Below are 115,343 nucleotides of genomic sequence, written 5' to 3'. Positions count from 1 at the left end.
CGTCTGCCGGCAGGTGGCCATACGGTCCAGGAGGTCCCTGGTCAGTTGTTCGCGCCCGAAGAAGAAGCGGGCGTCGTCGGCGGTGAACGGTTCGAGGCCGCGGTAGGGGCAGGGCCCCTCGGCCGGCGGTTCCCGGGTGTCCGCGGGGTCGATGGCCGGCGGTCCGACGCTCGCGGGGTTCGGGGCGAGGACGAGGTCGCCGGCCTGTCCGCTGAGGTACCGGACCGGCGCCGGTATACCGCGCGGTGGCAGCTCGCGCCGGAGGTGGCGGAAGGCGGCCTCCACGGTGAGTTCGGGCGGCCCGGCGGGGTCGCCCTCGCGCAGCAGGGTGATGAGCGCCCCGCTGAAGCTGGTGTGCCGCTCTCCTGGCAGGGCCAGGGCGAGTTCGTCGGCGGACGCGGAGGACAGGACGTAGGCGCCGGCGAGCGGGGCGAGTTCGAAGGCGTTGGTGGCGGCGGTCCCGAGGGAGCCCCTGGCCCGCCCGGAGTAGCAGCAGTCGAGCACCACGATGATGGTGCGCGCCCGGCAGGCCGACAGCGCGTCGGCGATCACCGTGTACGGCAGGGCTTTGAAGCCCAGTCCCTCGCTGAGGTGGTCGGTTTCGCGGGTGGCCAGATGCAGCTTGTTGCCGGGGCTGACCAGCCCGTGGCCGACGTAGTGGAAGAGCAGGACGTCGTCGGCTTGCTTCGCCGCCTCGATCAGGGCGTTGCCCAGCTCGATCGGGCTGGGATCGATCACGGGTGGCAGCAGGTTCTCCGGGCGCAGGCCGCAGCGGCCGATCAGGACGTGGCCCAGGTCTTTCACGGTCCCGGCGACCGCGGGGACGTCCGGAAGGCGGGAGCCGGCGACATGCGTGCCGGTGCCGGCCAGCAGGACCCGGGTGCCGGCCGAGCGCAGGTTCATCCGGCGGTGTCCTCCTCGCCGGTCCGGGCGGGTCCGGCGGCGGTGGCCGGCGCGGCGGGCGACACGGTGGGCGGCGCAGTGGCCGGCGCGGCGGCCGCACGCGCGGACAACTGTGCGGCGAGGTCGGCGACCGCGGTGGCGCCGAAGTCCGGCACGTCAGTGACGCTCAGCTCGTACGACGTGCCGTCCGGCCGGGTCACTTTCAGCGTGACATCGCTGGTGCGGTGCCGGATCCAGGCGATCAGGACGCTCGCCACGGCCGTCGCGACGCCGCCGGGCGCGAGGATGACCGCCAGCGCCTCGACCCCCGAGCCGAGCGTGCCGGGTACGACGGTCCCCGCCACCAGTCGGACGTGCCCGCGTAACGCGTCCTCGTCGAGCAACCACGCGCGCAGGGAGCGCAGTTCATCCGCCGCGCGGTCCCCCTCGACCTCCAGCGTCACTTCCACGGACCATCCCTCAGCTCTTGCCGACACGCCGACACGGACCGCAGCGACACAAGGTCAACCTGCCGCACCTCGCCCGCCCGGGCATTGACCACCCGCGCACACCTGTTGATCCCCAGCACAACCGGACCCAAACGGCTTCGCGTCTTCCCGCCCGGCGAATAGTCCCCGCGGGCCGCGCCCGGGATGGGACAATGCCCCCGGGCCGAACAGGGCCGGGGGCGACCGTGATCGGGGCCGCGTCGGCACCCGCGCCGCGCGGACCCGGCAACCGGCGACCGGCAACCGGCACCCCGGCAGGGCACACGGTACGAACGGGAGGACGGCGTTGACCGACCAGGGATTCTCCGTCGAGGACATCGACACCAGCAGGCCCCATCCGGCCCGCATGTACAACTACTACCTCGGCGGCAAGGACAACTACGAGGTCGACCGAAAAGCCGCGCAGCGCGTGATCGACCTGTTTCCGGACATCGTGCCCATGGCCCGGGGCAATCTGAAGTTCCTGCACCGGGCGGTGCGGTACATGGTGGGCCACGGTATCCGGCAGATCATCGACATCGGCACCGGCATTCCCACCGCGGCCAACACCCACCAGGTGGCGCACGAGACGTCGCCCGAGGTCCGGGTCGCGTACGTGGACAACGACCCGATCGTGGCGACGTACGCGGGGGCACACCTGCTGGCCGCGGGGAACACCGGCTTTCTCCTCGGTGATCTGCGGGACCCGGAGAGCATCCTGAGGCATCCGACCGTCAGCAAGCTGATCGACTTCGGCCAGCCGGTCGGGTTGATGCTGGTGGCGGTCCTGCACTTCATCCGGGACGACGAGGACCCCGCGGGGCTGGTCGCCGCCTACCGGGACGCGCTGCCGGCCGGCAGCCACCTGGTCCTCAGCCACACGACCGGCGACTTCCACCGGCTGGACGGCGACGCGGGGGAAGCCCGGGACGTCTACCGGGACAAGGGCGCCACCGCCACCCTCACCCTGCGTTCGCACCACGAGGTGTCGGGCTTCTTCGACGGCTTCGAGCTGGTCGAGCCCGGACTGGTCCAACCGCCGCTCTGGCGTCCTGACGGCCCGGTACCGACGGAGCGGGAACTGGCGCGTGTCGGCTTCTACGGGGGCGTCGGCATCAAACCCTGACGCCCCGGCAGGAGAGGCGGTGTCCGCCGGCGCCCACCGGGTCCACCGCGGGCTCGCCGGCCGCCTACCACCAGATTGCGCTCACTTTGTACATAAGGCTACGGGCAGGGACGCCATCTTTACCCCAAAGGATCTTTCACAGGTCCGTCGCCACCGGACCAGCGTCTTGACTTACGCCTAGAGCCAGCCGAATATGTGTGCTGCGCCACAGGGGACGCCACCGTTTGCCGCGGCCTTGAGCCCAGACGGGCGATCTCTGACCGCGCCCGACGATGAGCGCGGCCGCGATCCTGCTCAACGGTACGGGCGGAAGGGCACCATCACATTTCCGGAGGCATTTGTGCTGGTCATACCCACACTCCGACGCCGGACGCGGCTCTTGCTCGCGTTCCTGCTCGCGGTGGCGATCGCGGTGCCGGTCTTCGGCACGGCGGCGACGCGCGCCGCGGCGGCGACATCGGGCCCCTGCGACATCTACGCGTCCGGTGGCACGCCGTGTGAGGCGGCGTACAGCACCACGCGGGCGATGTTCTCCTCGTACAACGGGCCGCTCTACCAGATCCAGCGCGCCTCGGACAGCGGCGTCCTGAATATCGGGCTCGCGTCGGCCGGCGGCGTGGTCAACTCGGCTCCGCAGGTCTCCTTCTGCTCCGGCACGACCTGCACCCTCGTCCAGCTCTACGACCAGAGCCCCAACGCCAACAACCTGCCCATCTCGCCCGGCAGTTCATGCTCCGGCTGCTCGGGCAGCCTGTCCGGCCCGGGCCCGAACGGCTCGGACATCGGCGCGAACGCGATGGCGCTGCCGATCACCATCGGCGGCCACTCCGCCTTCGGCGTGCTGGTCAACAACATCGGCACCGGATACCGCAACAACGCCGCCAGGAACGTACCCACCGGCTCGCAGCCCGAGGGCATATACATGCTCACATCGTCCAAACTCACCAGCGGAAGCTGCTGCTTCGACTTCGGCTCGGCCGAGACCGACGACTCGGACGACGGCAACGCCACCATGAACGCCATCTATTACGGCTCCGCCTGCTGGACCGGCGGCTGCACCGGCTCCGGTCCCTGGGTCGGCGGCGACCTCGAGAACGGCATGTACTTCAGCGCGGCCGGCCCCAACCCGTCGAACATCCCCAGCGAGACCGGTACGTTCCTGACCGCCTGGGAGAAGAACAACGGCACGACCAACTTCACGCTGAAATACGGCAACGGGCAATCCGGCGGGCTGACCCAGGCGTACTCAGGCGCCTTGCCCAACGGCTACAACCCGATGAAGGTGCAGCCCTCCATCGAGTTGGGCACCGGCGGCGACAACAGTCCCATGGGCACCGGCGAGTTCTTCGAGGGCGCCGTCACCAAGGGGTTCCCGACCGACGCGACCGAGAACTCCGTGCAGGCCAATGTCACCGCGGCCGGGTACGCGAACAACAACACCTCGTTCCCGGCGCCCAGCCAGTCCGTGATCAGCCTCAAGTCGCACGCCAACGGCAGGTACGTCGACGCGCCGAACAGCAGCACCTCGCTCATCGCCGACGCCACCTCGGTCGGCACGAACGAGACCTTCACGCTGACCGCGAACAACAACAACACCGTGAACCTGAAGGCGCGTTCCGACGACCAGTGGGTCACCGCCGAGAGCAGCGGCAACTCGCCGCTGATCGCGAACCGCGGTGGGGCCGGTCCATGGGAGACGTTCTACCTCATCCACAACCCCGACGGCAGCGTCAGCTTCCGCGCCTACAACAACCAGCACATCGTCACGGCCGAGAACGCGGGCGCGTCGGCCCTGATCGCCAACCGCACGGCGATCGGCCCCTGGGAGGAGTTCGACATCGCCTCCGTATCGTGAGGGCCGGCTTCACACCGCGATGAACACGGTGCCTGTCCCCGCCCCGCATACGACGCGTCCGGTGCAGCGCGCCGGAACGCGACCCCGTTCCCCGTCCGGCGCGAAGTGGGCCGGGGAACGGGGTCGACCGGAGAGCCGTGCCCCGGCGAGCCCGCCGGAGGGGCAGAATTGACGTCATGTCCTCACGCTGGTTGACCGGTCCGCGCAACTCGCTGCTGTCCATCGCCTCAACGGAGTCGGTGCTGTCCATCGGTTCGGCAGGCTCGGTCCTGTCCATCGGATCAGTGGCGTCCTTCGGCTCCTTCGGTTCCTTCGGGTCGGCCATGTCCGCCCTCTCGGTCGGTTCGTTCCAGTCGTTCGGCTCATGGCTTTCAGGCCAGTCGAACGGCTCCGCGCTGAGCTGGCAGTCCAACAGCGCCGTGCTCGGCTACCGCACGAACGCCGGGTCCGGAAGCCTGCTCCCGCGAGCCGCGATCGCGATGACGGTCACCGCCGCGGCGGGAGCGGCCTGGTGGGGCATCCGCCGCGCCCATCACCAGTAGTCCCGTCCTCGGCGATGACGCCGTTCGGTTGTCGCCACACGGCCGTCGCGGAGCCCCGAAGGGGCCGATCCGGATCAAGGCTGTCAGGGGATCGGCGGGGAAGCGGAGGCGTGGCGATTGCTATGCGAGGTCGCGGCCGGCGGTCGGTGCCGGTTTTGTGCCGAGGATCTCGCGAGCCTGTTCCGCGGCACGTGCCAGGCTCTCCGCGACGAAGCCGAGGAAACGGGCCACGTTTTCCAGCCGGACGGCGGCCGGGGTGCCGGGGCCGAGGACGGTGACGCCCTGTCGGGCGATCTCGACCTCCTGGGTGAGGGCCCGGACGCTGGCGGCCATCGACTGGTACCAGAGGTCTTCGTCGATGACGTACCGCTCGCGGCGGCGCTCGTCGCGTTCCCGGCGGACGAGGGCCTGGCTCTCCAGGAAGGCGATCGATTTGGAGACGGTCGCCGGACTCACCTGAAGCCGCTGGACGAGTTCGGACGCCGTCAGACTGCCGGCGTCGCTGGTGAGCAGGCACACCATCACCCGCGCCGTCATCCTGGGCAGGCCCGACTGGATCATGACGGTGGTGAACTGCTCCTCGTACGCGCGGACGGCCTCGGCGTCGCGCCCGTACGGCAGGGGGGCCGGCTCCGACGACCCCCGGGGCGAGGCGGCTCCGCGCCGCTGGGCGCGCCGTTCCGTGGCGCGGTGGGCCAGGTCGGCGCGGTACGCGGTCGGGCCGCCGTTGCGTGTCACCTCGCGCGTGATCGTCGAGGTCGGACGATCGAGACCCCTGGCGATCTCCGCGTACGCGAGGCCGTCGGCCAGGCCCCGCGCGATCTGCTGCCGGTCCCGCTGGGTGAGCCTGCCTCCCGACATCACTACCTCCTCCGCTGTCCCCAAGGCCGTCAGCATAGCCTTCACCCTCAACTCAACGCAACGATCACGGCCCACGCTGTTGCATTACCCTCAGATCCACCGCAACGATTCCTGCGTATCTAGCTGGGCAAATGCCAGATAGCCGCGCCAATGAGGTTGCCTCAACAATGAACGCAACGTAGCGTTTCCTGTGTTGGAAACGACGAACCGCGGGGCACCAGCGCCGATCGCCGCCCCCGGCTTCCGACACGCCTCCCGGAGGAGCACCCCACCCATGACAGACCTGGCCATCGCGGCGTACGGGCTGCGCAAGTCCTACGACGACAGGCCCGTACTCGACGGCATCGACCTCACCGTGCCGACCGGAACCGTCTTCTCCCTGCTCGGCCCGAACGGCGCCGGCAAGACCACCGCCGTCAAGATCCTCTCCACCCTCATCGGCGCCGACGCCGGCGATCTGCGGGTCGGCGGACACGACCTCGCCACCGACCCGCGGGCCGTACGGGCCACGATCGGCGTCACCGGGCAGTTCTCGGCCGTCGACGGGCTGATCACCGGCGAGGAGAACATGCTCCTGATGGCGGACCTGCACCACCTGCCCAAGCGCGAGGGCCGGCGCGTCGCCGCCGAACTGCTGGCGCGCTTCGACCTGTCGGAGGCCGCGAAGAAGCCGGCCGCCGGCTACTCCGGTGGCATGAAGCGCCGGCTCGACCTCGCCATGACGCTGGTCGGCAGCCCGCGGATCATCTTCCTCGACGAGCCGACCACCGGCCTCGACCCCCGCTCCCGCCACACCATGTGGGGCATCATCAGAGAACTCGTCACCGGCGGCGTCACCGTCTTCCTCACCACGCAGTATCTGGCGGAGGCCGACGAACTGGCGGACCGTGTCGCGGTGTTGGACAACGGCAGGATCGCCGCCGAGGGCAGCCCCGACGAGCTGAAACGGCTCGTCCCGGGCGGGCACGTACGGCTGCGCTTCACCGACCCCGCCGTCTACCGGTCGGCCGCCGCCGCCCTGTCCGCCGCCGACCGCGACAACGACGCGCTGTCCCTGCGGGTCCCCGGTGACGGAAGTCAGCGGGCGCTGCGCACCCTTCTCGACCAGCTCGACACGGCCGGCATCGAGGCGGATGAGCTGACCGTGCACACCCCCGACCTCGACGACGTGTTCATGGCCCTGACCGGCGGCCACGTACCCGCTCCCCACCAGCGCCAGGAGGCGGTCCGATGAGCACCCTCCCCCTCGCCGTCCGCGACTCGGCCACGATGCTGCGCCGCAACCTCCTGCACGCCCGCCGCTACCCTTCCATGACGCTGAACCTGCTGCTCACCCCGGTCATGCTGCTCCTGCTCTTCGTCTACATCTTCGGCGACGTGATGAGCACCGGCATCGCCGGCCGCGGCGCCGGCCGCGGCGACTACATCGCCTACATCGTGCCCGGCATCCTGATGTTGACCATCGGCAGCACCGTCATCGGGGCCGCGGTGTCCGTCGCCACTGACATGTCCGAGGGCATCATCGCCCGCTTCCGCGTCATGGCCGTCCACCGCGGGTCCGTACACATCGGGCATGTCGTCGGCGGCGTGCTGAAATCGGTCGCCAGCGTGGTCCTGGTCGGCGTCGTCGCGGTGGCGATCGGTTTCCGCGCCACGGACGCCTCGCCGCTGGAGTGGCTGGCGGCGTTCGGTCTGCTGGCGCTCTTCTCCCTCGCGCTCACCTGGATCGCGGTCGGGATGGGCATGGCGAGCCCCAACGCCGAGGCGGCCAGCAATACCGCGATGCCGCTGATCCTGCTGCCGCTGATCTCCAGCGCGTTCACCCCGATCCACGCGATGCCGGGCTGGTTCCAGCCCATCGCCGAGTACCAGCCGTTCACGCCCGCCATCGAGACCCTCCGGGGCCTGCTGCTCGGCTCACCGATCGGCCACAACGGCTGGCTCGCGGTCGCGTGGTGCCTGGTCCTCACGGTCCTCGGCCACCGCTGGTCGACCAGCTCCTTCAAGCGCGACCCGAAGTGAGCCCCACGGACGAGGCGAGCGTCAGGCGGTCGCGCCGGAGGGGCCTCGGGCGGCGGCGGATCAGGAGGCGGTCAGCCGGGTGCGCCAGCAGTGGCAGACCATGGGCATCATGACCAGGCCGTCCCGTATCTCCGCCGTCTCGCGGACCTTCGCCTCGATGCCGTCCGCGAGTTCACGCTTACGACTCTCCGGCAGCGCGATGAAGCCGCTGTAGGTGGCGAACATGGCGACGGCCTCCTCGACGGTCAGCGGGGCCGTCCAGGTGACGGCGTGCACGTCCGGCCGGGTGAACGGCACGCCGGCCGGCAGCCACGGCCGGTCGTACATCCGCCGGATCAGGTGCCCGATCCTGTCGTCGCTCCCCATCTCCTCGTGGACGTACGCGTCCAGGCGGTCCAGCCAGGCCACCCGCCGGTCCCGGCGGGTGTAGAGGATGCCGAGCGTCCCGCCCGGTGTGAGCACCCGGGCGATCTCCGGGAGCGCCGCGGCCGGGTCCATCCAGTGCCACGCCGCGGACACCGTGACCGCGGCGACCCGCGCGTCCGGCAGCGGGATGCGCTCGGCGGTCCCGTCGAGCACCGCCGCCCGCGGACAGGCGCCGGTCAGCACCTGCCGCATCCGGGGGTCGGGTTCGACCGCCAGCAGGTCCCCGACCCGTTCGGCGAGCAGTCGGGTCAGCAGACCGGTGCCGGCGCCCAGGTCCAGCACGGAGGGGCAGTCCGCGGGCAGCAGCCAGTCGAGCACCCGCTCCGGCGGACCCATCCGGTAGCGGTCGTAGTCCTGCGCGGCGGCCCCGAAGGAAACGGCGGGGCTGGGCAGTTCGGGCATGGCACTCCGTAGGTCGGCGGGCGGGCGGGCCGTCGGGCGGCCGGAAACAGGGCAGGGGGAGAGCCGGCCGGGCGCGGGGTTCAGAGGCCGCGCAGCCCGGTGAGCACCCGCTCCAGCAGCGTGACGTCCGGCCGGCCCCCGGCGTGCGACGGCTGCTGGACGCTGACGAACCCGCTCTCGGCCAGGTCGCTGACCAGAACGCGGGTGACGCCGAGCGGGATGTTCAGCAGCGCGGAGATCTCGGCCACCGAGGTGAGGTTCGTGCACAGCCGGCAGATCGCCTGCTGCTCCGGGAAGAACCGCGCGCCGCTCTCCCAGGCCAGCGCGGTGGTGCCGACCAGGGCCTCGAGCGCGAAATCGGTCCGCGCGGTCGTGCGGCCGCGGGTGACGGCGTACGGACGGACGAACGGCGAGTCGCGCCTGCGGTCTGCACTCACGAACGCCCATCCTTCCGGGTGTGCCGCGGACGGCCGATCGCGCCGGGTCTCAGTCGGCCAGCGCGTGCTGAAGTTCCCTGCGCACCGCGGGCGTGAGCACGTCGCCCGTCCGCTCGACGAGCAGGGTCATCTCGTAACCGACGACCTTCATGTCGCAGGTGGGCGCGGCCAGCGCCACCAGGACGGAGCCGTCGCTGATCGACATCAGGAAGAGGAACCCGTTCTGCATGTCGACGACGGTCTGGTTGACCACGCCGGCCTCGAACAGCGTGGCCGCGCCCTGCGTCAGGCTCGCCAGACCCGAGGCCATCGCGGCGAGCTGCTCGCCCCGGTCCCTGGGCAGGGACGCCGAGGCCAGGAGCTGGACGCCGTCGGAGGAGATGACCACCGCGTGTGCCACTCCCGGCACCTGCTTCACGAAGTTGGCGATGAGCCAGTTCAGATTTTGCGCTTCGTTGCTCAGATCGCTCATGACGGTGGCTGCTTCCTGTGCTGCCGAGGACGTCGTCCGACGGCGCTGCGGACCGGGGAAACGAGGGGGGCGAGGGAGCCGGCAGCCCGCTCATAGCGGGCCCGATCCGCCGGGCGACCGGCCACGGCCATCACGGTCGGTGCCGTCTTTGCCCTGCCGGACGCCCTGATGGAAGTTCGACAGCCGATCCCGCATCAGGTTCGCCGGGCGCGGGCCGGCCGGCGCCGCGTTCGGCTGCGGCGCCGCGCCGTGCGGCCTCGCCTCGGCCGAGAGGTTGTGCAGCGGCACCCGCCGGGGCAGTCCCCGCGCGGTCGTGCCGTCGGCCGCCGGGCCGCCGGCGTCCTCGGGCCCGGGCCGGGCCCACGACGGCGACGGCTGACCGGCGCCCCTCGGCGACGGGCCGGGGGTACGGAACTGGGGCTGCGGCTGCGGCTGCGGCTGCTGACGTTGGGGCTGCGGCCGTCCCTGGACCTGCTGCCGGGGCGGGACTTGGGGCTGGGCGCGCGGCCCGGTCTGCCCCTGGGGATGAGGGTGGGCCTGCGGCTGAGGCCGCTGCTGTTCCTGGCCGCTGGGCCAACCCGAACTCATCGAGTCGAAGATCGGTAACCGGTCGGTCCCGTGCCCGTCCGGGTCCGCGATCGGCCCGGCCTCCTCCGCTTCCTCCTCCGGGGTGAACCACGAGAAGTCGTGACCGGACCCGCTGCCGTCCGCTTCCTGGTCTTCCTGGTCGTGGAACCACGGGAAACCGCCGTCCGGCCGGCCGGAATGGCGCCCGGTCGGCACTTCGTCGTACGGCCGGCCCGGCGCGGGCCCGCCCGCGGCGCCGTACACACCGTCGAACCGCGGATCGCCGGACTGCCCCGCCGGGACCCCGCCGCCCGGCTGCCCGGTGATCTGGGCGGTGTCGTACGGACCGGGCCGCAGCGCCGACTGGTCGAACACCGCCGCCGCGTCCACCGCCAGCTCGCTGGTGGGCACCAGCAAAGTCAGCGGGATCCGGATGAGCGCGTTGAGGCCGGTCCGGCTCGTGCTCGTCAGCCGTACCAGGATGCCGTACTTGGCCGCCAGCCGGCCGACGACGAACAGCCCCATACGGCGGGAGGTCGCGACGTCGAGCAGCGGCGGCTCGGCGAGCCGCCGGTTGATCCGGTCCAGCTCCTCGGGGCGGATGCCGATCCCCGCGTCCGCGATGTCCAGGACCACCTCGCCCGAGGCGAGCATGTTGGCGCCCACCAGCACCTTCGTCTCGGGACCCGAGTAGGTGGTGGCGTTCTCGACGAGCTCTGCCACCAGGTGCACGACGTCGGTCGCGGCATGGCCGGCCACCGCCACGTCGGGCAGCTCGTAGAGCACCACCCGCTCGTACTGCTCGACCTCGGCGGTCGCGGCGCGGACCAGATCGAGCAGGGACACCGGCTGGTTCCAGCGGCGGCTCTGCTCCTCGCCGGCCAGCACCAGCAGATTCTCGTTGTTGCGGCGCATCCGGGTGGCGAGGTGGTCGAGCTGGAACAGGCTGGCCAACTGGGTGGGGTCCTGCTCGCTGTTCTCCAGGTCGTCGATGAGCTGGAGCTGCCGCAGCACCAGACTCTCACTGCGCCGCGACAGGTTGGTGAAGATCGCGTTGACGTTGCTGCGCATCCTCGCCTGCTCGGTGGCGAGCCGGACCGCCTCGAAGTGCACCCGGTCGAAGGCGCGCGCCACCTGGCCGACCTCGTCCCGCGACTGCAGCTCGATCGGCGCGACCCGCACCGGCTGGTCCGTCCCGGCGGCGTCCACGTCGCGCAGCCGGCGGACCGCGTCAGGCAGCCGGTTGTCCGCGACGTCCAGCGCGGACACGCGCAGTTGGCGCAGCGGACGCACCACGGACCTGGCCAGGACCAGTGCGCCGAGGAAGGACAGCGCGACCACGGCGACGATGATGGCGATGTTCTCGTAGAGCTGGGTCCGCACGGCCGACAGCAGGTGGGTGGCGCGGTCGTTCAGGTCCGCCGCCGCCTGCCGCTCGACGACGCGCACGGCGGCGAGCTTGTCGGTGAGCTGGCTGAACGCGGTGGCCTTGCCGATCCCGAGGCTGCCGAGCGGGATGTCCTCCTGCGCGGCGGTGGCGACCACCTGGACCGTGCCGTCGGCCGCGCCGACTTTGTCACCGCTGACCTTCGACTGGTAGAGGTTGAGGAGCGAGGTCGGCGCGTTGTTGGCGAGTGCGTCGTTGGCCGTCTCGAACTGCGCCTGCTCGATGTTCTCCTTCAGCTCCAGCGTGAAGTCCCCGCGGTCCAGCACGTCGACGATGAAGCCACGTTCGCTCGACGTCTGCTGCTCGATCTGCTCGATCGAGGCGAGCGTGGCGACCAGGCTGCCGAGCGTGTGGTCGGAGCTGACCACGGCGAGCTGGTCGCTGAAGTCCAGCAGGTCGCCGATGATCGTGCTGTACGCGCCGAAGGTGGGGGTGCCGGCGCCGGGGGCCAGACCTCGGGCCGAGTCGCGCAGCGGGCCCAGGTCGCCGAGCCGGGCCTCGGCGCGTGCGCCGAGCTGGCGCACCGCCGCGGGCAGCGCGTCGACGCTGCTCCGGTGCCGGGCCAGGTTCTCGTTGAACGCCGCCACCTGCGCGTCGGTGGCCTGTTGCGCCGCCGCCAGTTGCCTGTCCTTGGCGGTGCCCGACTCGGTGAGGGCCACCTCGGTGCGGTCGCGTTCGTCGTCGAGCGCGCTGACCAGCGTGGATATCTGTTCGGCGAGGCGTGCCTGCCCCTGGATGCCGGCCGCGGTGCGCAGACTGCCGACCGCGGAGACCACGCGCACGCCGACCAGCGGGATGATCGCGATCAGCGGGACCAGGACCAGGAGCAGCATCCGGTTGCGCAGCCTCCAGTCACCGAGACGGCGTTTGGTCCACAGCCGGGACGCGAGCCCGACGAGCCGGGCGGTCCGCTTCGGTGCCGGAGCAGGACCGCGCCTTCGCCCCCTCGTCACGCTGTCGCCGCATCGTGACGCCTCAAGCGGTCCCCGCATGTCAACGGATTGCCGGCTCCGCGAGACCGCTGCTCTTCCATTCACTAACCCTTAACCCTCATAACGCCGCCGCATGGCGCGGCGGCGATTGATCGTCCGGTTCACCGCGATAAGCATTCGAGGCCGGCCGCATACCGCTGCACACCAGGTCACAGGCGCTTTGTATCAGCTCGCTTCGACGCCCTCGGCGCGGGACTTTATTGCAGCACACGCGAGGCCGCCGGAGCAAAGGGTTCCCCTGCTGACTTAACGCGGCCGCACCGCCGTCCACTCGATCCACCTGGCGGCCGGATCGGCCGGACCGGCCGGACCGGCCGGACCGGCCGGACCGGCCGAAATGCGCCCCAGCGGAGGCGGCGGGGATACCAGGTACCCGACGGCGTGATAGGCGCAGATCAGCGCATAGATTTCCTGCTGGACGAGTTCAGGGCTTTTCGACCGTAATAATGCCCGTGGCCCCGTGATCTGCCCGGTGAAGTGGGCGACGCCGTCGCCGCTCCGCGCGGCCGCCCGCTCGTAGCGGGCCCTGATCTCCTCGGCCGGCACCGCGCTGTCGAGGACCGAGGTGACCAGCAGCGCGGTGCGCGGCTCCGGTCCTCCCGGGGTGGGCGGGCCGCCGTACGGCACCACCCGGACCGCGGCCTCGGGACCGTGGTGGCCGCCGCCGGACCGGGTGCCCGGCGCCAGCTCCGACAGGTACGAGCCGTCGGGCAGTGCGCGCCGCACGGGCAGCGGGTACGGGACCGGGCCGGGCCCGCCGACCCGCCAGATCTGGTCGGCGCCCGCCTCGGCCAGCGCCGTCCACAGCGCGGCGGGGATCGGCTCCTGGTCGCCGACCACCAGCGTCCGCCCGTCGAGCAGGTCGTGCGGCCACTCGGCGAGGAGGCGCTCGGCGCCCTCCTCCCGGCGGGGCGTGATGGCCGAGACCGCCGAGACACGCTGCCGGCAGTCAGTGAGTGAGGACAGCCACACGTCGAGCGAGTGATGCTTCTCGTGCTGCTGTCGCGGCGGGGGCGGGTCGTCGTTGTCGCGGGGGGCGCCGTAGCCGGCCCGGTTCGCCGGTGTGCCCGGCACTTCCATCGCGACGCTCTCGTAGACGAAGACCCGCTCGCCGTCCGGCTGGGTTCCGTGGCCCGCGGCGTCGGCGACATGGCCGCAGAGCGCCTTGAGGGGTTCGACGCCGAGCCGCACCCGGGCGCGGGCGATGGCGGCCGCGCTGGCCACGTCGCCGACCCCGCCGATGCCGTGGAACATCTCGGGCAGACCGCCGGTGAGCTTGGCGAGCACCTCCTCGTAGGAGGAGGCGCCGAAGAGCCACATCGCGAGCACGAAATACATCATGAGCTGCGCGGGCAGCAGCCGCCGACGGCGCTCCCGGCGCTCGGCTTTGTCCACGAGCTGGTCTATGAGGTCCGGTCGGAAAGTCTCCACGAGTATGCGCAGGGCGAGCCGGTCGGAAAGATGCGTTTCAAGCGGTATGCCGGGATAGCGAAACGTCATTTGCCAGAAGCTACCCCCGGAGAACCCCCCGCGTCTAACCTCACGATCAGTCGGGAGAAAGCTGCACTAGGCAGAATTTCTCCGGACAACGTATGTCGGCGAATGAGCAGGAGCCGGCGGCCCTCGCCGGGCTTAAGTCAATGCGCCCTTCGCCGAGGAGGTTGGTGTCTCACGGCCGGTTCTGGCAGCCTCACTCGCGTGGCAAGCAAATCCGAGCACGGACACAGCAATGGGCACGGCAATGGGCCGGTACCATCGCCGCAACCGACGACACCGCCTATCACGATGAACGGCGTGTGCAAGTCCTTCAGTACCCCGCACGGCGGAAATCACGATGTCCTGAGCGACATCGATTTCTCCGTCCGGGCCGGGGAGTTCACCGCGGTGGTGGGCCCCACCGGCTGCGGGAAATCGACCACGCTGTCGCTGATCGCCGGCACGGACCGGCCGGACAGCGGCGAGGTGCGGATCGGCGGGCGGCCGGTGGACGGCATCGGGAAGGACGTCGGGTTCGTCTTCCAGCGGGACGCGGTGTTCCCGTGGAAGACCGTCATCGCCAACGTGGCGGCCGGCCCGCGCTTCCGGGGCGCGTCCCGCGGGCAGGCGCACGCCGCCGCCGCCGAGTGGATCCGCCGGGTGGGCCTGGCCGGGTTCGAGCGCTACCACCCGCACCAGCTCTCCGGCGGGATGCGCAAGCGGGTGGCGCTGGCCCAGACGATGATCACCGAGCCACGGGTGCTGCTGATGGACGAGCCCTTCTCCGGGCTTGACGTGCAGACCCGCCGGATCATGTCCGACGAGCTGCTCTCGCTGTGGGATCTGACCCGGCCCTCGGTCGTGTTCGTCACCCACGACCTGGAGGAGGCGATCTCGCTCGCGGACAAGGTCGTGGTGCTGACGGCCGGACCTGCCACCGTGAAGGAGGAGTTCCAGATCGATCTCCCCCGGCCGCGCGATCCGCGCGAGATCCGGCACACTCCCGCATTCGTCAAACTCCACGAGCGGATCTGGCAGGCCCTGCGCGACGAGGTCGAGGTCGCCTACTCCCGCGGTGCGGGCGCGCGGCCCGAGCCCGTGACAGCCGGGACCCTGGCGCCCGAATCCGTGGTCTGACCCGCCCGTACGGAAGAGGCATGAGCCCATGAAGACCGAAACCGCACCCGGGTTGGCGACCGACGGGACCCTCCCGCGCGGCGCGTCCGCCACGAGCGACGCCGGCACGACCCGGGCCGAGCGGGCCCGGCGGCAGGGGGCCCGGCGCCGGGTGTGGGTCAACGTCGTCCGGGTCGCCGTCCTCGCCACGTTCATCGGCCTGTGGCAGTTGTCCGCCTCGACGGGGGTCATCGACCCGTTCTACTCCGGCAAACCGTCGGGCGTCTGCTCGAAGCTGTGGGACTGGGTGCGCCACGGCACGTCGCAGGGACCGCTGTGGGACCAGGTGTGGGTGACGCTCCAGGAGACGCTGCTGGGCTTCGGCATCGGAGTCGTTCTGGGTGTCGTGCTGGGCATCGTGCTGGGCCGACTGCGCTTCCTCGCCGATGTCTTCGCCCCCTACATCAAGACGCTGAACTCGATCCCGCGGATCCTGCTCGGCTCGGTGTTCGCGATCTGGTTCGGCCTCGGCATCGGCTCCAAGGTCACGCTGGCCGCCGTCCTGGTCTTCTTCGGCGTGTTCTTCAACGCGTTCCAGGGCGCCCGCGAGGTGGACCGCGACCTCCTCGCCAACGCCCGCATCCTCGGCGCGGGCAACACCCGGGTGACCCTGCACGTGGTCGTCCCGTCCGCGCTGAGCTGGATCACCACCAGCCTGCACGTGGCCTTCGGCTTCGCCATCACCGGCGCGATCGTGGGCGAACTGCTCGGGGCGCAGCAGGGCCTCGGGCTGCTCATCTTCCAGGCACAGGCCAACTTCGATCCCAACGGGGTCTTCGCGGGCCTGGTCATCACCGCCGCGTTCGCGCTGGCGGCCGAGGGGCTGATCTCGCTGCTGGAGCGGCGCCTGCTGCGCTGGCAGCCGCGCCCGCGGCGGTCCGGGGCGGAGGCGTGACCGCGTGACCGGCGCGGTGTCCGCCGATAGCACCGTGATCCGCGCGACCGGTGCGGCCGGCGCCGTGCCCGGTCCGGCCCCCGCGATCTCCGGCATACCGCCATCAAAGCCATTCCGGCCATTCCCGATGTCCCCGCCATCCCCCCGACGGTCACCCGCCCCGCAGTCACACGCGGCCCGCGGCCCGGCCTGAGACGGCGCGCGACCCACCCCGCTCCCGAGGAGAAGACAACGCACATGTGGCAGAAGAAGATCGTTCTCGCGGCCGCGACCGCCGTCCTTGCGGCGGGCCTGACGGCCTGCTCGGACGACAGTTCCGGCAAAAGCACCGATGTGGCGAGCGCGGGGGCGCTGACGCCGGTGACGATCGCCCTGTCGAACCAGGCGAACCAGAGCTACCTCCCGCTGATCCTGGCCCAACGGCTGGGCTTCTTCACGAAGCAGGGCCTGAACGTCAAGATCGCCAACCTCCAGGGCAGCCCGCAGGTCTCCGCGGCCCTGCTCAAGGGCGACGCCCAGGGCATGGTCGGGTTCTACGACCACAACCTCGATCTACAGGCCAAGGGCAAGGACACCGAGGCGGTCGTCCAGCTTTTGCAGGCGCCCGGCATGGTCGAGATGACGCGGACGAGCGAGCCGTCGCTCAAGTCGCCCGCTGACCTGCGCGGCAAGTCCGTCGGTGTCACCTCCCTCGGCTCCGCCAGTGCCACCATCGGCTCGTACCTGGCGGTCCACAGCAACATCCCGATAGCCGAGACCCACCTGGTGGCGGTGGCCGCCGGCGCCACCTTCGTGGCGGCCTTCCAGCACAACCGGGTCGACGCCGGTGTCACCACGGAGCCGACGATCTCGACGCTGCTCAAGAAGCACCTGGGGACGATCGTCGCGGACATGCGCACGGCGGCCGGCACCAAGGCCGCGCTCGGCGGCCCGTACCCGGGCACCGCCCTGACCGTCCGGACGTCGTGGGCGCAGAGCCACCAGGACACCACGCAGAAGATGGTCAACGCGATGTACCAGACGCTGCAGTGGATGGAGTCGCACTCGGCCGCGGAGATCACCGAGCACGTACCGGCCGACTTCTACTCCGGCAGCGGCAAGGCCCAGTACATCCAGGCGCTGGCCAACGAGACCGGCATGTACAACCCGACCGGCCAGATGCCGGCCGACGCCCCGCAGACCGTGCTGCGGGTGCTGACCGCGGTCGATCCGGCCATCAAGGGCCACTCGATCGACCTGGCCAAGACCTACACCGACGCGTACGTCCAGAAGGCGGCCCAGGAGACCTCCGCCTCCTGACCTGATCCGACCTGGCCTGACCTGCCCCCTACCCCCTGCGCCCGAAGGGCCCCCGGCCGGCGATCCCGCCGCCCGGGGGCCCTTCGCCGTTCGGCCGACCGCCGCCCCGCTCCGGTCGGAGCGGGACGGGGCGACGCGGGTCTGGGCGGACCTTTGACGTCGACGTACGTGTTACTTGGTGAAACCGATGTTCTCGTAGCGCAGGTCCTGGAAGCCGGCGGCTCCGATGTTGACCAGATTGCTCTTGACCGCGTAGATGTCGGGGCGCTGGTAGAGGGTCAGTACGTTGGCCTCCTGCCAGATCAGCACGTCGGCGGCGTTGGCGTCGGCGATGGCCTGGGCCGGGTCGGTGTCGGCCGCGGCCTTGTTCATGGCCGTGTCGAGCTCGGCGCTGCCCACACCCGTGTAGTTCTGCTGGATGTTGTCGCCCACCGGCTTGGCGTAGATCGACTTGGTCGAGGACACCGGGAAGGCGGTGCCGAGCCAGGAGAACGCCGTCAGGTCGAAGTTGCCGGTGTTGACGTACTTGTCGAAGAACTCCTGCAGCGGCACCGACTTGATGTTCAGCTTGATGCCGACCGCCTTGAGCATGGGCTGCATCAGCTTGCCCTCGTTGGCGGAGGTGCTGACGTTCGCCGGGATGACGAAGTTCAGCTCCAGGGTCTTGCCGGCCTTGGTACGGAATGCGCCGCTCTGCTTCCAGCCCGCCGCGTCCAGCAGGCTCTTGGCCTTGGCCTGGTCGAAGGTGCCGACGCCGGCGGAGTTGTCCTTGTAACCCTTCTGGTTGGTCACGAAGAAGTGGTTGTTCAGGGGCGTCGGGTCCCAGTCAAGACCTTGCAGGTCGGACTCGGCGATGGCCTGCCGGTTCAGAGCGGACATGATGGCCTGCCGGACCTTCACGTCCTGGAGGGCGCCGTGCGTGCCATTGAAGGTGATGTGGCGGTAGTTGGGGCCGGCCGCCTTGCGGATGTCCGCGCCCTTGACCTCCTTGGCCTGCTTGTACGCGGCCGAGTCGGGGCCGACGTTGAAGAAGTCGACCTCACCGTTGGCGAAGGCGCCGGCCGTGGCGTCGGAGTCGAGTGCCCGGTAGATGATCTTGTCCAGGACGGCCTTGCTGCCCCACCAGTCCGCGTTGCGGACGACGGTGATGGTCTTGGCGGTCTTGTCGATGCCCTGGAAGGTGAAGGGGCCCGCGGTGACCGGGATCTTGCCCAGGTAACCGGAGTTGAAGCCGTCGGGGGTACCGATGACGGAGGCCGGGTAGAGCGGGCTGAACAGGCTCTTCCAGTCACCGAACGGGCTGGAGAAGGTGACCACGGCCTCCTGGTCGGTCTTGCCCTTCGCGACGCTCGCGATCAGTTCGTAGCCGGTGCTGGAGGAGATCTTGTACTTCTTGTCCTTGCCGTTCATCGCCTTCCAGCTCGCCTCGAAGTCCTTCCAGGACATCGGGGTGCCGTCGGACCACTTGGCCTTGGGGTTGATCTCGTAGGTGACGACCTGCTTGCCGGAGCTGTCGTCGGCCGTCGCCGAGGTCAGGTAGTCCGGGTTGGGGCTCACCGTGCCCGCCGCGTCCGACAGCATCGTGATCGGCATCAGCGCGCGCTCGACGTCCAGGCCGTCGGCGAGCGTGCCGTCGATCTCGTTGTAGTTGAAGTTCTCGGCGATCTCGCCGAGCGGCCAGTTCAGGGTGCCGCCCTGCTTGAGCTGGCCACGGTCGGTGGCGCTGATGTCGTTCACGCTCGACTTGGGCACCGAGTTCTTCTTCGGCCCGGCGTCGCTCTTCCCGTCCCCGCCGCCGCACGCGGTCAGGGCCAGCGTGCCGGCCGTGGCCAGCGCCACCACCGCGACGGACATACGTGTTCTCTTCACGGGCTTGTCTCCTCTTTCTGGTAGGACAACGAGGGGTCAGTGGTCCGGTCGCCCGACGGCGTCGCCACGAGATCTTGCGGATGGATGGCGACGGAGCCTTGTTGACCTGTGGGCCGGCTACCGACGCATCAGCGGGTCAGTGGCGGCGGGGTAGTGGCAGGCCGCGCTGTGGTCTCCCCCCAGGGCGAGGGACGAAGGGTCCTCGTCGCGGCACCGGTCGCGCTGGGGCTCGTCGATCGCGGCGAACTTCGGGCACCTGTTGCGGAAGCGGCAGCCGGTGGGCACGTCGGTGGGACTGGGCAGGTCGCCGGTGAGCAGCACCCGGCCACGCCCGCGCTCCTTGCGGGGGTCGGGCAGCGGCACCGCCGACAACAGGGCCTGGGTGTACGGGTGCGAGGGAGCGCCGAAGACGGCCTCGGCGGTGCCGATCTCGACGATCCGGCCCAGGTACATCACGGCGATCCGGTCGGCGATGTGCCGTACGACGGACAGGTCGTGGGCCACGAAGAGGTAGCTGAGCCCCATCTGGGACTTGAGCCCGTCCAGCAGGTTGAGCACACCGGCCTGGATCGAGACGTCCAGCGCGGAGACCGGCTCGTCCAGGACGATCAGCTTGGGTTCGAGGGCCAGCGCCCGGGCGATGCTGATGCGCTGTCGCTGGCCGCCGGAGAACTCGGCGGGATAGCGGTCCGCGTGGTCGGGGTCGAGGCCGACCTGGGAGAGCAGCTCCGGCACGCGGGCGGCGACGCGGTCACGGGACCAGCCGTGGGTGGTCAGCGGCTCGGCGAGGATGTCGCCGACCGGCATGCGCGGGTCGAGGGCCGCCATCGGGTCCTGGAAGACGACCTGGAGGTCACGGCGCAGGGCCTTGCGGTCGGCGCCCTTCAGGCCCTGGACGTCTTTGCCGAAGATCGTGACCGTGCCGGGCCGGCCGGCGGACAGGTCGAGGATCTCCAGCAGGGTGGTGGTCTTGCCACAGCCGGACTCGCCGACCAGACCGAGGGTCTCACCCTCCCGGATGTCGAAGGTGATGCCGTCGACAGCCCGCACGTCGCCGACCCGGCGCTTGATGATGGCGCCGTGCGTCAGCGGGAAGTGCTTGACCAGATCGCGCACCTCCAGCACGGGCTTGCGCAGGTCGCGGGGCACGTCCGCGGCGGGGGCCGGGGGCAGCTCGGGTACGGGATAGACGGTGGCCGGATCGAGGGGGCCGCCGTCCTCCAGTTCGTGGCCGCGGTGGCAGGCGGTGGGGTGGGTGCCGCCCTCCCGTACCGTCAGCTCCGGCTCGACGCGCAGGCACAGGTCGATCGCCACCGGGCAGCGCGCGGCGAACGGACAGCCGGGCGGCAGGTCGACCAGCGAGGGCGGGTTGCCGTCGATCGGGGTGAGGGCGTGCCGCCGGCCGTCGTCCAGCCGCGGGATCGAGGCGAGCAGACCGATGGTGTACGGCATGCGGGGCGCGTAGTAGACGTCGTCCACCGGGCCGACCTCCACCGGGCGGCCCGCGTACATCACCTGGACCCGGTCGGCGAAGCCGGCCACCACGCCCAGGTCGTGGGTGATCATCACAATCGCGGCGCCGGTGACCTCCTGGGCCTTCTTCAGCACGTCCAGGATCTGCGCCTGGATGGTGACGTCCAGGGCGGTGGTCGGCTCGTCGGCGATGATCACCTCGGGGTCGTTGGCTATCGCCATCGCGATCATCGCCCGCTGGCGCATGCCGCCGGAGAACTCGTGCGGAAAGGCGTCGGCGCGGCGGTTCGGGTCGGGGATGCCGACCAGGTCGAGCAGTTCGACCGCGCGGGTGCGGGCGGCGGCCTTGTCCAGGTCCTGGTGGATGCGCAGGGCCTCGATGATCTGGTCGCCGACGGAGTAGACCGGGGTCAGCGCGGACAGCGGGTCCTGGAAGACCATCGCGATGTCCTTGCCGCGGATCTTCGTCATCTCCCGGTCGTGCAGCCCGAGCAGCTCGCGGCCGTGCAGCTTCACCGAGCCCTTGACCGCCGCGGTCTCCGGCAGCAGCCCGAGGACCGCGAGCGAGGAGACGGACTTGCCGGAGCCCGACTCGCCGACGATGCCGAGCACTTCGCCCCGCCGCACCGAGAAGGAGACGCCGCGCACGGCTCCGACCGGCCCGGCCTCGCTCGGGAAGGAGACATGGAGGTCGGTGACCTCCAAGGCGGGGATGTCGGTCACGACGTGCGTCCTTCCTGGGACGGGTTCTTGGACTTGCGCGGGGCACGGGCCTTGGCGCGGCTCGAGGTGGGGTCGAGGGCGTCGCGCAGACCGTCGCCGATGAAGGCGATGGACAGGCAGACCAGCACCAGGCAGCCGGCCGGGAAGTAGAACAGCCAGGGGAAGGAGGGCGCCGCGGGAGTGCCGGTGGCGATCACCGTGCCGAGGGAGACGTCGGGTGGCTGCACACCGAAACCGAAGTAGGACAGGCTGGTCTCGCCGATGATCGCCGCACCGACCTGGATCGTCCCGTCGATGATCAGCATCGAGGCCATCGACGGCAGGATGTGCCGGAAGATGATGACCGGCGCCGGGACGCCCATGTACTTGGCGGCCTTGACGAACTCCCGGTCCTTCAAGGTGAGCGTCATGCTGCGCACCACCCGGCCGGTGATCATCCAGCTGAAGGCCGCCAGCAGAACCACGAAGACCAGCCAGGTGGTGCCCTGGAACAGGGGCGAGAGCACGGCGATGATCAGGAAGCTGGGCATGACGAGCAGCAGGTCGACCACCCACATAAGGGAGCGGTCGGTCCAGCCGCCGAAGTAGCCGGCGCTGGCCCCGATCGCGGCGGCGACGACCGTGCAGATGAGGCCGGTCAGGATGCCGATGACCAGTGACTTCTGCATCCCGCGCATGGTCAGCGCGAACAGGTCGGAGCCGGTCTGGTCGGTGCCGAACCAGTGGCTCGCCGAGGGCGGCTTCTGGAACGCGGTGAAGTCGAGTTCGGTGTAGCCCCACTTGTAGAACAGCGGGGAGCCGTAGGCCAGGACGAAGAGCAGGACGATCACGCAGAGCCCGAACAGCGCCAGGCGGTTGCGGGCGAAGCGGACGGCGGTGAGCCGGGCGCGGCCGCCTCGCCGGCGCCGGGCCGGCGGTGCGGTGAGCGTGGCGGGCTCGATCAGGGGGGGCTGGACAGCCATGGGTGGGGGCTCCTGGAGACGCGGGGTCGGGGCTGCGGCTGGGTGCGCTGATGGTCAGCGCACCCGTACGCGGGGATCGAGCGCCGCGTAGAGCAGATCGGAGAGGAGACCCGCGACCAGGACCACCACCGCGGTGAACATGCCGACGGCGGCGACCGAGTTGACGTCGTTGGTGCTGATCGAGTCGACCAGCCACTCGCCCATGCCGTGCCAGCCGAAGATCTTCTCGGTGAAGGTGGCGCCGGTGAAGAGCAGGACGACGTTGTAGACCAGCAGCGGGACCACCGGCAGGACGGCGGTGCGCAGCCCGTGCTTCATCAGTGCCGCCCGCCGGGACAGGCCCTTGGCCCGGGCGGTGCGCAGGAAGTCGCTGCCCAGCACGTCAAGCATGGTGCTGCGCTGATAGCGGCTGTAGAGCGCGATCTGGATGACGATCAGGGTCAGGCTCGGCAGCAGCAGGTGCTGGAGTCGGCTGAGCAGGATGTCCCCGGTCCCCGACACCCCCGGGTCGTACTCGCCGGTGTACTCGATGACCTTGTGTCCCACCGCGCTGTTGATGCGGATCGCCCAGAGCTTGAAGGTCACGGCGATCACGAAGACCGGCATGGCCAGTACGAAGAACGAGCCCAGGGTGGCGATCCGGTCCGAGGCCCGGTACTGCCTGATGGCCCCCCAGGCACCGACCAGCACGCCGCCGATGGAGCCCAGGATCGTGGCGATCAGCAGCAGCCGGGTACTCACTCCCACCCGCCGGGCGAACTCGTCGTTGACCCGGGCGCCGGTGACGGTCCGTCCGAGGTCGCCGTGGGCCACTCCGTCGGCCCAGTGCCCGAAACGCACCACGAGCGGGGTGTCGGGGTTCAGGTTGTACTCGTCGAGGGTACGTGTCACCGAGGCCGCGGCCACCGGGGGGTTACGACCGGCGAAGTTGGCCCTCGGGTCGAGGCTGACCGCCGCGAGAGCGTAGGTGAGGGAGGCTGCTATGAGGGCCAGCACCAGATAGTTGACCATTCGGCGCAGCAGATATTGGCCCACAGACCACACGCTCTCTCTCGGTTCAAGGCATAGAAGAAAATTCTGTGTTACGTGTCGACCGGCTGGGCATCGTTGTCGGATGGCCGAAACGCTTCGGGGCATACCTGTCACCGCGGCCTTGGGCGGGCGAGGTTCGTACCCCTTGCACGGTGAGTGGGATCTTCGCAACCGAATTAAGGAGCGTCAATAAACGGCGGCTCGTCGTAATCGATCCTTTATCTTCCGGGTCGAAAACCGGCCAACCAATAGGCGGAGTTGGCTATTTCACGATGAAGATCCGCTTGGCGCGGTTGGCGACGGATGTCGCATAATGCGCCGTCAGGCGCGGGCTCGTGCAGCTCGCCGGATCGGCAAGGACCTGGAGGTCCGGGGCCATGGGCGGGACAACGCGCGGTCGCCCGCCGTCGTGGTCCGGGGACGGCGGCGTTCCGGGGCGCAGGGCTCGGGGTCCGGTATGCGCAGGCCGCCAAAAAGTGAAGCGTGGCGCTCGATCTCTTTACGGTATTGATCCTTCTTGACACACGGATTCACCGCTCGGCTGCCGCGCGGGACCGCGCTTCGACGCCATCCACCCCGGGATCAACGAGCGAGGAATGCCGCCACGCCGAACGGTGGGTGACAGCGAACGGCGGCGGCCGCACACCCCAGGCCGAGTTCCGCCTTCCGCTCGGCGGTGGCGGCGCGGGAGACTTGGCGCTTCCGCGCACCGAACTCTCCTGGAGGCCCTGTGATCCCCCGCATTCCCCGGCGCGCCCTGGCCGTCACGGTGACGGCTGCGGCCTTCTGCACCGCCCTGGTCGCCGGTGTTCCCGACGCGCAGGCGAGCACGACCGCCTCGTGCGCCGAGGGCTACACCACCAGCCCGGTCAGGGGCGCGCTCAGCGGCGACTTCTCCGCCGAGCTGACCGGCTGCGCCTTCACGGACAGCGGCGCCCCCTACGTCATCACCGTGGCCAAGTTGAACGTCACGGCGCTGTTCGTCAGACCGCCGCTGCACTACTACTTCGTCAACGCCGTGGCCACCTGCCCCACGGTCACGGTGGACAAGGGCTGGCTGGTCGGGAAGGGGTGCAGCTACGCCACCTGACCGAACGGTTGACGTGGCCGGCGACGCCGCCGGCCCCTACCGCCGGGCCAACTCCCGCCACCGGTAAGCCTGGCCGGCCGAGTTCGACCTGATGGCCCGCCTCGCCGGCCTCACCCTGGACCGCCGCCTCGCCGACTGGGCGCGGTTGCGATAGGTCGTCCGCCTGCCGGGCGGCGCGCCCGAGGAGCGGGAGCCGCGGCGGAACCGAGCGCGTTGTCCGGGCTTTGTTTGTGTGGCCGCGGGCGTCCGACGCCGAACAACGCCGACGGGTTAGACAACTCCTCAGGAGCTTCGACAGCGAGGCGGATCCAGAGGAGGACGGCCCATGGGGCGGACGGTCTGCGGTGGAGTGCGGGCAGTCGCGGCGGCGCTCGGTGCCGCCGCGGGCGCGGCGCTGCTCTCCGGGTGTGCGGGACCCGCCGGCGGTCCCACCGCGCCGCCGCACCAGCCGCTGGACACCCGGTCCCTGACCCGGACGCGGACCCTCGATCTGGCCGAACGGCTGCTGGAACGCGACTGCATGCAAGGGCGCGGCTTCCGGTTCTGGGTGGTGCCGCCCGCACCGGACTCGGCGCACCGCGAGTTCCCGTACGCCGTCGACGACATCGCCTGGGCGACGGCTCACGGCTATGGCAGCGATCTGCTGGCCCGGGCCCGGCGCGACGCCGCCGCCGATCCGAACCAGCGCTATCTGCTCTCCTTGCCCCCGGACCGCAGGACCGTCCTGATCGCGGCGCTGAACGGCCCCCGTCCCACCGGGCTCACCGCCGACCTGCCGGGCGGCGTGCGCGTCAGCCACAGTGACGAGGGCTGCACGGCCGAGGCCGAGCGGAAGCTCTACGGGGACCTGCCGGCGTGGTTCCGGGCCACCCGCGTCACCGCCGAACTCACCGGTGAGCGGGTGGCGATGGTCCAGCGGGACCCGCGCTTCCTCAGCGCGCGGGCCCGCTGGGCGGGCTGTATGAAGGCCGCCGGTCTGCCCTATGCCGACCCCCAGCAGAGCCGGGCCGCCGCCACCGAGCCCGAGCGGAGGCCCGGAACCGGCGCCACCGAGCCCGAGCGGAGCCCGGGAACCGCCACCGGCCCGGGTCCGGCCGCGAGCCGCGCGCGGGAGATCCGCGTCGCGGTGGCCGAGGCGACCTGCGCGCGGTCCACCGGCCTGTCCGCGGTCTCCGCGTCCCTCGACCGCTCCTACGGCGCCCGGCTGCGCCGCCGCTACCCGCGGACGTACTCCGACGTCGCCCGGCTGAGCGAGGCCGCCCTGCCCCGGGCCCGGGCGCTGATCGCCCGCGGCTGACCGCCGGGCCGCTCACAGACTTCCGTGGCGATCCCCGCCACGGGACGGCCGACACGGCCGCAGCACCACGGACGGCGCCAGCCGTCGGACAGGGAGAATCCCATGACGCTCAAGCACTTCCTCACCACCGCCGCCGCCACGGCGAGCCTCGCGCTGGTGATGCTGCCGACGACCGCCTCGGCACAGTCGACGGCGGCCGGCTCCGGGCGGGCCGCCCCGCGCTCGGCGCAGGCCGCCGACGGGCTGCTGCACGCCTGGACGCTGCCCGGCGGCGGCGGAACGCCCTGCTTCTGGGGCGGCAACTCCGACAACTGGGGACCGTGCCGCAACGCCGCCTCGGACATCTGGAACAACGGCTACGCGGTGACCCTCGACGCCGTCGACCTGTACTGGGGGCTCAACGCCACCGGCGCGCACGCGTGCATCAGCCGGGGCGACTCCTGGAACAACCTCCCCTCGGGCCAGTGGAAGTTCACCTACGGCGCGGGGCTCGGCGGCTTCGGCCAGTCGATCGACAACAACATCTCCTCACACCGCTGGGTCGACTACTGCAGCCAGGGCTGACAACCCCTCACCACGTCAGCCGCGCGGCGGCAGGCGCCGCCGGCCGGCCGGCACGGGGCGGGCGGCCGAGCGGATGACAGGGGGCGGGCCCCGCCGGGACGCATCACACCGGCGGGGCCCGCCCACCTCAACGACCCGCCGGGCACGGTCGCGGATAGCGCAGGCCGGTCAGATAGCGCTGCCGGTCCGCCGCGGACAGCCCCGCCGAGCCGGCCGTGCGGCAGATGCGTTCCGCCACCCGGCGCGGGTCGGTCTCCCACAGCAGCGCGGTCCAGTCCTCGCTGCCGCTGGCCAGGAAGTGGCCGTCCGGGGCGAAGCCGAGCGCGTCGACCGGCTTGCCGTGCCCGGTGAGCACCGCGCTCAGCGCCGGGCGCCGGGGGTCCGCGACGTCCCACAGCCGGATGCCGCGGTCGGCGCCGCCCGAGGCGAGGGTCCGGCCGTCGCGGCTGAAGGCGAGCGCCTTCACCGCGTCGGTGTGCCCCTCCAGCACGGCCACCGATCGGGCGACGGCGCCGCGCCGGTCCGGGCGGATCTCCCACAACCGCACGGTGCGGTCGTCCGAGGCCGTCGCCAGCACCCGGCCGTCCGGGGCGAACGCCACGGCCTTCACCGCGTCCTGATGTCCCGTCAGTACGGCCAGCGGGTCGAGCCTGCCGCGGGAGGTGTCCCACAGCCGCACCGTACGGTCCCGGCTCGCGCTCGCCAGGACGCGCCCGTCCGGGCTGAAGGCGACCGAGCCGACCTGGTCGCCGTGCGCGCGCCGTGTCGCGAGCGGGCGCAGCCGGTTGCCGGACACCGCCCACAGCCGCACCGTCCGGTCGGCCCCGCCGCTGGCGAGGACGCGGCCGCCGGGCGCGAAGGCCAGCGCGTTGACCGCGTCCGTCCCGCCGGTGGTCCGGCTCAGCGGGTGCGGACGGCCGGGGTCCGCCACGTCCCAGATCCGGATGGTGTGGTCGAGCGCGGCGCTGACGAGCGTACGGCCGCCGGGCGCGAAGACGACGGCGTTGACGGCCGCGGTGTGGCCGGTGAGGACCGGACCCGGTACGGGGCGCAGGGGGTCGGCGACGGTCCACAGCCGGATGGTCGCGTCGTAACTGCCGGTGGCCAGGGTGCGCCCGTCGGGCGAGAAGCCGACGGCGTAGAGCGAACTTGAGTGGCCGGCGAGCGCCGGGACGGGCAGGTCCCACAGCCGCACCGTGCGGTCGCTGCTGGCGGAGGCCAGGGCACGCCCGTCCGGGGCGAAGGCGAGTGCGGAGACGTAGCCGGTGTGGCCGGCCAGGACGGTGAGGGCGCGGCCGTGGCGCGGGTCGGCGACATCCCACAGCCGGACCGTCGCGTCGACCCCGCCGCTGGCCAGGGTGCGGCCGTCGGCGCTGTAGGCCAGGGCGTTCACGGTGTCGGTGTGGCCGGTGAGGACGGTCGGCGGACGCGGCCGTCCGTCGGCGGCCAGGCTCCACAGCCGCACAACGTGATCGTCACCGGCCGTGGCGAAGCCGGCCCCGCCGGGCGCGTAGGCCACCGCGTCGGCGCCCGGCAGCCGGGCCGTGCGCCGCCCGGTCCGCACCTGCCACAGCGCGGTGCCGCCCGGCCCCGCCGCCGCCAGGGTGCGGCCGTCTGGTGCGTACGCCACGGACCGCAGCTCCCCCGGCCCGGCGAACAGCGAGGCCAGCGGCGTGAGGCGCCCACCCGCCGTGCTCCACCGCCGGACGGTGCCGTCCGCGGCGGCCGCGGCGAGTGTCCCGCCGTCCGGACTGTAGGCGAGCGCCAGCAGGGCGGGAGGTGACGCCGGCGCGGACCCGGATCCGCCCGCTGTCGCGAGGGCGCGCGCGGCGGGGCGCGAGGTGCCGGACGGCCTCCACAGGTACAGCGCGCCGTCCGCGCCGCCGGAGGCGAGGAGCCGTCCGTCGGGGCTGAAGGCGAGCGCCCGTACCGGCGCGGTGTGCCCGGTGAGGATCGCGGTCCGGCGGGGGCGGTGCGGGTCCGCGGCGTCGATCAGGTGGACGGCGCGGTCGTCGCCCGCCGCGGCCGTGAGCCGTCCGTCGGGGCTGTAGGCGACGGCCTCGACCGTTTCCGTGCCCGTCACCTGCGTCGCGTAGGCGGTGGCGAAGGAGCTGAGGACGGCGCCGCGATCCTCGGTGGTGGGTCGCAGCCGGTAGGCGGCCAGGGCCAGTTGGACCGAGCGGGCCGGATCGGTCTGCCGGAGCGCCGCCGAGTCCTGCGCGGCGCGCTGGGAGACGGCGATGTCCCGCTGACGGGTGGCCTGCCGCTGCGCGTGCACGGCGACCCCGGTGGCCGCCGCGGTGCCTGCCAGCAGGGCCGCGAGCAGCAGGGCGAGTCTCCGCAGCCGCCGGGCGCCGCGGGCCGCCGCGGCCAGTTCGGCGTCCCGGGTCGCGCGGCTGGCGCCGAGGAAGTCCCGCTCCGGGGCGGTCAGCGAGCCGGCGCCGGTCCGCGCTTCCCACTCGACGGCCTGGTCCAGCCGTACCCCCCGGTAGAGGGCGCCGGGGTCCCGCTGGACGGCCTCCCAGGCGGCGGTGGCCTCGGTGAGGCGGCGGTGCACCCGCATCGCGTCGCGGTCCTCGGTGAGCCAGCCGCGCAGCCGGGGCCAGCAGCGGATCAGCGCCTCGTGGGTGATTTCCAGGGTGTCCCGGTCCAGGGTGAGCAGCCGGGCGCGGGCGAAGCGCTCCAGGACGACGGTGACGGCTGTCGCCCGGTTCTCGGGGCGGCCGGTGCCCGGCGACTGTTCGGAGCCCGCCCGGCACTCAGGTCCTGGCGGACCGGCCGGGCCCGACCGGCCGCCCGCGCCGCCCGCGCCGGCCGCGACGTCCGCGCCAGCCACGCCGGCCGCGCCACCCGCGTCCCGCGGACACAGCTCCTCCCGCCGGATCCGCCGCTTGGTGTCCTCGGTCCCCTCGCCGAGGGCGGTCAGCCGGAGCATCACCTGGCGGGCCGTGGACCGCTGGTCGGCGTCCAACGTGTCGTACACCGCCTCGGCGGTCCGGGTGAGGCCGCCGTCCAGGCCGCCCACCGCCTGGAAACCGGACAGCGTCAGGGTGTTGCCGCGTCTGCGCCGCCAGGTCTCCAGCAAGGCGTGCGACACCAGCGGCAGTATCGCCACCTGCCCGCCCGCCTGGGTCATCAGGTCGGCCAGCAGCGCGCCCTCGACGGCGCAGCCGGCCCGTATCGCGGGGAGGGTCACCGCGCGCCGGAGTTCCTCGGTGGTCATCGGTCCGACCACCATCTGGGCGTCCGCCAGGACGGCGGCGAGGCCGGGGTGGGCCGCGCAGTGCGCGTAGAAGTCCGCGCGCACGCCCACCACGACGCGGCAGCGGCTGCCCGCCGCCTGGGCCGCGCCGAGCAGGGCGTCGATGAACCGCGTGCGGTCCGCTTCCGGCCGGCACAGCGTGAAGACCTCTTCGAACTGGTCCACGACCAGGAGGAGTTCCGCGGCTTCGGGGGCGGTGGCGAGCAGCCGCCGCACGGCGAGGTCGAGGCTTCGGCGGTCGGCCCACCGGTCGTGGACCGGGCGGCGGGAGGCATCGGCCGGCGGGTCGAGCCCCTCCTCGGGCAACGCCCCGGGCGGCGCCAGTTGGGCCAGGCAGCTCTCCAGCGGATGCGGGCCCGGGGTGACCATGACCACTCGGTCCCCGGGGCGCTCGGTCCGCCAAAGGGGCACCAGCCCCGCGTGCAGCAGCGAGGACTTCCCGGCGCCCGACGCCCCGACCACCGTCACCAGCCGAGCCTGCGCCAGCCGCCGGGCCAGCGCCGCGACCAGCCGTTCCCGGCCGAAGAACCGCTCGGCGTCGTCGGCGCCGAAGGCGGCCAGCCCGGCGTAGGGGGCGATCTCCTGGCGCTCGCCGGCCGTTCGTTCCGCGGCTGCCGCCTCCTCTTCGGCCAGTTCGGCCGCGACGGCCCGCCAGCGGTTCTCCCAGTAGCCCGCGTCGCCCTGGCAGCCACGCACGTACGCCAGGGTCACGGTCAGCGTCGGCAGCACCCGGCCTCCCGCGGCCGACGACAGCGTCGCCGCCGCGTAGTGCGTACGCCTGGCCAGTTCCCGGTACGTCGGGCTGCCCGCCTCGCGGCGCAACCGCCGAAGGTCCGCCGCCAGCTTCAGCAGCCCGCTGTCCCCCGCGTCGAGCGGCCGTTCCTTCCTCGGCACCGCACGCCTCCCGCCTGTCGCGCTTTGCCCCGTTCCCTCCCTCCTTACCCTGGTGTGCGCGCTCTTACGTGCCTGCCTGCCTCAACCCACCCGTCGCGATGGGGAGGAGGACCGGTCGCACCCGGGTGGTGGGTGCGGTGGTGCCGGTGCGGGTCCCCTTGAAGCCGAAGCCGGTGGTGCCGCCGGATGGGATGGTCGCGTTGCAGCCGAGGTCGGTGGCGGTCACGGTCGGCGTACGTAGTCCCCCGCACCGGACCCGTTTCCACGCATCGCGGCCGGGACCGGGAGGCTGCTCGGCGCAACGCCGACAGGATGGCGTCCGCAGCCTGCCGGGAGCCAACCGGCGCACCCGCGGCGCGATGGGTGGGACCGACGTGTCGGACACGACGACGTGCGGGGCGTGCCGCCGATGCGGTGGGACGGCCTGCCCGGATCAGGCGGAGTTCACGGAAATGGCCGGCGCGCACCCCATTGACGCTCCACGGTCCTGGAATCGGCCGTGCGGCGCGCGGTCGTTGGAAGCCGCCGGGCTGTTCGGTATTTTCCCGCGCGCCGGTCGCCTCCGGAATTCGAGGCTACGATTGGAGCCGAGCCCGCGCCGAGCCCGCGCCGGGGTGGAGGGGCCAAGGGGCTGGGGCCGGCTCATCACCCGGCGTGGCGATGTTTGCGCGGCGATGTCTGTTGGGGGCGGCGGATGGAGCGATCAGAGGAAGTCCAGCCATCGGGTCTTCCCAATCTGGCCGAATTGCGACTGTCGCAGATTGACGACCTGCCATCGGCCGGACTGCGCGCATCCGTGCGTCTGCTGCTGCGCAGACTCGAAGACGAACAGGAGCCGCTCTACTCGTTCAACTCCAACATCTGAGGCGCATGAAGATCGCCATGCACGGACTGTCCGGGGCGGACCTGCTCAGGCTCGCCGGGGGCACCAACACTTCCGCCACCGTCCGCCGCCTGTGCGACGCGGAACGCAGCAAGCACATCCTGCTGCTCCACACGGTGATCGCCGAAGCGGCTCTGCGGTTTCCCGAGGCCTGCGCCGCGGTGGAGTTGGCCGATTCGTGGAAGCTGCTGACCCGCGTGCAACGGCACGCCCCGCACGTCGCGGCCGATGTGCTCCAGATGCCCCAGCTCGGATCCTGGGCCACCGACTGTCTGCTGCGGATGGGGCGTACCGACTCCGACAGCGCGGAACTGAGGGCCGATCTGGCGCAGGCCGGTGGTTTCGCCGCGGTGGCCGGTCTGCGGGCCGGGCTGGAATTCGACGTGCCGATCGCCTCGCCGGCCGGCCGGCCGGCCCTTCCGGGTCTGGGCCCGCTGTCCGCCCGCGCACCAGGGATCGTCCGGCTGGTGCGTTCGGGCGGACGGCTGGAATTGGTCACCGCTGACGGGGTGGTCCCGCTTCACGAACCGCGTCCGCTCGTGGTGGCCGTCGATCACGCCGGATTGTCGCTCGACGTCGTTATCGACTGCACCACGCCCTCCTTGGACCGCTACCGGCACCGCCGTCTGGCGGCCGTCGGCCCTTCGGATCTTCGGCGGTGGTCGGAAAGGATGGCCGGCGCCTGGCGCATTCTGGCCGTTCACCACCGTGCCGAAGCGGAGGGGATTTCCCTTTCCTTACGCAGCGTTGTGCCGCTGAGAACCGACCGGGCCGGATCGACCGTCGCCGCCACCTCCCCCTCGGCATTCGGTGCGATAGCCACATCATTGCCGTCCGACGACCTGGTCCTCGCCGAGACATTGGTCCACGAATTCCAGCACATGAAACTGTGCTCGGTTCTCGATCTTCTCCCGCTCATCGATTCCGTACCGGGCCCTTTGGGCTACGCCCCCTGGCGTGACGACCCGCGTCCGCTGAAAGCCCTGCTGCACGGCGCGTACGCCTACCTGGGCGTCACCCGCTTCTGGCGCACCCAGCGCCGGCACCTGCCGGCCGAGCAGGCGTTGCGGGGCCATGCGGAGTTCGCCCGCCGCCGCGGCGAGACCCTGCTCGCCGTCGAGAGCCTGGTCGCCTCGGGGCGGCTGACCGCCGAGGGCGGCCGCTTCGTCGGCGAGGCCCGCCGCCAACTGCGCGCGTGGCAGCACGATCCGGTGCCCGAGGAGGCGCTCCGGCTGGGCCTGAGTGCCTCGTTCGAGCACCGGACGACCTGGGAGGCGCGCCACGTCGTGGTGGATCCGGAGGCCGTGCGCGGACTCGTGGCGCACTGGACCGCCCGCGGTCCGGCGCCCGTCGACGACCGGACCGAGCCGCCGTACCAGGTCCGATCGGGCGCGCGGCGCGGTCCGCACCCCCGCGAGACGCTGCTGACCCTGCGGTACGCCGAGCCGCGGCGCTTCCGGGCGCTGCTGGACGCCGAAGGGCCGGGCCGCGAGGGGGCGTTGGGGCTCAGCGGCGCGGACACGGCGCTGCTGCGCGGTGACCTGTCCACCGCGGAGGCGGGTTACCGCGACGAGATAGGAAGGCGCCCCGCCGCGCCCGAGGCGTGGTCCGGTCTGGCCCTGGCCGTCCGGGGTCGGTCGGACCCGGCGGCTTCACTGCTGCGCCGACGTGTGCCGCTCGTCGCGGCGCTGCACGCCGCCATCCGGGCGACGGGTGAATGCGCGGATCCGCTGGAACTGGCCGGCTGGCTCGCCCGCGGCGCGACCGACAGGAGGGGTCCATGACCGGCGTACCGTTCCGGCAGTTCGTCCTGAAGGTGCACAGCCGGTGCAATCTGGCGTGCGACTACTGCTATGTCTACGAGATGGCCGACCAGTCGTGGCGCGACCAGCCGCTCCGGATGAGCCAGGCGACGGTGAACCGGACGGCCGAGCGGATCGCCGAGCATGTGCGGACCCACCGGCTTCCGTCGGTCGCGGTGGTCCTGCACGGCGGCGAACCCCTGCTGGCCGGCGCCGGGTTCCTCACCGACCTCGTGCTCCGGATGCGCGACACCGTCCCGGCGCGCGTGGACGTGAGCATGCAGACCAATGGACTTCTTCTCACCGAGCGGCGGCTGGCGGCCCTGGCCGCGTCAGGGGTGCGGATCGGTGTCAGCCTCGACGGGGACGCCCGGTCCACCGACCGCCACCGCCGTTTCGCCGACGGACGCGGCAGCCACCAGCACGTCGATCGCGCGCTGCGGCTGCTCGGCCGGGAGGAGTTCAAGGAGTCCTTCGGCGGCATCCTCTGCACGGTCGACCTCGAACACGACCCGCTCACCGGCTACGAGGCGCTGCTGGCCTACGCGCCCCCGGCGATCGACTTCCTGCTCCCGCACGGCACCTGGTCCAACCCACCGCCGGCCCGTGGCGCGGGTTCGCGCGGCACCCCTTACGCCGACTGGCTGCTGGCCGTCTTCGACCGGTGGTACGAACGGCAGGAGACCTGGGTCCGGATGTTCGGGGAGATCGTCCAGTCCGTGCTGGGCGGGACCCCGGCGGTCGAGGGCCTCGGCCTGCGGCCCTCGACCGTCGCCGTGGTGGACACCGACGGGGCGATCAAACAGCTCGACACCCTTGCCGCGGCCCATCCCGGAGCGGCCGATCTCGGCCTGAACGTCGTGGACGCCGCCTTCGACGACGCGCTGTCGCATCCCCTCACCAGGCTTCGCCAGGGCGGCATCGAGTCCCTGGCGGCGACCTGCCGGAGGTGCGCGGTGGTGCGAACCTGTGGCGGCGGGCTGTTCACCCATCGCTACCACCCCGCGACCGGCTTCGCGAACCCGTCCGTCTACTGCCCCGACCTGCTGCGGCTGGTCACGGTGATCCGGGACCGGGTGGCGGCGGACATGGCCCCGGCCGCTCGGCGGGGCTTCAACCAACAGGGCTTCGATCAGCGGGGCTCGATTCAGTAGGGCTCGATGTCCACGTTCACGCGGCCGCGCTGCTCGGCGATCCGCACGACGGGGTGCTTCGAGGTCAGCACCTGCTCGTAGCGACTCATGATGTCGGTCCTGAGTTCGTCCGCCTGCGCCGGGTCGAGCGTGGCCCGGCGGTCGAGACTGAGATTGGCGCCGATGGCAAGGGTGTCGGGGTGGTTCTCGCCGAGGGAGATCCGGCTCGCCTCGTACAGGTCCTCTCCCAGTTCCCGTGCCTTCGCCGTGTCCCCCACCAGGGCGAGGTCGCTGACGAGGTTGGCGGTGGCCTGGAGGGTGAGCGGGTGCTTGGCGCCGAAGAGGTCTGTCATTCCGCGGAGCGCGGCCTCGTCCAGCGCGCGCGCCTCCTCGGGACGGTTGAGGCCGCGCAGGACCAGCGCGAGGTTGACGGTGGCCGCCCAGGTGATGTCCCCCTTGGGGATGTCGACCTCGGCGCAGAGTCGCAGCGCCCAGCGGCCCAGCGCCTCGGCCTCGCGCAGCCGGTCGGTGACCCTGAGGTCGTTGATCCGGTTGATCGACGCCCGCAGGGTGTAGCGGTGCTCGGCGCCGAGGAACGCGGCGTACCGCCGGAGCACCTGCTCGCTCTCCGCCAGCGCTTCGTCGTAGCGGCCCACCTTGCGCAGCGCGACGGCGTAGCTCTTGTGCGCGTTGAGCGAGTCGAGGCTCTCGCCCCCCTTGCGCTCCTTGAGGACCGCTATGACGTCCTGGGCCGCTTCGAGAGACCGGTGGTATTCGCCGCACCCCCGCAGGTCCACCGAGATGGAGTCCTTCGACCGTATGGTGCGCAGGTCGGTGGGACCGAGGGCCCGCGCCCGCATCTCGTAGGTGAGCTGGTCCTGCTCCCACGCCTCGTGGAAGCGGCCCAGGCGCCGGTAGTCGGCGCCGAGGTTGTTGCGTACGTTGAGCGTGCGCGGATGGTCCGGCCGGAAGACGCGCTCGAACTGCGGAAGTATCGTGAGGTCGAGCTCGAGCGCCTCGGTGAATCTGCCGAGCGAACGAAGATCCCCGCCGTAGCTGTTGGCGCACATGAGGGTCGTCTGGTGCTCGGCGCCCAGTGTCCTGGTCAGCCTTTCGAGGGTTTCCGCGTTCAACGCCTGCATTTCGGTGTAACGCCCCGCCACCCGAAGCGCGTTGCCCACTTCGACCGAGAGCTGCAGTACCTTCTCGTCGTCGTGCCCCCACTTCGCGCGCCAGGCCTGCCGTGCCTCCTGGCCCAGGCGCAGCGCTTCCTCGTGGCCGCCCCTGAGGTGCAGACGGCGGACCTGGTCGATGACAAGCTGCCGCAGATCCGGGTTCTCGGTGTCCAGCGCGCCGGCCGGCCAGAGGTGCGGCCGAGACAGGTCGTACCGGGCGTCGTTGCTCTCCAGGTCGGGGTTGCGGGGATTCGTCGCCGCCAGCAGCGTGTGGGCCGCCGCGGTGTAGTCCGCGCAGTCCTGCGGCCGTTCGATCCTGGCCTGCCCCAGGGTGACGGCCTGTACCACCCGGTGGACCTCCACCACCCCGCGATGGCCGTCGCTCTTGGCCAGCGAGTAACTGTGCAACTGCCTGACGGCCTCGCGGAAGCGGTCGGCGTCGCCGAGCACCTCGGCCAGCGCGGCCGGCGCGCGCACCCGTCCACCGCCGGTCAGGAAGAGCTCCTCCGCCATCGGCTCCGGCGAGAAGAACGCGAACAGATTGAACAACTCGACCGCGTCCTCGCCGAGTTGCCCGCTGGATATGGTCCAGGTGGCCGCCACCGCGTACGGGTAGTCCATGTCGACCTGCTTGCTGAGCAGGGTGTGGGCGTTCTCCTCGAACATCCGCAGGTAACTGCCCACCGGGGCGCCGGTCTCGGCCAGGTAGGCGGCCGCGTGCTCGGCCGCGATCGGCAGGTTGCCCAGCGCCCGGGCCAGGCTTGAGGCGTCCGCGTGGCGGGCGCGGTCCGCCTCCGGGTCAAGCGGTTCGCCCAGCTCCGTGCGCGGCGCCAGGTGGGGGACCCGCTTGCGCAGCAACTCGACGGTCTCCTGCTCGGAGAACTGGCTGACCTCGATCCCCTCGGCCTTGGTGTGGCGGCGCCAGTTCCGCTTGCGGGAGGTGATGATCACATGCCCGTGGGGCCGGCCGGTGGGGACGTAGCGCTTGATGACCTCGGGTTCTGCCGCGTTGTCGAAGATGAGCAGCCATCGGTGATAGCGGCCGGTGCGCAGTTCGGCCAGCACCGCCCAGATGGACTTGTCCCGCTGGGTCTCGGCGTGGGCGATGCCGAGACGCTTGGCCAACTTGACGAAGGCATCCTGCACCCGGGCTTCCTGCTCCGAGTGCACCCACCACACGATGTCGTAATCCTCGGCGTAGCGGTATGCGTATTCGGCGGCGATCTCGGTCTTGCCGACTCCGCCCAATCCGAAGACGGCCTGCGGCGGTTGGCCCAGAACCTCGACGGACGAGGCCCGCAGCCCCTCCCGCAGCAACCGTAACTGCTCGTCGCGACCGGTGAACTGGGCATTCCTCGCGGGAATCCCCTCGTCGAAGATCCGACTGCGCGTGACATCTTCCACGAGGGTCACTCCCTGGTCGCCTATCGCGTGCATGTGCTGAACGTGGTGGTCACCGAAGGAGAATCCACACGACCGATCTGTCTCCATATGGTACGGCGCGAAACGTGCGCGGGAGGGCGACCGAGAGGTTCCTTCGGACGTTCGCGCGACGAACGAAGCGGCGAAGCTTCCCCCTTCGGGTGGTTCGCCGAGGAGGCCGGTTCGTTTTCGTGAACGGTGTTCGCCGCGGTGAACCGACAGGTATGTTGTGCATCGCTATCGCGCCGGCACCGCTGACGCGCCGCGGGTGAGTTGTGACGACCCTGACGGGACGTCAGGGACAGAGGCGCGAATGGCTGAGACTGATGGCGTGGCAGGGTCCGCGAGCCGCCATCATGATTGATACGTCCAGCGGCCGGGCACAACACTGGAATCCGGGGGATCGGTCGGATGCCAGGCCGGAGGACTGCCGTGATTCGGCCGGCCACCCCTGGGAGGCGTCCATGAGCGAGGCGCCCGCGCACTCCGCCGCGGAAAGCCGCGGCGCCGCAGGACCGACGGGGACCGCCCTCGCGCCGTGGTACGGGTTGTCGGTGCCCTACCGGGAGCCGGCCCCGGCGCCGCTCGGGCAGGGCGCGGACCCGCCGCACACACCCGACGAACTGCGGATGTCCGCGGAGAGCGCCTATCACGCGGGGGATTTCGAGACCGCCACCCGGCTCATCCTGGCCGCGATCGAGGGATACCGGAGCAGGCACGACGCCTGGGGAGTGGCCGACGCGCTCGCCGTGCGGGGCTCGATGGCCCGTTCCACCGGCGACACCGGCGCCGCGGTCCCGCTCTATCACGAGGCCTTGTCCCTCTTCAATATCGTCGGGGATCTCACCTCCACCGCCCGGCTGTACCGCGCGCTCGCCGAAGTGTGCTTCACCACCGGCGACTACGAGGGATCCGCCGCCGTACAGCTCGAGGGGCTCGCCCTGCTGCCGGACGACCCGGTGCTGCTGGCCGGCCTCGGCTACGCGTTGTGGTACTCGGGACACGAGGCGAACGCCCTCACCTATCTCACCCGGGCGTTGACCGCCCAGCGGGACAACACGTCCGCGCGGTTCGCCCGAGGGCAGATTCAGGCCGACTTGGGGCGCGCCGTGGCCGCTCTCGCCGACCTGGATCCCCTGGGCGGATCCGCGGACGGGCCACCGGAGCGCCGGGCCGATCTGGCGTCTGCCCGCGGGGTGTGCCTGATCGCGATCGGCCGAACGGCCGCCGGTGAGGCCGAACTGCGCGGCGCCCTGCTCGCTGCCCCGCAACGGGCCCGCACCCACCGCCGGATCGCCGACGTACGGTTGCGCGCCGGCGATGTCGAGCAGGCCCGCGCCTCGCTGCGCGCGGCCGCCGCGGCGGCCGACCCGCTGCCACCGGCGCACGCCGACCGCGCCCGCCGACTGCTCGACCGGCTCGCCCTGGTATGACCTTCCCGGCGCAGGAGCGGCGCGCCCTGCTGATCGGCGTGTCCGGCTTCCACGGGCCCGCACAGGACCCGCTCGGCGATCTCGACTTCGCGCGGGACGCCGTCCAGGACCTCGCGGCGGTGCTCACGGACGGCTTCGGCTTCTCGGTGACCGCGGTCACCGCGGCCACGGAGGCCACGGAGGCCGGGCTCACCACCGCCCGCCTGGGTGAGCTCGTACGGGAGACCGTGGAGGCGGCCGGCTCCGACAGCGTCCTGCTGGTGCATCTGCTCACGCACGGGGAGGCCCGGAACGGCACCCTGTACGCCCTGGGCACGGACGGGACACCGCACGAGAGCACGGACATCGGGGGATGGCTCGCCGGACTCCAGTCCGTTCCCGGCCGTCCCCGCGTCCTGTTCACGCTGGACCTGTGCAACTCCGGCACCGTGACGGAGCTGCCGTGGCAGCCGCGGTACGACAGATCCGGACGCCGGGGCTGGGTCGTCGCCGCGTGCCAACCCGACAGGGACGCCTTCAACGGCCACTTCACCAAAGCGCTCACCACGGTGCTGGGGGACATGGCCGCGTCCAGGACGGACCTGACGCCGAGCGCCCCCTACATACCGCTGGGCACCGTGGTGGACGCGGTCCGCCGCACCACCCTTGAGCTGGCCGACGCCCACCGGATCTACCGGCAGTACGTCACCACCAGCCGGGTCGAGGTCAGCGACGAGGCGGTGGTGCTGCCGCTGTTCCCCAACCCCGCCCACAAACCCGCCCACCGCACCGGTCAGCAGCCGGCCGCCGGCGCCGCCTCCAGCCGGCGGCTCGACGCCAACCGCAAGCTCGGCGCCTTCCTTGACGCGGCCGAACACGGCACCGACTTACGGCACTTCGTCGACTCCGCGGCGGGGCTCGACGGGTTCCGCGAGGTCCCGGAAGGGTTCGGCGCGGCGTTCACCGGCCGCGCGCACGAGCTGCGCCGGCTGTCCCGTTGGCTCGGTGGCGACGAGGCGTCACCGGTGGCGGTGGTCACCGGCAGTCCCGGAGCCGGCAAGTCGGCGCTGGTCGGCGTCCTGGTGTGCGCCGCGCACCCGGAACTCCGCACGCCCACCCGGGCCCTGTGGGAAAACCTCGCCACCGCCCCGCCGCCGGTCGGCGGGCTCGTCGCCGCCCACGCCCGGGCCCGCGGTCTCGAAGCGCTGACCGGCTCGCTGGCCCGCCGGCTCGGGCTGGGGGCGCTCGGCCCCGAGCAACTCCTCACCGCTCTGGGGACACGGCGGCTCGCCGGGCCGCCGACCCTGGTGATCGACGCCGTCGACGAGGCGGACGACCCGGCCGCCGTCTGCGCGTGGCTGGCCCGGGTCGCGGCACTGACGCACGCCGACGGATCGGCCGCCGCCCGTATCCTCTTGGCCACCAGGCCATCGGCGGAGAGCGCCGAACTGCGGGGCCTCGCCGCCGACGGCCATTACCTCGACCTCGACCAGGTCTCCCCCACCGCCCTGCTGGCCGACCTGCACACCTATGTGACCGCGCTGCTGCGGAGCGCCCCGGACTACCGCAACCGCCACCAGATCAATGGAGCGTTCGCGGGCGCCCTCGCGGAGACGCTCGTCGCCAACCGGGGCGGCGGCTGGGGCGAGTTCCTGGTGGCCGGGCTCTACACCCGTCACTTCCTGGCGTCCTTCGATCCCCGGTCCGGCAGCGACGAGGCCGAGCAGCGGGGCGCCGCGGCGCCCCGCGGCCTCCCCGAGGTCCTCGATCTCGATCTGGCCGGTCCGGCCACGGACCGCTGGCTTCGCCCGGTCCTGACGGTCGTCGCGCACGCCCGCGGTGAGGGCATGCCGGGATCCGTGATCCAGCGCGCGGCAGCCGCGCTCCACCCCGAGTCGCCTCCTTCACTGACCGATGTCCAGCGCGCCCTGACAGCGGGCCACACCTATCTGCGCCGCTCGGTCGACGATGACGCGGTCACCGTGCACCGCCTCTTCCACGGCGAACTCGCCGAGCACCTGCACCGGGACGAGGACGCGGATCCCATCCTCCGCTCCTTGCTGGGAGGGCTCGGACCGGCCGGACGCCGCCAGTGGCCCGCGGCCGAGCCGTACGTACTCCGGCACGCGCTGGGTCACGCGGCCGACCGGGGGCCGGACGGGGTGCGGGAGGTCCTCGCCGACCCCGGATACCTCCTGCGCGCCGACCCGGCGGTCTATCTGCCGTACCTGACGGGTTCGGCCCGCCGGACGGTCACCCGGTGGTGCGCCGCGGACCCGGCCGCGGACCGACGTACCGCGCTGGCCCTGGCGGCGGTCGAGGAGGACCGGCCCGATCTCGCCCGCGGCATCGCCGACCTTCCGGGTGAACAGCCCCTGCCCTGGAACCCGTTGTGGGCGGCCGGCCGGGACCCGGCCGACGCGGGGTCGGCGGGGCCGGCCGTCGCGGTCATCACCGGCCGCGGTGAGCTGTGCTCGTGGAACTGGCGTCAGCCGGGCAGCCCCACCCAGGATCCTCCGGCACCGCGCGCGCTGGCGTTCGGACATGCCGACGGGCGCGAGGTCCTGGTGGTCGGAACCTCCGCGGGAGGACTCGCGATCACCGATCGGACCGGCCGCCTGGCCACCTGGCCGTGGCAGGGCGGGGCGGTCACCGCGCTGGCGATCGCCGACCGCGACGGGGGCTCGGTCGTCGTGAGCGGCACCAGCGACGGCGAGGTGACGGCGCATGAGCTGGCGACCGGCGAGCCGGTCGGCCCGGTGGTGACCGTTCCTGGCGCCGCACCGGCCGCGATCGCCGCCGCCGCACACGGCGGCGTGGTGGCGGTGGCCCGCGTCAGCCGATCGGGAGAGCTGCACAGCTGGTACTGCGGCGAGGCGGAGACTCCGCTGCCGTTCCGGTGGAAGACACCCGCGGCGGTCCGCGCCGCGGCGGTCGGTTGCTGCGAGCGGCGCCTGGTCCTGGCGGCAGGCTGCGCCGACGGCGCGGTCGCCGTGTGGGACATGCGGACCCACTCGCTGAAGCGCCTGCTCGAAGGGAGCCACGGGCCGGTGAACGCGGTCGCGATCGGCCGGTCGGGGGACCGCCACGTCGTCGTGGCCGGCAGCCACGGCGGCTTCCTGTCGGGCTGGGACCTGGTCACGTTGGAGCCGCTCGACGAGCCGATCCAGGTCGATCGCGAACCGATCCGGGCCATCGCCCTGTCGCCCGGGCCCGACGGTGAACTCCACTGCCTGGTCGGCGGGGACGGTCCCACGGCGCTGTGGAGCCTTGACCGGCGAGCGCGGCTGCGGGACTTCGGTCAGGACGGCGCGGTCCACGTCGGCCTCGCCGACCCCGGCCCCGGCCCCGACGCCGATCCCGATCCCGATCCCGCGCAGGCTCCCCCGGTGCGCCCGGCCACGCCCCTCGTGACGGCCGTCGGCGCCGTCGGCGCGCGCGTCGGAGCGATGCCGGCCGCCGCGCCCCTGGCCGTATACGGGGGTGATGACGGCTCGTGCCATCTGGTCGACGCCGAGACCGGGCGGTCGGAGCGCGAGCCCCTCGCCGGCGACGGCCATCCGGTGACGGAGGTCGAGGAGGTGGTCCTCGGCGGAGCGGCGGCGGTGCTGGTCCGGTCGGCGCGGGGGCGCCGCGTGTGGGACGTGGGGTCGGGGGCCCATGGCGCCGCACCGCTCTGGCCCGAGGCAGTCCGCTCGCCGACCGACCCCAGGACGACCACGAGCTTCGTGGCAGGCGGTCTGGTGACCGTCTCGGCGGACGCGGACGGGCACGTCAGGATAGGCGGGCGCGTGGCCGGCCGCCACCAGGGCCAGGTCACCTCCCTCCTGACCGCCCGGTTGGACGGCCGTCCCGTCGCCGTCTCGGGAGGCGCCGACGGTACGGTGCGGTGCTGGGACCTGGAAGAGGTCCGGCCGCTCGACCGGATCGAGTTCGGCCGGCCGGTCCGCTCCCTCGCGGCGGCGGGCGACGGCCTCCTGCTGGTGGGCGCGGCAGGGCGTGTCTACGCGCTGGAACATGTCTCCAGGCGGCTCACCCGGTGACGTACGGCAGTATCTCCTCGATCAGTTCGGGGCAGCGCAGGTAGTTCTTGGCCAGATGCGGGTCGACGAGATGGATGCTGGTGTCCCGGTCCCTGGACACGTCCAGGAAGCGTCGGGAGATCCCGTGCTTCGGCACGGCCACCGGATCGCCGCGGTCACCGATGTTCACCCAGACCGCGGCGCCCGGCGGCTTGATCCCGCGTCCCAGGGGCGTCGGCAGCAGCCGGTCGAAGACGACGCTGCGCATCGCCAGCGGACTCCCCAAGGTCACGAAGAGCTCGACGCCGAGGTCGGGATGCGCGCAGAGGGCCTCGTAGGCCACCACGCTGCCGAGGGAGTGGGCCATCAGCACCCGGGGCCGGTGCTCGCGCAGCATCTCCGCGACCCGCTCGCGCGCCCGCGGCCGCGCGTCCACCGATTCCGGATCGAAGTAGGTGGCCAGCTCGCTCACCGTCGCGGAGACGATCCTGAGCGCCTGCGGGCCGAACCGCTCGGTGAACCACTGCGTCATGGAACGCAGCGCGAACGTCAGCCGGCCCTGCGCCGCGAGGGGCACCGCCGCGGCACCCGCCTCGGCCAGCCGCACCTCCTCGATCCAGGCGGCGAGCAACCGCTGCCCGAACGGGGTGGGCGGCACCGAGTCCTCCGATCCCATGCGCTCACCGCGGAAGAGGCAGTCCGCGTAGTACGCGACCGGCATCGGGGCCGCGTCGGGCGACGCGACTCCCGCTTTCCGCAGACCGCGCCCGACCCACTTCGACCAGTCCGCCCCGATCGCGCCCAGCGCCCCGGGCAGGTCACCGGCGGACGCCTTCAGGTACGCGCCGTTCCAGATCCCGTGAACTCCCGCCAACGCGGTAACGCCCATGCCGCCCCCCAGCGGTCGCACGACGCGGGCCGCGCGGCCTCCGCCGCCGCCGCGCGAGACCCCGCGCACCGCGACGAGCCGACCGGACCCGGCTTCCCGATGGACGCTAGCAGCCCGGTCCGGCACTGCGCATACCTTCGGCAACCCCGACCGGGCCGCCCGTCTTTTCGGGGAGAAGCGGCGGACGCCGAAGCGCCGATGCCGGCATGTCGCGCCCGGCGTCCGGTATCGGATGGTGAACGCGCTCGTTGGGGGCACGAGGACCGAAGACGTCCCGGCCCGGCCGGGCGCATTGACGCGAGGTGGAGCAGTCGATGAGTGCGCACATGTGGATCGCGGTCGCCGCGGTCGCGCTGCTGGCCCTGGTCGCCACGCTGGTCGAGGGCAGGGCCCGGCAGCGGCGTCCCCGGAAGCCGAGCTCCCGTCCCTCCGAGACGTCGGCCACGGCCGCGCCGCGGCGGGGCGAGATCTGGTGGGCGGAGGTTCCCTTCGAGGACCAGCACGGCTCCAAGGACCGCCCCTGCCTGGTGGTTTCCGTACGGGGCCGGACCGCGCGGGTCGCCAAGATCACCTCGCGGCACCATGGGGAACTTCCCGGCGTCGTCCCTCTCCCGGCGGGAACCGTGGACGACGCCGCGGGCCGTCAGAGCTACTTGGAGACCCACGAACTCCGGCGTGTCCCCCTGTCGGCCTTCCGCCGCCGCGCGGGCACCCTGGACCCGCACCGGATGAAAAGTCTGAAGCTGTCCTGAGCGGGCTCCCGCCACCGCCGTCGGCTGCCGGGCCGGGGCCGGACGGATGGTCAGCAAATGCGGTGAATGTCAGGTTCGTATATATCTCTGACTGTCGGTCTGCGACGCTCAGGGGCGAGGGCTGCCCAGCGACTGGGCCGGGCGCGGATCGCGCCCCTGCCCCTCACACAGCCAAGGAACAGACGCATGACTGACACCCGCAGACGCGTATCCCTCACCGCAGCCGCCGGCCTCGGCCTGTGCCTTGCCCTCCTGCCCGTCGGGCAAGCCCAAGCGGGGCAGGAACACCCGCCGCCGAGCGTGCCGTGCGGCGACACCGCCGCCCTGAAGACAGCGATCACCACCGCCAACACCAGCGGGGGCGCCATCACCCTGGCCGCCAACTGCGTCTACTCCCTGACCGAGGCCGACAACCCGGACGACGGCCTGCCCGAGATCACCGGCACCGTGCGGATCTCCGGAGGAGACCGCACCGTCATCCAGCGCGCGTCCAGCGCCACCGGAGACTTCCGCATCTTCCACGTGGCCCCCGGCGGCAGCCTCGGCCTGGACGCGCTCACCGTCCGAGGCGGCACCGCCGACGGCACCGGCTACGGCGCCGCGGGCGGGGGCATCCTCAACGACCAGGGCACACTCAAGCTGACCGGCGTCACCGTCAGGAGCAACAGGGCCGGCTTCATCGCCGGCGGGATCTGGAACAACCTCGGCACCCTCGTGCTGAAGAACACCACGATCCACGACAACGCGTCGCGCATCGGCGGCGGAGTGGCCACCAGCGGAACGATGACGATGGAAGGCGGCGCCCTGCGCGGCAACTCCTCCGACTCCTGGGGCGGGGCGCTGGCCAACGCCGGCGACACCAAGCTGAACAACGTGTCCGTCGCCGACAACTCCTCCGGTCTCGGCGGCGGCATCATGACGCTGACCATCAACAATGACAGCGGGCCCTTGAGCCTGGAATCCACCCAGGTCACCGGCAACATCGCCGAGAGCAGCGGCGGCGGCGTCTTCATCGGCATCCACGAGCCGACGACCCTGAAGAAGAGCACCGTCACCCGCAACACCGCCAACGGCGGCCCCACCACGGGCGGCGGCATCAACAACGACGGGCGCCTCTTCGGCGCCATCATCAACCCGACGGCCCTCCCCCAGCTTCAGGACAGCGCGGCCACCGACGCCGCCGACCCGGCCCTGCCCACGGTGGACCTCATCGACAGCTCCGTCGTCAACAACACCCCGACCAACTGCGCGCCCCCCGGCAGCGTCCCCCACTGCGACAACGCCGGCACCACCTGGGCGGCGCCCACGGCGAAAACGCCGTAGCAGCATCAACAGTTGAGCTAGCCGGAGCACCCAGCTCGGCGCACCCACCGGATCTCGGCCCGCCGCCGTGGGCACCGCTTCCGCGGCGGCGACGCGCAGCTCTTCCGGTACGGCGGGTGCCGGGGAGCGCCGGGTCGGCCCCCTCAAGATCAGGTGTACGCCGACCAGGACACCGTGCTCCTCGGCCAGGAGGCGGGTTGCCGACTGGAGCGGTCGGCCCGCGTACCGGCGCGGCGGCGGGCCCGCGTTCGGCTCGGGCGGGCACCCGTCGTGAGCTGCGGCAGGCGGCTGCCCGCCGTCGGATGGCGCATGATGGAGGGGAACCGTCGCTACCGGAGGTGGGCGCGCGTGGAATCCGGTCCTCCTGAGGAGGGCGGCGAGCGGGATGCCGAACAGCCGCGAGAAAGCGGCACCGGTCATGACCGCCGCTTCACCGAGGTCCTGGCCGCTGCGCTGGACAGCGCCGATCTCGCTTCGGTCCCCGCCCGGCTGTGCCAGGTCTGTGTGGACCTGCTGGACGTCACGGGGGCCTCGGTGTCGCTCGTCGGTGACACGCCCGACGCCGGGGCGCTGTGGTGGTCCAGTGATCCGGTCGCGGCCGGACTGGCCGAAGCACAGTACAGCCTGGGGGACGGGCCGTGCCGGACCGCGCGGGAGCTGCTCGCCCCGGTGCTGGCCGCGGATCTGACCGGCGCCGACGCCGGACGATGGCCGGTGTTCGCCCAGCGGGCGGTGGAGATGGGGGTACGGGCGGTGTTCTCGCTTCCGCTGGGCAGTGACGTGGTCGCGATCGGCTCCCTCGACCTGTACCGGCGGGGCCCCGGGCCGCTGAGCCGGCAGGACACCGCCCGGGCGTTCACGGCGAGCGACGCGATCACCGCGGCCCTGATCAGGATCCAGTCGCACACCGAGACCGACGACGGTGACGGCGACGGCGGTGACCAAGACGAGCCCGCCTCCTGGTTGAACGGCGCCGAATCCGATCACCACGAGGTCCACTACGCCACGGGCATGCTCATGGTCCGGCTGGGCGTTGGCCCGCAGCACGCGCTGGCCCGCCTGCGCGCCTACGCTTTCGCGCGGGGCCGCACGGTCACCGAGGCGGCACGGGACGTGCTGGCCCGTAGAGCGGACTTCGATGAATAGACCCGGCAGCGAGCAGACCAGGGGCGACCGAATGGGCAGCAGCCGTGTGCAGCGCGTCGCGGAGGCTTTCAGCGACGTCGCCGACACCTTCGACGACCGCGTCGATCCGCTGGTGCTGGCCGACCGGCTGGTCGGCCACTGCGCACGGCTGACCGATGCCGACACGGCGGGACTGACGCTGATCAGCGCCCGCGGGCGGCTGCGCACAGTGGCGGTGGGCGACGGCCGCGCCGAGAACCTGGAAGCGATACAGGCACAGATCGGGCAGGGGCCCGGTGCGGACAGCTGGCGGACCGGTGAGATCGTCCGGGCCCCCTGGCTGCCGGTCCAGGCCGCGAGATGGCCGCACTTCACGGAGGTCGCCGAAGGCCTGGGCATCCTCGGCGCCTACGCCCTTCCCGTGACCGTGGGACGCGCGCCGGTCGGCGTGCTCACTCTCCTGGTGACCGGCGCCGACGGCCTTCCCGAGGGGGATCTCTCGCTGGCGTCGTCACTGGCCGGCGTCACGGCGGGGGCGATGCTGCGCTGGCGGGCCGAACCGCCCCGGCCCTCCGACATCCTGACCCGGGTCCAGTCGGTGATCTCCTCGAAGGCGTCGCTGGAGACCGCGCTGGGAATGCTGGCGGCAGCCGGCGGCCTGACGATTCCCGAGGCAGCGAAGGCCCTGGAGACCTACGGCCGGCGCGGCGGCCTGGGTCCCGTGGTCGTGGCGCGGCAACTGCTGCAACGGCGGCTCGCCCCCGAGGCCGTCCTCGCCGCGGTGGCCGCGCCGCCGCCCGGCAGCGCGCCGCGGTAGCCGGGGCAGCCGGGGCAGGGGAGCCACGTGGGGTTATGGCCGTGTGTGACGGTCGGCCGACCGTCACACACGGTCGGCCGGTCATTGTCCGGTCCGGCGGCCGAGTGGGACACTGGAGACAGCAGCGGTCGACTTCCCTGGCCGGACCACGGCGGGACGACCGACAGCGCTGGAATCCTTCCCGGGCTTGGAGCCCGTGTCCCAGCGGCATGCATCATGCCGAGCAGCGGGGTCCCTCCCGCGAAGGGGACAAAGTATGACCGACACACCGGACAACTCGGCGGCGCCTGATCTGACGGCACTGCTGCTCACCACGAAGACACTCGACGCCTTTCTGACCGCCCTGGCCGAAACGGCCCTCACCCTCGCGCCCGGGTGTGACGGATGCGGCCTCACCCTCGAACGGCACGGGCGGCCGCTGACCGTGGCCAGCGCCGGTGTCAGCGCCATCCGGCTGGACGAGAAACAGTACGGCCAGGACGACGGGCCGTGCCTACAGGCCCTGCGGACCGGCCAGGAGGTCACCGTCCCGGAGACCCTGAACGAACACCGCTGGGGCGGCTATCCCGCGTACGCCGCCGCCAGCGGCAACCGGTCCTCCCTCTCACTTCCCATCGCCCCCAGGACGCACACCGCGGGAGCGCTCAACCTCTACTCACCGCGGCCCGACGCCTTCGCGGGCACCGGACTGGCCCCCTTGCGATCAGTGGCCGCCCAGGCCACCGGCGCCATCGCCCTGGCCCAGCAGATGGCCGACGTCGAAGCGTTCCACAGCGAACTCCGGCAAGAGCTCACCACCCGCGCCTCCATCAACCAGGCCGTCGGCATCACCATGGCCCGGCGCGGTTGCTCACAGGACCAGGCGTTCGCGTCCCTGCGGTCCGCCGCACAGCACCGGGGAGTCCCTCTGCACGAGGTATGCGCCGAACTCGTCGGCCAGTACGGAAAGTCCCCCGAGCAGCCCTGACCGTTCGGGTTTCCCGCAGCAGCACGGAAGCCGGGTGTGCGACGGCGAGCAGGCCAGGCCGGGCCCGATCGGCTCCGTAGGCGCGTCCGACATCACCCCCCGTGCGACCCGGCGGGGGGTTTGGCATCCGGCGGGCGCACCCTCACCTCCTGGCCCAGCCTGCACACCGACCTGGACAACGCCGGAGCGAACTGGGTGGACGAAGAGGTGAAGGTCTGCACCGGCGGCCCGAACACCTTGATCACCAGCCGGAAGCCTGATGACCTTCCGGCGTTCAACCAGACGCTGATCAGCGAGTTCGCCAAGGCTTAGATGACCCGCCGGGTGAGCGGCGCGGCGATTGCCCCGGGTGTCGGTGGCCGCTGTCGCCATCGGTCACCTTCACGGGTTGATGGAGCTGTCCGAGGCGTAGCGATGGGAGGCCAGGAAGGCCACGAGCACCGCGATGAGCACGGTGAGCGCGAGGCTGACCGGTCCGGTGCCCCAGCCGAGGCCGCCCCGGTCCTTGGAAACGCCCATCCAGTCCGCGAAGGAGGCACCCAGCGGCCGGGTCAGCACGTACGCCCACCAGAAGGCGGCCACCGCGTTGAGGCCCAGCAGCCGCGCCACCGCCGGAAGGGCGATCAGCACGGCGAAGAGCACGCCGGAGGAGAAGTAGCCCAGGTGGAACGTGGTGGCGGTCAGGTCGCCGGCCGCGGTGCCGAGGGCGAAAGTGGCCAGCACCGTCGCCCAGTAGAACTTCTCCCGGCGCCGGGTGCGGATGCTGTGGATCGACAGCGTGCCCTCGCTGCGGTACCAGGCGATCAGCACCCCTGCCAGCACCAGGACGAACACCGGGGTGGTCACCAGGTACGGGATACCGACGACGTGCACGATGTCCGCGGCCATGGTGCCGAAGACGCTGACCATGACGATCGCGGTCCAGTACGTCCACGGCGAGTAGCGCGGCGTACGGAATTGCAGCCACAGGAATCCGACGAAGCCGATCAGGCCGAGGGCGCCCCCCACCGCCGGGGAGTTCGCCAGGAAGTCGGAGGTGGTCTCGCCCATCCCGGTGGTGAGGATCTTCGTCACCCAGAACAGGACGGTGACCTCGGGAACCTTGCTCCAGACCTGGGCCGTCACCTCCGCCGTCCCCGCGCGGTGCCGGGCCGGCCCGGGATCCGTCACAGGGCCATCGCCGGTCGCCGTACCGTAGCCGCGTCCGCTCTGTTCCATGGGCACCGCCGTTCTCCCGGCGCTTCCGTACGCCGCGTCCATCAATGTCTACAGTAATGTAGACGATGAGCGAGCCGGCGACCCAACCGACCCTCGCGCCAGGACCGGCCGGACGTCCCATCACCCACCCCGCGAAGCACCGTTTACAGGACTGTAGACATAGAGTGGCTCATGGGCGCCATCCCGGGGGTACGCCCCCGCCAACCATCCCGCTCCCCCGAGCGGGCCACCGTCGAAGGGGAGGTACGGCATGAGTCCGCTGGCCCTGTTCCTCACCGTGTTCCTCGCGTGTGCGGTGGAAGGGGTGGAGGCGCTGACCGTGGTGCTGGCGGCGGGCACCGGCCGCCACTGGCGGTCCGCGCTACAGGGTGCGGGCGCCGCGCTGCTCATGCTGGCCGTGGTGGTCGGGGCGCTCGGACCGGCCGTCGCGCGGATCCCGCTGGGTGCGCTGCGGGTGGTGGTCGGCACGCTTCTGCTGCTCTTCGGCCTCCAGTGGCTGCGCAAGGCGGTGCTGCGGGCATCGGGCTGGAAGGAACAGCGCGACGAGGCCGCCGCCTACGCCCGGGGCGTCGCCGCCGGGGCGAAGGCACCGGCCGAGCGGCGCGGCACGGTACGCGACTGGTACGCGTTCACGCTCGCCTTCAAGGGAGTCGCCCTGGAAGGCCTCGAAGTCGCCTTCATCGTGGTCACCTTCGGCGGCAGCCAGCACGACGTGCCGCTGGCCGCGCTCGGCGCGGCGCTGGCCGTGGTCGTGGTGGCCGGCGCGGGCTTCGCGGTCCGGGCGCCGCTCGCTCGCGTGCCGGAGAACACGGTGAAGTTCGTCGTCGGCACGCTGCTGACCGCGTTCGGTCTCTTCTGGTCGGCGGAGGGCTCGCGGGTGAAGTGGCCCGGGTCGGACGCGGCGCTGCCGGTCCTGGTGGCGGCCGTGGCGCTGCTCGCGCTCGGCTGTACCCGGGTACTGCGCGGCGCCGCGGTCCGCGCCGCGGCGCCGCACTCCGCCGGAAAGAGGCTGCCCCGATGAACCGGCTCCGGGCCTTCGGCCGCTTCTGGTACGACTTCGTCATCGGCGACGACTGGCGGGTCGCCCTCTGGGTGCTGCTGGGGCTCGGCGCCACCGCCGGACTGTCGGCGGGCGGCGTGAACGCGTGGTGGCTGCTGCCCGTCACCGCCGCGGGGGCGCTCGCCGACTCACTGCGCCGCGCGGTCCGATCGGCCCGGGACCGCTGACTTTTGCGCCGGACGGCGGAGCCCCCGGCCGGCTGTGACGCCGGCCAGGGGCTCTTCCACGCGGTGGGCTCAGGTGTTGGCCCGGGTCAGTCGTCGTTGTCGGACGACGGGATGTAGGCGCCGGGCACGTCGTTCGGCGCGAAGACCTTCGCCTCGCCGGGGTACGGCTTCGTCCAGTTGTGCGTCTGATACCACGTGAGGTGGTTCATCTGGGCGGGGTTGGCGTAGTCCGGGACCGCGTTGGGGCCGGTCAGCCGCTGGTGCGACTTCCAGGTGTTCCACTGCGCCGCGAGCTTCTGCTCGGCCGCCGGCACCTTGGCGGACGGCACGGGCGCCGCGCCGGGGTCCTGCGATGCCGGGGTGTCCACCCCGCAGGCGGGCGGCGTGCTCACACCGTCGGTGAGCGAGGTCCGGTTGGCCAGCGCGTTGAACGGCGTGAGGTTCGCCTTCTTGGTGAAGGCTCCCGTCATCGGGGTGGCCGCGCTGTCCTTCTGGTTCATCGGCTGGATCCCGAGGATCTGCTCGATGGTGCGGACCATCGTGATCTGCGAGTAGTAGTGGTTGTCCACGACGCCGTGCTGGGCGTAGGGGCTGATGATCTGGATCGGGGCGCGGTGGCCGTCGACGTGGTCGAGGCCGGCCTGGGAGTCGTCCTCGACGACGAAGATCGCCGAGTCCTTCCAGTACGCGCTGTGCGAGATGGTGTCGACCATCCTGCCGACCGCGAGGTCGTTGTCCGCGACCTGGGCGGCCGGGCTCGCGGGACCACCGGTGTGGTCGCTGGAGAGCCAGAACATGTTCAGGTTCGCCGGACCGTTCTTCTCGAAGTCCTGCTGCCAGATCTGCCCCCGGTAGATGTCCGGGACACTGGTGTCGAACTTCGGGAAGGTGGGCACGGACACGTCGTTGAGAGACGGGATCGGCGAGGACGAGTCCATGGTGTACGCGCTGCCCTTCCCGGTCGCGGACATGTTCTTGGCGTCGCAGTAGAGGTTCTGCCAGCTCGCGGCCGCGGGCTTGGTCAGGAACTGCTGGAACTCGCCGAAGTCCCGTACCGTCTTGTCCGCCGCCTGGGCGCCGGTCCACAGGAAGCCGCTCCGCTGGTGGCCGAGCGCGTCGTCCTCGGTGTCGTAGCTGCGCAGGTATTCACCGGCGGAGGACTCGGTGTACTCCGGGTTGTCGGCCTGCATCAGCCAGTTGTGACCCTCGGCGGAGTTGGTGCCGATGTCGTACGTGTTGTCGTACAGCCCGAACTGCGCGGCCAGCGCGTGCTGGTTCGGCGTCACGTTCTCGCCGAACTGCGTGAGCGAGGGGTCGCCGTTGCCCTGCGGCATGTCGCCGAGGACCTGGTCGTAGGTCCGGTTCTCCTTGACGATCAGGAAGACGTGCTTGATCGTCGAGGGGTCGCCGAGCCGCGCCGGGACCGGCACCGGCTTGGCCTTGCTCTTGGCCTTGGCCTCCTTGACGGAACCGCTGGTCCAGCCGTTCTGCTGGAAGACCTTGCCGGTCTCGGACTTGACGGTCTTGTCGCTGGGCAGCGTGAAGTGCTGGAGGCTCGACGTGGTGTCGTGGGTGCCGTGGCCGGCGCCGGCGGTGGGGCGCAGGGCGTCGATGCCACGGGTGTTGGAGACCACGACCTGCTTGCCGACGGTGGCGATCTCGGCGGGAAAGTAGTCCGTCGGGAGCAGACCGACGTAACTGACCGGCTCCTGCGGGCTCGTGTACCGGTAGACGGCGATCGCGTTGGCGCGGCCGAGGGTGACCAGCAGGTGGCCGTCGGCGGTGAGCGTCACGGCGTCGGGCTCGTAGCCCACGGACGCCTCCGGCCACGGCCGGGTGGCGATGGTCTGCACGACCTTGTCGTTGGCGGTCCTGATGACCGACACGTCGTTGGTGGCGGTGTTGGTGACGAACACCGCCCCCTTCGTGGCGTAGAGAGCGGTCGGGTGCAGACCGACGTCGATACTCGCGGGGGCGAGGTTCGGCTTCGCCAGGTTGATCACGCTGACCGTGCCGGTGGTGGTGGCGCCGGTCACCGGGTTGGCCGGTACCTGGGTGTTGTACGAGTTGATCGTGGTCTCGCCGGGCCGGGCCGCGCGCCCGCCCTCGTTGCTGACGTAGAGCTTGTCGCCGACCTTGACGATGCCGCGCGGGGCGTTGCCCACGGTCCAGCTCTGCTGGAGGTCGCCGGTCGCCGCGTTGATGGCCACGACCCGGTTCTGGCCGTTGACCGCCGAGTAGACGGTGGCGCCGTCGGCCGAGAACACCGCAGCGCCGACCAGTGCGTGCTTGGGCCCGTCAGCCGGGATCTTGATGTCGGTCGGGTTGGCGAGGCTGCCGTCGGCGTTCACGGTGAACCTGGTGTAGCCGTCGGTCCGGCCGAGCCACAGCTGCTTGCCGTCGGGCGAGTAGGTGGGGCCTTCCTGGCCCACGTCGTTGCCGCTGATCCGCAGGTTGGCCGCGGCGTTGTTGCCGACGAGCTGCTGCACCTTCCACGTCTTGAGGTCCACGATGGTCAGCGCTCCGTCGCCGTCGGTGACGGAGGCGGCGAGGTGGGTGCCGTCCGGGCTGACCGTGGACGACATGATCTTGCCGTCGTTGATCACGGTGTGCGCGCCGTAGGGGGCGATGTACTGGTCGCTGGAGATGACCTGGCCCCGGTCGGTGCTCTGACCGACCTGCTGGGTGCCGAACTGGTGGGTCTGGGCGAAGGCGGTTCCGGTCACGGCCAGACCGACAGCGGTGACGCCTGCCGTGACCAGCGTGACGCGGCGGCCGACGTGCCGGCCGAGAAGGACGAACTGTGCCTTCTCGACAGGCCTTCGACGGCGTGTTACCTGCATGGGGTTATCCCTTCGGGGTGGTATCGAGCAGGTCGACGTCGCCGTCGAACTGCCACAGCGGGTTCGGCGCGTCCCCGATCGGAGTCCGCACCAGGAAGTAGCCGTTCACTTCCTTCGGTCCGTCGCCGTCGGCGACGTACCGCCCGTCAGAGGTGACGTCGAGCTGATAGACGGCCGTCCCCGCGGCCTCGACGCCGGGCAGGTGCCAGGTGACGACGCAACGCCAGTCGTTGCCCGGCCCCTGGGGGGCGACCTTGCCGGCGCCCTTGTTGCACGCCGCCGTGACCCGTAGCCGCGACTCCGTGACGGCGGGCCGGTTGAGCTGCCTGGTCTGCATGCGGTAGAGGTGGGCGAACGCGGTCGCGACCGACCGCTGGACCTTGTCCTGCTTGATCCCGGAGCCCAGGGAAGGGGTCGCCGCGGCGACGATTCCGAAGGTTGCCGCGAGCAGTACGACCAGCGGCACGAGCCCGGTGGTGATCGCGCGGCGCCCGGAGCCGTCGCCGGCCGGGTTGGTGAAGTCCCGCCGCAGGAACAGCAGATACGCCAGTGCCGTGGCGATCACGGCCCAGACCAGGCTGACCGCGATGCCGATCAGCAGCGGGGCGAGCTGCGCCGGGCTGGTGAACAGGCCGTGCCAGGCGATGAAGGCGTAGCCGGGCAGGGCGAGGCGGAGCGCCACGGGCAGCGGCAGCATCTGGGCGAGCTGCATCGCGAGGGCGACGAGGGCGGGCAGCAGCAGTCCCATCGGGGACCGCCCCAGCGCGACCGACCCGAGCAGTCCGATCGCGGCGAGGGCCAGCGTCGGAGCGAGTGCGCAGGCCCAGGCGAGCAGGACGTTCCCAGCGGCGTCCGAAGGTGTCAGCAGGTGGCCGTCGAGGCCGACCAACGGGTGGTTGCCGACGGCCGCGAGCCCGCCCGCCACGCTGGAGGCGGCCAGCCCCAGGACGAGCAGCAGGATGACGGTGAGGCTGGCCAGAGTCTTTGCCGCGAAGATCCGCCGGGGCGACCGGACGGCCACCAGCAGGTGGCGCCAGGTGCCGAGCCGGTCCTCGGCGGCGAACACGTCGCCCGCGACCAGCGACGTCAGCAGCGGCAGGGCCCAACTACCGGCGAAGCCGAGCATCATCAGCGGTCCGGCCCACCCCGTGGCATGCATCCAGCGGCCGAAGAGGGTGTCGGAGGGGAGCGAGCTCTGCCGGCTCACCGCCGCGATGAAGAGCGCCGGCGCGATCCAGCAGACGAGCACCAGCAGCCGGACGCGCCATTGCGAGACCAGCTTGACCAGCTCGAAGCGGTAGCCGCGCGCCACCGAGACAGGGTGGCTCCTGGCAACGTTGTCTTCGGCGATGCTCGGGGTCGCTGTCGCGGTCATCGGCCGGTCTCCTGCTGCTCGGTGAGGGTGAGGAACGCGGCTTCGAGCGGCGAGACGACAGGGGCCAGTTCGCGCACCGCGATGCCCGCGTGCACGAACCGGGCCACCAGTTCGTCGAGGGCCGGCACCAGCGCGCGCACGACGAGGGCATCGGCTCCGCGCCATGCCGCCGCGTCGTCCACCACGCGGATCCCGGCGACCTCGCCGGCCAGCCGCGCGGCGGCCCGCGGGTCGGAGGTGAGCAGCCGGAAGTCGAGTTCGGGGTGCTCGGCGGCCAGTTTGGTCAAGGGGCCGGAGAAGACGACGCGTCCGGTGGCGAGAATGGTGACCTCGGAGCACAGTGCCTCAAGGTCGTCCATCCGGTGACTTGAGAGCACGACGCCGGTCCCCTCTGCCGCGAGCCGGGTGAGGACGCCGTGGACATGTTTCTTGCCGGCCGGGTCGAGGCCGTTGGACGGCTCGTCGAGCACCAGCAGCCGGGGCTTGGTGAGCAGGGCGGCGGCCAGTCCGAGCCGCTGACGCATGCCCAGGGAGAAGCCGCGCGCCCGATCGTCGGCGACATCGGTGAGGCCGACCTGGTGGAGCACGTCGTCGATCGCCGCACTTCGCTTGTCGTGCCCACGGAGGGCGGCCAGCGCGGCGAGGTTCTGCCTGGCCGTCAGCGACGGGTAGAGGCCCGGCCCGTCCACGAAACCGGCTACGCCGTCGGGAGCGGCCGGCGTCCGCCCGACCGGCGCGCCCAAGACCTCGAGCCTGCCGCTGTCGGCCACGGCCAGGCCCAGCAGGAGGCCGAGCAGCGTCGTCTTGCCGGCACCGTTCGGTCCGACCAGCCCGTGGATCTGGCCCCGCGCCACATCCAGGTCGATGCCGTCGAGGGCGACGACATCGCCGAAACACTTGGTGATCCCACGAGCACGGACCGCGAGCGCTACGTCCATGAGTCCCTCCTTCCAAACCCCTCAGGCAACTTAGGGACCGCACAAACCACGGACCGGGACCACCAGTTGAACAATCGCGGAACGGACGACGGCGATCACCGACAGGCTGCGCAGATGAGGAGTGGTGGACTCGATGGGCACCACCACCCCGAGTGATCGCGCGTTCCTGGGCGCTCTGCTGCGCCGGTTGCCGCCGGATGTGCCGTGCCGGAAACGACTGTTGGTGCGCGCGGACACGGCATTGCGGTGGCGCAAGGGGATCTGATCGCCCGGCACTACGCGGCTCGTAGCCCCCCCGAAGTGTTCGGGGGCCGCTCCCGAACCGTGCGCTCCACCGGGCTGTTGGTGCTGCGGCGGCTCAGAGCATCCGGGTCCAGGGGGCGGGCGCGAGTGCGGGTCGGCGCGGGGTGCCGGACGAAGCGTCAGACCTCGCGCTGCTGCTTGCTGTAGTGCCGGGCCGCGATCGGCCCGGACACCGGCGAACAGAACCTGGACGTGCTGCGCCGTATCAACCGCGAGTTCGACGGCACATGCGCCCTCAACTGCTGGGTCGCCCAACCCGGCACCATCTCCCTGGGCGCCCCCGTCCACCTCCTCGACACCCCTCTCCCCCGCCCACCCCGCGGCGGCTGGATGCTGGGCCGCCCCTACCTCGTCCCGTAAGCCGCCGCACCGACGTCGAACACGTCGAGGACAGGCCCTACTCGTTGAGCTGGGCACTGACGGCGGGATACGCCTCATCGCCGTCCGCGCCCAGGCTCGCGAGCAGGCGCAGCCCGTCCTCGGCGGGGCTGCCGGGGGCCGCGGACAGCACCAGCAGCTCCGTACTCGATTCGTCCGGGAGCGCGAAGTTCTCCTGGTGCAGTTCCAGCAGCCCGACCAGCGGGTGCCGGTACGCCTTGCGGCCGTGGGTGCGGGCGCGCACGTCCGCGCGGGCCCAGAGCTGGCGAAAGCGCTCACTGGCCATCGCGAGCTGGCCGATGAGCGAGGCCAGGCGGGGATCCTCGGGGTATTTGCCGGCGGCCAGGCGCAGATGCCCGACCACGTCGAGGGTGCAGGTCTCCCAGTCGGCGTAGAGGCCGCGCTCGGCCTCATCGAGGAAGATGTGCCGCGCGGTGTTCAGGCCGGGCAGCGGCCGGCCGAAGAGGAGCCCGGCGAGGCGGTTGCCCGCGAGCACGTCCAGCCGGTGGTCCATGATCAGTGCGGGTGCGTCGGGGACCAGGTCGAGGACGCGAAGCAGCTCCGGCCGGACCCGCCCGCCCGGCGCCTTCGCGCGGCGGCGGCGCTGCCGGGCAAGCCGGTAGAGGTGGCCACGTTCGGTCTCGTCGAGGCCGAGGACGCGGGCGAGCGCGTCGAGGATCTGCTCGGAGGGCTGGGTCGCGCGGCCCTGCTCCAGGCGTACGTAGTAGTCGACGCTGACTCCGGACAGGTGCGCGACCTCTTCCCGGCGCAGCCCTTCGACTCGGCGGCGGCTGTCGGTGGGGATGCCGACGGCCGCCGGGTCGACCCGGGCACGCCGGGTCCGCAGAAAGCCCGCGAGATCGTCCATGGCCTCAGTATGGCCGCGGTGGTGACCGTGAAGGTGGTCCTGCCACTACCAGGAAGTCCGGTCCGATGGAAGAGGCACCCCTGTACGACGCGGCCCCGGCGGCCGAGCATCGACGGCGGCACACCACGTCGAAGGGAACATCCATGAGAACGCTCATCGTCTACGCCCACCCCGAGCCGCGTTCGCTGAACGGCTCGCTGAAGGACCTCGCCGTGTCCACGCTCCAAGCCGCCGGGCACGAGGTGCGGGTGAGCGACCTGTACGCGATGAACTGGCAGGCCGTGGTGCACGCGGCGGACTTCGGCGCGCACGCCACGAGCCCGCTTCAGGTGATACCGAGTTCGGCCGGGGCGTACGACGCCGGCGCGCTCACGCCCGACGTGGCGGCCGAGCAGGAGAAGCTGCTGTGGGCCGACACGGCGATCTTCCAGTTCCCGATGTGGTGGTACACGATGCCGGCGATCCTCAAGGGCTGGGTGGACCGGGTGTTCTCCTTCCACTTCGCGTACGGCGTCGGAGTGCACGACGAGACCCGGTACGGCGAGCGTTTCGGTGAGGGGACGCTCCAGGGGCGGCGGGCGATCCTGTCGGTGACCGTCGGGGGCCCGGAGTCCCACTACACCGACCGCGGGATCAACGGCCCGATCGAGGACCTGCTGTTCCCGATCCACCACGGGATCCTGTACTACCCGGGCGTGGAGGTACTGCCGCCGTTCGTGCTGTACGGCACCGACCGGATGACCGAGGAGAACTACCCGGACGTGGCCAAGGCCTGGGAACAGCGCCTGCTCACTCTGGAGTCGACCGAGCCGATCGCGTTCCGGCGGCAGAACTTCGGTGACTACGAGATCCCGTCACTGCGGTTGAAGGAGGGCCTGGAAGTCCCGGGCCGCGCGGGTTTCGGCCTGCACGTGCGCGGTTAGCCGCGATACCGGTCGGTCAACGGTCGCCAGGTCACCGGCCTCGTGCTCTCACCTGGCAGGTTGTCCGATGGGCGCTCCTGCTCCGGCCGAATCCAGCGGCCCGGAGGCCGGCTCGCGGAGAACACGTTGCGTCGGCGGCCGGTGTGGCGCTTGCCGCTGACGCTGCCCGGACCGCCGGCGGCACCGCGCCGCTCAGGCCGGCTGCCCGTGGTCGAGGGCGCTCAGCCGACGGTCGGTACGGGTCAGGCGTGCCTCCGTGCGGCGGCGGTTCCACCAGATCAGCGCCAGCATCGCCAGGCCGCCGACCAGCCAGCACAGACCCGCGACCCCATGGCCGGTGGCGAACCACAAAACCGTATTGGCCACGAAAACGAGGAACAGCAGCCCGAAAGCGAGAACCGCCCGCCGCCTGTCGTGCATCCGGCCGAGCTGCCACCGCACCAGCCGCCGCATCTGCCGACGCTGCTCCGGGTCCTGCGGCAGCTCACCGCGCCGCGCCAGCCGTGACAGCCGCGGCAGATCGTCCGCCTCCACCCCGGTCGCCCGGCTCACCCGGCGCCGGCCCATCCCCCAGGAAACGGCCATGAACCCGCCGTAGATCAGCGCCGAGACGATCGCCGAGGCCACCCCGCGATGTGACAGCAGACCGAACACCAGCCACAGCGCCGCGGCGAACAGCGCGGCGCCCCACCACGAGTCCAGCACCCGCCGGCCCCTGCGCGTACCCTCTTTCCCGCTCATGCCGTCATCTCCCAGCCGGTCGCGGGCACCCAGTCGCGCCCTGCTTCTACGGCTACCCGGCGACGCCGCAACAACGCTGTGCGCGACGCCAGTTGGCATGTGCGACGGGAGTTCAGCCGGCGGCAGTGATCCGCCACTGCTGATTGGCGCCGTTGGTGTCGCCGTACTGCGCCAGGCCGGAGCCGGAACCCGTGCGGCCCATGCCGTCGATGTACAGGCCGGTCGCGCGGTTCCGGATGCGCACGGTGTTGGCATCGGTCAGGACGGACCACTGCTGGTTGGCGCTGGTGGACCCGGCGTACTGGCCCAGCGCCGATCCGTTCGAGGTACGGCCCTGGCCATCCAGGTACAAGCCGGTGGCGCGGTTCTTGATGCGCACGTAGGTGCCGCTGTTCTCGATGGTCCACTGCTCCTCGAAGCGGTTGCCGTCGCCGCTCCACTGGTCGGCGCCGGATCCGTTCGCCGTCGCGCCGGCGCCGTCGACGTACAGACCGGTGGCGGCGTTGGTGATCCGCACGTAGGTGCCGCCCCCGTTGCCGATGCCCCACGCGTACTGGAGCCGGGTCAGACCAGAGGGGTTGGTCAGCGCCAGGTTGATGCCCGCGCCGGTTCCGCTCCTGGTGGTCAGGCTGTACCAGTCACCGTCGCGCAGACCGGGCCACAGCACGCTTCCCATGCCCAGGTCGTGCAACTCGCCGCTGACGCCTCGGACGTAGTCGGCGAAGAACGATCCACTGGGGACGCTGTAGTCGATGGTGTCGTACTGGACACCGTTCTTGCTGCCGGGGCCCATCGGACCGCCCCATTCGGTGGCGATCGTGCGGGCGGCGTAGCCGCCGATGTAACCCGCGAGGTGGTTGGCCCACTCGGTCTCGTCCTCGTAGCCGGCGAAGAACGAGTAGTCGTGCACCGCGAGCAGCGTGTCGTTGAGGCGGCTGTCGCCGCCGACGGCCGCGACGTTCTGGGCGAGGCCGGCGCCGTCCAGGATCACTCGGCCGCGGGGCACGCCGGGGTACCTGGCCAACCATGTGGAGTAGAGGTTGTCGAGGTCGGTGGTGCTGTAGCCGTAGGGCTCGTTGATGACCTCGAAGTAGGCGTTCGCGTTGCCACCGTACTTGGCGACGACGGTGTCCCACATCTGGTTGAAGGCGGTCGTGCTCGCCGGTTTCCCGTTGGCGTACGCCCAGTAGGCCAGGATCACCTTGCCCTTGCTCAGCGCCTTGTCGATGGCGCCGGTGTACGTGGTCCAGTAACCCGAGACGGTGGGCTCGTTGATCGGCATCCGAACGGTGTTGGCACCGGTGATCGAGTACATCTGACCGACCACCCGGTCCGCTACGGCCGCCGCCGAGGCATTGGTGTCCGCCGAGCCGAGCCCGGACGGGTACAGCACGCCGTTGACGAAGTTGTCCCGCTGGTCGGCCCAGTTGACCCCGTGGAACTGGCTGGTGGCGGCGGGCCGCGCCGAAGCCGCCGGCGTCGCCGTCGCGCCGGAGGCCGGCGCGCCGAGGAGCATCAGGGCCAAGGCTCCGGCGACGGCTACCAGGCGCGGAAGGACGTGGCGCCGGGAAAGGCGTTCTGGCCTCCGGCGCCCTGAAGAGTTCGACGTGGAGGGGGGTCGACCGGTCACCGTACGTTTCGCGCGGGCGAGTTGAGTGGGCGTTGTGACGTTCACGCGGTGTCCTTGCGGTATGTGTGTGTGGGGGGCGACGTCTCCTCGCGCACGCGTTAGCGCTAACACATTGCCATTCCGGATGCCGGTCCGCGACGGCCGGGCCATGATCCATGGCTACGAGGTGTGCGTCGGGGCCCGACTATCCGAGGGTCCAATGCTGGTTGCTGCCGCCGTTGCAGGACCAGAGTTCGACCAGTGCGCCATCGGCGGTGGAGCCTCCGGTCACATCCAGGCACAGACCGGACTGGACGCCGGTGATCGTGCCGTTGGAGTTGACGTTCCATTGCTGGTTGGCCTGACCGTTGCAGGACCAGAGAACCGCCTTGGTGCCGTTGGCAGTGCCCTTGGCGTTGGCGTCCAGGCAGAGGGTGCTCCCGCCGACCGTGACCGTCAGCTCGTTCGACGAGTTGTGCGTCCAGGTCTGGTTGGCCCCGCCCGAGCAGCTGTATATCTGCTGCTGGGTGCCCGCCGTCGTGGTCGAGTTCGGGTCGTCCAGGCACTTGCCCGCACCCACCGCGTGCACAGCGCCCACGGTGCCGGTGGTGGTCCCGCCGCCGTCCAGCCCCATGAAGTGGATCGCGTAGGAGGCCATCGGTGTGCCCTGGATCGGCAGTTGGTGCCCGGCACCGACGATGCTGTACGTCTCGACCTGCGTGCCGCCGGAGCTGTTGTTGTACCGGGCCCGGTTCCAGTTGGCGACCGGGCTGTCGCTCGACGAGGGGGTCTGGCTCACCCCCAGCACGTTCGTCCACTGCTTGGTCTCTTCACCGAGATTGTGGTAGTTCAAGGTGGTGTCGGCGGTGCCGTGCCACAGCTGCACGCGGGGACGCGGTCCGGTATAGCCGGGATCGGCGTTATTGCGCACCAGGTCGCCCCACTGCTGCGGGGTCATGGAGACCTGGCCCCCGGCGCACGGCCCGTTCCAGCCGCGCACGGTGCCCGTGTAGAAGCAGTGGTAGGGCACGCCCATGAAGGCCGCGCCGGCCTTGAACACGTCCGGGTAGTCCGCGAGCATGACGTTGGTCATCATCCCGCCGGACGACTCGCCGGTGACGTAGACGGCGTTGGGGTTCCCGCCGTAGTGCTGCTCGGTGTACGTGATCATCGACATCAGCCCGACCGGGTCACTGCCGCCGTTACGCGTCAGCGCCTGGCTGGACGAGACGTCCCAGCAACTGCCGCCCGGGTTCGTCGAGGGGTAGATGACGATGAACCCGTTCTGGTCCGCCAGCGATCCGAAGTCGGTGCTGGAGTACAGATAGGGCCCGGAGCCCTGGCAGCCGTGCAGTGCCAGCAGGATCGGCGGGTTGGCCTTCACGCCGTTCGGCACGTACACGTACATCTGCAGATTGGTCGGGTTGGTGCCGAAGTTCGTGACCTGGGTCAACGAGGCCGCGGAGGCGTGGGGCGCGCCGGCCAGACTCGCTCCGACCGAAGCGATGACCGCCAGCAGCAGGCCGAGCAGGCGGGACTTCAGGTACCAGGATCGCAGCATGGGATTTCTACCTCCACGGGCCGTCGTTAGCGCTAGGAGTGGGTGGGTGTCCCCTCAGGTGCTCGGTCTGCCAGGGGCCACAGGTCGGCCCTGCCGCAGAGATACGTGTCAACCCGTCTCCAGCGAGGCTTGCCTGCGACGGCGGATCATGGGAGCGCTCCCATAGGACGGTAGTGAGTCGGCGGCGATTCGACAAGACTCCTGTCACGGGACAGACCTCGGGCCCGGAAAACCGCCCGGCGAGGCGGCCCCGCGGGGACTTCCGCGGCTCGGCGGGCCTGCTGCGGCAAGGGTTGACACCGCACACCACGCGGTGCAGAGTGCCGTCGTTGGAGCTGACCCGTCTACCGCGAGCGGGTACGCCTAGCTGGTGTTAGCGCTAACGCTCACCCTCGCGCCGCCCTTGCCCACCCCCCACTGCAAGGAGAAGTCCGCGTGAACACCCGAAACCTGCCACCGCCCAGAGATCACACCGCGCGATATCCCGTCAGCCAGCGTCCGCCGGTGGAGCCCTCGCCGAGGGTGTCACCGTGCGAGCCGGCCTCGCACGTCCCCGGCTGAGAGCACGCTCGCTCGGAAGTCACCTCCTTCCACGCGTTACCGGTGACTGTGGTGATCCGCAGACGGCCGCTCCGCCGACCGAGCCCGGCTCGCCCGTCACCGCTTTCCCGGCGTCGCCCGCGTCAGGACTCCGCCGGGCTGACCACCGGCACGGCGGCAGGTGAAGGGTCTCCGTCGGCGCCACGCCGCGCCGCGGCGCCGGACCCTACGCATGGCTCCGGCTGCGGCGCCGCGGCCGACGGCAGCCGCTGCCACCTCATCTGCCGCCTCGCGCCGCGCGGTTGATCGGTCCGCGCTGACGAACGCCGGTGAACCGTCAGCTCTCCGGCATCCCTTCCTCCTGCGAAGCCACCTGATCACCGCCTCTTCGGACCGAGCGCAGGAGTCCGTGCCCGGCGGACCGTCTTTCGACGGCGCCGCCATCCCCGGGCTGCTCACACCGACCACTCCCACCCTCACCCGCACCAGCCCCTGAGAAGAGAGAGCCATGACATCACCGCAGGACGTATCAAAGAGCGGCGGGCCGAAGTCCCCGAGCCGGCGGGCGGTGCTGGTGGCACTGGGGGTGCTGCCGGTCCTCTCCGTCGCGTTGCCGCATTCCCGTGCGGCAGCCGCCGCAACCGCCGCAGCCGCCGCCGTGGTCGTCGACCCGTCCGCCCGGCGGCAGACGATCCGCGGCTTCGGCGGCATGAATCATCCGGCCTGGGCGGGTGACCTGACCGCTGCCCAGCGGGACACCGCGTTCGGCAGCGGCACGGGCCAGTTGGGGTTCTCGATACTGAGGATCCACGTCGACGAGAACAAAGCGAACTGGGGTGCGGAGGTGGCGACGGCCCAACGGGCGGTGGCGCACGGGGCGATCGTCTTCGCCTCCCCGTGGAATCCCCCGGCCAGCATGGTCGAGACGTTCACCCACGGGAGTCAGACCGACGCCAAGCGCCTGCGGCACGACATGTACGGCGCCTACGCGCAGCATCTGAACGACTTCACCACGTTCATGAAGAGCAACGGGGTGGACCTGTACGCCATCTCGATCCAGAACGAGCCCGACTACGCCTCGACCTGGACATGGTGGACCGCGAGCGAGATCGTCACCTTCCTGCGCAACAACGCCGGCTCGATCAGTACCAGGGTCATCGCGCCGGAGTCCTTCCAGTACGTCAAGAGCATGTCGGATCCGATCCTCAACGACTCGACGGCTCTGGCGAACCTGGACATCCTCGGTGCCCACCTCTACGGCACGGCGTTCTCGAACTTCCCCTACCCCCTGTTCCAGCAGAAGGGAGCGGGCAAGGAACTATGGATGACCGAGGTCTACTACCCCAACAGCACCGACTCCGCCGACCTGTGGCCCGCGGCGCTCGGCGTCGGGGAGCACATGCACCACGCGATGGTGGACGCCGAGTTCCAGGCGTACGTGTGGTGGTACATCCGGCGCAGTTACGGCCCGATGCGTGAAGACGGGCAGATCAGCAAGCGTGGCGCGATCATGGCGCACTTCTCGAGGTTCGTCCGCCCCGGATACGTACGCATCGACGCGGCGTCCAACCCCCAGACCAACGTCTACACCTCCGCCTACACAGGCGGTTCCACGGTGGTCGTGGTGGCCGTGAACAAAGGGACCGGCGCGGTCAGCCAGCAGTTCAGCCTGGCGAACACCACACCGTCCGGCGTGGCCTCCTACGTCACCGACTCCAGCAGGACCCTCGCATCCCTGAGCGGACCCAGCCTGTCGGGCGGCATCCTGACCGCCACACTCCCCGCGCAGAGCGTCACCACCTTCGTGATCACCGTGGGAACATCCGGCGGAACCGACAGCACACCGCCCACCGCGCCCGGCGCCCCCACCGCCGGCGCGGTCACGTCCACCTCGGTCACGCTCAGCTGGGCGGCCTCCACCGACGACACCGGCGTGACCGGCTATGACGTGGTCCGCGTCAGCGGCAGCACGGAAACCACCGCCGCGACCTCCACCACGGCCGGCGCCACCGTCACCGGGCTGAACGCCGGCACCGCCTACACCTTCGCGGTGTACGCACGCGACGCCGCCGGCAACCGCTCCACCCGCAGCGGCACCGTCACCGCCACCACCAGCGGCACCGGCGGCACGGCGGGAGGCTGCGGGATCGGATACCGGGTGACGGGAAGCTGGAGCGGCGGCTTCCAGGGCGAGATCGTCATCCACAACACCGGCAGCGCCGCCCTCGACGGCTGGACCCTGGCCTTCACCTTCACCGCCGGCCAGACCATCACCCAGTTGTGGGGCGGCACCCCCGCGCAGAACGGGAACACCGTGACCGTGACCCCGGCCGACTACACCCGCACCATCCCCGCCGGAGGCTCCGTCACCGTCGGGTTCCTCGCCAACCAGGGCAGCACCAATCCCGCCCCGACCGCCTTCACCCTCAACGGCGCGGGCTGCACGACCGCCTGACCGTCCGCAAACCGCGGCTCCCGAAGAGCGATTGCCCCGGAGCGTGCCGCCGGCCGCCGTGGGCTGCGCCGAGCCCCTGGCCGGCGGCCGATCAGCGGAAGTGACCTGCCATTACGCACTGAATCAAACAGAGGCAAACAACAGGTTCGGACAAAACTCTTGACCGCCCGTCAGCGCGCTCCTACGATCAGCCACCGCTTGGGCAATACAGAGCATCAGACGCACCGGCCGCCCCAGGGCGGCCAGGTCGACGAACACCGCGACAAGCACCGCAGGCAGGAGCCGTCACCCGTGCCGGAAACCCCCATGAGAGCGCTCACATCGCGCGGCTCCGCTGGAACCGGATCCGGCCGGGCCCCGACCCGCGGTCCGGCGCAGGCGCACCACGGGCCGACCGCCGGGCCCTACCTCAGCAAAGGATCGTGGCATATGAACGCATCTCGATGGCGACCGCGCCGAGTGACCTCCGGCAGGCGATGGCTGCGCCTGGGGTTGGCGCTGCTCCTCAGCGGTGCTGCCGGCACCGGCGCCCTGGTGGCCGCCGCCCCCGCGGCGCAGGCGGCCACGGCGATCACCATCAACGGCGGTTCCACCGGGCGGGCCTTCGACGGGGTGGGGGCGATCAGCGGCGGCGGCGGCAACTCCCGGCTGCTGATCGACTATCCGGCCACGCAGCGCTCGCAGATACTGGACTACCTGTTCAAGCCCGGTTACGGCGCCGCGGTGCAACTGCTGAAGCTGGAGATCGGCGGCGACGCCAACTCCACCGACGGCGCCGAGCCGAGCATCGAGCACGCGCGCGGCGACGTGAACTGCAACGCGGGCTACGAGTTCTGGCTCGGTGAGCAGGCGGTGGCACGCAACCCGAACATCAAGATCGTCGCCCTGCCCTGGGCCGCGCCCGGCTGGATAGGCGGCGGCAACTTCTGGTCGACGGACATGATCAACTACGACCTCCAGTGGCTGGACTGCGCCAAGCAGCACAACCTGCCGGTCAGCTACATCGGCGGCTGGAACGAGCGCGGGCACAACAAGACCTGGTACGAGAACCTGCGCACCGCCCTGGACTCCCACGGCTACAGCGGGGTGCAGATCGTCGCCGACGACAGCTTCGGCTGGGGTGCGGCGGACGACGCGCAGAGCGACCCGGCGTTCAAAGCGGCGGTCGGCGTGGTCGGCGCGCACTATCCGTGCGGCTACCTGGGTGCCGCGACTTCGTGCTCGTCGAGTTCCAACGCGGTGGCGTCCGGCAAGCCGCTGTGGGCCAGTGAGTTCGGGTCGCAGGACTACATGACCGGCTCCGCTCCGTACATCCGCAGCATCACCCGCGGATACCTCGACGGGCAGATGACCGGCTTCATCAACTGGCCGCTGATCGCCGCGCTGACTCCGAACCTGCCCTTCGCCACCGACGCGCTGGCGGTGGCCTCCTCGCCGTGGTCGGGCGCGTACACGCTCGGCAAGAGCCTGTGGGCCAACGCCCAGGTCGCCCAGTTCACCCAGCCCGGCTGGCGCTTCCTGACCGGCTCGGCCTCCGGGTACCTCGGCGGCAACCGTGGCAACGGCAGCTACATCTCGCTGAAGTCCACCAACGGCACCGACTACTCGACGATCTACGAGACGACCACCGCCTCCGCGGCGCAGACGGTGAACGTCAACGTGACGGGCGGCCTGAACACCGGCACCGTCCACGTGTGGTCCACCGACCTGGGCTCGTCCAGCTCGGCCAACTGGTTCGTCAAGCAGTCCGACATCACACCGACCGGCGGCAGCTACACGCTGACGCTCCAGCCCAACCGGATCTACTCGGTGACCACCACCACCGGCCAGGGCAAGGGAACAGCGGCCGGCCCGGCCGCCGCGCCGCTCGCGCTGCCCTACAGCGACACCTTCGAGTCCAACGCCTCCCGTACCGAGGCGAAGTACTTCTCCGACATGCAGGGCTCCTTCGAGGTACGCCCCTGCACCGGGGGCCGGACCGGGCAGTGCCTCCAGCAGGTCACGCCCACCCGGCCCATCGAGTGGCAGGACGACAGCGACGCCTTCGGCCTGCTCGGTGACACGTCCTGGAGCAACTACACGGTCAGTACCGACGTGAACTTCCAGCAGGCCGGCACCGTCACCCTGCTCGGCCGGGCCAACACCCAGCAGCGCCCGCAGTCGCACCAGGCGGCGTACCAGCTGCGGCTGAGCAACACCGGGTCCTGGTCGATCGCCAAGAACACCACATCGGGCACGCTGACCACCCTCGCGTCGGGCAGCCGCGGCTCGCTGGGCCTCAACACCTGGCACACCGCCACGCTCAGCTTCACCGGCAGCCAGATCAGCGCCACCCTCGACGGCACCGCCCTCGGCTCCGTCTCGGACAGCTCCTACTCCGCCGGCCAGGTCGGACTGGGAGTCGTCGGCTACCAGACCGACCTGTTCGACAACCTCTCGGTCACCCCGACCAGCGGCAACGGCGGCGGTGGCAGCACGGGTCCGATCAGGGGGCAGGCTTCGAGCCGATGCGTCGACGTCCCCAACGCCACGCAGACCAACGGCACGGTCACCGAGCTGTGGGACTGCAACAGCGGCGCCAACCAGAACTGGACCCTCACCTCCACCAAGCAGCTGACCGTCTACGGGAACAAGTGCCTGGACGTCAACGGGCGCGGCACGGCCGACGGGACGGCGGTCGACATCTACGACTGCAACGGCGGCACCAACCAGCAGTGGACGCTGAACTCCGACGGCACGATCGTCGGCACCGGCTCGGGCAAGTGCCTGGACGCCACGGGCGGTGCCACCGCCAACGGCACCCTGTTGCAGATCTGGACCTGCAACGGCGGCGCCAACCAGCAGTGGACCCGCGGCTGACCTGCGGGTGACGCTTTTCGGGCCCGGTCCCGTCCTGTGACTGGTGGTACCAGGCACAAGGCGGGACCGGGCCGCATGCTGGTGTTCATGAGATCACGGGGTTCCCCGGGGCAGGACGGCCCGGCGGAGGAGGCCCCGGCAGGCGTCCGGCCCGCGCCGCGAGGAACCGGCCGCGCGCCGTCAGCACAACCTACGGAGAGTGGAGCACAGTGGCCGAGCGCGGCGCATGGGCGATTCCCGACCTGACGGGAAGGACGGCTGTCGTCACCGGCGCGACCAGCGGCGTCGGTTTCGAGGTGGCGAAGCAGCTGGCCGGGGCCGGAGCGCGGGTGATCCTCGCCGTTCGCGACGCGGAAAAGGGGCGCCTGGCCCTGGAAGGGATCCACGCCGCGGCCGCCGGGGCCGTCGTCCGGCAGGAGCCCCTCGATGTCGCGTCCCTGGCGTCGGTACGGGAATTCACGAAGCGCTTCCGGGAATCCGGCACCGTGCCGGACATCCTGGTCAACAACGCGGGGATCATGGACGTCCCGCGCCGCGAAGTGTCCCCCGACGGATTCGAGCTGCAGCTCGCAACCAACTTCCTGGGGCACTTCGCACTGACCGCCGGCCTGCTCGACCCGCTGCGCGCCTCGCCCAACCAGCCGCGGGTGGTCCACGTCGGAAGCCTCGCGATCAACTTTCCCACCACCAGGATCGACCTGGCGGACTTCCAGCTGGCGCGCGGATACTCGGGGATGCGCGCCTACGGCCAGTCCAAGCTCGCCGCCCTGCTCTTCGCCCTCGAACTCGGCCGCAGGAGCGACCTCGGGGGGTGGGGCATCACCAGCACCGCGGCCCACCCCGGCTCCTGCGCCACGAACCTCCAGGTGACGGGCAAGCTCCTCGGCACCGGCAAGGTGGAGCGGCCGGTCAACGCGACGACCCTGGTCATGCGGATCCCCGGCCTGCACCACAGCGCTGCCCAGGGCGCGCTTTCCGTCGTCCGGGCCGCCACCGACCCGGACGCGCGGTCGGGCGCCTACTTCGGCCCCGCGCGGAACTTCGAGGTCGTCGGCCCCCCGCGCCCAGCCCGCGTCCCCAAAGCCGCGACCGACCCGCGGCTCGCCCACGACCTATGGGAACGAGCCGTACTCCTGACGGGCGCCGAATGGCCGGACCGCACCGCCCCCGGCCGGCCCCCGGCGAACCGAGCGACCCCGTAGACAAGGGCGACCACGGCGGCCGGGGCGACCGGGGCGACCGGGGCGAAAGAAGTCGCTGACCGCGCCGGGCACGGCGTACCGGCCCACGCCCTGGTCGGAGCGGATACCCGCCCGCTCCCCCGGGGCGCGGCCGGCGGGGTCGGCGGGCCCCGTCCTGTGACTGGTGGTACCAGGCACAAGGTGGGACCGGGCCGCATGCTGGTGTCCATGAGATCAAGGGATTCCCCGGGGCAGGACGGCCCGGCGGAGGAGGCCGGCGGCGACGGAGGCGGCTCGGGAAGCCCAGGCGGCGGCACCGGGGGCCGGGCGCTGGGTGACTTCCTGCGCGCCCGGCGGGCGGCGGCGGACCCGGCCCGGCTGGGCTTCCCCGGCGATGGGAAATCCCGGCGGGTGCCCGGCCTGCGCCGCGAGGAACTGGCCGAGCTGGCGCACGTCAGCACCGACTACATCGTCCGTATCGAGCAGGGCAGGAAACGGCGGGTCTCGGGCGCCGTCCTCACCGCGCTGGCGGACGCCCTGAAGCTGACCGACGACGAGCGGCTCTATCTGTTCGCGGTGGCCGGGGTCGCCCCCGCCCCGCCCGGCGCCGCCACGGCCGCCGAGGACCGGGTACCGAAGAGCGTCCTGCTGCTGCTGGACAACCTGACCGGCCTGCCCGCTCTGGTGCTGAACCGCCGGATGGACATCCTGGCCTGGAACAGGCTCGCCACCGGGCTGCTCGGCGACTTCGGAACCCTCTCGGAGGGTCCCCGCAACCTCGTCCGCCTCATCTACCTGGACCCCTCCTACCGGACCCTCTTCGGTGACGGCTGGGAGCCGATGGCCAAAGAAGCCGTCGCCGTCCTGCGGATGGAAGCCGGCCGGCGGCCCCAGGACGCGGCGCTCCAGGCGCTCGTCGGCGAGCTGTGCGTCCGGGACGAGCGCTTCGGTGCCTGGTGGGCGGCACAGACGGTCAGCGGACCTCGGCAGCGCCGCAAGGTCTACCACCACCCGATGGCGGGCCCGCTCACCCTGGAGGTCGAAGTGCTCGCCATCGAGAGCTGCCCGGGACTGTCGCTGGTCACCTACACACCGTCGCCCGGCTCCCACTCGGAGCAGGGGCTGCGCTTCCTCGCCGAGCTCGCCGAGCGGATCTCCGAGGACGACGTCGCGGCCGCCGGCGCCGGCCACGGCGCGCGCGGCGCCCGATCGCGAAACACGTTGAAGCACCACCGTTGAGGAACTTTTTCGAGGACGCCTCCCCTTCTCTGGTGGGGCGCTCGCGGCAAGTCAGGGACATCTGTGACTTCCTCGCTGCCACCCGGCGCGGTGGTGCGCTCCCGCTGTCCGGACAGGCGGGAGTGGGAAAAACGGCTCTGCTCGACGCCGCGGCGGAAGCGGTGTCCGCGGCGGGGACGCGAGTCGTGCGTGCCGCCGGAGTCGAATTCGAAGCCGACGTGAGCTACTCCGGGCTCAACCAGCTCCTCTTCCCCCTCACCGAATTCCTCGGCGAGCTTGACCACGCGCAGCGCGGAGCCCTGCGCACGGCACTGGGATTCGACAGCGGACCGGCGCCGGCACCGACTGCCGACCGCGCGCCACGGTCACCCCAACTGCTTCTCGAATTCGGCACGCATCTTGTCGCCCCCCGACGAGCGCCACTCAGCGACCGCCGAGTCCCACGAGGAAATCGATTTCCGGCCGGTGAGGACGCGCCTTGGCCGCCTCGGGATTTGCGGGCACAAAGACGGTGTCGGGCGGCGAAGTCCGCCTGGGCCCGGATCGCAGTCGGTCACGGCAACGGCGACCTGCGTTTCCGTCTCCGCGATGAGCCACGGATCCAGCCGTGGGAAGCCGTCCCCGGCCGTCGGTGCCCGCCCGGCGGGAGGCACTCGTCACGCCCGAACCTGGCAATGGCGCTGATGGTAGGCTTTTCATGTCCTAAGGCCTTCCGGAGGCGCCCGGGTGCCATCGCGAAGACCTCATTCTCCGCAGGCTTCGAGTGGGCATTGAACAAGAACAAAGCCCTGCGCGAGAGGTGGAGAAGGTGTCGGATGCGAACAGCCCATCGGTGACCGGCAAAATACTTGCCCTGCTGGAAGTGTTCTCGGACGAGACTCCCGCACTCACGCTTACGGAATTGTCACAGCGGACCGGACTGTCGCTTCCCACCGTACATCGCCGGGTCGCCGAACTCACCGCCTGGGGGGCGCTCGAGCGCGGCCCCGACCGGCGGTACAGAGTGGGTCTGCGACTCTGGGAGTTGGCCGCCCTTGCTCCGCGCGGCCACGGTATCCGGGATATCGCCCAGCCGTTCATCCAGAATCTCTACGACCCGACAAAGCAGCAGCACATCCACCTTTCCGTGCGCAATCACCTCGACGTGGTCATTCTGGAACGTCTCAGCGCGCCGCAGGCTCCGCAGATCATCAGCCGCGCCGGCGGACGATTCGGCACTTTTGCCACGGGAGCCGGACTGGTGCTGCTCGCCCATGCCTCCGAGGACGTGCGCGAGGAATACCTGGCAGGTCCGCTGCCCCGCTACACGGACAGCACCGTCACGGATGCCCACCGGTACCGATCCATCCTGGCCGCGGTGCGCAGGCAGGGCTACTCCTCCAGCGATCGGATGATGGGCCCCGACATCCACTGCGTGGGCGCACCGATTTACGGGCCGGACCACTCCGTGGTGGCAGCCCTTTCCATCTGCTTCCGCAGCGGGACTCGATCCGTCCACGAGGTCGCACCCACTGTCCGTGCGACCGCCCGCGGCATCTCACAAGCCCTGGTCGGCCAGTTCCCGTCGTAAAGCGGCCGACGAAGTGGACCCCTACTCGTTGACCGGCTGCCAGCGGCCCGGCGCTATTCCGGGTGGCAGCCGGTCAGGCATGGCGCCCAGGGCGAAAGCACCCACCACGACCTCCTTGAACTCGGTCAGTCCGAAGACGCGACGGACGAGGTCGGGGTCTCCGGTGTTCTTCAGCGCACAGGGGGCCAGCCCCATGGCGGTCGCGACAAGGTACATGGTCTGGTACAGGATGCCCACGTGCGTGAGCGTCAGCGCGTGGGCGATCGAGGCGTAGTTCCAGCCCACGCGTTGATGGCGGGCGACGACCGTGAAGTGAATGTCCGGCCGGGCGCCGGACGATCTGCTGATGTCGGCGGTCAGGGCCAGGAAGTCGGCCCTTTTCTCGCCGACCGGTTCCAGCCGGTGGCCCATCGGGTCGTAGTGGTAGAGACCGGCGGGGATGTCGGCGCAGCGGCCGACGGTCACGAACAGCTCCAGTTCGTGGCAATGATCCGTACTCGGATAGGGACGGGATGTGCGTTCGTAGGGCGGACGGGACTCCCAGTCGTAATAGAGGCCCGGACCGGTGCCGTACCAGCTGCGGACGCGGGCCACCCGATAGAGGAATTCGCCCAGCTCCGCCGCACCCAGCGGTTCCTCGGCGGATGCCAGCACCGATCTGCGGGACTCGATCGCCTCGGTCAGCGACGGGTCTCTGCGGTGGACCTCGGCCCATTCGGGACGCGGCAGTTCGACGGCCGGCCCGGGAAGCGGCGCCATGACCGGGGGCTCGGCCGGGTGCACGTTGTAGAAGCGGTGCGGGGGCGCGGACAGCGGCCGGGTACGGGCCTGGAACAGCATCTCGTGGAAGTCCCACTGATCCAGCACCGGATCTCCCTCTTCGGGGAAGACCGGCTCGCTACCATCCGGATCACCGGGCTTCGGCGGGTGCGCGGCCTCCGCGAGCCCGAGCCCGCACAGCAGGCCGACCAACTGGCTGACGACGCCGAGGCCGAGGCCGAGCCGATCGGCCAGGTCGGCGGGTGTGACCGGTTGCGCCATCGCGAAGGCCAGCGCGCCGGCGGTCCGGTGGGTGAGCAGGACCTGGGCCGCCGCCCGCGGGGATTCGAGGACGAAGGCATCGTCCACCGAGTGGCCGTAGCTGAACCGGGACAGTCGGACGGGCCGGTGCGGTTCGGCCGGTGGCACGTCGCACCAGGGGAGCTGACGGACTGGCAGCACGCGCATCAGCTCGTCACCGTCATCGAGGACGCGGTGTTCGAGGAGGTGCCCCACCGTGTCCAGGACCCGGGCCCACTTCTCTTTGCCGGCCCCGGCCTCCAGCGCGCGGCCGAGTTCGGATACGCGCACCGGGCCGTCGGCGAGTCTGCGCAGGCGGTCCTGCACCTGGGGGGGCACGCCGCGCATGATCAGGGAACGTGGCGGTTTCCACAGGATGGTGCGGACCTCGTCGAGGTAGAGGTCGACCTCCGACCGCAGCGTGCTGTGGATGTTCTCGGCGATGAACACGGGAGTTCCGTCCTTCTCACGAGCGGTCGGCCCGGCACGGATCGTTGGCGGGGGGACCGGAGCAGTGGTTCTGCCCGGCGGCGCGGTCGGTGCCCGGGAGTGGTTCGCCGCGCGTGGCGGGCGGGCGCGAGTCCGGGGTGACGCTCAGGGTGCCACCCTGGCCGCCCCCGAGGTCAGCAGCTCGCCCACCAGGCGGATCGCGGCCCCGTCGTCGGTGGCTGGTGCCATGTCCGCCGCGCACCAGGGCTGATCGGTGGCCTGCTCCCGGCGATCGGCCAGCCAGCGCCCCGCCTTCTCACCGACGGTGATCGCCACGGTGCCGACGCTCAGCGTGAACCGGCCGTCGGGCCGTGCGTCCAGACCGGTGATGTGCTCGGGGACCAGCCGCACCCGGGTATCGGCGGTGACGGTTGCCGACAGGAGGGAGGCGGCGTGCATGGGAGCATCCGGGAGATCCCCGCGCATCCCCAGAGCGGCGTCGGCGGCCACCGCGTCGGTGTCGACGTGAGGCAGCGCCGCCGCGAGTGCGGCGGCGACATCGGCGACGGCCAGGCGCAGTTCCTGCGGCCGGCCGCCGATGCCCATGGGAAGGCGGTGGCGCAGAGTGTCGAACTCCGGGCGCCGTTCGTCCATCGCCTGGATGACACGCATCGCCAGCCAGTAGCGGGTGAACGGCAGGAATCCGAAGCTGACGTGGAGGGAGGGGCGGTCGGTCGTGTGCCCTCCATGGATCCAGCCACGGGGTATCCACAGGACCTGTCCCGGCCGCAGGTCGACGGCCAGGTCGGGTTGACGTGTCCGGCACCGCTCCTGGTCGGCGTCACTGAGCGCTTCCCACTCGTGAGCCAGGGGAAGTGGGCGGACCGGCGTGTGCAGGTGCCATGTCTTGCTGCCGGACGTCTGCACCAGGAGGACCGACTCGATGTCCCAGTGGTACCCGAAGCCGCGGCCTCCGGCCGGCGTGAGGAAGGCGGAGGCGTCCACCGGGGAGCAGCCGCTCTCGAACGACAGCCGCCGGCAGAGTTCGGCGGTGGGTTCCCAGACGTGCTGGAGACCGTCCAGCACCAGGGTCGAGCCCTTCGCCAGGAGTCTGCCGACCCGGGAAGGGCTCACGCTTCCCGCGGAACGGGCGTTGGAGCGGCCGGCGCCTCCCGCACGGCTCAGATAGGACGAGACGGGCGCCGTGACGCCGTCGCTGACGACCCTGAGCTTGTCGGAGGACAGGTTCTGGCCCACGACGCGGTCCACGTCGGCAAGGGTGAGCAGCCGGGTCAGCGGCTCCGCCGGCATCTCCCAGACAACAGGTGCGTCGGGCGGTGCGGAGACGAACGCGGTCGGGTCGGGGACGAGCGAGGAAAGAGCGCGCAACTGCATGGCTAACCCTGTTCGGCAGAGGTCGGGGTGCTTCCGGCCGGGCCGGCTCTCGTGGAGGACCGGCCCGGCCGCGGGGGCCCGAGTACCCAGCACCCGGGCGTCGGCGGGCTACAGGTAGGGCGGGTAGGTGGTCTGGCCGCCGTCGCCACCATCGACGATCTCCAGGTCCTCCTCGGTGAGTTCCTGGTCGGTGTCCTCCACGAGGTGCTGCTCGCCCGCGGTGCGGGCGGCCTCGGACTGCTGAGCCTTCTTCTTGTCGGCCATGGTGTTCCTTTCTGGGGGTTTCCGGCGCCGTTCGGCGCCGGGTTACTTCACCGACACGCCGGTCTCGCTGTACGCGAGGACCTTCGCCTTCATGCCGGACGCTTTGGTGGGGATGTAGGTCATGAACATTTCGAGCCGGTCGATGGTGAAGGACCTGGCCGTCGCACCCGCGGGCCTGCCCAGCAGCGCCGCGTCGTTGCTCCCGGCACGCAGCGACGCGGTCGCCTGGGCCGTCTTGGCCACCAGGCGGTCGGTGACGGTGATCGCGGTGAAGGCCACCACCCCGCCGTCGGCCGTGCGCAGCGCGAAGGCCTGCGGGGCGACGGAGGCCAGCGCGCGGGTCAGGGTGACGCCTCGGGAGCCGAGCACCTTGCGGCCCAGGGTGAAACCGTTTCCCAGCATGTCGTCCAGCGGCGGGCTGTACGCGAACGCGTCCTTGTCCCGCAGACCCCGCACGTAGTGGCTGGTGATCGCCTGGCCCAGGTCGGTGGGAGCGATGAGCAGGCCCGCGCCCGAGCTGACGGACGCGGCCGCGCCCGCCGAGTTCAGCGCGAAGGGGCCGACCGTCTCCTGCTCGCTGGGCGTCAGCGCGAACGCGGCCAGGAAGTGGTCCGCCGGCGTCTCCTGGTAGTAGACGTCATATGTGGGCTGCGGAGCCGGGACGCCGCCGATCACCCGCTGGGAGATCGAAAGGAACCAGCGCGGGTAACCCGGTTGGGCGGGGACGACGAAGTGCGGGTCGGTGCTGGTGATCTGCGGGATCTTCTGCCGCAGCGTCTTGCTGATGGTCATCAGGGCCACGCTGGAGGTGCGCAGCGGGGGCCTTTCGATCGTCGCCAGACCGGTCGCGTCGAAAGCGGCGTTCACCGCGTTGTTCTGCTGGTCGTACGCCCGTACGACCGCCGCCGCCTGTGCGGTGGTCACCGCGGGCGCCCCCGGGCGCGGTGGGGCCGCGGCGGTCCGCGTGGCGGTACCGCATCCGGTGACGACCGCCGCGCCCGCCAGCAGCCAGCACACGGCGACGGGTACGCGAGGAGGTCTGTGTCTGCTCATGGTGTTTCCCATCACTGCATCTGTCGGCGGACGAGCTGGTGGAACAGGCCGTTCGTGTCTTCGAGCAGGCTCGCGGGCGACCCGAACTGGGCCACCCGGCCCTGGGAGAGAACGATGATCTTGTCGGCGTCCATCACGGTGGACAGCCGGTGCGCGATCACGATCCGGGTCGCCCGTAGCTGCCGGGTGGCCTCGGTGACGGTCTGCTGGGTGGCGTTGTCCAGCGCGCTGGTGGCCTCGTCGAAGAAGAGGATCCGGGGGCGCCGGATGAGGGCGTGCGCGATGGCCAAGCGCTGCCGCTGTCCGCCGGAGAGCGTCGAGGCGTCGCTGATGTACGTGTGCATGTTCATCGGCATGGCCTCGATATCCGCGCGCAGCCCGGCGAGTTCGGCCGCCGCCCACGCTTCGTCCAGCGAGTAGTTCAGGGCTCCGGTGATCGCCTGGAAGATGGAGCCGCTGAACGGCTGGACTTGCTGGAGCACCACCCCGCACTGCCGCCGGACGGCGGCGCTGTCCAGGGAGGAGAGGTCCTGTCCGTCGTACAGCACGGTGCCGGCGTCGGGCGTCTCGAAGCCGAGCAGCATCCGCAGCAGGGTCGACTTCCCGCCGCCGCTGGCGCCGACCACGGCGACGAACTCGCCGGGCCGCACCCGGAAGGAGACATCGTCGAGCACCGGAGGCGCGTCCTTGGCGTAGCCGAACGTCAGGTGGTTGACCTCGACGTCCCCGGAGAGTTCGCCCGGGGCGATGCTCAGCGCCGAGGACTCCAGCGGCTCCTGGAGGATCGGCCGGAGCCGGGTGAACATCGGGACCACGGCGACGGCGGACGCGACTCCACCGGTCACCTGGGTGAGCGATGCGAGCATGATCGTCAACGACGCGTTGAACGCCAGGAAGCTCGGTACCGACAGGTGGGCGGCGGAGCTCGACGTGACGAGGAAGAACACCAGCAGGCAACTGGGGGTGAAGGCGGCGTTGAAGACGGTGACCGCGTTCTGGTAGCGGCCGATCCGCTTCTGCAGCTCCTTCTGCTGGGAGAAGGTGTCCGCCCAGTCGGCGTAGGCCCGGTTCTCCGCGGCGGCCACCTGGAGCTTGGGCAGGCCGCGGAGCTTCTGGAAGACCTTGTTGGTCAACTGGTAGCCCAGCTGGAGCGACTTGGTCTGCCACCGCATCTGCCGGGTGCCCAGCACGGCGAAGGCGCCGAGGCCGACGACGACGAAGGCGGCGCCGAGCAGGCCGAGCGGCACGCTGATCCAGAACAGCACCACGAAGTTGACCAGCGCGACCGCGCCGGCGTAGAGGACGGTGGAGCTCACCCCCATCAGTACGGTGCGGATGTCGGCCACGCCCAGGGCCGCGCCGGCCAGCTCACCGGTGGAGTAGCGCTTGAAGAAGGTCACCGGCAGCCGCAGCAGCCGGTCCCACACCGCGGCCTGCACCGTGGCCTCGAACCGGCCTTCCAGCCGGAGCAGTGCCAGGTTCTCCATCACTCCGAACGCCGCCGAGGCCACCGTGGCCATCAGCAGGGCGACACATATCTCCACGATGAGGCCGCGCTCGGCCTGCGGCACCAGCCGGCCCAGTACGGTGCCGGTGCTGAGCGGCACCAGCACGCTGAGAACCACCGCGATGAGGGTGCTCGTCGCGACGGAGCGGATGTCGCCGCCCGCGCCGCGCAGCCCCTCGCGCACCAAGCGCCAGTTGCTGACCGCGGTTTCGGGCAGTGGCCGGTAGAGCATGACACCGTGCGGCTGGTACGCCGCGGCGGCACCCTCGTCGAGGTTGGTCGCGGTGCCGGTGGCGGAGTCCCAGGCCTGGTACCTGCCGCGGTGCCAGAGCAGCGCCACCGGTTCGCCGTTGTCCCGCCGGTGGCCGACCAGCGGGCCGACGTCGGTCCGCCACCAGGTGTCCTTGAGGGCGATCACCCGCGTCCGCAGCCGGGCCCGCACCGCCCACTGCTCGATCGGCCCGACCTGCGACTTCGGGGACGGGCCGTCCGCGGGCAAGTGCTCGATGCCCATCGTCTGGGCGACCATCCGGCAGGCGGCCGAGGTCGCGTCCTCGTCGGTCGCCCTGGACCGCAGGATCCGCTGATCGGTGAGTCGCAGGGCACCGCCCAGGGCCCGCTCGGCCCGGTCGTCGGCGGCCCGGTTGGCGGCCAGTCCGGCCTTGATCCGGGACGCGGAGCGCGCTTCCTTGCTCTCGATGGCCCGGTCGATCGTGTAGAGGACGCGGTTCTCGAACTGGAGCACGCTCCGCCACAGTTCACCGTCGCGGTGCAGATTGCGGGTGGAGCGGACGCGCACCCGGGCCGCCGAGGTGCTGCTGAGCCAGTCCTGCGGGCCCAGGGTCAGGCTGTCGGCCCGCGCGATCGAGGCGCTGTCGGTGGACCCGCCCGCGCGCACCTCACCGGCGAGGACGTCCACCCAGACGACGCCCTCCAGCGGCCGCCCGCTGCCGCCTTCTTCGAGGTCGACCTCGGTGTCCGGGACGAGGGCCTCGAAGTCCTGCGGCGGCAGACCATCCCGGGTGAAGTCCATCAGGACCGACAGGCCGCGGTCGACGCCCTCGGCCAGAGCGGCGACAAGGGTACGGGTGGTCGTGGCGCCGTCCTCGCAACTTTCGATGGCCCGGACCGTCTCGCGGACGGACAGCCGGCGCAGCCCCGCACCGCGCAGCGGCCGCATCACCAAGTCGTGGCGCGGCCCGGAGGTCGGGGCCAGGCAGATGGTGCCGGGCTCGAGTCGGCCGATGTGGTGCCACGGGCCGCCACCGGCGATGTCGACCGCGTAGAGGTCGAACTCCCCCGCTGTGATGAGCCACAGGGCGCCCGGGTGCCGCAGCGATATCTGGCGGACGGCGCAGTCCACGTGCTCGCCCAGCCGGGCGAGGGGGTCCCAGCTCCGGGACTGCGGCTCGGTGGTGCGCAGCTGCGTCACGGTCATGGTCAGTGCTCCCCGATGAGTTGGGCGTAGCGACCCGCCGCGGAGACGAGCTCCTCGTGGGCGCCCTGTTCGACCATCAGGCCGCGCTCCAGGACGATGATCCGGTCGCTTTCCCGGATGGTGCTCAGACGGTGGGCCACCACCACGGTGGCGCAGCCGCGACGCCTGAGGTTGTCGGTGATCAGGCTCTCGGTCTCGGCGTCCAGAGCGCTGGTCGCCTCGTCCAGCACCAGCAGGCTGGGGTTGCGGACGAGGGCCCTGGCGATCTCCAGCCGCTGCCGCTGGCCACCGGAGAAGTTGCGGCCGTCCTCCTTGACCTCGCTGTAGAGGCCGCCGGGCCTGGACGAGACCACGTCGTAGATCTGCGCGTCCTTCAGGGCGGTGACGATGTCGTCGTCGGGTACGGACGGGTCCCACAGGGTGATGTTGTCCCGGACGGTTCCCTCGAACAGGAAGATGTCCTGATCGACGAAGGCGACCGAGGCGCTGAAGAGCACCCGCGGGATGTCCTGGCGGGGTGTCTCGTCAATCGTGATGGCACCCTCCCAGGGGCGGTGCAGACCGGACAGCAGCCGCGTCACCGTGGACTTTCCGCTGCCGGAGCCGCCCACCAGCGCCACCTGCTCGCCGGGGCCCACCGAGAAGGAGAGCTTTTGCAGGAGGGCCGGGGCGAGCGGGCTGTAGCCGAAGGACACCTCGTCGAAGATGAGTCGCCCGGTGAGTTTGCGCAGGCGCGACCCTTCCGCCGGATCCTCGACGGTCTCCTGCACGGGGAAGTTCTCCACGTCCCGCAGCCGGCTGAGCTGGACCCCGAAGTCCTGGGCCCGGCCGGCGATGGTGGTGAGCTGGCTGATCGGTGAGGTGAACGCGGTGACCAGGGCCTGGAAGGCGACCAGCAGGCCGATCGAGATATGGCCGGACATGGCTTGGAGGCCGCCCACCAGAAGGATGATCGTGGCGTTGACGCCGGCCAGCGCCGGACCGACCACCGCGAGCATCGCGGAGGGCGTGCCGACCTTCTGCTGGCCCGTCATCACGGTGGCGTGGTCGCTCGCCCACCGGCGGAAGTGCTCGTTCTCGGCGCCGGACGCCTTCATGCTCTCGACCAGTTGGAGACCGTTGTAGGAGGTGGTCAGGAAGGCGGACCGGTCGGCGGCGAGCCGGTTGACGCCGTTGGAGCGGGCCCGCGCCGCCAGCCGCAGAGCCACGATGTTCCCCATCGCGACCGTTACGCACAAGGCCGTCAGCCACACGCTGTACGTCCACATCAGCAGGGCGTACAGCAGGATCACCATCGTGTTGATCACCGCCCCCGACAGGTCGTTGGCGAGCGTCATCGCCACCGTGTCGTTCGACTGCATGCGGTTGGTGATGTCGGCGGGGCTTCGCTGGCTGAAGAAGCCGGCGGGCAGCCGGAACAGGTGTCGCAGGAAGCGGGCGCTGCCGATGGTCGCACTGACGATCCGCACCCGCAGCACAAAGGACTGCCGCAGCCCGGTGAGGACGGCCGTGGCGAGGATGGTGACGGCCATCAGCAGGAAGAAGGGCAGCCGGATCGAGGAGTCCCCGCCGACCAGGATGACATCCACGAAGGCGCGGGTGTACGCGGGCAGCGCCACCCCGGTCACCGTGAGGAGCAGACTGGTCAGTACCGCCAGGACGAGCAGCAGAGCGCTGCCGTGCAGCCGTTGCGCCAGACCGGACAGCGGCCCGGGCGGGTTCCCACCGGGCCGGAAGTCAGGCCCGGGCCTCAGGTCGAGGGCCACCCCGGTGAAGCACTCGTCGAACTCGGCGGCGGTGACACTGCGGTGGCCCTGCGCCGGGTCGTTGAGGTGGACGATCTCCTTGCCGTACCGGCGGCCGAATCCTTCCAGGACCACGAAGTGGTTGAACTCCCAGAAGAGGATCACCGGCAACCGTCCGGCGGCCAGATCCTCCGGCTCGACCCGTACGCCCTTGCCGGTCATGCCGTATTCGCGGGCGGCCTTGAGGATGTTGGAGGCCTTCGAACCGTCGCGCGAGACTCCGCAGGCGGTCCGCAGTTCTTCGAGCGGGACGTGGCGCCCGAAGTGGCGCAGCACCATGGCCAGGCTGGCGGCGCCGCACTCGACCGCCTCCATCTGGAGGACCGAGTGGGTCTTGACGCGCTTGGCGCGCCTGCCGCGGCGGCGGTCCGCGGCCCGGCCGGCCGCGGCCCTCTCACTGGTTGTGGCGGGCATGGGTCAGGACACCACCCAATCGACGGGCTTGATGGGGGGGAGGTGGATGGCGGCGGTGACGAGGGTGCGCGAATCGACCTGGAAGGGTGGCCCCGAGCTCTTCGACCAGCTGAAGCCGCTCGTCGTCCTGCCGGGCGTGATGCGAACGGTGACGCCGAGCGGCTGTCCCTGAGCCGAGAAGGTGCTCGCCAGTTGGGGGTCGCCGAGGAAATTGGAGATCTGCGCCTCCGTCTGCGGGAACTGCCCGATCGCCTGCACCGTTCCGCGCAGCACACCGAACTGGGCCGCGGGGGCGGAGGCCACACTGAGGTCGACCTGGCTGCCGACACGCACCAGACCCGCGGATGCCTGCGGCAGATACACGACGGCGACCAGCGGGTCGTGGGACTCGTCGATGCGCTCGATGACCGCCAGTTCGGTCCCGGCGGTAACCACCTGGCCGACACTGCCGAGCACGCTGATGATGCGGCCGCCCGTGATGGACCGGACGGTCTGCGAGTGGCCGTCGCTCTCGATGGTGAAGAGGGGGGTGTGGGCCAGGAAGACCGATCCCGTCGAAACGAAGACACCGGTGATCTGGCCGGCGTACGGGCTCTGCAGATGGATACTGCCCTCGGCGTGGGTCAAGATCCCCGCCGCCTGAGTCTGCCGGGGTATCGCACCGGTCACCGCCCAGAACGCTCCGCTGACCAGAAGCAGTGCCACCACGCTCAGGGAGAACAGGGTGCGGGGGCGGGCCAGCTGGATGGGGGCGTCGAGAGCCGTTGGACTCTGGAGTCTGGCCAGGGCTTGCGGACGGAATTTCATGATGGCTGCTCACCTTCTCTGCGGGACGGCGGCCGTCGCCGTGTGGTACCCAGGACGAATCCGCCGACGCTGGCCTCGGTCGCCGGGTCGAGACCGGTCGCCCGGGCGAAGACTCCGGCGTCCGGACCGGCAATGGCGCAGGGGGCCAGCCGCATCGCGGTCGCCACCATGTACATGGAGGCCTGGAGGACACCGGTGTTCTTCAGCACCAGGGCGTAGGCCATCGACTCGTACTTCCACATCGTCCTGCCGAAGCGGGCGCTGAGGACGATGACGACCTGCGGGAGTCCGGCCATGTTCACCAGGGACGCGGCACGTGCCGACAGTTCGGCCACGTGCTGCTCGTAGGGCGCGAGCCGGTCCAGGGCGTGTTCCACGCCGTCGTACCGGTAGAGCCCCCGCTCCAGGCCGACGACGTCGCCGGCCACCAGGTACACCTCCAGCTCGTGCAGCGAGCCGCCCGACGGGTAGGGCCGGTCGACGACTTCGGTGCCGCCCAACTCCCGGATCCGCCGCACCCGCGCCGTGCGGTACAGGAACTCGCCCAGTCGCGGGACATCGATGGGCCGCTCGTCGTCGTGCTCCCTGATCGAGCGGCGCGACTCGATCACCTGGGTCAGTGGCGGATCGGTCGCCGTGACCGCGTCCAGATCGGGGACGGGAAGGAGGACACGGTCCGTTCCCGCGGCGGGCGACCGGGCCGGCAGCGGGGGGAAGCGGTGCCCGGCCCACGCCGTGCCTCCCCATGGCTGCCCGGGCGAGGCGGCGTTGCTGCGCACGTGGAACCACAGCTCGTGCGGTGCCCACTGCCGCAGCGAGGGTTCCGTCTCCTCCGCGGACTCCTCCGGCACCGCCAGTCCGCAGTCGAGCAGCGCTGCCAGCACAGCGGGCGCCCACTCCCCCAGGTCGGCGGCGGCCTGCGGGCTCAGCGGGGACACGAGCCGACCGAGCAGCAGCGCGGCCCGGGCGTCGTGCAGCGTCGCCACCGCGCCGGTGCGCGGGGACTCCAGCAGCAGGGTGCCCGCGGACCGGCGGGCCAGGGCGAAACGGGACAGCACCACGGCGCCGCCGAAGGGCTCCGGCACCGGGCCGAACCGCGTGGCGGCCGGCCAACCGGAGGCGCCGGAAGCTCCGGACGGCTCGATGCTGACCATCGCGCGCCCGTCCGCCTCCAGCGTGCCGCGCAGCCACCCGCCCCGCCACAGCGCCGTCAGCAGGGCGTAGGCGTGGGCGATGCCCGCCGGGCCGTCTGTCGCCGTTACCTCCTCGGTGAGCCGTCGCCGGGTGCCGCCGGTCCCGGCCAGCAGGCGCAGCATCGCGTGCTGCCCGGCCGTGATGGGACCGGCGCCGCCGCCGCGACCGGGCTGGACGAAGGTGACGCCGGTGGCGTCCGGGACGACGTCGACGCCTTCCCGCAGGCGGATGATCTCGGTGGTCATCGGCCGGCCTCAGAAGAACAGACTGACGGGGTTGCACTCCGCCTCGGTCGGCGGTGTGTCCAGCCAGCCCAGCCGGACCGGCAGGTCGTAGAGCCGTCCCGGGCCCAGCCGGCGCCAGAAGTGGCGCAGGCCCGGCACCACGACCTTCATCACGGACAGCTCGATGTCAGGTCTGCTCTGATCGAGCACGATGACCTCCAGGCCGGCCGCCCGGGCGGTCTCCACGCAGTGGCGTACGGCGTCCGCCAGGTGCAGACCGCGGACGCCGGCGCCCGCGGAGGCGGTGGTGGCGGGCAGGCCGGGGTGCGGCAGCAGCCACGTGTTGTCCCGTACCGCGGTGGTGCGCCACCAATGGGTGATGGCCCGGTCGTCCTCGCGGTATCCGAGCGTGCCCCCGCCCCGCTCCACGAGGTCCGTGCCGGGCAGGAACTGGTTCATCTCGGTCAGGGCCCGCACCAGGGCCACGGAGGCCTCCAGGTGCGAGCCGAAGCCGAGCACGATGTCCTCCACGGGTCCGTCGACCCGGCGCGAGAGCGCCGCGAACGTGGGGATGCCCAGGTCAGCGGAGAGGTCCAGCACCCAGATCTCCCGGCCGCGACCGGCGTAGAAGTCCCGCAGCTCGTCGATGTAGGGGTCCTGGAAACTGTCCAGGTCGACGCCCGGGCGGCGCAGCCGTCCGTACCACCACATCGCCACGCTGTCGCGTTCCACCAGCTCGCAGTAGCCCTGGAGGATCGCCTCCTCGCGGGTATTGCCTGCGGCGCTGCCGTTGGAGTCGGGCACGCAGAAGTGGTGGTCGAGGTCGGGATGGCCGTACCAGGCGTACGCGGCCGGTATCAGGCGCTCCCGTTCCTCGGACAGCGACCAGGCGGTGGACCAGGAGATCGGCGCCTCGCCGTCGAACGGTTCGGGCACGAACTCGGAGCGCCCCGCCGAACCGTTCGATACCGCTCGGTGTGCGTACTGCTGCTGCGAGAAGAGCAGCAGCTGGTCGAGGCCGACCGCCCGCCGGTCGCCCAGCGAGTGGTAACTGGCCTCGATGGTACGGCGGTTGCCCTGCCAGACACCGCAGTAGCGCTCGACCGCCTCGCAGACACCGCTGACCCGCGCCTGGACGTCGGTACGGCCCTTGCCGCCGCTGCGCCCGCGCAGGCTGAGCCGCAGGTCGCCGAGGTTCCGGGAGGCGGCGAAGCCGTGCGCCACCTGGTAGCTGTGCGTCACCGTGCCCAGGTCGGGCGTCAGGGAGCGTACGGCGCTCACCACACCGAGCAGCCGGTCCACGTGCCGGTCCAGCCGGCGCTGTGTCACCTCGGCGGACACGACGCGCCATCCGTTGTCGCGGTCAGGACCGACCGGGTCCGGCGCGAGCGTGATCGCGACCGGCTGGTCGGCGAGCGAGGCGTCACCGCAGGCGGCGCACTGCGGCTGGCGGACCAGCGGGTGCCGCTCGGTCTCCAGGATCCCGGTGTGGACGGACAGCAGGTGGCCCTCGACCGGGCACGCTCCGGTGAGCAGCCAGGCCGTGATCGCGTTGGCGGCGAACTGGACAGCCAGCCCCACCGAAGCCGACGAGGCCGCCACCGACAGGCGTGGCACGGCGCCGCCGCCGGTGGCGGAGCGCACGAACAGGCTCACCGGCCGGTTGTCCTCCAGGCGGCCGCGCAGGCACTCCCAGCAGCCGGTCCGCCCCGGGTGGAAAAACGGTCCGACCCACACCTCGCGCCCCTGGGCCTTGAGAAGGAGCCACGGCCGGCCCGAGGCCTGCGCGTGATCGTTGAGTTCGGCCAGCCGCGGGTCGAGGTACTCGTCGGTGATCGCCACCGCCAGTTCATCCGGCGCCGGCCGGGCACCCGCGGCGTCGACCCGGACCCGGACACCCGAGGCCTCCAGCACGTCAACCGCTTTCGCCACGGCCGGCTCGACCCGCCCGAAGGGGATCAGGACAACGGTCTGCCGGGCCAGCCGGGACTTCGCCTCTCCGGCGGTGAGGCCGTAGGACTCCCAGAAGGCGACCTCGCGCAACTCGGTGCCCGGCAGGTGGTCGGCGGTCAGGCAGCCGAGTTCCCTGAACCGGGTCAGCGCGAGATACGCCTCCGCCGGAGTGGAGCGGTCCGCTGTCGCCGCGAGGATCTCACCGGCCGAGTGCCGCCCGTCCAGATGACGGGCCACCAGCGCGGTGGCCGCGCCGGAGACCACGTAGTTCTGCTCCTCGCCCATCACCAGCACCGTGTCCGGCCGGAGCGGGACAGCGGTCAGGTGTGCTTTGAGACGCAGCTTCCCGGTTGTCGCGAGCATCGCGGTGCCATTCACCATGCCTGGCAGCAGCACGGGCTGCAGCAGCAGGTGCTCGCACCGCCGGCCAGGTCGCCGAGGTCCGCGTCGCTGAGTTCGCGGACGTCCATCTGCGGCAGCCGGGGTACGTAGAGGACGAAGCGGCCGGTGCTGTACCCCCGGCGCCACAGATCGATCTGGACACCGAGATCCGCGTCCGCGGCTCCGTCCCGCACGACTTCCACCGTCGCGGACGGGGAGGTCTCCAGTCCGCTTTCCGACAGGACGGCGGACGGGTCGTCATCGAGGCGTCGAGAGAATTCTTCGCTCGACCATACCTGCGTGAGGAGGCGCGTGTAACAGTCAATGAATTCGTCGGATTTCGGTGGCAGCACTGTCTACGTCCTTCCGTCCTGCGGTCCGCGTCGATCTCCGGCCAGCTCGTGCGAAATCGGCCGCCGCTTACATCGAGCCAGAAAAGCGCGTCCCTCGTCAACGAGTTCCGGCATACTTAGCGGCGTGTCTTTCGGTGTCCGCGGTTGACCTTCTCGGTGCGGATCACTCGACTGGTCAGGGTAGTTCGGAGCGGCTCTCGGGAGTGGGGTCGCCCGGAGATCCGAAGGGCCGCAATTTCAGCTTCTTTTCGTGATCCGGGAACCTCTCACCGGTCACGCTCTCGCCTCTGAGGTAGTGGCGCTGCCACTTCGCGGCGTAGGCCGGCGTGCCCGGTATTCGCTGCTCCGTGCCGAACTTCACCCGGGACTCCTCGAATTCCCGGCTGCCCTGTTCCGCCGGGGATCCGTCCTTGGGGAGGAGCACCGGCCGGAAGCGGGCCAGATCACCCCGGCGATCGGGACGTATCGCGCAGATCGGCTCGCCCGCCTCGAAGACGATGGTGGTGTCCGGCCGGGTGATCTGCCAGTTCATGGTGAAGTACGCGCTCGTCCAGTCGGTCTCGATCAGCCCGGCCAGCGGGGAGACACCGTCCTTCGGCAGGTTCGTCGGCCCGCCGGCGGTCAGGTTCCAGCCGGGGGGCGTGCGGAAGAGGAAGGGCAGCTCAAAGGTGATGATGCCGTGCCCGAAGTGACTCACCGCGGGATAGGGGTCCTGCTGGTCCCCGTAGTCGAGGCGCAGCGCGGACGACCTGCGATTCCCCTCCCATATCGCCGAGAAGGTGTGGCTGTTGAGGATCCACCATTCCGCCTGGTTGGCCATCATCAAAGGCAGGCAGCGTCGGGCGAACCCGTCGCTGCCGGCGGCGATCCACGCGCGGTTGGCCGGCGCGGGGACGATCCGCATGGCGGCTCTCTCGGCGACCGTGTACCCGATGAGGGGCAGCTCCTGATCGTCTTCGTCGGTCCGTACGACGGGCACTGAATTCCTCATCTCGGCTTGGTGGTCGACGGGATCCGGTCCCGGGGGTCGGCTGTTCTCCCTCAGCCGCGGCCGAACCGCCGGACTCCGGCGGTGAGTTCGGCGAAGCCCCGAGCCAGGGCGTGCACGGCCCGCTCGGACTCGCGGTCGCTGCCGACCGCCCGGTTGTGGTGCATGTGCATCAGGGACCTCAGGGCGCGGTCGCGCGGCTCCCCGGGCTCCGGACCGCTCGGCTGCCGCCGCAGCCCCTCGGCATAGCGGGCCAGTGCCCGGTCCCGTTTCTCCCAGGCGGCGGCGAGCTCGGAGCCCCCGCACCGCTTCGCCAGAAGCTCGCCGTCGAGTTCGAAGAGCGCGCGCAGTTCGGCCCGCCGCGCCCTGAATACCTCGCGATGGGGCTCCCGGGGCACCACCCGGAGCAGCCAGTCGGCCCAGTCCTGCCCGAGCGCCCCCCGCGCCAGGGCGACAAGATTGAGCGCGGTGATCAACTGCGTGTCCGCGTTCAGCGCCTTGCGGCGGGCCAGGGACAGTTGGGTGACCACTGCTTCGCTGTCGGCCTGGAACACCGCCTCGGCGTCCGCGAGCACCCCGGCGCCGCCGTACCTCTCGGTCTCCGGGCGGTAGGGACTCAGCGCCCAGTCCGCGGCCAGTCCCCGTCCGCGCAGCTCCTGCGTCCAGTCGCCGAGCAGCGGCAGCAGGACCGTCCGCAGCGCCTCCGGGGTGCCGTGCAGCCGCAGCCGCAGGTGCGGCGCCGGGTCGGCGTAGCGGATGAAGAACCAGCGGTCGACAGCGTCGCCGAGGGCCTCGATCAGCCGGGGCAGCCGGTCGGCGAGGATCTCCTCGTGCAGGTGACTGGAGCTGTAGATCTTGGCGAAGAGCCAGCCGCCCGCCATCGGGTGCGCGACCGGCCCGACAGCCGTGCGCCGGGCGGACGCGCCGCGGGCCGCGGGCTCTTCGGCCGCCCGCAGCGGGACGACCAGTTCCGCGCACCGACCGCCCGACCAGCCGGTCGCGGTGTCGGCGGTGGCGAGGCTCTCCTCGATGCGTTCCCACGGCCGCCGACGCAACTCCTCGTGCAGCAGCCGCTGGTGCGCGGGCTGGTCCAGATCGAGTGCCAGGCGGTAGTCGCTGCGGCTGCCCACCTGCACGGTCCGGGGCACCTCGTACGCCGCCCGCCACACGTCGAAGGCGGCTTTCCACCGCTGCCAGTCGCCGGCCGCCTCCCGCATGTCCAGGCTGGGACGCCAGCGTTCCGGGGCGAGGATCGACCGTCCGTACCGGATCCGCGGCAGGCGGGGGGCCGGCGCGAACGGGCCCCAGTCCCACTCCGCCCAGATCCTGCCGTTGTCGAGGGTGATCTCCCGCAGGAGCCGGGCCGCTGGGTCGGTCGCCATCGGCGCGCTGAGCGCGTTCACGTTGACCAGATGGATCTCGTCCCCGGTGACGGCCGAGAACAGGCGTAGGCCATCCTCGTGCACGCCTACGGCCAGCTCGTCGGCCCGCAGCACGTCTGCTCCCGCCGCGCGGAACTCTCCGACGCTGACCACCTTTTCGATCAGACGCGGAGCGTTGGCCACGCTGTACGCCACTCCGTCCGGAGCCTGGAAGCACAGCTGCGCCGGCCTGCTGGCTGCCGGTACGCCGACGGTGACCGCGTACCGCAGCGGACCGTCGAGTTCGGGCAGCAGGTGGGCGAAGCGGCCGAGCAGCGCGCCGGCCTGCTGGCTGCCGCTCCGCACCACCAGCCGGAAGTCCCCCCGGTCGACGGCGTCCGTGCCGGTCGCCAGCAGCTCGCATATGACCTCGACGGTGGGCGAGGGTGGGGCGGCCGAGACCCGGGTCAGCCGGTCCGCCAGCTCCGCGGTCAGCTCGACCTCCGGCACGTAACCGCCGGCCGGCCAGGCGAGTTCGGCCAGTGCCATGGACCGCTCAGGAGCGGCTTCGGCGCCCTCCGGCCCCGGTTCGCGGGCGCGGTCGGCGCCTTCACGCTGCCATCGCGGTGCGCCGAGTCCTCGTTCCGGGTCGAGCAGTTCGATCAGCGGGACGGTGGCCTCCCGCCCGTAGTGCTCGACGAACCGGTCGCGGTAGTCGCGCAGGGCCGTGTGCTGTTTGCCGCTGGTCGGCGCGATCCGCCACAGCAGGCTCACGGCCTCCGCCGCCTCGTCGGCGATCGCCTGCGGCAGCGCGACCCGCGCGTCGGCGCGCAGGTCGACCTGGACCGGGCTGCCTCCCGGGGCGTATCCGGGATCGACCGCCTCGACGGCGGCCCGCAGCTCGGGGAAGCCCTGCCCGATCGCGCGACGGCCGTAGTCCGCGAAAACCGCGGGCGCCTCGCGCAGCCGGGCGAGAACCGGCAGCTCGGGTACGGCCGCGACCTGCCGCAGGACATGGTCCAGCGGATCAGGGGAGTCCAGCGGAGGCAGCAGGCTGGTGAGCAGCACACCGGCGCGGACCAGCCGCGCCAGGGCGTCCTCCAGCCGGGGCAGCGGAACGTCGGGGAACTGACGGCTCAACCGCCCGCGCAGCTCCAGGAATCCGATCGGCCGGCGCGCTCCGGCCACCGCCGCGAGGACAAGCGGCCGGGCCCGGACGACCACAAGGCCCGACGCGAGCGCGCCTGAACGCCTGCCACGGGTGGACCTCAGCGGAACACGCAGATGGTTGCCCTTCTGAACGCAGCTGTCGTTGGCCACCATGTCGAGGGCATGGAGCACCTCAGGTCGCTGTTCCAGGTACCGCACCAGGCCGACCAGCCAGGCGCCGTCGAGCCGGGCGTGCTTGGTATGGTGCGGCCCCACCCGTACCGAGGCGCTCTCCGCGAAGACGACCGGCGCGACACCGGCGAAGAGCCCGAACGGGGTACTGCGCGTGCCGGCCCGCAGCGTGTACCGGGTGACGGAGACGGCCGCCTTGCGCAACTGCTTGCGGCTCAACCGCTCGCCCCGGGCCACCCGGTGGAGCAGGTCACCGAGCGCCGGCGCTCCGACGGCGACCGCCTCGCGCAGTGCGGGGTGATCGTGCGCCGCGGTGAGAAACGTGGTCAGCTCGGTGTCCGTCGCGTCCTCGACAGCCATGGCGCCGAGTCGGGGCAGCTCGTTTCTGACCGGGAACTGCGGCATCCGGAGCATGCCGAACTGCATCGCGCGGTACGCGGGTTGCGCATGCACGGACGGAGGTCCTTCCTGACGCCAAACCATGTCGTTCTTCGTTTCTCCTCGTCGCGGTACGGGGGCGGGACCGGACTCAGACCGCGCGCACGACTCCTTCGCGCAGCATCCCGGTGACCAGGCCGACCGCCGCGGTCTCGGTCAGCCCGGGGATCAGGTCCTCGGCACTCCACGGCTCGGTGGAGTCCATGGCCAACCGGGTCTCGGCCCAGTCCGCGGCCGCGGCCGGCACGGTGACAGCGGTATCCCGCAGATTCAGCCGCAGCCGCCCGTCGGCGAGTCGGTCGGTCCCGCTCACCGCCTCGCGCACCATGACCACCCGCGTGTCGAGTCCGGCGCCGGACTCGACCGCGGTCGAGATGGGCTGGGGGCGCTTGGGCGTGAAGTACCGCGAGCGCATCACCTGCCGCACCCGTGCGGAGACGGCCGGGTGGTCGAGTTGCCGCAGCGCCGCGAGCAGGTGCTCGACGGTCTCGGCGACCTCCGCTTCGAGCCGCGCCTCGTCCTCACCGACGCCCCAGGGCAGGTCGGCCCGGAACACGTGGAAGTCCACCTGCCGATCGTCGAGGCTACGGACGATCTGGTTGGCCAGCCAGTAGCGCGTATACGGCGTGAATCCGATGGTGACGTGCAGCGACGACTCCTCGGTGGTGGCCGCGCCGTGCAACCAGCCGCGCGGAATCCACAGTGCGTCGCCGGCCCGGAGGGTCACTTCCACGTCCGGCGCGCGCCGGGCGACGCGGTCGGCGTCCTCGGCGCTGAGTTTCACATGCTTCTCGTGCGCCAACGGCTCGGGTCGCGCGGGCTCCCGCACCTGCCAGACCTTGCTGCCGTGCGTCTGGATCAGCAGGACCGACTCGGTGTCGTGGTGCGCGGCGAGCCCGAAACTCGCGGGCGGGGTGAGGAACGCCGCCGAGGTTACGGACTGACCGGTCTCCAGGACGAGTCGGCGGCACAGGTCGCCGAGCGGTTCGCAGACCTGTTCGAGGTCGTTCATCGCCAGGGTGGCCCCCGAGCGGACCAGTCGGTTGACGGCGTGCGGGCGCAGGTGCCCCTGGAGCCCGGGCTGCGGCGCGTTCTCGCCCCAGACGTACTGCGACGCCGGAATCTGACCGTTCTTGTCGAACATCCTGACGCGCCGGTTGCTGAGCAGCCCGCTCGCCATCACCCGGTCTATCTCGGCGAGGCCGAAAATGGCAGGGATGGAATCATCGGGAACGGTCCATGTCACCGGATGGCCGGGCGGCCCGGCCAGGAACTTCTCGGGTGCCGGAACGAGGCGCGACAGGGCTCGGAGATCCATAGTGCGAAGTACCATCCATTCCTTGCTTTTCCTAGACCGTTCCCGGGCTGCCGGCTTTTCCGTAAATGCCGCCGGCGTTCCACGCGGATCTGTTGATCACACGAGGAACGCCGGTGCGACGATCGGACCGAACCGGACCGGACCAGCTCAGATGACGTCGCTGGTCACGATCGGGTCCAGGATGCCGCTGACGAAACGGCCGCCGGCCACCTCGTCAAGAAGCTCCTCGACCTCGACGTCGTCGTTCTGGGTCTCTTCGGGCTCAGGGCTCATGGCTGGTCTCCCATCGTGTAAGTCGCTCCGCTTTCGGAACTCCTTCATTCAGCCACACGGAGCAAGTCGGCGTCAACGCGCTCATCCCAATCTAGTGGTGCCCCTCTCGGTACGTCCGCTATCGGTCTCGGTCTCCTTTCTGTGAACTCGGTTGCCCGCTTTGGAAAACACGAGGATAAATCCACGTCGGCGGCTTGAGTCAAAAACTGAAGGGGCGTCCTGATACGTCGGTCCGACGTATCAGGACGCCCCTTCAGGCGTTCTCGGAAAGCCGCGCGGCGAACCGCGCCGGTGTCGCTACGCCGCCGCCGCACCGCGCTCCTCCAGCAGGCTCGCCGCGTACTCCAGGATGCCGCCGGAGTCGTGCTCGTCGAGCGGGAACCGGCGCTGCGCCAGGCGCGCGTGGTCCAGCAGTTCCTGGGGGCCGACTTCGGACCGTCGCGCGCGCATCAGGTCCAGGACGTGGGCCGCGGACGCGAGCAGCGACTCGTCATCCAGCGGCCGGGTGGCCAGCTTGAGCCCGCCGAGGAGCAACCGCGGTGCGGCGCGGACGAGTTCCTGCGCTCCGACCTCCCGGATCGTCAAGGACAGATGCATGGACAGCCCCTCGTTGCCGACCGCCATGTGGGCGTGCCCGCGGGGGATGTACAGCACGTCGCCCGGGTGGAGCGTTGTCTCCAGGAGATCGGGCCCGGGGTCGCCGGATACCCGGCCCTGGCGCCAGTTCGCGGTGTCCGGACCGCCCTTGACCGTCCACGCCTTGCTGCCCTCCACCTGGAACAGCAGGACGTCGGCGTCGTCCCTGTGCAGCGGAAGTCCCTGTGCGCCCGGCGGGGTGATGAAGTAGTACGCGTCGACCCAGCGGCCGAACTCGTCGGCGAGCCGCCGGGCCAGTTCCGCGCTCGGGCGGTGCCACTGCTCGGTGTTCCGCAACAGCAGCGTGGCGCCGTCCTTGAGCTGCTCGATGACCCGCACGGGGTCGGCGAACCCCTTCGCCTCGGCGCCGATCAGGCGGGACGTCGTGTACGCCTCGTCCGGAATGACCTTCGACGCCCGGGTCATCTCCAGGTGCGGGGTCCGCAGCAGGCCGCCGGCCACCACGGTGTCGACGTCAGCCAGGCTCAGCGGGCTGGCCGGCGTCTGTCCCGGGTGGAAGACCCCCGGCTTCCGGTGCCAGTACTCGCTGGTGAAGGCCTCTACGTCTCCCACCCAGTTGGCTAGTTCCTCGGCCGGCATGGTGTCTCCTTCGAAGGTTGGTGCGGCGGCGCCGGCGGTTGCGATGTCAACCACCATGGGAAAGCAGTCCGGCCGCGAAGGCGGTGAGGTCCGCTCGGTCGTGGTCGTTCAGCGGTTGGACCCGCTGGGCCTCCCTGGCGCTCCTCAGCAGATCGGCCGGCTCCACGGTGGCGATGCGCTCGCGGACCGCCTCGATCAACGTGGCGGCACCCGCCAGCAGCGTCTCGTCGTCCAGCGGCCGGCCGGGCAACCGGAGCCCGTGCACCAGCAGCCGCTGGAGAGCGCGCACCAGGTGCGGCGTCCCGACCTCCCGCACGGTCAGCGACAGGTGGAGCGACAATCCCTGGTGTCCGACCGCCGAGTGGGCGTAGCCGCGCGGAATGTACAGCACCTGGCCAGGGCTGAGCGTGGTCTCCAGCAGTGCCGGACCGGCGTCCTCGGTCACCTTGCCGATCTGCCAGTCGCCCCGGGACGGGCCGCCTTTGACCGTCCATTGCTTGTTTCCGGACACCTGGAGCAGGAGCACGTCCGCGTCGTCCCGGTGGAGGGCGAGCCCCTGGCCGCCCGGCGGCGTCACGAAGAAGAACGCCTCCACCCGCCGATCCAGCTCATCGGACATCCGGCGGACCAGTTCGGCCGTCGGCCGGTGCCAGTGCTCGGTGTTGCGCAACAGCAACGTGGCGCCGCCCTTGAGGAACTCGAGGACCCGCTCATGATCGGCGTAGCCGGTGGCCTGCTGGTACAGCACCTCCCTGGAGGTCGTGTACCGGGCGGGGTCGATTCGCTCCTCCGCCGTGGTCATCTCCAGGTGCGGTGTTCGCAGCAGCCCGCCGGCGAGTGCCGCGTCGACATCACGGATGTCCATGGGCGCGTACGGCGCGGTGTCGAAGACGAAGGGCTCCCGTCGCCAGTACGTCGCGAAGAACGTGCTGACGTCACCGACCCAGAGAGGCAGCTCTGCTGGCATGGCACATCCTGGTGTCAGGGATGGAACGGGACAGGCCCGGAAGACCGGAAGACCGGAAGAGGTGACAGTCGCCGGGCCGACCTGTGCCAGCAGACATGGTCGCCGGTCGGTCGGTCAACACGAGCCGAACCGGTTTACGGTGCACCTTTCGGTATCGGGCGATGTTTCGGTTCGCACCGCGGGACACGCCTGGACCGCCGCCGGTCTCACTCAAGGTGGTTGGGCAGGCGCCGAACAACCGGGGGTGCCCAGCGGACTTTCAGTCAGTGAAAGTTTTTTGCCGACCGCTGGACGGGGGATACTATGCCGACATTCTGATCCCCAATCGCGAGCAGAGCCGGGCTTCAGTGAGGTTTGCGCACGGTAGTGGCGGTTGAGTGGAGCGTGACCCATGAAGAGCTTTTCTGAGGAACCTTTCTCACCATCGCCCGTACGGTGGTGCGCTCCTGTTGTGCGGACAGGCCGGAGTGGGGAGTCGAACGCCCGGCTCGCCTTACCGCTGCCCACGGCAGCGCCATCGGCGTGACGAACTGCCCAACCGAGAAATTCGGCGGCCCGTACGGCACGCTTCGATGCCGGCGAAACCGCCGCCGCTCAGTGTCGAGCGCGGCAATCCCCAGACATCACGGAGATAGACGACGCTTTCAGGGCGACCACTGAAATACATCAGCGACGGCCCATCTTTCCTGTCGCGGCGGCGCTGAGGCGCATCCCGTGGACCTCGGTCTGCGCCCCCTGACGGAGCCGGCCAGAACGTCTCCGCCACGGTGCCGCTTGCCCGGCAATCCACAGCGCACTCATCGGCTCCCCTGTGGCACGGCCTCGGCCGACCCGTTGTCTCCACGGCCGACCTGATCTCCTGCCTACCCGAAAGCTCTCGCATGTCACTTCCGGCCCTGCTCCTCGTCCATGGCGCCTGGCACGACTCCAGCGCCTGGCCGCTCCTTGCCTCGTACCTCCCCGATGTGGACGTGCGGACCGTGCGCCTGCCCAGCACCGGGGAGGACCCCAGGCTCCTCGGGGATCTCTACGCGGACGCGGCACATATCGAAGCCGTCCTGGGGACGATCGGCGGACCGGCGGTGCTCCTCGGCCATTCCTACGGCGGAGCGCCCGTGTCGCAGACGCCGGCGGTGCCCGGCCTCGTGCGGGTGATCTACCTGGCAGCGATGATGCAGGAGGTCGGGGACGCCGTGCTGACCCCGACCGGAGGCGTCCACCCCTGGTACTGGGACGTCCATGAGACGGATGGCGACCGTCCGGGCCACTTCGGCGTCCGCGATCCGCTGGAGGTGCTGTACAACGGCGTCGACCCCCAACTGGCCAAGGCCGCCGCGGGATCCCTGCGCTCACAGTCCCTCGCCTCGGTCACCCAGCCCCTTACCCGGGCCCTCTGGCACGACGTACCGAGTTCCTACATCGTCTGCGAGCAGGACCGCGCGATACCTGCCGAGTTCCAGCGCTCCATGGCCCAGCACGCCGACCGCGTGCGCCTGATCGACAGTGGACACTCGCCGTTCCTCTCCCACCCCGAGGAACTGGCCCGCCTGATCCGCGAGGAGATGACCATCTGAAGATGCGGGGAGGTGAGCGCGGGAAAACGGGCGGCGGCTGATTGGGCCGCGGATTTCATGAACGGGTCGATGGAGGTCAAATGTCCCTTCCTACCATTCTGTGCGAGCGCGTGCGGGAGACCGCGACACTCAACCGGTCGTTGGAAGAGACCGTGGTGTCGGGCCGGGGCGGCTTCTTGTTCGTGCGGGGCGGAGCCGGCACCGGCAAGAGCGCCCTGCTCGAAGACGCCGCCGAGCGTGCGCGCGAGGCCGGGTTCGCGGTGGTGCAGATCCGCGGCAGCCACGCCGAACACCTCCTCGATCACAACGTCGCCCTGCGTGTCGTGCGGGCGGTGCGGGACAAACTGGCACCCGAGCTGTGCGGCGCCTTCGAGGAAGGCCTGCCGACCGCGGTCCGGACCCTCCTCGGCGACCGGACAAGCTACTCCGACACCGCGGCCGATCAGCGTTTCACCCACCATCTCCTCAGTGCGATGGACCAGCTGGTGACGCGGTACGGGGCAGGTCCTGTGCTGCTGGTCATCGACAATCTCCACTGGACGGACCGAGGATCGCTGCGATGGCTCGGGCTCCTGCTCGAGCGCCTCTCCGCACTGCCGGTCCTGGTGTTCGGGTCGGTCTGCGAGGGACTTTCGGGGACCGACCATGAGCTTTTGGAAGAACTGCTGGTCAACGGCACCTCGGTGGCCCAGCTGCGGCCGCTCAGCCAGACGGCCGTCGGTACGGCACTCGGCGTGATGCTGCACGCCGATCCCGATCCCGCCTTCACCGCCGCCGCGCTGCGGGTGACCGCCGGATATCCGCTGCTCGTGGTGACCTTGGCGCAACTCCTCACCGAGCTCGGTATCCGGCCCGACGCGTCGTCGGCGCCGCTCCTCGACGAGCTGGCCGCCGACTCGGTGGCGATGTCCGTCCGGGTGCGGACCCGCCGCATATCCCCCGACGCGTTCGCCGTCTACCGCGTCATCGCCGCACTCGACGGCGACGCCGGCGTCGACAACGTCGCGTTCCTGTCCGGCATCGACCCGGTGGCCGTCGACGAGGTGTGCCACGCGATGCGCAAGATGGGTTTGCTGACAGGTGGAAACACGGGGCTCAAGGCAGCGCAGCCGCTGGTCAGGAACTCGGTGCTGCGGGAGTGCCCACCCACCCTGCTCCAGAACGTGCACACGCAGGCCGCGTCCTTGCTGCACGGCGCGGGCGCGCCGGCCGGCGCCGTGGCACGGCACCTGCTGATCGTCCGCCGCCCCCTGTCGGAGCCCTGGGTGGTCGCCGCGCTGCTCACCGCGGCAAGCGACGCACACGCGGCGAACGACACCGGTTCGTACATCCGGTATCTCCGGCGGGCACTCATCGAACCCCTCGCGCCCGACACCGCGGCAAAAGTCCTCACCGAGTTGACCGGCGCCCTCGCCCGCGTCGACATCACCGACGCCACGGCCCATCTCGACCGGGCGTTGGCGATCTCACCGGATGCGGCGAGCGAGGCGACCACCCCGGATCTCTTCGTCCTGCTGGCGCTGGCCGACCGGAAGCAGCAACTACAGACCGTCTACCAGCACTCCGACGCCGCCCGGCGGCAGGCACTGGCTCCGTCGCTGCGGATGCTGCGGTACCTGGTCCCCTACGGGGGCAGCGTGCTCGAAGAACGCACAGGCGCCGAGACGGTGGACAACACCCTCACCATGGCGCTGCGGGCGTGGGACGACACCGCGACGATGAGCGCCTCCGCCGATGCCGTCACCGAGCAGGCCCTCCGAGCCGCCGCGGCCCCGCTGCTCCGGGCCGAGTCCCTCGTCGGCCAGGCTTTCGCCTTGCGCACACTGGCCGCCGCCGGAGAACTGACCACAGGTCTGCGCCTGAGTGAGGCGGTCGTCGAGGCGGCACGCCGGCAGGGAGTCGTGCCGGTCATCGCCATCGCCGTGCACCTGCGGTCCACCTTCCTGCACCGGCTCGGCAAACTGGGCAAAGCGCGGGCGGACGCGAGCGAGTCGGTGCGTCTGGTTCGCTCCTGGGACCCGGCCGGCGCCACCACGGTATGGCGGATGCTGCATACCCAGGTCGTGCACCTGCTCACGGATGCCGCGCGGACGGAGTTCGCCTGGCGGTTGGTGGACGAGCTGCATCGCAAGCGGGCTGGATCGGCCCCTGACCGGAGCGCGCAGGCGCTTTACGCGACCGGCCGGCTACGGCTGCGGAACGGTGACCACAAGGGAGCCTTGCAGGACTTCGTCGCCTGTGGCAGCGCCCTGGGGGACCAAGGCATGGTGAACCCCGCGGTGACCGCCTGGCAGCTGCATGCCGCCATGGCCCTGGTCAGACTGGGGCAGACCGGGGCCGCGACGGGGTATGTGCGAGAACATCTCGAAAAGGCGGCGAGCTGGGGAGCGCCGGCGCCGGTGGCCAGTGGGCTCCGTGTCCAGGCGCTCGTGACCGGGCCGCCCGGGTCGGCGGCCTCCCTTGAGGAGGCGATCGCCATCCTGCGCCCCACCGAGGAACACCTGGGCCTCGTCTACGCGTTGCTGCAGCGCGGCCAGCAACTGCGCGCGGCGGACGACCTCACCACGGCCAGGCGGGTACTGCGGGAGGCGCATGACATCGCCTTGCGGCTCGACAGCCCGCCCCTGCTGGACAGCGTCTCACGGGAGCTCAGAGCGGCCGGCGGCAGAACGCCGCGTTCCGAGCGCCAGGGATTCGACGCCCTGACCGACTCCGAGCGCCGGGTGGCGCTCTTGGCGGCCCGGGGAAAGAAGAACCGGGAGATAGCGAAAACGCTGTTCGTCCAGATGCGTACGGTGGAGATCCATCTCACCAACACCTACCGGAAGCTCGGCATCGGCGGCAGGGACGATCTGGCGACCGCGCTGGGCGCTGCGGCCACGGGTCCCGGCGGAGCATCGCACGGTGGCGCCGCCGGCCATCGATCACTGACCCCCATCGACACGGTGGGCTGAGCCCGTCCGCCGTGACGGCGCGTCCTCTCCTGGCCGACGAGCGCGGCCGCCTGATGTCGAAGAAGCGGCCGCGCTCAACGGTGTCGGCGTCCGTCTGGACGCTCCTCGTCGGTATCGGGGCGGTGGCTCACGCCGGTGTCCGGCTGGTGGGCCGCGGGGTCAGTGGCGGGTGGCGGGCACGGTGCCGACGGCGAGTACGTTGCCCTCGCTGATGTATCCGTCGGGATCGTCCAGCGGGTGGTCGGCGCCGGCCGGGTCGGCGAAGCGCTGCCACGCGTCGCTCAGGCCGAGTGCCAGGGCCTGCCCGGCCAGTTGTGCGCAGGCGGCCTTGTAGAAGTCCTGGGCGGCGGGGGCCAGCGGTGCGTGGTGTTCGATCAGGAGCGTCTGCTGGCGCACGTCGGTGAGGTGGGCACGTTTGAGGTGGCGGTAGAGCTCACGTGTGCGCAGAAGCTGGCGGGCGTATCCGGGTGCGGCCCCCGCGGCGCGGAAGAAGTCCGCGAAGAGATAGGGGTCCGCGGGCCGGGCGGTGATCAGGTGGGCGTCCATGTCCTTGATGGCGATGGTCCCGCCGGGACGGACGACACGTATCAACTCCGCAAGAACGGCGGCCAGTTCGTGGTCGTCGAGATACTGCACGGTGTTGGCGCACCAGGCGGTGTCGAAGGTGTCGTCCGGGTAGGGCAGGTCGAGGAGGCTTGCCGTGCGGATGTCCGTGGGGCAGGGCAGCCCCCAGGCTCGGGCACGGTCCGCGGTGAGCGCGGCGTTCTCCTCGGCCAGGTCGACGGCACTGATCCGGCCCTGGTCGCCGACGAGCGCGGCGAGGTGCGGCAGGAAGTCACCGGTGCCGCAGCCCGCGTCGAGGACGTGCTGTCCGCGGCGGATGCCGGCCTGGCCGAGCAGGTGCAGATACGGCTCCTCGCAGGCGCGGAAGTGCGTGTCGACGATGCTGTGATGGGTGAAGCCGAGGCCGGTGGAGGAGGTGTAGCCCCAGTCCTTGTGGTCCTTCGTCAGCATGCCGGGGCTCCGGTCCCGACGCCGGCCCTGGCGTCGACCTCGTCGAGGAGTTCGCACAGTGCCCGCGTGACCTCTTCGGGGGCTTCCAGGGGTTGCAGATGTCCGGCGCCGACGAGGGTGATGAGGCGTCCCAGCGGCAGGGTGTCCGCGACATGCCGGGTGTCTCCCGGGGCGACCAGCGCGTCCTGCGCGCCGGCGATCACCACGGCGGGTACCTGGGCGCCGCGCAGTACGTCGGTGGAGTCGGGCCGGGCCGCGATCGCCCGCTGGGCCCAGGCCAGGGCCGCGGGATCGGCGGCGTGGGCGTCGGCCAGGACCCGGTCGAGCAGCTCGGGGCGCTGGGTGCGGGTGGTGTCGCCGAGCAGCATCGGGGTGACCTGCTCGACGAGCGCCGGGCGGCGGGCCGGGTCCTGGACCAGTTCGGCGAACTGGCGCCTGCGGGCGGCGTCCTCGGGGCTGTCGGCGGTGGCGCGGGCGGACATGAGGGCGAGTCCCGCGACCCGGTCGGGGAAGCGGCGCAGGAACGCCATGGCCGTGTAGCCGCCCATGGACGATCCGGCCAGGACCGCCCGGTCCGCGCCGTGCTCGTCGAGCGTGCGGGCCAGGTCGTCGGCGACGGCGTCGAGGCAGGGCGGGCCGTCGCCGAGCGGGACCTGGCCGAAGCCGCGCTGGTCGACGGCGAGGACCTGGTGCCCCCGTGCGCGCAGGGCGTGCTCCTGTGCCTCCCACATCGTGGCGTTCATGGACAGGGCGTGCAGCAGGACCACAGGGGTGCGGCGCGGGGTGCTGGGCAGCGGACGGTGCGCGGTCACCGGGAGGCCTCCATCTCGGCTGTGGTGATGAAGTCCCGTACATGGTCGTGGGCTTCGCTGCCGCGGAGCCACGCGAGGGTGACGGGGGCGGGCGGCAGGTCATGGATCGGCACGACCCTGATGCCGGACGGTGCGAGGTCGGCGAGGGAGATCAGCGAGATGTGGATGGCCTCGCCGGCCGCGACCAGGCGCATCATCTCGGGGATGGTGGCGACCCGGCGGTTGCGGCGGATGGGGCGTCCGGCGGGGGTGCGGGGCGGTACGACGTCGTCCCAGACGTAAGCGGGGAAGGTGCCGGGCGGGGCGAAGGCGTCGTAGTCGGCGAGCTCTTCGATGGAGACCGACTCACGGGCAGCGAGCGGGTGTTGGGGGCCGACGACCACGGCGCGGGCGTCCTGGGTGAGGACCCGGCTGGTGACCAGGTCGGGTTCGTTGATGCCGAACTTCACGATCATGACGTCGAGTTCGCCCGCGCGGATGCCGCGGAACGGGTCGGCGATGTCGTATTCGCTCAGCCGTACGGTGGTTTCGTCACGGCCGGCGAGGCGGATGATGCGGGCGGCCACCTCGGTGGATCCGTGGTAGCCGAACCGGACGGTCCGGGTGTCGGCGGCGGTCAGGGTCTGCTCAGGCAACGGGTGCCTCCTCGGTCAGGGCGGCGGCCGCTTTCAGCCGGCCGGGAAGGTGCTGTTCGGTGGTGACCCGCACACGGGCCAGGCGCCCGGGTACCCCGACGATGCGGGGCACCTGGTGCAGGACCAGGTGATCGCCGGGGGTGATGAGGCCGTCCAGGACGGCTTCGGCCAGCACATGGTTGAGGTGGACCAGCGCCTGCGCGATGGTGCATCCGGCGGTGGCGAGGTAGAGGCCGCGGCGGGTTCGGGGGCGCGGGGACGGGCGGTGTCCGTCCGGTATCTCGACGAGGGTGTCCGGCCGGGCCGGCAGCCCGGCCTGCCCGTCGAAGAGTTTCAGGAGCCTGCGCAGCGAGGACGTCCGGGCGGCGGGTTCGGGTGTGGTCCACGCCGCGGACCGGTCGTCGGCCGTGTGCGCGAAGGTGAACCGGTCCCCCAGGTGTGCGGGATTGCCCGCGAGGAACACGGTGCGGGTGAAGGACGTACGCCAGTCGGCTGCCTGCTCCGGTGGGATCCCGAGGGCGAAGACACAGGTGTCGCGCACCCACCGGGCGAGGTCGACGTTTCTGAGCACCACCGTGGCCAGGGTTCCCTGATCGTTGTCGGCGGCGATGTCTTCCTGGGCGGCGGTCAGTCCGTCGTACGAGGTCAGGTCGTGCCGGGCGGCGAGGTCGGGCCGGGCGGTGCGGATACGTGTCGCGGCATGTTCGCGCAGGCTCTGCTGGACCGGTGTCACGGGGGCCGGCGTCTTGGCGGGCACCGTTGTCGTCACAGGAACACCGTCCGCAGCAGGTCGGCGGGCGGGGCGGCGCGGCGCTTGCCCAGGAGGTTGGAGGTCAGCCGGTACGGGTCGACGTACACATGGTCCTTGCGGTGCCGTGCCAGCCGGTCCGCCAGCAGGTCGCTGTCCGGTGTCGGCCCGGCCGCCTCCAGGAGGCGTGCGGCCCGCTTGACGCACTGCAGCAGCAGATCGGAGCGGAACGACTGCTGCCGGCCGGGGCCGAGCACGGCGATGAAGTACAGGCGCATGCCCAGGCGGATGGCGTCCTCGTCGTACTGCGCGCGAGCGGCGTCCAGGAGTGCCCCGGCGTGCAGGTCCTGCCAGCCGCCGTGGCGTGCCGAGCGGATCTGGCCCTCGATGGGCACCCGGCCCATCGCGACGCGCCGCACGCTCGGGCCGAGCGCCGCCAGGACACGCTCCAACTGCTGGTAGTCGGGGTCGAGTTCGCTGTCGTAGAGGAGCACCACCTCGTCGAAGTCGGGGGCGAGCGGGATGAGTTCCCGCAGGGCGCAGGCCAGGTAGTTGGGCCGGCCGTCGGAGGCGACCAGCCGGCGCAGGGGCAGTCCGAAGCGGGTGAGGTCCAGGTAGACGGGGCCGCCCACGTCGCGGTGATCCAGGCACATGCCGAGAGCGGTGAGCCGCTCCAGGGCGGCTTCGAGGCACAGGCCGGGCGGCTGATGGCGCAAGAGCCCCGGGTCGTGCAGGCCGAGCGCCGTGTAGTGCCCGGACCACAGCCGCAGGATGCGGGTGCTCACCGGGTGCACCCAGCCCAGTTCGGCCGCTTCGGCGTACGGGCGCAGCGCCGCCGCCGGTGCGCGCTCGGCCGCGCGGAAGGTGACGTACAGTTCGCCGATCCGGTCCTCGGTGAAGTCCGCGTAGTCGGTGTCGCCGCGGGTGCGGTCGACGAACTCCCAGAAGCCCAGGGTCTGTTCGGTGGGGTGGTAGGTGGTGTGGCTGTAGCGGTAGGTGACGTCGGCGAGGGGGCGGGTGGCCCGGTACATCACGTCCGTCCAGAGCAGTCCCTTGAGGTGGCTGGGGGTGAGCGGCTTGGACGGAGTGACGGTGATGGGCGCCAGGAGGACCCGGTGCCGGTCCGCCGTGTCCGGCCGTGGGCGATGGCCCACCATGGAAAGGGTCGTCATGCGTGAGTCCTTTCCGCCGCGCTGACGTGGCGTACGAACTCGTCCCGCCCGAGCGCCGGGGACGGTGTGGGAGCGGCGGAGGCCTGTTTGACGCGGGTGAGGAACTCCTCGTCGCCGAAGAGTTCCGCGGGGGTGGACAGGGTCATGAGCATGCGGGTGAGCCCGCGCCAGACGGCGCCGTCGCCGCGGGCCGCGGTCACGATCTCCTCGGTGGTGGGCAGACCGCCGCCAGGGCGGGGTACGGCCGGAGCCGGGGTGTTGTCGACGGCGGCGCGCCAGCGGGCGATGCGGAGTTGGTCGGATGCCGCGGACTGCTGGTACCAGGGCAGGAACAGCTCGTGGGTCATGCGGGCGACGGCCTCGCGCTGCGCGATATCGATGTCGGGGTGCCCGGCGAGCAGGTCCGCGAGCTTGAAGGCGTGGTGGAGGGCGAGCGACATGCCGCGGCCGAAGAGCGGGTTGGTGATGCAGGCGGCGTCGCCGACCTGGAAGAGGCCCGGGACCGGGGACTGCTGGGGGCCGGCCGGCCCCCACAGGGTGTTGGGCGGGCTGGAGGTCGCCCACACCGGGGAGATGGGTGAGCTGACGCCGTCCTCCAGCCAGGGCGCGATGCCCGGGGTGGCCCGGGCGGCCGCGGTGAACCCGGGGCCGGTCCGCAGTCCTCGCAGGGCACGGTCGCCCGGCAGGGAGCCCAGGGCGATGGAGAAGGTGCGGTTGTCCCCGGGGTGCAGCACGCCCGCGTAGTGGCCGAAGACGTCGCCGACGCCGTGGCCGCGGTTGAGCGGCCCGGGCAGGGTGTCGCCCTTGAGGAGGTAGAAGCGGGTGTGGCCGGCCAGGGCGGACGGGCTGGTGCGGTCGGCGGCCACGGGGATGCCGGCGTCCCGCAGCCAGCGGCGGGACAGGGCCCGGCGTCCGGTCGCGTCCACCACGATGTCGGCGGGGATGCGTTCGCCCTTGCCGGTGATGAGGGCCCGCACCCGCCGTCCGGTGGGAGTGAGTTCGAGGCCCGCGACGGTGGTGTCGTACCGGATGGTGACGCCTGGCAGGTCGCCGGCCGTGCGGTGCAGCAGGAGTTCCAGGCTGGAGCGCCTGATGCCGAGCGCGACCAGTTCGCCGTCTCCGGCCTCCCGGGCGCTGTCGGCGGCATCGGCGGGCAGGGCCTGGGTGAGGTCGAGGAGGGGTGCGCCCCCGACCCGGGCATCGGCCAGGACCCGCGGGGCCCGCTCGCGCAGGACGCGTACGCCGAGGGAGGTGAGGGTGTGCGACTGCAGGCCCTGGGGCACGGTCGGGCGCTCCCACCAGGAGGTGGTCTCGCTCATGGGCCACGGAGGCGGTTGCGGGGCCCGTTCGAGGACCAGGACGCGGTAGCCGATGCCGGACAGGGCGAGCGCACTCGCCAGGCCGGCGACGCTGCCGCCGGCGATGACTGCGGTGGGCATGTCAGCGCCGCCGTCCGTGGACGAAGAAGACGCGGCGCACCTCGCGCTCGTCGCGCGGGGGCACCGGGTCGGGCCAGCGCCCGAAGTCGGCGCCCTCCTCGCCGGGCTGGGTCGCGGTCACGTCGAAGCCGTGGCGGGCGAAGAGGTCCTCCGGCTCGTCCGTTCCGAACAGCCAGGGGCAGCCCCAGCCGGCGAAGACGTCGAGCAGGCCGCGCATGTGGGGCAGGGTCAGGGCGGCGGAGTTGACGATGTCGGCGGCGATGCGGCTGCCGGGAGCCGAGATCGCGGCGACCCGCTCCAGGATGCGGTGGGTGTCGGGCTCGGGGATGTAGTAGAGGAGACCTTCGAGCAGCCAGGTGGCGGGGACGGTGGGGTCGTAGCCCGCCGCCTTCAGGTCTGCCTCCCAGTCGGGTGCGGTGAGGTCGACGGCGACCTTGTGGTGGTCGGTGCGCGGCTCGGCCGCCCCGAGCTGCGCTTCCTTGTACGCCAGTACGGTCGGCCGGTCGACCTCGAACCAGCGCACCCGGCCCGGCCAGTTCAGGCGGTAGGCGCGGGAGTCCATACCGGCCGGGGCCAGCACGATCTGGGTGGTCGCCGGGTCCTTGGCGGCTTCCTGGAGGTAGTCGTCGAAGAGCCGGGTGCGGATCGCGTTGTAGTCGGGGGTGCTCGGCAGGGTGCGCTCGCGGCCGGCCGGGAAGGTGGCGTGCCACACCTCGGCGAGCAGTTCGGGGCCGATGTCCCCGGCGAGGGAGGCGGCGTACGGGTCCTCGTACAGGCGGTCCGGGCGGCGGGTCTCGGCGGCGCGCAGGGCCGCGGTGAGCAGCGCGGTGCGCTCCACGGCGTCCAGTGGTGTGGTCATGTCTGTCTCAGCCCCTGGGTTCGATGGTTGCCTCGCCCAAGACCGGCTCGTCGCCGGCCCCGGCCTGGAAGCGGTGCCAGATCCCGTCGTCACGCTCCCGCCGGCGCCCGAGGAAGGGCCGGGCCGACGTCGCGCGGCCGGCGGGAAGGTGATGGCAGGACCTACACCGGGGTGTCCGGGATCTGGCCGGTCAGCCGGGCCCACTGCCGCGGGTCCTGCCTGAAGAGCCGGTCCTTGACCTGGGTCGGTCTGATGCCGCTCTCGACCTGGGCCTGCCAGTCGCGCAGGAAGGCCTCCGGGTCCAGGCGCAGCAGTGCCGGCGCCGACAGCCGGCCGTGGGTACGTGCCGTGCGGTAGCCGTCGGATTCCCGGTGCAGCGCCTCGTCCAGGCGGGCGGTGAAGCGGTCGGACTCGTCCTGGCTCCACACGGTGCGCTGGGCGACGGCGAATTCGTAGCCCGCGGGCTGGCCGGGGGACGCGGCGACCCGGCAGGCGGCGTTGCGCAGTTCGAGACCGGTGGCGTCGAGCGCGCTGTGCAGGGCTCTGATCACCTGGGCGTCGCGCAGCCGCTCGCCGGCGTGGTCGGAGCGGTTTCCGCGGCCGGTGTACTCGAGGCGGGGGACGCCGTCCTGGTGGTCGACGACGCGTACGACATCGCCCACCGCGTAGCGGTAGAGGCCGCCGACATGGCTGAACACCACGTGATAGTCGCGGTCCGGCTCCAGCTGGTGCGGCTGGAGGGTGACGGTGTCAGGGCCCAGGTCCCCGTCGGCGTCGGCGAACTCGTAGACGGAGGCGTTCACCACCAGGCTGCCGGCCGAGCGATGCCGGTCCAGGGCGACACCGACCGGGCCTTCTGAGGCGGCCACCGGCGCGGGCAGGGCGGTCACGCCGGCGCCGAACTCCTCGCGCAGCCGCGGCAGATACAGCGAGGCGAGACCGGTGGTCCAGCAGAACAGGGCGCGCATGTTCGGCCAGATGTGGGCCGGGAGTACGGTGGCGTGGCGGTCGGCGAGGTGCTCCAGCTCGGCGGCGCGGGCGGGGTTGGGCGTGCCGTGCGCGAGCCCGCCGAGGGTGCCGTCGCGGACCTCCTTGACGATGCGGGGCCACCACAGGTTCAGCTGGTAGGGCAGGGCCGCGACCATCGCCGGGTTGATGCCGATGACGCAGCGGACGTCGCTCTCCACCGCGAGGCGCAGCCGCAGGTACATCTTCTCCGCGTGCTGATCCGCCGCGAGGGGCACGGGCAGCGTCGCCCAGGGGGCGCCGGTGCCGGGTTCCGCGGACAGCGGTTCCCCGAAGGCGGTGCCGAAGTCGACCTGGCTGGCGCCGACATGGGGTCGCCCTGAAGCGGTGGTGGGCGGGGCCGCGAGGGGGTCGTGCTTGAGGTTGAGGACGGCGCCGGGGTGGTCCAGGACGTCCGGGAAGTGCTCGATGAGCGGCGCCCAGGCGGCGTAGTAGAAGGGGAAGAAGGTCGTGCGCATGAAGCGCGGGGTCACCGGGATCTTCTTGTGGGCGCCGGTGCTGCCGCTGCTGGTGAAGAACACCGCGGGACGGTCGGCGCTCAGCACGTTCGGCTCGCCGCTCGCGGCCCGCTCGATCCACGGCTCGAGATCCGCGTACGTCTGTACGGGGACGGCCTTGCGGTAGTCGTCGAGGGTGCGGATACGGCCGAAGCCGTGCTGTGTGCCGTACTGCGTGCCGGCGTTGAACTCCAGCAGATCGTTCAGCACCCGCCGCTGATGGTCGGCCGGGTCGGTGAACGCGTCGCGCAGCACCTGCCGTTCGGCGAGAACGCGGTCACGGTAGCGCCGCAGCCGGTCGGGGTCTGCCCAGGCTTCAGCCGAACTCATGGGTGAGCACCTCTCGTATCGCCGCCGCGGTGGTCTCGGGACGGTCCTGTTCCTCGATCACGGTCACCGGCAGGCCCTGGATCTCGTCCCGCATGACCTTGGCCAGGTCCCTCTGGTAGCGCCGGAAGCCGTCCCAGTCCGGCTGCGGCCCGTAGTGCTCCAGGAGGTTGAGATCGGCCCCTTGCCGGCTGCGCCGCCAGGTCGTTTCGGACGGGACGTCGAGATAGATCACCCGGCGCGGCTGGGGAAAGCTGCGCCACCAGGCGAACAGGGGGCTGTCCGGGGCGCCGGACAGCCGGCACTTGGCCAGCAGCTTGTAGTAGTAGGAGTCGATGACGACGGGGGTGGCGGCGTCGGTGCGCAGCAGTTGGTCGCGCAGGTGGACGACGGCGGTCTGCAGGAGCGTGGCGAAGAACTCCGGGGACCAGGCGCCGCGGTGCGGTGCCACGTCCTTGACGACGTGGCGGCGCAGCCGGCCGATGAGGGCGTGCTCGGGGGCGAGATAGGTGTCGTCCACGGACAGCAGCTGCCACTGGGGCGCGGTTCGGGCCAGCTGGTCCAGAGCCGAGGACTTGCCTGCGTAGTCGGGGCCGAGCAGGACGCAGAAGGGGGGCGGTGAGAGAGCTGTCTTTCGCGTCATGCTTGTGTCACCTCCCATGCGTCGAGGGTGGCTTGAGCAGCCGCCGCTGTTGCGCACTCCAACCGCTCCGCGAGCAGCCCGCCCGCCGTCGGCTTGCCGGCCCCGTTCAACCTGACGAGGAGGACCTTCGGCGCGCCCATCGGAGCCGCGGATGGTCGAGGCGGGACCGCACGTCGCGGCGAGCCTCGGCCGCACTGCCGCCGCCGGACCGTCCCGCGACGGCGTCCGCAGGGACCGGCGCCACCATGGCCCCGGCGACGATGACTGCGGCGGGGACCGCGGTGACGTCGGAGCGCTGGTGCCGGGCGGGTGCGGCCTCGCCGGTGGAAACGTCCACCGTCCTCAGAGCACGAGGCACCGTCGCGGTCGGCTTCAACGCGGCGCGCACGCAGCGGTTCACCGGTGCTCGGGCCGCCCCCGGTCTCGCCCGCGCGCCCGCAGACCCGGCGGACACCCTCGGATGTGTTCACGATCCCGTCATGCGCCGGGGAGCCTGGAACCCGCGCCGGCTCGGACCCGTACTTTCGCCTCCCCGCCAGGCCCGGACGCAAGCCGTGCCGGACCCCGCCCGGGAAGGTGGCCTCGTCCCGCTCGAAGCTCATCCGCGCACCGCGCCCAAACCCCAGGTGCCTGCGAGCCGGCCGGTCCGCCACCGTCTCCGGGGTGATCGAGCGTCGGCGGGAAGCCCCTCCGGCGCCGCCACATGTTCGGATCCGTGCGACTCCCCCGCCGTCAGCCAGCGCAACCTGCTCAACAGTGCTCCTCATGTTCGCGTTCTCACAAAGGGCTCGTTCCGCCAAGGGGCAGCTGCCTCAGCGGTGGTGTCGGGGCTCGGGGCGCCGTCCAGTGCGGCGGTCTCCCGCTCCGCCCCCGGCCTGCGCGGGACACGCTCCGTCGAACCTCACGTTCGGCGGACGCGGGAATGGCACCTCGAAGAGACCGGCACACGGTCGGTGAGCGGGCTGTTCCCGCCCGACCGGGTGTCGGCCCGTCCCGCTGCTTCCCCGCTCAACAGGTCCGAGTCCACACCCACGTGCTGTCCTGGATCTCGCCCGGGGCAGGACTCCAGTGCGTCGGGAGCCGCCACCACTTGAGCGAGATCCTGCCTAACCCCGGCCGGGACCCGTGCGTGAGGAACCGCGCTAAAGCGCGGGATGTCCGGATGACAGCGTTGTCGTGCGTTTCATCCGACATCGGCGCCGGGGTTGCGTCGCACATGGCTGTCAGCTCCCGGTTGAGGGTCGCCTGTGATGGCTCCGGCACCGGCGTCAGCACCTGTGCTCGGCTCGTGAACCATCCCGCGGGTGCGACAAGATGGCCGGATCTCGCCCGTCCGGCCGCCGGGCGCGCACCCATGGAGGGGGCCGGGCGGGGAGCATGAGGTAAAGCTCCCGCCATGGGTCCCTCCTCCACTCTCGCCACGCCCGTGTAGCCGCGGCCCGGGCCACGACGGTGTTCCCGCGCCAGGATCGTGCCGACGTGGCTCGGTGGGACGGCCAGGTCCACCGGTCCCTCGGGCTGCTGGCGGACGCCCGCCCCGAGTGCGGCGGCGGCCCGGACGGCGGCCACGTCGGCGTCCCGCAGGTGCACGGTCACGCCGCGTCGGGCCGCCGCGAGCCCCACGGACATGCCGATGAGCCCAGGGCCGACGATGGCCATGGTGCGGATCATTGATGACTCCCTGGGTCGACCGGCTACCCGTCCACGCGCCCAAGCTCAACTCGATCGAGAAGGTCTGGTCAACGATGAAAGGCAGCCTGGCCCACCTCGCCGCCCGCACCGTCGGCGAACTCGCCGCCGCGGTGCGGGACCGCCTCTAACGTATGCACTCCGTCGGTCAACGACACCAGGCCGACACGACTTCCACCGCCTGGTCGAGGTTGAGGCGCGGGTCGCAGAGGGTGGTGTAGTTCAGCGGGTCGAGGAGGTCATCGAGAGATGACTCGTCCGCCACACATTCACCGACGTTCTCCGGCGTGGCTTCCAGGTGCAACCCCCCGGCCACCACGCACTCCGCGGCTGCCACCTCTTGGAAGAGCTCCACCTCGCGCTTGATGTTGGTCAGCAGGCGGGTCTTGCGGCCCAACGGGCCGCGCTGGGTGTTGCCGTGCATCGGATCGCACAGCCAGATGACCGGATGCCCCGCGTCGCGGACAGCGGCCATCAACGGCGGCAGCGACTCCGCGACCCGCTCCGCGCCCATCCGGGAGATGAGCGTCAGTCGGCCGGGCGTACGAGCCGGATCCAGGATCGAGCAGAGTTGGGTCAGCTCGGCGGGTGTCGTCGTCGGACCGACCTTGCAGGCCACCGGATTCTGTACCCGGGCCAGCAACTGCACATGCGCACCGTCCAGCTGGCGGGTGCGGTCCCCGATCCACGGCCAGTGCGTCGAGGACAGCAGCAGGCCTTGCCGGCCGCGACGCAGCAACGGCAGCTCATAGTCAAGCACGATGGCCTCGTGACTCGTCCACACGGGTGCCGCTGTCCGCGGACCCCAGGCGCCGCCGAGTCGGCGCAGGAACTCCGTTCCGGCGTGAGCGGCCCGGTAGCCGGTGAGCAGGCGCTCCGGGTCCGGCTGGCGCAGCTGAGCATCGGGCTGCGGGTCGTTGACCAAGTGGCCGCGGAACGTGGGTAGCTCAAGCTCTCCGTGCCGCTCCAGGTCGTCGGAGCGGGGCTTGGCGAACTGACCCGCGATCCGGCCCACCCGCACCACTGACACGCCGGTTCGGGCCTGCATCGCCCCGGCCAGCGCGTCGAGCATGCCGGCCTTGCGGCTGAGCACCTCGGGAACGCAGTCCGCGGGGTTCTCGGCGCAGTCGCCCGCCTGCACGATCTGGAGTCCGCCGGCCGCGACCTCGGCGAGGAGCAGCCGCAGATGGCGTACCTCGTCCCAGGTCACCAGGCCGGGTAAGTCGTTGAGTGCGCTGCTGTGCCGTTCAGCCAGGAGGTCGTCCTTCCAGCGCGGTTGCTGCTGGGCCGGCAGAGTGCGAAGCCATTGACCCTCGCGCGCCGGATCCGAAGGAAGTTCGGATCCAGCCGGCGGTGTGAGGGTGAGAGGCGTGGTCACGAGTGTGATCCCCCGAATCGGAAGCTCGTCGGTGAGTTGCAGACATTCCGCCGATGGCCAACCGGCACCTAGCGTGTTCCGGAAGGCGAAGGCGGACAGCTGCCCAGGTGGGCAGGAGGTCGCGCACACTAGATCGATCAGAACGGTCATACCGTCCTGACTGAGCACCGATTCACAGTGGAGCTGAACCGGACGTCACGGTGTCGTGCGAACAGGCGGGCGACGGATGCCCCTGGCTCCGCGGAATCCGCTCAGGCTCCAGGAAAGGACGCGACCTGGTCACCGCACCGCGGACGAGGCGTTGACTGAACCAACGGCAGTGCCGCGCGGGTGGGGGCCGGCGACCGTTTGACCTCGAGGGTCATGCCGAGTTGGCGGCCCACGGCCACACATAGGTCGGGGGCCGCGGTGAGGGCCAGGTCCTGATGCTCGTTCTGGCTGACGCACGCCGAAGCCACGTTCTTGTTCCGCAGGCGCAGGTACCACGGGAACAACGATCCCAGTGCGGGCTCGGTCAGCATCGTACGCGAATGCACGATCGTCCCGACGACCATGTTGCCGAAAGGGCGGCTCTTGTCGTTCATGAAGCTCTTCAAGCGTTCCTGGAAGATCTTCAACACCGAAGGTACGTTTCCCGCGTACACCGGCATGGCGAGCAGCATCGCCTCCGCGCCCTCGGCCATTTCGACGACACGCTGGAAGTCGTCCTCGATCGTGCACCGGCCCACCTCGGGATCCAGGCACGTATCCTCGCCCTCGCACATCGCGATGCGATAGTCGATCAACCGGATCCGCTGGATCTCCGCGTCACCGACCTCTTGGACGACGCCGCTGATGGCCGCCTCGAGCAACACGTCTGTCACCGACGGGAGACGCTTCTGCGTGCAGGACAACGCAACGATCTTCATCTGGAGAGACCTCCCCTTGTTTCAAGACCGCGCCACCAAGGACCGGCCACCTGACGAAGCGCCCGCGGCCGCACTCTGAAGCAGCCCCAACCACTCAAGAAGCGGGTGCTTACCCGTCGAACGGCATTCAGTTCCCTACCGCCGCTCCGTCAGGAAGTTATGCGCCTTACCGTTGAGGGTAATGGTCATGTGCATTCCCGATCCTTCGGCGGCCGCCCCACGCGAGACAATCAATGGCATGTGCCATTGGTATTTCCGGAGGGTTCCATTTGTCGAAGAGAAGTCGGACCCGTCATATCGCGAGACGTCGCCGTAGTTATTGACGCCAAATCGACGGGGGTGCGTGCCTATCCCTGGCAACACAGCAGCGCCGGCTTGTGCGAATTCCTCCGGCGTCTCCAACTGCGCGACGGTTTTCTCTGCTTCGATCGCCAGCATCTTGTAGTAGTCGCGAATCTCGATACCACTGCTCCGAGCAACCACCTCGCGCGGCACGAACAGGAACATGAGATGATTTCCGAAGAGCAGGTTCGAGGCGTACGAGGCGTTCTTCATCACGAGCAGGTTTTCACTGCCTCTTTTGAGAAATTCCGCTTTGACCATGTCGAGGTACGAACCGATCTTGAGGGCCGGCTCAATGGTCTCACGAAGCTCCCAGGGCATCATGCGCACCGCTTCATCCTCATCAATGAGCGGCTTCCTCTCGGGGAGGTACTGGTCCAGGTCAGCGGTTTGCAGTTGGATCTCCGCTATCGCCTCCGCATTGCGGAACTGGTCTTTGCCCGACTTCATGGTGCTCATCAGTGCCTGATGGAAGCGGAAGCACCGGTAGCCGTCCTGCATTGACATGGGGAAGGCTGTGAAAATTCCCTGGATGTTGGGGTCCGACTTGTACGTGACGGACATCAGCAGGAAGCCGTCGTAGTAGTTGGGGTACTCGTCGAGCACGATCCCCTGGAAGGATGAGATCGGGAATGATTCCGGACTTTCGAACTGCCGTTCGATCACATAACACTTTGGAAAGAACGGATTTTTGTCGAAGAAGTGGCTGGCCGCTTCTCGATAATCGTCGATCGAAAAAGGCTGCTCAACGTTGTACGTCGAGAGCGCCGGATAGAACTGCGTCACGTTAAGCGGGCGCGGGAAAGACATCACCGATAGACGGATCGTCTTGTCCACCATCGACAAAGGCATGCCTGATCACTCCGATAGACGAGTACGAGAAGTGCCGGAAGACATTTCGGTCGGGCGTCCGGCAACGTCGCGAAGAAATGTCCGAGTTCTCGACCGTTCTCGACGGTTCTTGACCGTTCTTCGACGGTTCTCGACAGTTCACGGCATCGCTAAACGCCCTGCTAGGCCGACTGGCGGGAAACCATACTGCCGTCGGTACAATCAGCGGCTCATCCGCGGTGCGATGACCCGACCGCGTCCTCCTCCGGAGCGTGCGGACGCTCCGCGCGCCAGGTGCACCCGTCGCCCGCCAGTTCGCACGACACCGTAACGTCCGGTTCCACATGGCGGACGGCGATGGCGGTGTTGAGCTTCTGGCAGTACCCGCACGGTGACGAGAACGTCAGGACGACGCCGGCGCGGGCAGCTTCCTTGCGGTACCGGAGGATCCCGCAGTCGGCGTTGCGCAGCACCGTCCCCGAGGGCTCGGGCTCAATGGACACCACCGAGTCGTACAGCAGTAGCTGTCGCTGCAGCCGGGTCATGAAGTGATCGGTAGCCGATACCCCGTCGGGCCGTTGCGCTCGCAGCAGTTCCGCGGTGATGCGGGAGTTCGCCTCGATCCACCCGTCCAGGCCTTCTTCGCCGTGCTCTCCCAGGACGAACTCCTCCGCGGCCGCCTGGGCCTCGAAGTACCGCTGGCGCCAGAGGTCGACCTTCTCCGCCGGCTCGAGAGGAGCCGTTTCACTGGTCATGGTCCGCGTCCTTCCCGGCGGCGCTGTCCGCGCTGTCGACACTGTCCGCGCTGTCCAACTCGGCGAAGACCTCCTGGGCGACCCGCAGTCCGTTGTTGGCGACCGGCCAGCCGCCGTAGTAGGCGAGCTGGATGATGACTTCGACGACCTTCTCCCGCGACATCCCGAGGTTCAGGGCGGCACCGATGTGGCCCCGCAACTCCCAGTCGGTCCGCGCCAGCGCGACCGCGGTCAGCGCGACCAGTTCACGCTCCTCGATGCTCAGGTGGGGGCGGGCCCAGATCTCACCGAACAGGTGGTCGACGGTGAGCTCCAGGAACTCCGGGTAAGAACCGGGACGCGGTTCGCGGCCGAAGACCTCCTTGAAGATGGCTTCGCCCCGCTCGTGCCGGGCAGTCGGCTGATTCATCGATCAATTCCTCCGTAGGGGGACGAACAGTTGTCAACGTCGCGATGCGCATCGACGCGAACAGGCGGTGAGCGCTCCGACCTGGGCGGGGCCGGCCCCGAACGCCGCCGCGGACACCGGGAGCACCAGTACCGGCCTCAGCGTCACTCAGCCGCCGACGACGCCGAGGACCCTGAGGACGCAGACTCGCCAGGGAGACCCGGCTCGGCCGCGACGGCTACGGTTGGGAAGCCGCCGGGGCCGGCCGCTGTCATCGGCTCGTCACAGGACGATGCTGAGCTTGCCGTGCTCGTACAACGTCTCGTGGTCGAGCACCACGACCCGGCTCCGGATCCGGAACGACTCGCCGTCAGGCACGAGTTCGAACCGGTATTTTCCGACGTAGGCGTCGGAGCGCCCGTGCCCGAAGCGGTATGCGACGACATTTGCCGCCACCTCGAGGTAGCTGCCCTGATCAGCCAGGATTTCCACGTTGCTGATCATGCGATTCGTTCGCGACCGAGGGTCCTCGCACCACACCTCACCATTGAGGAGTTGCTCGATCCGCTGGCGAAGCCGGGCCGCGTCGTCGTCGATGAGCCCGAGCGCGTCGGCCGACCCGCCGCGGACATCGGTAGCCGGCACCACGTAGCGGATGTCGTCGGTGAGCATCTCCTCGTACCACTCGGTCAGCCGCCACTCGTCGAGCAGCCGAGCCTCACGGAAAAGGAACTGGCTCACCCGGTGCCACAGCCTCACCTGGGCTGCATCGTCAACTATCAGTTCACTGGTCATTGCTTTCCTGCCCCTTACAACTCGGCCTGGTGAGCGACCCCGGAGTGACCGTCGTCGCCGTGCATCAGCCGGTCCCACTGCCGCCAGAATTCGCGGGCAGGAAGCTCGTCGGTCGTCTCGGGGATCTCCTTGTTCATACCGCGCGACAGATCCGAATAGCGCACCGTACGGTTGAGATAACCCCGCTGGCACGACTCGACGATCTCGATGTCGTCGGGAGTGGCGAAGCCGGCGGGACCGAGGAACGTCAGGTAGTGGCTCTTGCGGAGTTCCCGGAT

The 115,343-nt window shown here is 71.0% G+C and carries 91 protein-coding genes and 3 pseudogenes (2 of these 94 cut by a window edge); 37 read left to right on the top strand and 57 right to left on the bottom strand.

The window, feature by feature from the left end; genetic code table 11:
- Both OG519_RS30835 and OG519_RS30830 read right to left on the bottom strand, forming a co-directional pair.
- Positions 1 to 903, bottom strand: the beginning of a protein-coding gene (locus OG519_RS30835; RefSeq protein ID WP_405590817.1) for an AAA family ATPase. It extends 3,462 nt beyond the left edge of the window; the window shows 903 of its 4,365 coding nt (coding positions 1–903); its start codon is at positions 901 to 903; the stop codon falls past the left edge of the window.
- Positions 900 to 1,352 (bottom strand): hypothetical protein, encoded by a 453-nt coding sequence (locus OG519_RS30830; protein WP_405590814.1) that lies wholly within the window; start codon positions 1,350 to 1,352, stop codon positions 900 to 902. The genes OG519_RS30835 and OG519_RS30830 overlap by 4 nt, the downstream gene beginning before the upstream one ends.
- A 325-nt stretch (positions 1,353 to 1,677) precedes the next feature.
- On the opposite strand from OG519_RS30830, the gene OG519_RS30825 reads away from it, so the two are divergent.
- The 3 genes from OG519_RS30825 (at position 1,678) to OG519_RS30815 (ending at position 4,893) form a co-directional block, all read left to right on the top strand.
- Entirely contained in the window at positions 1,678 to 2,496 is an 819-nt protein-coding gene (locus tag OG519_RS30825) for an SAM-dependent methyltransferase (protein ID WP_405590812.1), read from the top strand.
- Positions 2,497 to 2,875: 379 nt separating this feature from the next.
- Positions 2,876 to 4,351, top strand: a complete 1,476-nt coding sequence (locus tag OG519_RS30820; RefSeq protein WP_405590809.1) for an arabinofuranosidase catalytic domain-containing protein — start codon at positions 2,876 to 2,878, stop codon at positions 4,349 to 4,351.
- Between the two features lie 176 nt (positions 4,352 to 4,527).
- Positions 4,528 to 4,893, top strand: a complete 366-nt coding sequence (locus OG519_RS30815; protein WP_405590806.1) for a hypothetical protein — start codon at positions 4,528 to 4,530, stop codon at positions 4,891 to 4,893.
- A 120-nt stretch (positions 4,894 to 5,013) separates the two neighbouring features.
- Here OG519_RS30815 and OG519_RS30810 read toward each other — a convergent pair whose 3' ends face one another.
- Positions 5,014 to 5,754, bottom strand: a complete 741-nt coding sequence (locus tag OG519_RS30810; protein WP_405590803.1) for a helix-turn-helix domain-containing protein — start codon at positions 5,752 to 5,754, stop codon at positions 5,014 to 5,016.
- 274 nt (positions 5,755 to 6,028) lie between these two features.
- On the opposite strand from OG519_RS30810, the gene OG519_RS30805 reads away from it, so the two are divergent.
- Positions 6,029 to 6,988, top strand: a complete 960-nt coding sequence (locus tag OG519_RS30805; RefSeq protein WP_405590801.1) for an ATP-binding cassette domain-containing protein — start codon at positions 6,029 to 6,031, stop codon at positions 6,986 to 6,988.
- Positions 6,985 to 7,776: an ABC transporter permease gene (locus tag OG519_RS30800; RefSeq protein WP_405590798.1), complete on the top strand. Its 792-nt coding sequence runs from the start codon at positions 6,985 to 6,987 to the stop codon at positions 7,774 to 7,776. The genes OG519_RS30805 and OG519_RS30800 overlap by 4 nt, the downstream gene beginning before the upstream one ends.
- Positions 7,777 to 7,836: 60 nt before the next feature.
- Here the strand turns inward: OG519_RS30800 and OG519_RS30795 are convergent, their stop codons facing one another.
- The 5 genes from OG519_RS30795 to OG519_RS30775 all read right to left on the bottom strand — a co-directional run bounded on the left by OG519_RS30795 (position 7,837) and on the right by OG519_RS30775 (position 14,019).
- Positions 7,837 to 8,604: a class I SAM-dependent methyltransferase gene (locus OG519_RS30795; RefSeq protein ID WP_405590795.1), complete on the bottom strand. Its 768-nt coding sequence runs from the start codon at positions 8,602 to 8,604 to the stop codon at positions 7,837 to 7,839.
- An 80-nt stretch (positions 8,605 to 8,684) separates the two neighbouring features.
- Positions 8,685 to 9,041, bottom strand: coding sequence for a DUF742 domain-containing protein (locus OG519_RS30790; RefSeq protein ID WP_405590792.1), 357 nt, complete (start codon positions 9,039 to 9,041; stop codon positions 8,685 to 8,687).
- Between the two features lie 49 nt (positions 9,042 to 9,090).
- The gene (locus OG519_RS30785; RefSeq protein WP_405590789.1) at positions 9,091 to 9,513 is read right to left on the bottom strand and encodes a roadblock/LC7 domain-containing protein; all 423 of its coding nucleotides are present in this window, start codon (positions 9,511 to 9,513) and stop codon (positions 9,091 to 9,093) included.
- 90 nt (positions 9,514 to 9,603) lie between these two features.
- The gene (locus OG519_RS30780; RefSeq protein ID WP_405590787.1) at positions 9,604 to 12,480 is read right to left on the bottom strand and encodes a nitrate- and nitrite sensing domain-containing protein; all 2,877 of its coding nucleotides are present in this window, start codon (positions 12,478 to 12,480) and stop codon (positions 9,604 to 9,606) included.
- A 285-nt stretch (positions 12,481 to 12,765) separates the two neighbouring features.
- Positions 12,766 to 14,019 (bottom strand): transposase domain-containing protein, encoded by a 1,254-nt coding sequence (locus OG519_RS30775; protein WP_405590784.1) that lies wholly within the window; start codon positions 14,017 to 14,019, stop codon positions 12,766 to 12,768.
- A 285-nt stretch (positions 14,020 to 14,304) separates the two neighbouring features.
- On the opposite strand from OG519_RS30775, the gene OG519_RS30770 reads away from it, so the two are divergent.
- The 3 genes from OG519_RS30770 (at position 14,305) to OG519_RS30760 (ending at position 17,365) form a co-directional block, all read left to right on the top strand.
- On the top strand, positions 14,305 to 15,132 hold the full coding sequence (locus tag OG519_RS30770) for an ABC transporter ATP-binding protein (protein ID WP_405590781.1): 828 nt from the start codon (positions 14,305 to 14,307) through the stop codon (positions 15,130 to 15,132).
- A 28-nt stretch (positions 15,133 to 15,160) separates the two neighbouring features.
- Positions 15,161 to 16,066, top strand: coding sequence for an ABC transporter permease (locus OG519_RS30765; RefSeq protein WP_405590778.1), 906 nt, complete (start codon positions 15,161 to 15,163; stop codon positions 16,064 to 16,066).
- Positions 16,067 to 16,303: 237 nt separating this feature from the next.
- A complete protein-coding gene (locus tag OG519_RS30760) occupies positions 16,304 to 17,365 on the top strand; it encodes an ABC transporter substrate-binding protein (RefSeq protein WP_405590776.1) in 1,062 nt (353 codons plus the stop codon).
- Positions 17,366 to 17,536: 171 nt separating this feature from the next.
- On the opposite strand, the gene OG519_RS30755 is transcribed toward OG519_RS30760, so the two are convergent.
- The 4 genes from OG519_RS30755 to OG519_RS30740 all read right to left on the bottom strand — a co-directional run bounded on the left by OG519_RS30755 (position 17,537) and on the right by OG519_RS30740 (position 23,427).
- Positions 17,537 to 19,234: an ABC transporter family substrate-binding protein gene (locus tag OG519_RS30755; RefSeq protein ID WP_405590774.1), complete on the bottom strand. Its 1,698-nt coding sequence runs from the start codon at positions 19,232 to 19,234 to the stop codon at positions 17,537 to 17,539.
- Positions 19,235 to 19,351: 117 nt separating this feature from the next.
- A complete protein-coding gene (locus OG519_RS30750; RefSeq protein ID WP_405590772.1) occupies positions 19,352 to 21,430 on the bottom strand; it encodes a dipeptide ABC transporter ATP-binding protein in 2,079 nt (692 codons plus the stop codon).
- The gene (locus OG519_RS30745) at positions 21,427 to 22,392 is read right to left on the bottom strand and encodes an ABC transporter permease (RefSeq protein WP_405590770.1); all 966 of its coding nucleotides are present in this window, start codon (positions 22,390 to 22,392) and stop codon (positions 21,427 to 21,429) included. The genes OG519_RS30750 and OG519_RS30745 overlap by 4 nt, the downstream gene beginning before the upstream one ends.
- 54 nt (positions 22,393 to 22,446) lie before the next feature.
- Positions 22,447 to 23,427 (bottom strand): ABC transporter permease, encoded by a 981-nt coding sequence (locus OG519_RS30740; RefSeq protein WP_405590768.1) that lies wholly within the window; start codon positions 23,425 to 23,427, stop codon positions 22,447 to 22,449.
- A gap of 727 nt (positions 23,428 to 24,154) precedes the next feature.
- Between OG519_RS30740 and OG519_RS30735 the strand changes: the two genes are divergently transcribed.
- From OG519_RS30735 to OG519_RS30720, 4 genes and pseudogenes are all read left to right on the top strand, one after another.
- Entirely contained in the window at positions 24,155 to 24,514 is a 360-nt protein-coding gene (locus tag OG519_RS30735) for a hypothetical protein (protein ID WP_405590765.1), read from the top strand.
- A 31-nt stretch (positions 24,515 to 24,545) separates the two neighbouring features.
- Positions 24,546 to 24,668, top strand: a pseudogene (locus OG519_RS30730) (SAM-dependent methyltransferase); the annotation flags it as partial.
- Between the two features lie 171 nt (positions 24,669 to 24,839).
- Complete coding sequence (locus OG519_RS30725; protein ID WP_405590762.1) at positions 24,840 to 25,811, top strand: hypothetical protein; 972 nt, start codon at positions 24,840 to 24,842, stop codon at positions 25,809 to 25,811.
- Positions 25,812 to 25,913: 102 nt separating this feature from the next.
- Positions 25,914 to 26,375 (top strand): hypothetical protein, encoded by a 462-nt coding sequence (locus tag OG519_RS30720; RefSeq protein WP_405590759.1) that lies wholly within the window; start codon positions 25,914 to 25,916, stop codon positions 26,373 to 26,375.
- 127 nt (positions 26,376 to 26,502) lie between these two features.
- Here the strand turns inward: OG519_RS30720 and OG519_RS30715 are convergent, their stop codons facing one another.
- The gene (locus OG519_RS30715) at positions 26,503 to 30,531 is read right to left on the bottom strand and encodes a WD40 repeat domain-containing protein (RefSeq protein ID WP_405590756.1); all 4,029 of its coding nucleotides are present in this window, start codon (positions 30,529 to 30,531) and stop codon (positions 26,503 to 26,505) included.
- 64 nt (positions 30,532 to 30,595) lie between these two features.
- Entirely contained in the window at positions 30,596 to 30,757 is a 162-nt protein-coding gene (locus OG519_RS30710; protein WP_405590753.1) for a cellulose binding domain-containing protein, read from the bottom strand.
- A 468-nt stretch (positions 30,758 to 31,225) separates the two neighbouring features.
- On the opposite strand from OG519_RS30710, the gene OG519_RS30705 reads away from it, so the two are divergent.
- From OG519_RS30705 to OG519_RS30695, 3 genes are read left to right on the top strand one after another with little or no spacing between them, the layout of a single operon-like run.
- Positions 31,226 to 31,396 carry a hypothetical protein gene (locus tag OG519_RS30705; protein ID WP_405590750.1) on the top strand — a complete coding sequence of 57 codons (171 nt, stop codon included), beginning with the start codon at positions 31,226 to 31,228 and terminating at the stop codon, positions 31,394 to 31,396.
- A gap of 5 nt (positions 31,397 to 31,401) precedes the next feature.
- The gene (locus tag OG519_RS30700; RefSeq protein WP_405590747.1) at positions 31,402 to 33,198 is read left to right on the top strand and encodes an HEXXH motif domain-containing protein; all 1,797 of its coding nucleotides are present in this window, start codon (positions 31,402 to 31,404) and stop codon (positions 33,196 to 33,198) included.
- On the top strand, positions 33,195 to 34,370 hold the full coding sequence (locus tag OG519_RS30695; RefSeq protein ID WP_405590744.1) for an FxsB family cyclophane-forming radical SAM/SPASM peptide maturase: 1,176 nt from the start codon (positions 33,195 to 33,197) through the stop codon (positions 34,368 to 34,370). Before OG519_RS30700 ends, OG519_RS30695 begins: the two co-directional genes overlap by 4 nt.
- On the opposite strand, the gene fxsT is transcribed toward OG519_RS30695, so the two are convergent.
- Entirely contained in the window at positions 34,364 to 36,928 is a 2,565-nt protein-coding gene (fxsT, locus tag OG519_RS30690) for an FxSxx-COOH system tetratricopeptide repeat protein (RefSeq protein ID WP_405590741.1), read from the bottom strand. The genes OG519_RS30695 and fxsT overlap by 7 nt on opposite strands.
- Positions 36,929 to 37,410: 482 nt before the next feature.
- Here fxsT and OG519_RS30685 point away from each other — a divergent pair, with 482 nt between their 5' ends.
- Together OG519_RS30685 and OG519_RS30680 are read left to right on the top strand one after the other, a co-directional pair.
- Positions 37,411 to 38,379, top strand: coding sequence for a tetratricopeptide repeat protein (locus OG519_RS30685; protein ID WP_405590738.1), 969 nt, complete (start codon positions 37,411 to 37,413; stop codon positions 38,377 to 38,379).
- Positions 38,376 to 42,401: a hypothetical protein gene (locus tag OG519_RS30680; protein WP_405590735.1), complete on the top strand. Its 4,026-nt coding sequence runs from the start codon at positions 38,376 to 38,378 to the stop codon at positions 42,399 to 42,401. The genes OG519_RS30685 and OG519_RS30680 overlap by 4 nt, the downstream gene beginning before the upstream one ends.
- On the opposite strand, the gene OG519_RS30675 is transcribed toward OG519_RS30680, so the two are convergent.
- Positions 42,391 to 43,269 (bottom strand): hypothetical protein, encoded by an 879-nt coding sequence (locus OG519_RS30675; protein WP_405590733.1) that lies wholly within the window; start codon positions 43,267 to 43,269, stop codon positions 42,391 to 42,393. The genes OG519_RS30680 and OG519_RS30675 overlap by 11 nt on opposite strands.
- A gap of 314 nt (positions 43,270 to 43,583) precedes the next feature.
- Here OG519_RS30675 and OG519_RS30670 point away from each other — a divergent pair, with 314 nt between their 5' ends.
- The 6 genes and pseudogenes from OG519_RS30670 to OG519_RS30645 all read left to right on the top strand — a co-directional run.
- The gene (locus OG519_RS30670) at positions 43,584 to 44,021 is read left to right on the top strand and encodes a type II toxin-antitoxin system PemK/MazF family toxin (RefSeq protein ID WP_405590730.1); all 438 of its coding nucleotides are present in this window, start codon (positions 43,584 to 43,586) and stop codon (positions 44,019 to 44,021) included.
- A 186-nt stretch (positions 44,022 to 44,207) separates the two neighbouring features.
- A complete protein-coding gene (locus OG519_RS30665; RefSeq protein ID WP_405590727.1) occupies positions 44,208 to 45,344 on the top strand; it encodes a hypothetical protein in 1,137 nt (378 codons plus the stop codon).
- A 348-nt stretch (positions 45,345 to 45,692) separates the two neighbouring features.
- On the top strand, positions 45,693 to 46,490 hold the full coding sequence (locus tag OG519_RS30660; RefSeq protein ID WP_405590724.1) for an ANTAR domain-containing protein: 798 nt from the start codon (positions 45,693 to 45,695) through the stop codon (positions 46,488 to 46,490).
- Between the two features lie 31 nt (positions 46,491 to 46,521).
- Positions 46,522 to 47,286 carry a GAF domain-containing protein gene (locus tag OG519_RS30655; protein ID WP_405590721.1) on the top strand — a complete coding sequence of 255 codons (765 nt, stop codon included), beginning with the start codon at positions 46,522 to 46,524 and terminating at the stop codon, positions 47,284 to 47,286.
- A 256-nt stretch (positions 47,287 to 47,542) separates the two neighbouring features.
- The gene (locus OG519_RS30650; RefSeq protein WP_405590719.1) at positions 47,543 to 48,253 is read left to right on the top strand and encodes an ANTAR domain-containing protein; all 711 of its coding nucleotides are present in this window, start codon (positions 47,543 to 47,545) and stop codon (positions 48,251 to 48,253) included.
- Between the two features lie 132 nt (positions 48,254 to 48,385).
- Positions 48,386 to 48,565, top strand: a pseudogene (locus OG519_RS30645) (DJ-1/PfpI family protein); the annotation flags it as partial.
- 69 nt (positions 48,566 to 48,634) lie between these two features.
- Here OG519_RS30645 and OG519_RS30640 read toward each other — a convergent pair.
- Positions 48,635 to 49,423 carry a hypothetical protein gene (locus OG519_RS30640; RefSeq protein WP_405590716.1) on the bottom strand — a complete coding sequence of 263 codons (789 nt, stop codon included), beginning with the start codon at positions 49,421 to 49,423 and terminating at the stop codon, positions 48,635 to 48,637.
- 298 nt (positions 49,424 to 49,721) lie between these two features.
- Between OG519_RS30640 and OG519_RS30635 the strand changes: the two genes are divergently transcribed.
- The gene (locus OG519_RS30635; protein ID WP_405590713.1) at positions 49,722 to 50,492 is read left to right on the top strand and encodes a hypothetical protein; all 771 of its coding nucleotides are present in this window, start codon (positions 49,722 to 49,724) and stop codon (positions 50,490 to 50,492) included.
- Positions 50,489 to 50,698, top strand: a complete 210-nt coding sequence (locus OG519_RS30630) for a hypothetical protein (protein WP_405590710.1) — start codon at positions 50,489 to 50,491, stop codon at positions 50,696 to 50,698. Before OG519_RS30635 ends, OG519_RS30630 begins: the two co-directional genes overlap by 4 nt.
- 86 nt (positions 50,699 to 50,784) lie before the next feature.
- On the opposite strand, the gene OG519_RS30625 is transcribed toward OG519_RS30630, so the two are convergent.
- Genes OG519_RS30625 through OG519_RS30615 form a run of 3 tightly spaced genes read right to left on the bottom strand, consistent with a single transcriptional unit; the run spans position 50,785 to position 55,854 of the window.
- Positions 50,785 to 53,541, bottom strand: a complete 2,757-nt coding sequence (locus OG519_RS30625; protein ID WP_405590707.1) for an alkaline phosphatase family protein — start codon at positions 53,539 to 53,541, stop codon at positions 50,785 to 50,787.
- A 4-nt stretch (positions 53,542 to 53,545) separates the two neighbouring features.
- Positions 53,546 to 54,916: an ABC transporter permease gene (locus OG519_RS30620; RefSeq protein WP_405590704.1), complete on the bottom strand. Its 1,371-nt coding sequence runs from the start codon at positions 54,914 to 54,916 to the stop codon at positions 53,546 to 53,548.
- Positions 54,913 to 55,854 carry an ABC transporter ATP-binding protein gene (locus OG519_RS30615; RefSeq protein WP_405590701.1) on the bottom strand — a complete coding sequence of 314 codons (942 nt, stop codon included), beginning with the start codon at positions 55,852 to 55,854 and terminating at the stop codon, positions 54,913 to 54,915. Before OG519_RS30615 ends, OG519_RS30620 begins: the two co-directional genes overlap by 4 nt.
- Before the next feature lie 133 nt (positions 55,855 to 55,987).
- Between OG519_RS30615 and OG519_RS30610 the strand changes: the two genes are divergently transcribed.
- Together OG519_RS30610 and OG519_RS30605 are read left to right on the top strand one after the other, a co-directional pair.
- Positions 55,988 to 56,119 (top strand): hypothetical protein, encoded by a 132-nt coding sequence (locus OG519_RS30610; protein WP_405590699.1) that lies wholly within the window; start codon positions 55,988 to 55,990, stop codon positions 56,117 to 56,119.
- A 230-nt stretch (positions 56,120 to 56,349) separates the two neighbouring features.
- The gene (locus tag OG519_RS30605; protein ID WP_405590697.1) at positions 56,350 to 56,517 is read left to right on the top strand and encodes a hypothetical protein; all 168 of its coding nucleotides are present in this window, start codon (positions 56,350 to 56,352) and stop codon (positions 56,515 to 56,517) included.
- Positions 56,518 to 56,554: 37 nt separating this feature from the next.
- On the opposite strand, the gene OG519_RS30600 is transcribed toward OG519_RS30605, so the two are convergent.
- Positions 56,555 to 57,403 (bottom strand): helix-turn-helix transcriptional regulator, encoded by an 849-nt coding sequence (locus OG519_RS30600; RefSeq protein WP_405590694.1) that lies wholly within the window; start codon positions 57,401 to 57,403, stop codon positions 56,555 to 56,557.
- A 143-nt stretch (positions 57,404 to 57,546) separates the two neighbouring features.
- Between OG519_RS30600 and OG519_RS30595 the strand changes: the two genes are divergently transcribed.
- On the top strand, positions 57,547 to 58,326 hold the full coding sequence (locus OG519_RS30595) for an NAD(P)H-dependent oxidoreductase (protein WP_405593125.1): 780 nt from the start codon (positions 57,547 to 57,549) through the stop codon (positions 58,324 to 58,326).
- Between the two features lie 192 nt (positions 58,327 to 58,518).
- Here the strand turns inward: OG519_RS30595 and OG519_RS30590 are convergent, their stop codons facing one another.
- The 3 genes from OG519_RS30590 to OG519_RS30580 all read right to left on the bottom strand — a co-directional run bounded on the left by OG519_RS30590 (position 58,519) and on the right by OG519_RS30580 (position 62,237).
- The gene (locus OG519_RS30590; RefSeq protein ID WP_405590691.1) at positions 58,519 to 59,067 is read right to left on the bottom strand and encodes a hypothetical protein; all 549 of its coding nucleotides are present in this window, start codon (positions 59,065 to 59,067) and stop codon (positions 58,519 to 58,521) included.
- A gap of 112 nt (positions 59,068 to 59,179) precedes the next feature.
- Positions 59,180 to 60,583 (bottom strand): RICIN domain-containing protein, encoded by a 1,404-nt coding sequence (locus OG519_RS30585; RefSeq protein ID WP_405593123.1) that lies wholly within the window; start codon positions 60,581 to 60,583, stop codon positions 59,180 to 59,182.
- A gap of 298 nt (positions 60,584 to 60,881) precedes the next feature.
- Positions 60,882 to 62,237 (bottom strand): PHB depolymerase family esterase, encoded by a 1,356-nt coding sequence (locus tag OG519_RS30580; protein ID WP_405590688.1) that lies wholly within the window; start codon positions 62,235 to 62,237, stop codon positions 60,882 to 60,884.
- A gap of 1,048 nt (positions 62,238 to 63,285) precedes the next feature.
- On the opposite strand from OG519_RS30580, the gene OG519_RS30575 reads away from it, so the two are divergent.
- From OG519_RS30575 to OG519_RS30550, 6 genes are all read left to right on the top strand, one after another.
- Positions 63,286 to 65,232: a cellulose binding domain-containing protein gene (locus tag OG519_RS30575; protein WP_405590685.1), complete on the top strand. Its 1,947-nt coding sequence runs from the start codon at positions 63,286 to 63,288 to the stop codon at positions 65,230 to 65,232.
- A gap of 429 nt (positions 65,233 to 65,661) precedes the next feature.
- Positions 65,662 to 68,091 carry a ricin-type beta-trefoil lectin domain protein gene (locus tag OG519_RS30570; protein ID WP_405590682.1) on the top strand — a complete coding sequence of 810 codons (2,430 nt, stop codon included), beginning with the start codon at positions 65,662 to 65,664 and terminating at the stop codon, positions 68,089 to 68,091.
- 209 nt (positions 68,092 to 68,300) lie between these two features.
- Positions 68,301 to 69,293: an SDR family oxidoreductase gene (locus OG519_RS30565; protein ID WP_405590680.1), complete on the top strand. Its 993-nt coding sequence runs from the start codon at positions 68,301 to 68,303 to the stop codon at positions 69,291 to 69,293.
- 207 nt (positions 69,294 to 69,500) lie between these two features.
- Complete coding sequence (locus tag OG519_RS30560) at positions 69,501 to 70,511, top strand: helix-turn-helix domain-containing protein (RefSeq protein ID WP_405590677.1); 1,011 nt, start codon at positions 69,501 to 69,503, stop codon at positions 70,509 to 70,511.
- Between the two features lie 32 nt (positions 70,512 to 70,543).
- Entirely contained in the window at positions 70,544 to 71,347 is an 804-nt protein-coding gene (locus OG519_RS30555; RefSeq protein WP_405593121.1) for an ATP-binding protein, read from the top strand.
- Positions 71,320 to 72,081 carry an IclR family transcriptional regulator gene (locus OG519_RS30550; RefSeq protein WP_405590675.1) on the top strand — a complete coding sequence of 254 codons (762 nt, stop codon included), beginning with the start codon at positions 71,320 to 71,322 and terminating at the stop codon, positions 72,079 to 72,081. Before OG519_RS30555 ends, OG519_RS30550 begins: the two co-directional genes overlap by 28 nt.
- 21 nt (positions 72,082 to 72,102) lie before the next feature.
- Here OG519_RS30550 and OG519_RS30545 read toward each other — a convergent pair whose 3' ends face one another.
- The 16 genes from OG519_RS30545 to OG519_RS30470 all read right to left on the bottom strand — a co-directional run bounded on the left by OG519_RS30545 (position 72,103) and on the right by OG519_RS30470 (position 94,279).
- Entirely contained in the window at positions 72,103 to 73,590 is a 1,488-nt protein-coding gene (locus OG519_RS30545) for a SagB family peptide dehydrogenase (protein ID WP_405590672.1), read from the bottom strand.
- Positions 73,591 to 73,734: 144 nt separating this feature from the next.
- On the bottom strand, positions 73,735 to 74,964 hold the full coding sequence (locus OG519_RS30540; RefSeq protein ID WP_405590669.1) for a JmjC domain-containing protein: 1,230 nt from the start codon (positions 74,962 to 74,964) through the stop codon (positions 73,735 to 73,737).
- 108 nt (positions 74,965 to 75,072) lie between these two features.
- On the bottom strand, positions 75,073 to 75,228 hold the full coding sequence (locus tag OG519_RS30535; RefSeq protein WP_405590666.1) for a hypothetical protein: 156 nt from the start codon (positions 75,226 to 75,228) through the stop codon (positions 75,073 to 75,075).
- 42 nt (positions 75,229 to 75,270) lie between these two features.
- Positions 75,271 to 76,281, bottom strand: a complete 1,011-nt coding sequence (locus OG519_RS30530; protein ID WP_405590663.1) for a hypothetical protein — start codon at positions 76,279 to 76,281, stop codon at positions 75,271 to 75,273.
- An 11-nt stretch (positions 76,282 to 76,292) separates the two neighbouring features.
- Positions 76,293 to 79,226 (bottom strand): NHLP bacteriocin export ABC transporter permease/ATPase subunit, encoded by a 2,934-nt coding sequence (locus OG519_RS30525; protein WP_405590660.1) that lies wholly within the window; start codon positions 79,224 to 79,226, stop codon positions 76,293 to 76,295.
- Positions 79,227 to 79,228: 2 nt separating this feature from the next.
- Positions 79,229 to 81,445, bottom strand: coding sequence for an NHLP family bacteriocin export ABC transporter peptidase/permease/ATPase subunit (locus OG519_RS30520; protein WP_405590657.1), 2,217 nt, complete (start codon positions 81,443 to 81,445; stop codon positions 79,229 to 79,231).
- A gap of 3 nt (positions 81,446 to 81,448) precedes the next feature.
- Positions 81,449 to 82,252, bottom strand: coding sequence for an HlyD family efflux transporter periplasmic adaptor subunit (locus OG519_RS30515; protein ID WP_405590654.1), 804 nt, complete (start codon positions 82,250 to 82,252; stop codon positions 81,449 to 81,451).
- Positions 82,249 to 83,691: a SagB family peptide dehydrogenase gene (locus OG519_RS30510; protein WP_405590651.1), complete on the bottom strand. Its 1,443-nt coding sequence runs from the start codon at positions 83,689 to 83,691 to the stop codon at positions 82,249 to 82,251. The genes OG519_RS30515 and OG519_RS30510 overlap by 4 nt, the downstream gene beginning before the upstream one ends.
- Before the next feature lie 9 nt (positions 83,692 to 83,700).
- A complete protein-coding gene (locus OG519_RS30505) occupies positions 83,701 to 86,004 on the bottom strand; it encodes a TOMM precursor leader peptide-binding protein (RefSeq protein WP_405590649.1) in 2,304 nt (767 codons plus the stop codon).
- Entirely contained in the window at positions 85,998 to 86,198 is a 201-nt protein-coding gene (locus OG519_RS30500; RefSeq protein WP_405590646.1) for a hypothetical protein, read from the bottom strand. The genes OG519_RS30505 and OG519_RS30500 overlap by 7 nt, the downstream gene beginning before the upstream one ends.
- A gap of 334 nt (positions 86,199 to 86,532) precedes the next feature.
- Positions 86,533 to 87,348, bottom strand: coding sequence for a DUF6065 family protein (locus tag OG519_RS30495; protein ID WP_405590644.1), 816 nt, complete (start codon positions 87,346 to 87,348; stop codon positions 86,533 to 86,535).
- A gap of 50 nt (positions 87,349 to 87,398) precedes the next feature.
- Positions 87,399 to 90,500 carry a lantibiotic dehydratase gene (locus OG519_RS30490; protein WP_405590641.1) on the bottom strand — a complete coding sequence of 1,034 codons (3,102 nt, stop codon included), beginning with the start codon at positions 90,498 to 90,500 and terminating at the stop codon, positions 87,399 to 87,401.
- Positions 90,501 to 90,576: 76 nt separating this feature from the next.
- The gene (locus OG519_RS30485; protein WP_405590638.1) at positions 90,577 to 91,803 is read right to left on the bottom strand and encodes a JmjC domain-containing protein; all 1,227 of its coding nucleotides are present in this window, start codon (positions 91,801 to 91,803) and stop codon (positions 90,577 to 90,579) included.
- 147 nt (positions 91,804 to 91,950) lie between these two features.
- Complete coding sequence (locus OG519_RS30480) at positions 91,951 to 92,076, bottom strand: hypothetical protein (protein ID WP_405590636.1); 126 nt, start codon at positions 92,074 to 92,076, stop codon at positions 91,951 to 91,953.
- A 297-nt stretch (positions 92,077 to 92,373) separates the two neighbouring features.
- Positions 92,374 to 93,312, bottom strand: a complete 939-nt coding sequence (locus OG519_RS30475; RefSeq protein ID WP_405590633.1) for a JmjC domain-containing protein — start codon at positions 93,310 to 93,312, stop codon at positions 92,374 to 92,376.
- A gap of 46 nt (positions 93,313 to 93,358) precedes the next feature.
- Positions 93,359 to 94,279, bottom strand: a complete 921-nt coding sequence (locus tag OG519_RS30470; RefSeq protein WP_405590630.1) for a JmjC domain-containing protein — start codon at positions 94,277 to 94,279, stop codon at positions 93,359 to 93,361.
- An 881-nt stretch (positions 94,280 to 95,160) separates the two neighbouring features.
- Here OG519_RS30470 and OG519_RS30465 point away from each other — a divergent pair.
- Both OG519_RS30465 and OG519_RS30460 read left to right on the top strand, forming a co-directional pair.
- Complete coding sequence (locus OG519_RS30465) at positions 95,161 to 95,853, top strand: alpha/beta hydrolase (RefSeq protein ID WP_405590627.1); 693 nt, start codon at positions 95,161 to 95,163, stop codon at positions 95,851 to 95,853.
- Between the two features lie 80 nt (positions 95,854 to 95,933).
- A complete protein-coding gene (locus OG519_RS30460) occupies positions 95,934 to 98,807 on the top strand; it encodes a BREX system ATP-binding domain-containing protein (RefSeq protein WP_405590624.1) in 2,874 nt (957 codons plus the stop codon).
- A 159-nt stretch (positions 98,808 to 98,966) separates the two neighbouring features.
- Here the strand turns inward: OG519_RS30460 and OG519_RS30455 are convergent, their stop codons facing one another.
- The 10 genes and pseudogenes from OG519_RS30455 to OG519_RS30410 all read right to left on the bottom strand — a co-directional run bounded on the left by OG519_RS30455 (position 98,967) and on the right by OG519_RS30410 (position 108,733).
- Positions 98,967 to 99,821: a class I SAM-dependent methyltransferase gene (locus tag OG519_RS30455; RefSeq protein WP_405590622.1), complete on the bottom strand. Its 855-nt coding sequence runs from the start codon at positions 99,819 to 99,821 to the stop codon at positions 98,967 to 98,969.
- Entirely contained in the window at positions 99,815 to 100,633 is an 819-nt protein-coding gene (locus OG519_RS30450) for an alpha/beta fold hydrolase (RefSeq protein ID WP_405590619.1), read from the bottom strand. The genes OG519_RS30455 and OG519_RS30450 overlap by 7 nt, the downstream gene beginning before the upstream one ends.
- A complete protein-coding gene (locus OG519_RS30445) occupies positions 100,630 to 101,268 on the bottom strand; it encodes a LysR substrate-binding domain-containing protein (protein WP_405590616.1) in 639 nt (212 codons plus the stop codon). The genes OG519_RS30450 and OG519_RS30445 overlap by 4 nt, the downstream gene beginning before the upstream one ends.
- Positions 101,261 to 102,037 (bottom strand): DUF6182 family protein, encoded by a 777-nt coding sequence (locus OG519_RS30440; RefSeq protein ID WP_405590613.1) that lies wholly within the window; start codon positions 102,035 to 102,037, stop codon positions 101,261 to 101,263. Before OG519_RS30440 ends, OG519_RS30445 begins: the two co-directional genes overlap by 8 nt.
- A complete protein-coding gene (locus OG519_RS30435; protein ID WP_405590610.1) occupies positions 102,034 to 103,188 on the bottom strand; it encodes a hypothetical protein in 1,155 nt (384 codons plus the stop codon). Before OG519_RS30435 ends, OG519_RS30440 begins: the two co-directional genes overlap by 4 nt.
- Complete coding sequence (locus OG519_RS30430; RefSeq protein WP_405590608.1) at positions 103,185 to 104,627, bottom strand: NAD(P)/FAD-dependent oxidoreductase; 1,443 nt, start codon at positions 104,625 to 104,627, stop codon at positions 103,185 to 103,187. The genes OG519_RS30435 and OG519_RS30430 overlap by 4 nt, the downstream gene beginning before the upstream one ends.
- A 1-nt stretch (position 104,628) precedes the next feature.
- A complete protein-coding gene (locus tag OG519_RS30425; protein ID WP_405590605.1) occupies positions 104,629 to 105,486 on the bottom strand; it encodes a class I SAM-dependent methyltransferase in 858 nt (285 codons plus the stop codon).
- 161 nt (positions 105,487 to 105,647) lie between these two features.
- Positions 105,648 to 107,339: a GH3 auxin-responsive promoter family protein gene (locus OG519_RS30420; RefSeq protein ID WP_405590602.1), complete on the bottom strand. Its 1,692-nt coding sequence runs from the start codon at positions 107,337 to 107,339 to the stop codon at positions 105,648 to 105,650.
- Entirely contained in the window at positions 107,326 to 107,979 is a 654-nt protein-coding gene (locus OG519_RS30415; protein WP_405590599.1) for a hypothetical protein, read from the bottom strand. Before OG519_RS30415 ends, OG519_RS30420 begins: the two co-directional genes overlap by 14 nt.
- A gap of 106 nt (positions 107,980 to 108,085) precedes the next feature.
- Positions 108,086 to 108,733, bottom strand: a pseudogene (locus OG519_RS30410) (chorismate synthase).
- A gap of 919 nt (positions 108,734 to 109,652) precedes the next feature.
- Between OG519_RS30410 and OG519_RS30405 the strand changes: the two are divergent.
- Positions 109,653 to 109,799: a hypothetical protein gene (locus tag OG519_RS30405; RefSeq protein WP_405590597.1), complete on the top strand. Its 147-nt coding sequence runs from the start codon at positions 109,653 to 109,655 to the stop codon at positions 109,797 to 109,799.
- A gap of 17 nt (positions 109,800 to 109,816) precedes the next feature.
- On the opposite strand, the gene OG519_RS30400 is transcribed toward OG519_RS30405, so the two are convergent.
- The 7 genes from OG519_RS30400 to OG519_RS30370 form a co-directional block, all read right to left on the bottom strand.
- Positions 109,817 to 111,046: a 3-deoxy-7-phosphoheptulonate synthase gene (locus OG519_RS30400; RefSeq protein WP_405590594.1), complete on the bottom strand. Its 1,230-nt coding sequence runs from the start codon at positions 111,044 to 111,046 to the stop codon at positions 109,817 to 109,819.
- A gap of 251 nt (positions 111,047 to 111,297) precedes the next feature.
- Positions 111,298 to 111,954 carry a flavodoxin family protein gene (locus tag OG519_RS30395; protein ID WP_405590592.1) on the bottom strand — a complete coding sequence of 219 codons (657 nt, stop codon included), beginning with the start codon at positions 111,952 to 111,954 and terminating at the stop codon, positions 111,298 to 111,300.
- Between the two features lie 135 nt (positions 111,955 to 112,089).
- Positions 112,090 to 113,136, bottom strand: a complete 1,047-nt coding sequence (locus OG519_RS30390) for a hypothetical protein (protein WP_405590589.1) — start codon at positions 113,134 to 113,136, stop codon at positions 112,090 to 112,092.
- A gap of 221 nt (positions 113,137 to 113,357) precedes the next feature.
- The gene (locus tag OG519_RS30385) at positions 113,358 to 113,882 is read right to left on the bottom strand and encodes a hypothetical protein (protein WP_405590586.1); all 525 of its coding nucleotides are present in this window, start codon (positions 113,880 to 113,882) and stop codon (positions 113,358 to 113,360) included.
- On the bottom strand, positions 113,872 to 114,291 hold the full coding sequence (locus OG519_RS30380) for a carboxymuconolactone decarboxylase family protein (RefSeq protein WP_405590584.1): 420 nt from the start codon (positions 114,289 to 114,291) through the stop codon (positions 113,872 to 113,874). Before OG519_RS30380 ends, OG519_RS30385 begins: the two co-directional genes overlap by 11 nt.
- Positions 114,292 to 114,552: 261 nt before the next feature.
- Positions 114,553 to 115,065, bottom strand: coding sequence for an aromatic-ring-hydroxylating dioxygenase subunit beta (locus OG519_RS30375; protein ID WP_405590581.1), 513 nt, complete (start codon positions 115,063 to 115,065; stop codon positions 114,553 to 114,555).
- Positions 115,066 to 115,079: 14 nt separating this feature from the next.
- Positions 115,080 to 115,343: the end of an aromatic ring-hydroxylating dioxygenase subunit alpha gene (locus tag OG519_RS30370; protein ID WP_405590578.1), read on the bottom strand. Its footprint extends 1,038 nt past the window's final position; only the last 264 of its 1,302 coding nucleotides appear in the window; the start codon falls outside the window, past its right edge — the gene reads right to left on this strand; the stop codon is at positions 115,080 to 115,082.

Source organism: Streptomyces sp. NBC_01190, assembly GCF_045039895.1.
In the GTDB taxonomy this organism is placed as follows: Bacteria; Actinomycetota; Actinomycetes; order Streptomycetales; family Streptomycetaceae; genus Actinacidiphila.
This window is presented reverse-complemented; position numbering and strand designations above follow the sequence as displayed.

What these genes read in the sequence shown, in the direction of transcription:
- OG519_RS30525 (WP_405590660.1), bottom strand. Translation starts at nt 79,226, where the DNA reads ATGACCGTGACGCAGCTGCGCACCACCGAGCCGCAGTCCCGGAGCTGG.
- OG519_RS30680 (WP_405590735.1), top strand. Translation starts at nt 38,376, where the DNA reads ATGACCTTCCCGGCGCAGGAGCGGCGCGCCCTGCTGATCGGCGTGTCC.
- OG519_RS30560 (WP_405590677.1), top strand. Translation starts at nt 69,501, where the DNA reads ATGAGATCAAGGGATTCCCCGGGGCAGGACGGCCCGGCGGAGGAGGCC.
- OG519_RS30390 (WP_405590589.1), bottom strand. Translation starts at nt 113,136, where the DNA reads ATGGTGGACAAGACGATCCGTCTATCGGTGATGTCTTTCCCGCGCCCG.
- OG519_RS30670 (WP_405590730.1), top strand. Translation starts at nt 43,584, where the DNA reads ATGAGTGCGCACATGTGGATCGCGGTCGCCGCGGTCGCGCTGCTGGCC.
- OG519_RS30595 (WP_405593125.1), top strand. Translation starts at nt 57,547, where the DNA reads ATGAGAACGCTCATCGTCTACGCCCACCCCGAGCCGCGTTCGCTGAAC.
- OG519_RS30515 (WP_405590654.1), bottom strand. Translation starts at nt 82,252, where the DNA reads ATGAAATTCCGTCCGCAAGCCCTGGCCAGACTCCAGAGTCCAACGGCT.
- OG519_RS30745 (WP_405590770.1), bottom strand. Translation starts at nt 22,392, where the DNA reads ATGGCTGTCCAGCCCCCCCTGATCGAGCCCGCCACGCTCACCGCACCG.
- OG519_RS30520 (WP_405590657.1), bottom strand. Translation starts at nt 81,445, where the DNA reads ATGCCCGCCACAACCAGTGAGAGGGCCGCGGCCGGCCGGGCCGCGGAC.
- OG519_RS30615 (WP_405590701.1), bottom strand. Translation starts at nt 55,854, where the DNA reads ATGGACGTAGCGCTCGCGGTCCGTGCTCGTGGGATCACCAAGTGTTTC.
- OG519_RS30625 (WP_405590707.1), bottom strand. Translation starts at nt 53,541, where the DNA reads ATGCAGGTAACACGCCGTCGAAGGCCTGTCGAGAAGGCACAGTTCGTC.
- OG519_RS30475 (WP_405590633.1), bottom strand. Translation starts at nt 93,312, where the DNA reads ATGCCGGCCGAGGAACTAGCCAACTGGGTGGGAGACGTAGAGGCCTTC.
- OG519_RS30495 (WP_405590644.1), bottom strand. Translation starts at nt 87,348, where the DNA reads ATGAGGAATTCAGTGCCCGTCGTACGGACCGACGAAGACGATCAGGAG.
- OG519_RS30795 (WP_405590795.1), bottom strand. Translation starts at nt 8,604, where the DNA reads ATGCCCGAACTGCCCAGCCCCGCCGTTTCCTTCGGGGCCGCCGCGCAG.
- OG519_RS30800 (WP_405590798.1), top strand. Translation starts at nt 6,985, where the DNA reads ATGAGCACCCTCCCCCTCGCCGTCCGCGACTCGGCCACGATGCTGCGC.
- OG519_RS30420 (WP_405590602.1), bottom strand. Translation starts at nt 107,339, where the DNA reads ATGAGTTCGGCTGAAGCCTGGGCAGACCCCGACCGGCTGCGGCGCTAC.
- OG519_RS30610 (WP_405590699.1), top strand. Translation starts at nt 55,988, where the DNA reads ATGGGCACCACCACCCCGAGTGATCGCGCGTTCCTGGGCGCTCTGCTG.
- OG519_RS30805 (WP_405590801.1), top strand. Translation starts at nt 6,029, where the DNA reads ATGACAGACCTGGCCATCGCGGCGTACGGGCTGCGCAAGTCCTACGAC.
- OG519_RS30405 (WP_405590597.1), top strand. Translation starts at nt 109,653, where the DNA reads ATGACTCCCTGGGTCGACCGGCTACCCGTCCACGCGCCCAAGCTCAAC.
- OG519_RS30415 (WP_405590599.1), bottom strand. Translation starts at nt 107,979, where the DNA reads ATGACGCGAAAGACAGCTCTCTCACCGCCCCCCTTCTGCGTCCTGCTC.
- OG519_RS30695 (WP_405590744.1), top strand. Translation starts at nt 33,195, where the DNA reads ATGACCGGCGTACCGTTCCGGCAGTTCGTCCTGAAGGTGCACAGCCGG.
- OG519_RS30430 (WP_405590608.1), bottom strand. Translation starts at nt 104,627, where the DNA reads ATGCCCACCGCAGTCATCGCCGGCGGCAGCGTCGCCGGCCTGGCGAGT.
- OG519_RS30785 (WP_405590789.1), bottom strand. Translation starts at nt 9,513, where the DNA reads ATGAGCGATCTGAGCAACGAAGCGCAAAATCTGAACTGGCTCATCGCC.
- OG519_RS30655 (WP_405590721.1), top strand. Translation starts at nt 46,522, where the DNA reads ATGGGCAGCAGCCGTGTGCAGCGCGTCGCGGAGGCTTTCAGCGACGTC.
- OG519_RS30620 (WP_405590704.1), bottom strand. Translation starts at nt 54,916, where the DNA reads ATGACCGCGACAGCGACCCCGAGCATCGCCGAAGACAACGTTGCCAGG.
- OG519_RS30395 (WP_405590592.1), bottom strand. Translation starts at nt 111,954, where the DNA reads ATGAAGATCGTTGCGTTGTCCTGCACGCAGAAGCGTCTCCCGTCGGTG.
- OG519_RS30385 (WP_405590586.1), bottom strand. Translation starts at nt 113,882, where the DNA reads ATGACCAGTGAAACGGCTCCTCTCGAGCCGGCGGAGAAGGTCGACCTC.
- OG519_RS30535 (WP_405590666.1), bottom strand. Translation starts at nt 75,228, where the DNA reads ATGGCCGACAAGAAGAAGGCTCAGCAGTCCGAGGCCGCCCGCACCGCG.
- OG519_RS30375 (WP_405590581.1), bottom strand. Translation starts at nt 115,065, where the DNA reads ATGACCAGTGAACTGATAGTTGACGATGCAGCCCAGGTGAGGCTGTGG.
- OG519_RS30470 (WP_405590630.1), bottom strand. Translation starts at nt 94,279, where the DNA reads ATGCCAGCAGAGCTGCCTCTCTGGGTCGGTGACGTCAGCACGTTCTTC.
- OG519_RS30510 (WP_405590651.1), bottom strand. Translation starts at nt 83,691, where the DNA reads ATGACCACCGAGATCATCCGCCTGCGGGAAGGCGTCGACGTCGTCCCG.
- OG519_RS30530 (WP_405590663.1), bottom strand. Translation starts at nt 76,281, where the DNA reads ATGAGCAGACACAGACCTCCTCGCGTACCCGTCGCCGTGTGCTGGCTG.
- OG519_RS30575 (WP_405590685.1), top strand. Translation starts at nt 63,286, where the DNA reads ATGACATCACCGCAGGACGTATCAAAGAGCGGCGGGCCGAAGTCCCCG.
- OG519_RS30725 (WP_405590762.1), top strand. Translation starts at nt 24,840, where the DNA reads ATGGGGCGGACGGTCTGCGGTGGAGTGCGGGCAGTCGCGGCGGCGCTC.
- OG519_RS30720 (WP_405590759.1), top strand. Translation starts at nt 25,914, where the DNA reads ATGACGCTCAAGCACTTCCTCACCACCGCCGCCGCCACGGCGAGCCTC.
- OG519_RS30700 (WP_405590747.1), top strand. Translation starts at nt 31,402, where the DNA reads ATGAAGATCGCCATGCACGGACTGTCCGGGGCGGACCTGCTCAGGCTC.
- OG519_RS30480 (WP_405590636.1), bottom strand. Translation starts at nt 92,076, where the DNA reads ATGAGCCCTGAGCCCGAAGAGACCCAGAACGACGACGTCGAGGTCGAG.
- OG519_RS30675 (WP_405590733.1), bottom strand. Translation starts at nt 43,269, where the DNA reads ATGGGCGTTACCGCGTTGGCGGGAGTTCACGGGATCTGGAACGGCGCG.
- OG519_RS30760 (WP_405590776.1), top strand. Translation starts at nt 16,304, where the DNA reads ATGTGGCAGAAGAAGATCGTTCTCGCGGCCGCGACCGCCGTCCTTGCG.
- OG519_RS30505 (WP_405590649.1), bottom strand. Translation starts at nt 86,004, where the DNA reads ATGGTGAATGGCACCGCGATGCTCGCGACAACCGGGAAGCTGCGTCTC.
- OG519_RS30485 (WP_405590638.1), bottom strand. Translation starts at nt 91,803, where the DNA reads ATGGATCTCCGAGCCCTGTCGCGCCTCGTTCCGGCACCCGAGAAGTTC.
- OG519_RS30580 (WP_405590688.1), bottom strand. Translation starts at nt 62,237, where the DNA reads ATGCTGCGATCCTGGTACCTGAAGTCCCGCCTGCTCGGCCTGCTGCTG.
- OG519_RS30590 (WP_405590691.1), bottom strand. Translation starts at nt 59,067, where the DNA reads ATGAGCGGGAAAGAGGGTACGCGCAGGGGCCGGCGGGTGCTGGACTCG.
- OG519_RS30705 (WP_405590750.1), top strand. Translation starts at nt 31,226, where the DNA reads ATGGAGCGATCAGAGGAAGTCCAGCCATCGGGTCTTCCCAATCTGGCC.
- OG519_RS30380 (WP_405590584.1), bottom strand. Translation starts at nt 114,291, where the DNA reads ATGAATCAGCCGACTGCCCGGCACGAGCGGGGCGAAGCCATCTTCAAG.
- OG519_RS30685 (WP_405590738.1), top strand. Translation starts at nt 37,411, where the DNA reads ATGAGCGAGGCGCCCGCGCACTCCGCCGCGGAAAGCCGCGGCGCCGCA.
- OG519_RS30770 (WP_405590781.1), top strand. Translation starts at nt 14,305, where the DNA reads ATGAACGGCGTGTGCAAGTCCTTCAGTACCCCGCACGGCGGAAATCAC.
- OG519_RS30650 (WP_405590719.1), top strand. Translation starts at nt 47,543, where the DNA reads ATGACCGACACACCGGACAACTCGGCGGCGCCTGATCTGACGGCACTG.
- OG519_RS30765 (WP_405590778.1), top strand. Translation starts at nt 15,161, where the DNA reads ATGAAGACCGAAACCGCACCCGGGTTGGCGACCGACGGGACCCTCCCG.
- OG519_RS30665 (WP_405590727.1), top strand. Translation starts at nt 44,208, where the DNA reads ATGACTGACACCCGCAGACGCGTATCCCTCACCGCAGCCGCCGGCCTC.
- OG519_RS30585 (WP_405593123.1), bottom strand. Translation starts at nt 60,583, where the DNA reads ATGCTCCTCGGCGCGCCGGCCTCCGGCGCGACGGCGACGCCGGCGGCT.
- OG519_RS30455 (WP_405590622.1), bottom strand. Translation starts at nt 99,821, where the DNA reads ATGCTGACGAAGGACCACAAGGACTGGGGCTACACCTCCTCCACCGGC.
- OG519_RS30635 (WP_405590713.1), top strand. Translation starts at nt 49,722, where the DNA reads ATGAGTCCGCTGGCCCTGTTCCTCACCGTGTTCCTCGCGTGTGCGGTG.
- OG519_RS30600 (WP_405590694.1), bottom strand. Translation starts at nt 57,403, where the DNA reads ATGGACGATCTCGCGGGCTTTCTGCGGACCCGGCGTGCCCGGGTCGAC.
- OG519_RS30815 (WP_405590806.1), top strand. Translation starts at nt 4,528, where the DNA reads ATGTCCTCACGCTGGTTGACCGGTCCGCGCAACTCGCTGCTGTCCATC.
- OG519_RS30465 (WP_405590627.1), top strand. Translation starts at nt 95,161, where the DNA reads ATGTCACTTCCGGCCCTGCTCCTCGTCCATGGCGCCTGGCACGACTCC.
- OG519_RS30425 (WP_405590605.1), bottom strand. Translation starts at nt 105,486, where the DNA reads ATGACCACACCACTGGACGCCGTGGAGCGCACCGCGCTGCTCACCGCG.
- OG519_RS30775 (WP_405590784.1), bottom strand. Translation starts at nt 14,019, where the DNA reads ATGACGTTTCGCTATCCCGGCATACCGCTTGAAACGCATCTTTCCGAC.
- OG519_RS30570 (WP_405590682.1), top strand. Translation starts at nt 65,662, where the DNA reads ATGAACGCATCTCGATGGCGACCGCGCCGAGTGACCTCCGGCAGGCGA.
- OG519_RS30435 (WP_405590610.1), bottom strand. Translation starts at nt 103,188, where the DNA reads ATGACGACCCTTTCCATGGTGGGCCATCGCCCACGGCCGGACACGGCG.
- OG519_RS30810 (WP_405590803.1), bottom strand. Translation starts at nt 5,754, where the DNA reads ATGTCGGGAGGCAGGCTCACCCAGCGGGACCGGCAGCAGATCGCGCGG.
- OG519_RS30460 (WP_405590624.1), top strand. Translation starts at nt 95,934, where the DNA reads ATGTCCCTTCCTACCATTCTGTGCGAGCGCGTGCGGGAGACCGCGACA.
- OG519_RS30540 (WP_405590669.1), bottom strand. Translation starts at nt 74,964, where the DNA reads ATGCAGTTGCGCGCTCTTTCCTCGCTCGTCCCCGACCCGACCGCGTTC.
- OG519_RS30630 (WP_405590710.1), top strand. Translation starts at nt 50,489, where the DNA reads ATGAACCGGCTCCGGGCCTTCGGCCGCTTCTGGTACGACTTCGTCATC.